The sequence below is a fragment of the Sphingobium aromaticiconvertens genome (assembly GCF_037154075.1).
Lineage (GTDB): Bacteria > Pseudomonadota > Alphaproteobacteria > Sphingomonadales > Sphingomonadaceae > Sphingobium > Sphingobium aromaticiconvertens.
In genome coordinates, this window is record NZ_JBANRJ010000001.1 from 1297501 (window position 1) to 1412843 (window position 115343).

Genomic DNA, 115343 nt, shown 5'->3' on the forward strand with positions numbered 1-115343 from the left:
CCGAAGCTTAGGGTTTGGATCTTTTGATCCAAGCGGTAGCGGAGCGTTCCGTAGGCCGATGAAGCGATCTGGTAATGGGTCGTGGAGGTATCGGAAGTGCGAATGCAGACATGAGTAGCGATTAACAGTGTGAGATGCACTGTCGCCGAAATTCCAAGGGTTCCTGCTTAAAGCTAATCTGAGCAGGGTAAGCCGGCCCCTAAGACGAGCCCGAAGGGGGTAGTCGATGGGAACCACGTTAATATTCGTGGGCCTGGTGGTGTGTGACGGATGGTGTAACTTGTTCGGGCTTATTGGATTGCTCCGGGCAGGGAAATCGTCCCAGGAAATAGCCCCACCGTATAGACCGTACCCTAAACCGACACAGGTGGAATGGTAGAGTATACCAAGGCGTTTGAGAGAAGTATCCTGAAGGAACTCGGCAAATTGCCTCCGTACCTTCGGAAGAAGGAGGCCCCATGTTAAGGCAACTTTTCATGGGGGGCACAGGCCAGGGGGTAGCGACTGTTTAGCAAAAACACAGGGCTCTGCTAAGTCGGCTTCAAGACGACGTATAGGGCCTGACGCCTGCCCGGTGCTGGAAGGTTAAGAGGAGGAGTGCAAGCTCTGAATTGAAGCCCCAGTAAACGGCGGCCGTAACTATAACGGTCCTAAGGTAGCGAAATTCCTTGTCGGGTAAGTTCCGACCTGCACGAATGGCGTAACGACTTCCCCACTGTCTCCAGGATATGCTCAGCGAAATTGAATTCTCCGTGAAGATGCGGAGTACCCGCGGTTAGACGGAAAGACCCCGTGCACCTTTACTGCAGCTTCAGAGTGGCATTAGGAAAGAACTGTGTAGCATAGGTGGGAGGCTTTGAAGCGATGACGCCAGTTGTCGTGGAGCCATAGGTGAAATACCACCCTGTTGTTTTCTGATGTCTAACCTCGCACCGTTATCCGGTGCAGGGACCCTCTGTGGCGGGTAGTTTGACTGGGGCGGTCGCCTCCTAAAGAGTAACGGAGGCGCGCGATGGTGGGCTCAGGACGGTTGGAAACCGTCTGTTAGAGTGCAATGGCATAAGCCCGCCTGACTGCGAGACTGACAAGTCGAGCAGAGACGAAAGTCGGTCATAGTGATCCGGTGGTCCCTCGTGGAAGGGCCATCGCTCAACGGATAAAAGGTACGCCGGGGATAACAGGCTGATGATTCCCAAGAGCTCATATCGACGGAATCGTTTGGCACCTCGATGTCGGCTCATCACATCCTGGGGCTGGAGCAGGTCCCAAGGGTTTGGCTGTTCGCCAATTAAAGTGGTACGTGAGCTGGGTTCAGAACGTCGCGAGACAGTTTGGTCCCTATCTGCCGTGGGCGTCGAAATTTGAGAGGAGTTGACCCTAGTACGAGAGGACCGGGTTGAACATACCTCTGGTGTACCAGTCGTTCCGCCAGGAGCGCAGCTGGGTAGCTATGTATGGACGGGATAACCGCTGAAAGCATCTAAGCGGGAAGCCTCCCTCAAGATAAGATTTCATCGAGCCGTGGAAGACCACCACGTTGATAGGCTGGGTGTGGAAGTGCGGTAACGCATGAAGCTAACCAGTCCTAATTGCTCTGTTCGCGCTTAAGAGTCCCACCATCAACAACAGTGCTGGATATCCAGCGCCAAGGCGATGTGCGATGATTATACGCAGCCCGATAATTACAGGTCAAAATACACACCGTGCACGGTATCGATTAAAAACCCTTATGCGCCTGCTTCATTGCTTGGTGACCATAGCGTCTGTGACCCACCCGATCCCATCCCGAACTCGGCCGTGAAACCAGACTGCGCCGATGGTACTATTGCTCAAGCACTGGAAGAGTAGGTCGTCGCCAGGCATTGCAGCACGCGCATAAGAAAAAACCCATTCACATGTCAAAAGGGCGGCCCAAAAGGCCGCCTTTTTGCATTACAAACCCCCATGCACCCAGCATGGGACAGTGTCGCGGGATGGAGCAGCCCGGTAGCTCGTCAGGCTCATAACCTGAAGGTCGCAGGTTCAAATCCTGCTCCCGCAACCATCTGAAATTGCGATACCCCACAGGCGGTCGCAGCTTTCGAAGATCCCGCCCTTGAGGCGGGTTTTTTGCGTTCTACAGCAATCGAGAGGATGCCCGCCAGATCGCCGCGCACGTCGATCTTCAGTTCGCCGCCTTCAGGCACCAATATGATCGCGTCGATGAGCGAACGGATGACCTCAGCCGCCTCGAAGCGCTTGTTCTCGTCGTCATGCTCCAGCGCTCGATAGAGATTGTCGAGCTGAGCCCGATAATGGTGCGCCATGTTGGGATGGAGCAGGGGAGGGGGCTCCTGGGCCTGGGCGAGGTCGCGCTCCAGCTCCTTCTTGCGTGCTTCCAGCCCTACCATTTTGACGTTGATCTTGTCTGCGGCGCCGCCGCGCAGGATCAGGTTCACCAGCATATCCAGATCCCGGTCGATCTTTTTGATCTCTGCCTGTGCGCTGGCTATTGCGGCGCCTGCATCGCCCCTTAGCCTATTGGTTTCGCGCGTGAACTCGTCGCAAAACTCGGCAAACAGGGCAGGATCCATCAGATGATGGCGAAGGGCGTGGAGCACGCGCCCTTCCAGACGATCGCGTCGAATATTGAGGCGGTTGTCACAGGTACCCTTGTTCCGGGCTGCCGAGCAGCCCAGCATCATCGCTGAAATCATCGAATATCCGCCCCCGCAGCAACCGCATTGCAACAGGCCGGACAGGAGATATTTCTGGCGGCGGCGATCGCGGAAGTTTGCGGAGCCCGTTGCTGGATTTAATTGATCCACCTGGCAGGATTTTTGCCGTTCCTTGGCATGCTGCCAGAGAGCATCATCGATGATGCGCAGTTCGGGCACGTCCTGAATGATCCATTCGGATTCTGGGTTGGGCCGGGCTTGCCGTTTGCCAGTATCAGGATCCTTGATGAAGCGTTGCCGATTCCAGACCAGCTTGCCGACATAAAGCTCATTGTTGAGGATCCCGGTGCCGCGCTTGGGATTGCCATTGATGGTGCTAAAGCCCCAGGTGCCGCCGGTTGGTGCCTCGATACCCTCTTTGTTCAGCTCGGTTGCTATCCGTTTGGCCGATTTGCCAGCGACATAGTCGCGAAAGATGCGCTGGATGACGCTTGCCTGTGCGTCATTAATGGAGCGGTCGCCCCGGATCAGTTCGCCATTGGCATCGAGCCGTTTGACGACGTCATATCCATAGCTGTTGCCACCGCCCGACTTGCCTTGCTCGACCCGGCCGCGCTGGCCACGCCGCGTCTTGTCGGCGAGATCTTTCAGAAACAGGGCGTTCATCGTACCTTTGAGGCCGATATGCAAATGGGTGATCTCGCCTTCTGACAGGGTGACCATCTTCACGTCGCCATAGGCCATGCGCTTGAACAGCCCGGCAATATCCTCCTGATCGCGCGACAGGCGGTCCATGGCCTCGGCCAGCACGAAGTTGAAGCGTCCGCGATTGGCGTCTGCAATCAGCGCCTGAATACCAGGACGCAGCAAGGAAGCGCCTGAAATGGCATGATCGGTATATTCCTCGACAATCTGCCAGCCCTGCTTTTCGGCATGCAGGCGACAGATGCGCAACTGGTCGGCAATGGAGGCGTCACGTTGATTGTCGGAAGAATAGCGGGCGTATAAAGCAACCTTCACGGAACGGAACTCCTCGTCTCAGGAGCGGGTCGTGCGGCGCTCCTCCAGCATCTCCAGATACGCCTTCCGCGCGGCACGACGGGCAAGCAGGCGAACCAGCTTGACCAGACGCGGATCGGGGCCGCTGCCGCAGGAGGCCAGATTGAGCACCGGCTCATCAGGCCGGGATGACTTCTTTCGCTGCTGACGGCTACCGGTTGCCATCGTGAATCCGATTCCAGCAGATTGCAAGATGCTTTGGGTTCGGTTCGTCCCGCCGGACCGCTAAAGCTGGCCGGCGAAGCGGGATGCTTTCGTTTCGGGATAAATCTCGCCGAAACCCGGCGATCGATGAAAAGATAATCACTTGGCATGCCCTACATTGGGCCTGCCCGCCACGCTTCCGATCATGCCTTGGAATGCGGCGTTCTGCAACGGCCTCAGTTTTGCAAATTGTTGCTGACACCGACATCACTCGGATAATCCAGCGGGTGATGGTGGCGGAGTAGGGCAATCATCGACCCTTCCAAGACGTTCAGCCGCCGATTTCCTCTCATCAAGTTCAGACAGGCCGCTTTTCCATCCCGCTGGCGCAAGATGGCAGCTAGCGGACGGGAGCATCCGGGCGCTCCAACGAAGGAAGCAGTCATCACCTGCGGATCTTGGGGAAGGTTCATCCGGGCTGCTGACTGGCAATCGGCTGTTGACGAGGTGGCCTGTGGATCGAGTAGTATGATATCCCATCGGATACTGTGGGGTTGTCGTCGCGCCGCCGCTAGTTGTACCGGTCACGCAAACGCCGTGCGAGAAAGGAACATCAATCGTGACGCCACGTGCCGCCATCCAGCAGATTGCACGCATGGTTCGGGACGATATCCGCTCGGGTGAACTGTCGCCTGGAGCCCACAGCGTCGGAGATATGTTAGCGGCGCAACCCGAAGCCTTACTGCTGATCGTCGATCTCACCGGAGCCGAAGGTCGCAAGAAGCGCCCTGACGCAATGATGCATCACGCATATTCGTTCATGCTTGACCAGACTCTCGAGCAGCTACGTCAGCGAAGCGAAGCCGGCAACGGCCATGCGACCATGGCCATAAAGAATGTCAGAACCGCGATCGCTCAGCAGATGCGTATTGGCAAGCTCGTGCCGACCGCAGCGATGGCCCTTGTCTCGGCATTTTCACGGGCCGGGATCGAGGTGGGGGAGGAGATACGCAGCGCAATGGATCAGGCGATGATCCAGACCGGAGCTGGCCAGCAGACTCTCCCGACGCCCGATGTCGACGAGATGTTGCAGGACTTGGTGAAAGCCTGTGAGGGTGACCCGTTCCTGATCCAGAGCCAGTTCGCCGAAATGACGGCAGCCCTTCCTGCCGCGCTGCAACTCAGTCTGCTGGAAGGACTCGTCCTCGCCGACGATTCCAGTCTGCGCGAGGCCGCTATCGGTTGGCTTCTTGCAGAATCTGCGATCGCTACGCCGTTAGCCTCCATGATCGAAGAGACGGCCAGACAAGGGCTTGTATCCGCAATGTCGGTCACGAACCTCATGCTGATCCGTAACTGGGTATCGGAAGATCGTCGCCGTGCGATCGACGCGATCATCAGAGCCGCGCGCGCTGTCGGGTCGGTGCAAGAGAAGCGTCCCGTAATTCAGGTCAGGGAACTTCTTATATCCGAGCGCGATGGGGCGGGAGCGCAAAGCATATTCGCATCGATCAAGCAGGGCAGAAAGAACGCGTTGGTATCGATTCTGATCAAGCAGGGCCATGGTGTGCGGGACGCCTGGGTAGCGGGCTCACTAAGCAGGCCCGAGATCGAAGACATGCTTGACCATATTGCGTCCGAGATGTCGGTCCATGAAACGACAGCCGAGGACGCGGCCTTGATCCTGAGCAGCGCCCTGGCGGACGGCCCGGCTAGCTCGCCACCCCCGTTCGGCCTCATTCAGGCTATCACGCTTATCGGGCTCTCGGATGTCGCGTCCAAGTTTGTATCGGTGGATGATCTCGTTGCCTTGATGCTCTCGGAAGCCGAAGCTGCGGTAACCGATGCCAAGGCGGTAGAAAGGGCAGTGCGCGCCTCGGGCCGGTGGCTGGCGACCAACCCTCAGCTCAATTCCTGGTTTGAGAATGGCGATGACGTCGCCGTAGCGATCAAAGGCAAGCGCAAGATCGAAGACCGAATTGTCGCGATTATCGAGACGGTGCTGGAACCGAAGCGGACCTATTGGGCCAGCGTCGTCGCTTGGAGTGCATTTGCACAGCGCAGTGATGGAAATGATTCGGACTGGATCTGCATGGCGCTCGTCGCTCGGGAGATGGCTTCGGAACGACCTCTGAGCCAGATTCCACTAGCGCGCTTCATCGCCGTGCAAACGGCGGAAGCTGCCCGGGCATCATCAGCGAATTAACTCGGCGCTAGATGCGCCATGCGGAACCTGCCGGTCGGCGATTGGGAATCACTTACAACCAGCTCGACAACCGGATAGGGCGCGTAGCTGACGTCCCGCCGTCGACCCTTATGCGACGTTCAGCCTTTGACTTCTCATCCTCAGCTGCGGCCTGTCGGCTTTCCCTCATCGACGGCGCAAGACCGGCCGGTTGCGAAGGGGCGCTTATGAGCGCGCCGACCAGAATGATACGTTGTCGGTTTTGATGGCGCCCGGCGCACGCCGCGCAATACACCCTATATGTAAGCTTCGCCCCCTGCGTGCCTGCGCCACTTGCAGTTCGGCGCTTTGCAATGGCGTCGCAGCGCTGTCCCTAAGCAGTTCAATCGAAAATGCCGTAACGGCACGCCGGGAAAACTGATGCCGCGCGGGGCAGTTTTTTCGTTTGGCCAAGTCTTTCTTGTCAAAGTCAATCAGCGGGCGCCAATGCGCATGTAGATCGCAATTCGGGCCGCTGCTGTTCGGCGATCCAGACATTTCCACCCGACCAGACTGCGTCATAGACGGCCCGACCGACAGCTGCGCCTATGTCGGTGTGCAGGCCAGCAAACCCTTCCATGTCTGTATGCACAGGAGTTGCGACGACGATGCAGTCGGTCCCAGTGCCCGTCACGGCCACTCCAGATGGTTTCCAGGGAAGGTCGATCATTGCAACCGTGCGCGCCTGGGCAACAATTGAAATGGTCTCCACGAGCGCCGCTTGTGACAAAGGGCGATCGACATGAACGAGGAGGTTGATCGTCCCGACACCTTGATGAGCGAGGGGTGCAGAACCGATGCGCACCGCATTACCAAGGCCGACGGTCGCAAGGCAGGTGGCCGTAGCCCGCCCGAAGGACGCCTGAGACTTGTGATGCTTGGTGATATCTCGAGATGTCATGAGGTGGACCGCATCCGTCAATCCCGCCGACTGCATGCTTTTTCAAGCAGCAAGGCTGGATCGACATCCATGCTCAGATCATCATCCCGGACATATAGCCATGCGACACTGCTGACTACGGCGAAACCTGGCCGCGTCAGCGACCAACTCAAAACGGCATGTGGTTGAGGGAACGAGGCAACAAGGAAAGGCTGGTACAGTGAACGGAAAACGACCCATCAAGCTGGGCTCTCACACGGCCGTACTGCGCTTGCAACACTAACTATGCCCCCTCTGTGAGTAGGTAGGTATGCGCGCCTCAAGGCCACCAACTGCTCCAGGTAAAATTGCTTTCCCAAAACCAAAAATCCCTTAATCTGGGCTTGTTGTACCAGACTTCGCCTGCCCAATCATATCCATAGACTCTGGAAAATAGGCAACAAATATCGGCGCTTTGTTGGAATATGCGGCAAAGAATGTTTGAGAGTTTTTTGATGTTTACAAACATACCATTGATGCCGCCTTCGCGATCGTGGAAACGTCTGCGTGTGGCAATCATGTTTGCTCTATCCACCGGCAAAAGGATGGCGCAGTCGCGTCAGCGAGATGTTTGGGCAGCCGCGTCACACACGCCCCCGTCACTCCCGCTCACGCCACGCGTCGGCATGAGTTCCCTGATCATGCCCCAATATCCGCGCGTAACATGCGCGTCCGCCGCATAGGTCGGGTCGGTCATCAGATGGACGTGCAGGCGGCGCAGATTGTGCCAGGGGACTGACGGGAATAGGTGATGCTCCAGATGATAGCTGACGTTGAAAGGCCCGATGAGGAGCCGGTCGAGCAGGGTCGGGATAACGGTGCGGGTGCCGTTGAGTTCGTGGTCGTCGGGAAGGCCGTTATGTTCGGCCATGGCGCGGATGCGATTGAAGACATTGACCCAGAAAAATTGCGGGATGAGAATGAGGCCCAATATCTGCCAGCGGAAAGGCGACCACAATATCGCGCCATAGACCAGCAAGGCCCACGCGACATAGCGTAGTCGCAGGGGCAGGCGGTAATCGAACCCGAAGCGTTTGGGATTGTGGAAATTGGCGATGGGTGCCCAGATGCGTCCAGCGCGCGCCACCCGATAATAGTTGAGACCGGTCATGCTACGCACCAGCAGCCAGAACATTGCGCGCGGGGATTTGGGAAAATGCTGGTCCGGGTCGCGTCGCTGGATGCGATGGTCATAATCATGGTGGGTGTTGGTGTGGCGGTGATGCTGCAAATGGTTGGCACGATACAGGTCGAGGCTGAGCATCAGTGGATAGGCGACAAAAATATCCCCCACCAGATCGTTCATGCGGCGATTGCTGAACAGCAGGCTGTGACAGGCATCATGCATCATCACCGCCAGACACTGAATGCGGGTTCCTATGATGAAACCTGCCACCAGATAGACCGGTACGCTGTCGATCTGGATCGCGACGGCCATGGCCGCGACAATGATCACCCATTGGAATGCAAGCAGCAGCGCATTGCGGCGGTTGTTGATGACGGACAATTGCCTGATAAGCGGCAAGGTGCCCCGGCGCGAATAGCGATAACCAGGCGGGCGCTCCTTGGCAATGTCGTCCATCGGCGCAGCCTCCAAATGTACCACCAGCCTGTGGCGGATGCTAGAAACCGCGTAAACCGGCGTCAAGCATAAGCCCGGGCGCGCGTGGAATGTGTGGCAGAACGGCCTAAAAGTGGCGCGGTCTCGCCTCCTCAGGGGCATGGCCAGCTCATTTCGCACGGTGAACCGATAAGCAGTGGGTGGGTTTCGGCTCGTGGCGGTCGTTCCGGAGCAAAATTCGCGTTACCGGCATCTGCCGCTTGTTCATCTTAGCATTCAGCGCTCCGTCTCGCCGTAACCGGATGACCCGCAAAATTAGCTGTCACGCCGCGCTGACAATGAGACAATTCGTTACCAAATGCCGGGAAGCAGCCTCGCAACGACGCGAATATATGCAGCAACGTCCGTCACCCCTTTCCATAAAACCGTTGGCTGGCGCTGAAGCGGCGCTGCTTACAAAGCGTGTACGGTGTCGTAGATGAGGTTGAGCTTGCAACCCTATAATACGATGCCCCCATCACGGCAGGGCGTCCGATACAGGGCAAGAGAGGTGGTAGATGATGAAAATCCATTCGTTCGTTTCGGCCTCCGCCGCATGTCTGATGCTGGTGTGCGTAGCGCAGGCGCAACCTTCCCCGGCTGAGGTCTATGGACCGCTGTTCGAGCGGGTACAGATGGAAAAGCTGTTCTCCGACGGCAAGACCTTCGTGGATGCGACGCCCCGTTCCGATCCGGATACGATCATGGCCGCCTATCGCCAGCAGCAGCCACGCGATAAGGAAGCGCTGCGCGCCTTCATACTCGCGCATTTCGTCGTTCCAGGCATCAATGATCATGATGCGGCGGGTCTGCGCGACCATGTCCGCAATCTCTGGCCCACGCTTGTCCGCCAGCCGGTCGAGCCCAAGGTCGGCAGTTCGGCGCTGCCGATGCCCGCGCCCTTCGTCGTTCCAGGCGGCCGCTTCCGCGAGATGTATTACTGGGACAGCTATTTCACCATGCTGGGCCTGGCGGTGGACGGTCAGCAGCCGCTGATCGAATCGATGCTGGTGGATTTCACCGCGACCATCGAAACGCAGGGCCATATCCCAAACGGTATGCGGACCTATTATCTCAGTCGCTCTCAACCGCCTTTCTATGCGCTGATGCTCGATCTGTCGAAAGACGACAGTCCCGCGCTGGCCGCCCGTCGCTTGGCCGCGCTGCGCAAGGAACATGATTTCTGGATGAAGGGCGCATCCTGCCTTGATGCGGATCGCGCCTGCGCCCGCGTGGTGAAGATGCCCGACGGCAGCCTGCTCAATCGTTATTGGGACGATCTCGATACGCCGCGCGATGAAAGTTGGGCAGAAGATGTCGCCACCGCTGCGCAGGCGCATGCGCCCAAGGCCGTCACCTATCGCCATCTGCGTGCCGGCGCCGAGAGCGGCTGGGACTTCAGCGCACGCTGGTTCGCCAACCCGCAGAAGATTTCGACCATCCACACCACCAGCATCGTGCCAGTCGACCTCAACAGCCTGATGCTGGCAATGGAACAGCGGATCGAGGCGCGTTGCCGCGCAGCGAATGACACCGTTTGCGCGGGGAATTATGCCGCGATGGCCAAGCGCCGAAAGGCAGCGATCAACCGCTATCTCTGGGTCGGGCATGAGGGTCGCTATGCGGACTGGGACCGCATAGCCAGAAAGCCGACCGCCATCGTTTCGGCCGCCACCCTCTATCCGCTGTTCGTAGGGGCGGCCTCGCCGGACCAGGTGAAGGCCATTTCGGCCACCGTCCGCACGACGCTGCTCGCCAGCGGAGGTCTTCGCACCACGCCCATCCGTACCGGTCAGCAGTGGGACAGCCCCAATGGCTGGGCGCCGCTGCAATGGGTGGCGATCGATGGCCTGGCCCGCAATGGCGAAACAGCGCTCGCACGCGATATCGCTGGCCGCTGGATGGGCACGGTTGCGGCAGCCTATGCCCAAACCGGCAAGATGCTGGAAAAATATGATGTAGAGGAGCGGCGGCCGGGCGGCGGCGGCGAATATCCGCTGCAGGATGGATTCGGTTGGACCAACGGGGTCGCCAGCGCGATTCTGGACCGCTATCCCGACATCCTGGCCGGTTTTCAGGCCGAACCTTCGAAGGAGGCAACCGCAAACTAGGCTGCAAGCTGCCTCCTCACGCAACCCTTTGCTGAGGCGAAGCACGCAACTCGTTTAATCGACCCATTCAAGACGTTCGGGGGTCGATTTATCATCTCCAAGTGTGGACGGTCCGCTATGCCGGTGGCTCGCGACCGCCATACGCCATTGCGGCTTGGCGCCAGAGCGACCGGTCACCTATCAATGGCCGGTGCAGCGCGGAGAGCGTGTCCGACAGACACATCAACATTATTGATGCTATTCTGCGATGTTGAAGCGGTAGACGCGTGACAATCCAGTTATGCAATCCCGTTTGATGGCTTCAAACGGCGTGCGCCGTCGGCAAATGCGCCGACTATAATGTGTCCATTGGACAAGTGCTCGACTGCTACCTCGATATCGGCGTATTTGCCCCGCGTTCGAAACGCGGCACAGCTGGTCTTGATCTTGACCCGCGTCTGGTCGGGATGGCGCTCAGAGCTTGCCTGATCCGCCGAGATGCATATAGTCAGAGTAATAAGGTTTATTGGATATAGGGGAGAATGGCATGAGAAAGGCTTTGATTGCTGGTCTGGCTTTGATGATCGGGATCAGTGGTGCGCTGGCTCAGCCCGCTTCACCTGTCGCTTCCCCGCCCGCGTCCACCGTGATCGAGGATTTCAAGCCTTCCACCCTTAACCAGCCTGGCCAAGCCTATCCTCAGGTTAATTCGCAGGGCTATGTCCGGTTCAAAGTGATCGCACCTGATGCAAAGGCGGTGCGTGCGACACTGGGCCTTGGCGGCCGTGGCGGCACGGTGCTGACCAAGGCGCCCGACGGATCGTGGATCGGCACCTCGGAAGGGCCGCTAGACCAAGGTTTTCATTATTACCATCTGAACGTCGATGGCGGCACCTTCAACGATCCGGGCGCGCTCAATTTCTACGGCAGCGTCCGGTGGGAAAGCGGCATCGAAGTGCCGGCGCACGATGCCGATTTCTACGCGGTCAAGGACGTGCCGCATGGTCGGGTTTCGCAGGTTCTGTTTCCGTCGCCCAGCACGGGCACGCACCGCCGCGCCTTCGTATACACGCCACCCGGCTATGATGCGAACCAGAAGGAACGCTACCCGGTCCTGTATCTGCAGCACGGCTGGGGCGAGGACGAGACCGCCTGGTCCAATCAGGGGCATGCCAACCTCATCATGGACAATTTGATCGCCGTCGGAAAGACGCGGCCGTTCATCATCGTCATGACTTATGGCATGACCAACGATGCGCGGCCCGGAACGCTGCCCAGCTTCGACGTTAAGCCGTTCCAGACAGTGCTGGTCAACGAACTGGTCCCCTATGTCGACACGCACTTCCGCACCCTGTCGGACCAGAAGCATCGCGCGCTCGCGGGCTTGTCAATGGGCGGGTTCGAGACGAAGGCGATCGCACCCGCGAACCTCGACAAATTTTCCCATATCGGGCTGTTCAGCGGGGGTAGCTTCTCACTGGACGACGTTAACAAGGCGCCTGGCTTCAAGGACAAGGTGAAGCTTGTTTTCGTCAGCTTCGGCAGCAGGGAACTGGGTGGCGGCCGCGGCCGCGGGCCTGCCGGAACGCCCCGTCCCGATCCGCGCGCTGAATCTGACGCGCTCAAGAAGGCGGGCTATCGCAGCGTCTTCTATGTGTCACAGGACACGGCGCATGAGTTCCTTTCGTGGCGACGCAGCCTGCGCGAATTCGCACCACTCCTCTTCCGCGATTGATGAAACGGCTAGGTGATGGCCTTCCGAATTTCACATCGCCGCCTACTGCGCCCAGGGGCACGTTCTAATCTCCTTGACGCAGACGCTCTTTCACGCTTTCGCGATCCATCAGGTGACAAGAGATCGGACAGTCGCCCGTCGACCCATCCCGGTCGTTCAGTCGCCGATCTTAGCTCTCCAAGAGCGGACCGGCAGCTTTTCGGTTCAGCGCGCCTAAGGGCGGCAACCACGCCGTGCCTTCGGCGGTCGCATGGTTGTGGCGTCCGCAGCAAATGCATTTGTCTAGGCGGCGCCTGCCAACCGAAGCGGCAGGAGCAACGAGTAAGCCGCCGAATACGGCAACCGCAACCGCGGCGATCATACGATCCGTTGATACTGCCGACCCGGCCTTGACATGTTAAGGTTTTTCTCCTCATATGAGATTGAAAATCTTAACATGGTGGCAGCATGACCGTTTTGGCGGAAAAATTCGAAACAGCTCCCCGGCTCGCGCAGCTGGGAATGACGACGGCCGACCTTCTAGATATCGTCAGGGTCGCCGTCGGCGCCCGCCGCAACGCTGTCGCGTTTCACCCCGCCAGCGCGCCCGGTCTTTTTTCCTGGCTGGAGGGGACCGCGCAGATGCGGCGCGTGTTCTTAGCCAAGGAAGGCTGGGAACTGAGCCGCCGCGACAACATAGAATCCGTCTATAATCCCCAGCTCGGCATCAAGATAATCTTCCAGAACGCCGAACGCGCGGGCGATCCGATCTTCGAGCCAATGGCGGCGAACCGCAAGGGCGCCGCCTCCGCGCGCGCCGTGGACCTGGGCCAGATCGAACTGTTTCCCGAGCACCGGATCGAAAAGGAACAGACGGCGGCGGAACTGAATGCCAATGTTTGGATCCTGTTCGTCGAGGCCCAGGGCCAGAACGTACGTGCAGAATTCTCCCGCCCCAAGGCAATCAGCGACGAGCAGTACGCAGGCTTCCACGAACGCATTCTTCTGGTACAGGGCGGCGAATGGGATACCCCCAACCCGCTGTCGGATGACGGCGAGCCGCCTGCAGATTATGAGGTTACCGTCTCCCGCAAGGGCTGATGAATGCCATGTTCAATGCCCAGAGACTGATCCTTGCCCGCAAGCGGCGCAAGCTTACGGCGCGCGCGCTTGCCGATGCTATCGGCGCTTCGCCGATCACGATCTCGCGCCTGGAGAATGCAGCAAATGAGCCGGGGCTGGAGACGGTCGAGGCCCTCGCCCACGCTCTGGGATTTCCCAAGGAATTCTTCTTCGGCGAGGAGTTCGACGAACTGCCGGGGCATGCGGCAAGCTTCCGGAGCCTGTCCTCGATGACGGCCAAGGAGCGCGACGCCGCGCTCTCGGCGGGCGCGATCGCCTATCTGTTCCACGACTGGGTGGCCGAACGGTTCAACCTGCCGACGGCAGACGTGCCGATCATGAGCGAGAATGCATCGCCGGAAGAGGCTGCGCAAATCGTGCGGACCAGCTGGGGCCTTGGTCAGCAGCCGGTCTCGAACATGGTCAAGCTGCTCGAATCCAAGGGCGTGCGTGTGTTCTCGCTCAGCGAAGAGACCAATTCGGTCGATGCCTTCTCGTGCTGGCGCGGAGAGCAGCCTTTCGCATTCCTCAACACTTTCAAGTCGGCCGAGCGCAGCCGTTTCGACGCTGCGCACGAACTCGGGCATCTCGTTTTGCACCGTCATGGCACGCCGCAGGACAGCAAGCAGGCAGAGAGCGAAGCTGACCGGTTCGCTTCGGAATTTCTGATGCCCGCCGACGATGTGCGCAGCCGTATCCGGCATGTGACAAACGTCGAGGATCTCATCCGGTTGAAGGTGCGCTGGGGCGTCTCGGTTGCAGCGCTGAACTACCGGGTGAACAAGCTCGGGCTGGTCAGCGAGTGGCAGAACCGCAGCCTCAACATCGAGATCGCCCGCCGGGGATACCGCAAGGACGAGCCTGCCGGCATGCTGCGGGAGCAGTCTTCGCTCTGGCCCCAGGTCTTTGCGTCACTGTGGCAGGAGCGGCAGACTAGAGAGAGCATAGCAGCGCAGTTGAACGTGCCGACGTTCGAGCTCGACCAGTTCCTGATGCATTTAAGCGACGCGCGCCTACCGGCCCACGCCGAGAAGCCCGGCCTGCGCGCGGTCAAGTAGCCCTGGCCCGTTGGGACACGATGTACTGATATGCGGAACCGGCAAGGCGGCCCTGCTCCCGGACTGAAACACGCGCCTCTGGCGCCCCCCAAGGCCTCGAAGCTTCATAAGCGCCCTAGTTCTAACCGTTCGAGGCGGGGGGCGGAGCGATCCCGAAAGCGGTCGTAAGGTCATTGACGCTGAAGCGCTGATCGCACCTAACTTTGCGGCCTCTCAGCTGCGTCAGGCGCTGCTTTCGGTCGGGGGCTGCGCGTCCCGCCTCAGAATCCGTGCCGCGGCTTGGTTATACTCTGGAGCGTTCCAAACCACGCCCTTATCCGACGGTGCCGTCAACAAGACTGTGGCGCAGGGAAGCCCGGCCGCATCGAATTTGCGAGCGATGAACTCGCTCTCGCCGCGGTCATGGCTCGACATGATCAGCTGATAGCCGTTCAGCTGGACCATATTGCGCATTACATCGACAAAGGCGGCCGTGTGGATGATATCGTTATGCTGCAGCGGGTCGTCGAGAAGCAGCGCACGCCAGCGTGACCATTGATAGGCCGTGCTCGCCGCGCACAGGATGCTGAAACCGTTTGCGGCTAGCTGGCCCTCGCTCAGCACGACCTGCGGAGGCAGATCCTTTCTCGTCTCGATAGCATTGTCGACCTTCTCGCGGTAGCGCAGCGCCATCCCGAAGCTGGTCGCATCGACTCTCGTATCGGCCTTGAACTGAATGCTCTCACCCGGCGTGCTCAGCATCGCCTCGTTGAAGTCGTCGATCACCGTATTGAGCGGATCGAGCACTCGCGCCGAAAAATCGTCGGCCTGCTTCTGAAGATCCTCCGAATAGCGCTTCACCGCGTTGCGCGCCGCAGTCGTGAGTTTGACCGCCGCCCGCGCAGCCTGGACTTTCGTTTTGAGCGCTGCCAGATACGCCGTCGGATCCTTGACGCCATTGTCGCCTCCGGTCGCCCGCATCGACGCGAGGATCTCGTCGATTTCGCTCTGCAGCAGCGCATCCTCATTGTCGCGGGCAAGCACGAGCTGGCGTTCGGCGAGGGACCGTAACCCCGTCGCCACCGCGTCGATGGCGGACAGGCCGCGATCATAGTCCGCCTGGCTAGGAATGTCGTTGAGGCCAGAGCGTGTCCAGCGCTGCTGCATCCGCCGCGCCGCCTGTTCAGAGATCCCGCGCGTCACCTCGGCTGCAGCAAGCTCGCGCTGCGCAAGGTCGAGTGCCGCCTGTTCGCGCTGCACATATGCGGTGGCGGTGCTCGCCGCCGCAGTCAGTTGTCCCAGACGACCCCGCGCGTCTTCGCCGCGCTCGCGCTCGGCCGTCAATCTGGCCTCGATCTCACCGATCGTGGCGTTCGACAGATTGCGCGCGGCGATGCGATCGGCGCACGCCTTGTCCTCCGCCCGATACTGCGCGAGTAGTGTTCCGGACTGACTGTCGCGCGCGATCAGATCTTCGAGATCGGCTGCAACGCTCGACCGCTGTTCGGTCGCTGCCGCCGCGTTCGCCGACAAGGGTTCAAGCGCAATCTCTGCGGCTGCAAGCGCAGTGTCCGCATCGCGCGATCGGGCCGCGGCCAGCGCGGCGAGGTCGCTTTCGGGCGTCGTCGCGAGCGTCAGGGCGATGCTGGCGCGCGCATTCGTCACGGCATCAGCCGATGCTCTCGCGGTCCGATCGAGTCCGTCGACCGCCGCCACGATCCCGCGAAGGCGACGGATCTCATCGCTGAGCGCGGGGCGGGTGGCGCGCAAGGATTCCAAAGCGTCATCGGCTCGCGCGAGGCGATGGTCGCTCCCGGACGCCGCGGCATCGGCAAGCGCCTTTAGGGCGCCCGGTTCGAATTGCGTGCGGCACACCGGACAGTCGGTGTCGTCCTCATGGATGTGACTGGCAAGCTGTGACAAGGCTGCGCTGATCGCCGACGCGTGACGGTCCGCCTCGGCGCGTTCGCGCTGCGCGTCGGCAATCTTGCCGTCGAGATCGGCCAACTGCGTTTCAAGTGGCGTCAGTTCCACCGAAGCACGCGCGGCGGCCTCGCGTCCCTGCGCCAATGCGGCCTCGGCGGCGCCGGACTGAGCTTCCAGGTGGAGACAATCCGCCATTGCCTCGTTGAGTGCTCGGGCCGATGCGGCAAGGCTCCGCAGCCGCGCAACATCGGCAATGGCCTCGCCATGCTGACTGATCGCCGCGTCGGCTTCCGCAATCTTCGTGCGATGCCCCGCGATCGCGTTGGCAAGCGCCGTTCGATCCTGCTGCTCGGTCGACACCAGCGCGGCCAATTGGTCACGGCGGGCGAGATCGATTCGTGTCGCATCGAGCAGTGCAATATTCTGGTCGATCGTGGCGATCGCGGCATTCTGCGCGGTCACTGCGTCATTGGCGGAAACCACGAGCGGCGATGCCCGATCGAGCCGCGCCTGCGCATCGCTGACGACGCTGCGCAGCCGGACGAGCGTTGGATGGTCAAGCCGTCCCTCCGCCTGGCTGACCGCGAACTGCGCGGGCATGTCGGAGAACGCCTCCATAGCCGTCCTGCGCTCACCGGCGGTTCGCAATGCCTCACCGATCCGGTCTCCGAGCGCTGCGAGGCGTGCCGCGACGCCTTCGCCAGTGACGGCAATCGGCTGACCTGCCGCAAGCTGTTGAAGGTCGCGCTCGAGCTGGTCGATCCGCGCAGCGACTTCGTCGGCCGTCAACACGCCCGTGGCGCGCGCGGTCGCGCGGAGCCGCTCGAGCCGTGTCATCCATCCCTGCCAATCGGCGATCTCCCGATCGAACGTAGCAACGACGGCCTGCTCGGCGTCGAGCCTCCGCGTGAAAGCCGCGATGGTCGGTCGCCCGCGCAACCCTGTGCGGATCCGTTCGAGCCGGTCGATGCCGCTTGGTCCCTTGAGCGCCTGCCATTGGTCCTGCGGGTCGCGACTGGTGAACCGCTGCTGTGCCGCCTGGCCAAGGAAATGGGTAAGGGCGAGATAAGTCCCAAGATCGTTGATCGTGCGGCGATCGGGCCGCGCAAGCTGCGCGACGATGTCCGCCATGGAAGTCCCGCCGGCGGTCCTGCGTTCGATGGCGTCGCCGTCCGAGAAGGTCAAAGCGACGCTGTGCGATCCGGGCTCGGCGCCCCGGCGCGTGAGATAGTCCTTCTCGACAAGCTTCTTGCGACCCTTGTTGATATAGGGTTCGAACCGCAGGATCTTGTTAGTCAGTCCCCATTCGATTGCATCGAAGAAACTGCTTTTGCCGAGGCCGTTGGTCCCGGTGAGTAAAACAAGGCCGGGTGCTGCCGGAATGTCGATCGCGAAGTCGCCGAAGGTCCGGAAGTCTCTGATCGCAATGCGGGAGAGGAAAATCTCGCTCATGCCTGTCCTCTCCGCTCCCAGGATTTAACCAACGCCGCCACAATATCATCCGGCGTCTTCTTCTCGTCGAGCGCGATCCGCTCCCATTCGTCCGCCGTCGTCCGCGGCAGCCCCGGCGCGATCGCACTGGTCCCGCTCAGCGCGTCGAGCGCCACGTCCTCGAACTGACCTTCGGCATGGACCCACGGCCGGGCGAGGAAAGTGCGCTTGAGGAATTCCGCGAAACTCTCGTCGTCATTCAGCGGATCTTCGGGTCGCAGCCATGCCAGCTTGCGCGCGACCCGGTCGTCGCGCTCGACCATCAACGCCATTGCGCGCCAGGCTTCCTGCCGCTCGCTCGGGCGGGGACCAAGCAGCATCAGCTGAAGATCCAGCGTCTCGTTGGTCCCAAGGAACGAGCGTGCGACGACGCACTGGTTGCGGCAGCGCCGCAGCGTCTCGAGAACCGCTTCCATCGCAGCAACCTCGGGGAGGATGCCCAGCACGATGTTGAAGCGGTCGATCCGGATCGCATGGCTCTCTGCCGGCAGATCGGTCGGACTGAGCGTCGTCGACTTGCTCGATCCGCCATTGAACGTCGCGCTCGCCAGCTCGGGGCGATCCTCGACCTTGAGGTCAAGCGCCAGCGCTGCCCTGCGCAGCCGCTCGGCGAAGTCCGCCAGTCCGGGTGATAGCATCGCACTATCCGTCATGCCGCGCCTTTCATGATCGTCTTCTCAAGCGCTTCGAAATGCCGCGCCTCGACTGCTGCCAGCAAAGTGCGCAGATCGGCCAGGCCCGCCGCCGCCGCGTCGACGAAATCGCGACTGATCGACATGATCACCGGACCAGAGCCGTCCGTATCGCTGAGCCCAGGCTGGTCGGTGTCGATCTGCGCAAATGGTCGCTCGGCGATCCGGCTGACCTCGATAGCCGTTTTAACGACGAGGATGACGAACTGGGTCTGCCACATGAAGGATCCGGCGCACAGTGACATCTCGTCACCATTGATCATATCGGCCGCGCAGCCATGACCAGTCCATTCGCTGTCGCCATCACGCAGGCGCACCAGATTACCCGGCCTGGCACTTTTCGGCGACGTCGCATCCCAGGCTGCGGCGATGGCGAGCGCGACCGCGGTACCGCGCAGGATCACCGGCCATTTGCTGGGACCGACCAGGATCTGTGCCGCGTCGCGATGGTCATCCTCGTCGACCGCGCAAATCATCAGGCGCAGGAAGTGATTGAGCAGTGCCAGGTCATCGGTGAACGACGTATGCCAGACCGCCCATGTCGCGGACATTGCGTCGCGAAGATCCTGCGCGATCTTCACGTTGATCGGGCGGCCGGGATCGGCGTTGCTCGCGAAAAACGGTTGGAGGTGCCTGTCCAGGCGCTCGAGCAGCCAGGCATCGAGCGAGCGGTGGATCCGGCGCGCCAGAATGTCGGGCGGCAGCGGGACCGGATCCTGAGCAGCACCGCCGGGATTGCCGGCGACGATCGCCGGCATCGCCATCCCTTCGGCATGCGGGGATTCCAGGCTGAGCTCGCGGACGAGCCGGCTCCACAGTCCGGGCGCGGCATGGAGCCGGCAATTGCCGCTATGGCAGGCGACCCGCAGCACCGCGCCCGCGACGGCGCCCAACTGGTCGGGAGCATCGGGTAATATGATCTCGAAGGGCTGTTGCTCGCTCCACGATCGGATGAGCTGTTCCACCGGAACCGCGCCGGACCAGCGGATATTCGCGCCTTCGCGCAGCAGTTGCACCGATATGGGAAGCTGATTGGCTGCCAGCCGTTGCAACCGCGGCGCGAGGATATCCGCACTGCGTGCCGCTTCCCTGAACAAGGACCGTGCTGGTGCCGACAATTTCGGGACGAGCGTCGCCTCGCCGTGGCGGGCAAGCCATTCCTTATGGGTCACGTCGAAACTCGCCAGGTGCGCGGCAAAGGGCGCTCGCACCACATCGCGCTGGGGGCCCCGCCGAACGATCACCGCATCCGCCGCGACCGTCTCCCCGGCGCAATCAAGCCAGAACGGGGCAACGACCGGAGATGGATTGGGGGCGTCGATCCGCGCAACGACACCGCAATGCAGATGCCGGAATGACCGCTGAGCGTCACTGGCGCACGCCTTGATGGTGAGGTAGGCGGCGAGCCGATTGAGCGTTGCCGTGGAGACGTCGAATAGCTCGGCATGCTGGGTCTGGAACGTCAGCTGTACGCCGGGTCGCAGTTGCTGGGCGACCGCGGCAACGAGGCCGATATCAGTGAGAGGCTGCAGCAGCTCTGCGTCATAGGCCGCCATGAAATCGAAGCGGGCGCCATTGGCATCCTTGGCGCGGGCGCGCACGTCGATTGCGGCAAGGGCCGGTTTCAGCGCCGCGATGCCGGGATGTTCGGAGATCAGCCGGATCATCCCGGCATGATCGAAATCGCGCGCTCCCGCGGCCACGAAATCGATCAGGCCGCCATCGCCCGCACCGCTGACGAAGAACCGCGGGGTCGGCCGGCCTGCGAACTCGGCAACCGGAACGCCGGCATCGGTCCAGTAGCTGGCGCTTTGTATCGCCGGTAGCGGCTCGCCGGGCTCAAGCCCGAACCCGACAGCAAGAAACACCATGTGAAATTGTTCGTGCAGCTCCGCGCCTGGCGCCGGGGCATTGAGCTCGGTGATATCGAGCTGATAGCCGTCCGCCGTCCGCGTCAGCCCGGTGACCCGATGGCGCAGCCGTCGCTCGAGGCGCGGCGCCAGCCTGACGACAATGTCTTCGAACCCGAGCAGGACATCGTCGCGCACGGCGCGGCACGTCCCGGACTCCCAGTCCAGGATCGGCAAGTCAGCGATGGGGTCGGTCGTGTAGTGCGCTGGCCAATCGTAGATATGCGGATCGAGCCGCCGGCGATCGGTCGTCGACTGCAGGGGCAGCAGAGCATCAGCGGACTCGAAAAGGACGACCTGCGATCCGGTGACGAGCGCGGCGGCAGCTGCAGCGGTGACACCGGCCGCACCGCCGCCAATGACGGCGATCCGCGGATTGGCGTGGAGATAGCCGAGTTCCTTTAGCGCGTGGACCAGCGACAGCGCCCGCACTTGCTGGGAGTAGAAGGTGATACGCCGGTCGAAACTGCCGATCACGAACAGGTTCGGCCGGTCGCGCACCGTCGCGCCGTCTACAATGTCTTGGGCAAGCAGAGCGTCAGCCAACGCAGCGCGCTCCCGCAGACATGCGCGCCTGCAGTACCGGCACTAAGACAGTGGCGTGAGTTCGCGCACACATGGTCGACAATCCGCTCCCCCCTCCGGCCGCGTCGCTGTGACAGCCGGCGCACTCGCTTATGAGGAGGAACCTGGCAGGACGCAAGATTCTGATGAGTCTCGCGAAGTCACTGTAAGCCCGGCTTGGTGCCTGCCGCCCAACTTTACTCATTCCTGCTTGTACCGAGCATCTGGACCTACGCCGTAACGGGCAGTTATCAGCGGCAGACCATAATGCCGACCTTGTCAAATGAATGCCGCCTCACGTTAGACAGAGTTTGATTGGCAATTGTTGTCCTTTTCACTCTTGATAGAGATATAAGTTCCTCTTCAAACCGTCGAATCCTGCCTGCCGGCAGCTGTTCCCTACGCGTCTTCTTTACGTTGGGTATAAGTTGGTAATGTAAGGCTCTAACCCGACCGCCCCTCAAATCTTGGGATATATAGCTAGTTCTCAGTGAAAAAGCGGCAGCAAGCAATGTCGGGCCCGTACAAATTTGCAGTATTTCAGAACCGCCCGAAGAGATGAGGGTTATTGAAGCCCTCATTGCCATCCTATAGACTCAACCCGACTTACCTATCATCTTCAGGATATCCGTGCGTCATCCCGGACAACCAAAATCGCCTCCAGCTTGGCATCGAGACCGAGGTCCATCCTACATTGAGAAGCAATTTTCAGCTGAGCTCGGCGACTTGGCTGACCTGATTGAGAGCGAGCATTGGTTCGGAGACGCTGAAAAGCATGGACGATACCGCGTTGATTTCATCCTGAAGGATGCCCGGCTGATCATCGAGCTTGATGGTCACGCATATCATTCAACCAAAGAGCAGCTCGAGAGAGACGCGATCAGACAGAGATATCTCACGCGGGCTGGCTATTCGGTCATCCGGTTCACCGGACGGGAGATCAATCGCGACCCAGCCGCCTGCGTGCGTGAGGTGCGAGAGACGTACAAGGAGCGCATGCAACGTGCGCCTGCGAAGTATCGCGTGCTGTATATCGACTACCAATTTCTGATCCGCCAGATGTCGCAGGCAAAGCGATTTTATCAGGACCTCTATCCTGACAAAAATTTGCAGCTCCCCAGTCTCGATTTATTCATTACCCACGCCGTGGGCTGGTTGCACGAGAAGTCCTTTATCACCGCGTTTGTATTCCTTCCGCTGGAGGAAGAACACTACATCAAGGCATTAGACGGAAAGACGACGGAGTACGACAAGGGCGAGGTCCGGATCAACATTGTGACAGATGACCTCTATTCGTCCGAACTTGGGGTCCACATGGAGAGCTACGCCCACCTGTTCGACGAGTTTTTTCTGGTGGCGGATGATCCCATCTACGTGCTGCCGCTCCGGTCGGTGCTGCCCGCTAAGCTCAGCGACAGCGTCCTCGGCGATCAGAAATTCGAGTTCCTGTCGGGAGGCAAGCTTCTACGAAAGGGAAACGACGAAACCGCTTTTGTGGGGACGGAGCTCGCAAAGGTTCGCTGGCAAAATGTCTGGTACCCGATTGGCACCGCAATGGGCCTTCATCCCTACGAGCTGTGACCCATGATCGATTGTTATGGGCGGCGGTGCTGCTGCCTTCAACCGGGCGATAATTCTCTGCATCTTCGTCAACCGCAAGATCTCGACGAGCCTGAAACAGGGGCTGTCGAACCGTGGACCTAACCTGCACATCGCCGGCCAACTCGGGAAGCCAGTATCCAGTGGTGAACTAACGGCGGCTATCAAGCGGCGTTGCGCGGTGCCCAGCGACAGCTGTGTCGGCGGCAACCGACGTCGGCTCCCTAAACCTGCGATGTCCGTTATCCTGGTGTCATCGCTCCGAAGCTGACTGTCGTGAATGTCCCAGCGGGCACCCCGAAAGCTGCCATCAGTTCGCGCATGGAACGTCAGCTTTTCTCGCCTGAGCGCTCAATACCGGACCGAGCAAAATGTCCCAATCCAAGCCATTGAGTTAAGCGTAGCAATCACCCTGCGTTCCAGATTTGTTGCCATGCAGCAAATTCCGACGGACGAACCAGGTATCGCGCGAAATTGCCCTCGTGCAAGCCCAGCAACTCTGTTTCTGCGACCTCGGCAAACTGGTCCTGATCGGCCGTTGGGATGAATTGACGGGACGTCGTGACCAGATGCGCGCGTGTCGCCTGTCGGCTCATGGCACCGCGCACAACATCCCGAACGACATCGCGCAACTGTTCCCGATAGCGCAGGCGAAACGGGTCTGGCTCACCCATTGATTGACGAACGGCGGCGTAGCGCGCTGCGGATCGCTGATAGGCCCAAAGGAATACGTCGCGGAGCAATGTTATGTCGTTGCGTTCATAGACGCCAAGCGTGGCGCGCGTGTAAAGGTCGCCTGGAACCTCGGTGAACGACAACGGCGCAAGGTTCGCCCGGATCATGGGAATATTGGCGGCGAGGCGTGATACGCGCTTATTCACATCGTCAAAGGGCTGAAGATAAGGAAGCTGCACCATTATGAAAAAGGCCTGCTCGAATGGATCGTCGATGGCCGCCGCTGTGGCAAGGATTTGATCGAAGCACTCCTCGATGAGACCCGGACCTTCCAGTGGATGAAAAGTTGAACCGTCTATCCCTACGATGATGTGGCGCAGTCGCCCCACCGCCGTCGGGTCAGCTAACAGATTGTTCGCCAATAGCGCATGCAGGTTGAGTATCGTATAGCGATTGAACCCGACATCGTTGGCGTTGGCGACGAGAAACTCGATCGCATCTTTATGATTGAGGATCATCTGCGCTTCGCGCGGTCCGCGTCCCTCGGCGGCTTCCCCGAAATCCAGCAGCCGCCGCGTATCGAGCAGCGAATATGTGTTGCCTTCGAGACGGCTGGAATTCCATGCAAGGTCGATAAGCAGCCTATTCAGTATCTGCTTCGCGTAGGTTCCTGCCGCTGCGGCCTCAATCTGCGGCTTGCCGATTGTAGCCAGATGATCGCGCTGCTGCTGGGTCAGATAGAAGGTTTCGTTGGGCCGGTAACGATCCAGGAAGGTGCGGTCATAGCCGACCGGTTGTCGCACCGCGACGGGCTGGCGCACATAGGCAAGGACAGCTCTGCCTTCAGGTGATATCGGGACGATGTCGGCTGGGTCAGGCTGGGCGATGATCTCATCACCATGGTGATATCGGGCTGCACGCCCGTCGCCGGTAAGGCGTAGCCGACCCGCGTCAACCAATGCGCGAAGACGATATTGGAGGGTACGACGGGCACCAGGTTCCGCGAGCGCGTCAGTGATCTGCGCTGCTGACGCACCATCCGGGAATTGGGCCACAGCGGCCTCGATCGCTTGTAGGTCAGCTTCAGGTATTAGTCGTGCCACATAACTTCCTTATTTGCGCAAAAGATAAATCGCGCAACTATAAGAGTCAATGCGCAACTAACCGCGGTTGCGCGCAATTTCGCGGGAATTTGCGCAAGCTTGCAAGCGGTGGCTGGGTTCTGCTTGGAAGGCGGAGCAGGCGGCTCTTAGGATCGGCCCTTCTTGTCATTTTGCTCTCATGCGCTTTGCGAAAATTGGAGCATGGGTGCCTTCCGACCAACCTTTCAGCAATTATCCAAGGGGAGGAGAGGGGGAGGGTGAATGCTCTCATTTTGGGAGTGATTTTTTATCTGCGGAACCCCGGGCGTGATAGTATCGACCAGAAGGAGCATCGCATGAACGGAACGGATGACAAACCCATTCCAGGTGAACCGCCGCAGACCCCAGATCTGGTAAAGCCTGAAGCAGCACATTGGCTCTGGCGGCCATGGTATGCCAAGTCATGGTGGACAGCAGCTGCAATATTCTGGTTGATTGCGTTTTTCGCGCCCAATCTCTCTCTCAATGCAGAACATATCACCCCCATCATCCTGCTTTTCCATCCATTCTTGATCGTGCCAGTGCTGGGTTTTGGTTTTTTCCGCGCGTGGATACGCTATCATTTTGAGGTGAAGGCGGAGCACGAGCCAGATTCGAGTGCTCGCCGCGTACACCAGTTTCCTCGAATGGATCCTACCGACCCAGCTGATTCAAGCTACCATTGGCATCCTGGCAACCCTGCCAGCCAAGCGTGGCTCGATAAGCATGTCAGGGGGAAGCATTAGCGGTCCTTAAATGTCGGGTCGCCATCACCAACACCCGCGTTACGATCGCCGCTAAAGCGACCACTATCCAAAATCTTGCTTTGTTCGAACGATGTGAGTGGCGCAGTGAGATCCCATGTGCCTCGTCCCGCGTCTGCTTCCCTCAAATAGCGATTGCGAAGACCGTCGTGCCCAAGAATTTGGCGTTGGAGTTCGGTAGCAAATGTAACTGGGGGATTTGTCGAGCGGGATGCCGACAATTCAGCTGCCGCAATAGCATTCCTGACATCATAGTTGACGATATCGATGCCCGCTGTGGCGTCGGTAGAACCCAGTCCTGCATCGGACGTTTCTAGTCCCGCCTGACCGCTCAAATGACCACTCGTCTGACGCGAATCTGGTTTGCCTTGAGTTTGGCTTTCGACGCTCCCTCCCAAATTCGCGCCAAGTGATGTTCTATTCGACACTTGGTGGCTCGCACTACGCGACAGCGACCGGGTCCACCCTGTCTGCGCCATGATCGCCTGAACGTCACGCTGAAGCGTGTCAACAACTTGCGGCTTCAGTCGCCACTCCCCCTTGCGATCCATCTCGAATCCGCCGCGCAGCCAGTTTGCCATCATGGCATGGCCTTCCGCCCCGCCGCCCAGGAAATGCTCGACCGTATCTGGCCCAGCCTGTTTGCCTGCCTCGAACCGCGTACTGGTGTCCGAGCGCGCCGACTGGCTGAACCCGGTGCTGCTCGATACCAACAGGTCGTTATGGGCAAAACTCAGCCGCGCCCGCCCGCCCTTGGCAATTGCGCCCAATTGGCTTTCGTTGATAAGGCCCGCCTGCCACATCTGCGCTGCGGTCTGCGGCGTCAGATTGAGGTTGAGGTCGCCATTCTGGTCCATCGCGATCTGCCTTTTGGTAAGGTTGACACCATTGTCGCGCAGCAATCCTTGCATCCGGGTCAGCCTCTCATTCTCGACGATGCGGCCAAGCCGCTCGTTGCGCGCCCGATCGGCGATGCCCGCCGTGCCGTCCTCGGCCATGTCGACCTGGTTCCCGGCGGTACGGCTGAGCGCCTGGATGAAGCTGTCGAGCCGCGCGGCCTCGCGCACCGAAGCCCCTGCCGCAGCCGCCCCTTGTGCAAACCCAAAATTCTCGCTCTGCCGCCGCTGTTCGCCAATGCGCGCGGCCGAGCGCGTGCCGTCCGGGCCAACTTCGCGCTGCGCGTCGAGCTTTCCCGACCGCTCGGCAAAATCATAGCCCGCCGCTTCCCGCGTCCGTCCATAGACGCTCGTGCCTTCACGCGCGGCCTCCGCAGTCGCACCATCGGCTGTTCCCACCTGGGCTGCGGCATTATAGCTTTCCAGTGCATGCATGACCTGCGCCTCATTGCGCCCGGTCGCACGCGAAAGCTGGGTGATGGCACTCGATCGTGCTTCTCCAGACAGCGCGTTGATGAAGGATACACGTCGCCCGGTTTCGTCGATCGACAGGCCGAGCATAGAGGCTGCTTCTCTTTGCCCCGCATTGCTGCCCGTCCGCCAGCCCTGCTCGGTTGCCACATTGCCACGCTCCACCTGGGTGACATGGTCCCCGGCATAGTCACGGCGACCTTCCATCGCGCCGACTGTCACCTGCGCTGCGGTCAGGTCATTGCGCAACATCTGCACCTGATCGAAAGCATTGGCGCTGAGCTTGGCGAAAGTCGGATCAGCAGCAGCCTGCCCGATCAGGGTCGAAGCCTTGAGCGCTGCGTCCTTCGCATCATAGCCGTTGCGCTCAAAATGGCGCTGGGTGCCAGACAACATCATGTCATAGGCACGATTGTCGCCGAACGCCTTCCACTGCACCATATTCTGGGCGAACGCCGCAAACGCCCGCTCGCCCGATTGCCCTTCGCCAAAATAGCCGGTGCCAAGCGCCCGCAACGCATCCTTCTGGGCAAAGTCATGAATAGCGCCGGTCGTGGCGCTGGCGCGAACCGCTTGTGCCGTCGCGGGATCGGCAAGGTTGCGCCCGACAAGCGCTGGCGACAGCCCGCCCAACTCTCGCGCCGCATCAATGCCGCCCAGCGCCATCGCGCTGTTTCCAGCGAGCCCACTGCCATGATCACCGATCACGCTGCCCGCTGAACCAAAGGCGCGGTTGCCGCCAAAGGTTGAGCGCTCACCAAAGTCCCCGAAGCTCGATGCTGCACCGCGCCGGGCCATCGTCCCGCTAGCCGATGCCTGCGATTCCAGCGCCGAGGCAAATCCTTCCCGCGTCATAAGGGGTGCGGCCGCCGCGCTACCCTGGCCCTGTGCCTGCAACGCGCCACCGGTGAAGGAAGAGAAGACATTGCCCGAAAAGCGGAACACCGTGAACACGAATGCGCCTGCAAGGCCAGCGGCAGCCGTGCGAAACGTCCCGAATATCGCCAGCGCCTTCATCGCCGAAGAGGGGGCGAGCATCCAGGCATTGACGGCTACATGGTTGGACCGCATTTCGGCCAGCACCCCCATCGCCCGGCCCACGGTGAGCTGATAGATGCCCGCATCGATCACGCCCCACATTGCGACGAATACGAACAGTCCGAGCGCAAAACTGGCTACCCGAAGGTTGATGGGGGTAAGGATGAACAGCAGCGCGATCGGCATCATGAACAGCATGATGCCAAAGACCGTAGCACGAATGGTCGGCATCCACTGATTGGCAACCGACATGGTCGAAAGCCCGCTTGAGATGACTGCCCGGTTCGCCATGACCCGCGCGGCAGTTGCTGGACTATCCTCGTACAGCACCTCCCCCACGCTGTTGCCCAGCAATATGTCACTCATGAACGCTTGGAGCGTGAGCGGCGTCCCCATCATCACCTCGCCCATTTGTCCAAGCCGGGTGCGACAGCGCGCGAGCTGACTGGCGTCTGCCACATCATAGCCTGTGCTCTGGCACACTTGGCGGGAATATTCCTCAAACAAGGTGGAGTCATTGAGACGCGACTGGATATGATCCCAGCTTCCCTGGCACGTCATGGTCGTGCCCGCCTTGTCGGCCGAGGTGAACACCGTGCTGAACGTTGCTGGTCCCGCCATGGCGGCGAAGGCTGCGGGAAGGTCGGTCGTCCCGCGGAACAGCTGGTCGTCATCCACGCCATAGGCAGGCGATATGCGGGCCACCGGATAGCATTGCCGGACATAATCCTTGATCGTGGCATCGAGAAAGCTGTCGGTCATCGGCCCGCGCGGTGATACTGCGTTCAAGAACAGGTCGAAGGAATGACCGCCTGCGCCAAATTCCAGTTTGGCATTGGGATCAAGACTATTGTCATCGATGGTTTCGGCAAGCGCCCGTTCCATTAAATTGGTGACGCCTGCGACCAGGACGATCAGGTTGGGCACATCGCCGACTGCCTGATAGGCATTGCGTACCCGGTCATAGACATGGACGGTACCGGTCGTGGCGATCAGCCCGACAAAGAGGCCAACACCCATCAGCATCTGGAAGCCGAACCCGACAAGGCCCATGCCCTGGCCACGAATGGAAGCCAGCACCACGCCCAGCGCTAATCCTACGACTGCGCAGATCAGGACCAGCGTTTCATAGCGTGGGTCGCCAAAGATCATCGAAACCAGGCGGAACGCATCGACCGTTTCGGCAAAGCCATCATAGGTATGGAAACTCGATTCCAGCGCAAAGGCCTGCGTGGAGCCAAATAGAATGGGAAGGGCGGATAGGGCGCGAACAAGGCGACGCATCGGTGGAGCCTTTCTGGGATGTTCAGCGATTGGTGCCGGAAACGGTGCCGGTCGCCTCGCGCGCGTCGCGATCGCGGGTGCGTAGCAGGCTTGCATAATTGGCTGAGAGATTGGCCTGTGCGAGCGCGGCCATATAGCTTTGCCGCATCTGCGCGCGCTGGCGCAGCACTTCGTCGCGCAGGTCGCGCAGTTGCTCCATGCCCTTGGTAAGGATGCGCGTCTGGCAGATATTGGCATTCGCGCCATCGGCTGCGCCTGCCACGTTTGCTCCCCGTTCGGCATTCGACACTGCAAAGTCGATCGAGCGGGTGAGGTCGTTGAGCATCTGATAGGCAAGCGTCAACGCGACAAGTTCGTCCGTGTCGGCGATAACGCTGTCGGACACGCCCTGGCGCACCCCCCATTCGAGCAGGCGATAGACGGGCAAGGTGCGCACATTGGCGACAAATTGTCGTTCCTCGGCGGACAGCGCTGCGCGTGTGCGGATTTTCGTAGCGATTGAGTTCATGCGCGCCTGCGCCAGTGCGAGCGCACCCTTGCCGCCGTCTGCGGCGCAGTCTGTGGCGGTGGGCGGTATGGCGAGCGCCCGGCTCTGGACTTTGCCGGCCAGAAAATCCTGCGAACTCTCGCTGTCCTGGTGCGGGCAGGCCGGGATGGCCGAGAAGATCGGCACCTTGTCGGTCGCGTCCCAGCGCATATAGACGTCGCCGACCCGCGCGCGCATGACGCCTGCCCAGTCGCCTGCACCCACGCGCGTGGCTGCATGCGACAGCAGCGAACCGGTACGGAAGATGTCGGTCACCTCGGCGGGACAATTGGCCAGCGCGTCCTTCAAATCCTCGGTTGGATTATTCTGGTTCGCCTGGATCTTCTCGCGGCTTTGCTGATAGCTTTTGGCAAAGCCCTGTTTCACCGATTTATAGCCGGTCATTTCCTCGATGATGCCCGACATATTGTCATCGCCTTTGGCGATCTGGACCATGCGATTGGCGAGGCGGCAGTCATTGACCTGGATGGAATTGAGGAAATTGGTCGCAGCCTCCATTTTCGAGATGATATTTCCCATTTTTTCGTCGAGCGTTTCGAGCAGATACTGAAACGCGACGGCGGGCGCGGCCTGGAGAATGCTCTCCAGCTTCTGCACCAGATAGTCCGGGTCAAGGAAGGACATGCCACCCAGGAACATGTCGATGCCGCCACAGCCTGCCTTCACCTTGGGCAGGGTCAGCGACATAAGATAATCATCATGGACATCGACGCGCCCGGACATGCCGCCAGCCGTCACATAGCCGCGCGTCTGGTCCTCAAAGGAACCAGGAGCGGTGTAGGTCACATTGTCGAACCAGCTTTCCGCCCAGCCCTGGGCATAGGCAGGAGTGGTCGCACCGCAGGTGGCGAGCAGCGCGCAGACCGTCAGTGAAAGGCGTTGGGAAAATGAACGCATGGCGGGCTTCCTTGAGAATGAGCAGACAAGGAGGCGTCCGCCCGCCAGCGGGACGCCTTCGCGAGATTGAGATAAATATGGTTGGAGCGCCTCAACGCGATGACCCCGACTGCGCGGGTGGAGCGCCTACGATTCCGGTAAATTTCGCCATGGCGCGCAGGCCCACGGCCGGGCGAACGCCGGTCAGCATTTTGGCGGCGAGATAAGCGTTGCGCGCGAGATTTTGCGGCTGGTCGGTGCCGATCGCTATCGGGATGATGCGATTGGGGTCGCTGAGCGGTCGGACCCAGGCGACCGGGTGGCCGACCCATGGAAGCCCAAGGCGACCCGATCGCAGCAGGGCTTCCTGACCGCTGATGGTACGGACCTGCCAGCGATAGGTGCGTGAGAAGCGGCCAAGCTTTGCCCAGAGATCAGCGCAGGGGAGACAGGCCGGGTTGGTGGTCATTTCGATGACGTAAAGCGGGGCTTGTTGTGCCAACGTCGCTGCAAAATCGGCCGGGAAATCCCGCGTCACCGGCACGCGTGCCAGCCATGTCTGCATGGCAGCGCTGGTAGCAACCGGATGGATGGCGGCGCGCATGGCGTCGTCGCGCGAAGGCGAACGGGCTTGCGCCGCTGTCCATGGCGCGATGATCGCCGCCAGGACGAACAGGAAGCGCCGCCACATCATGGCTCAACCATCCCACCGGTCGCCGAGATTTGTTCCTCGACGCTGCTCGTAGAGACTGGCCCATTGGCAAGCGCATCGAAAAAGCCGTCCTCTTCACCGGCTCCGGTGAGAAACTGCTCTGGCCGAATATCCCCCGACAGCAGGCGCACGGCCTGATAGGCGGTCTGGATGAGATTGGGATAGGCTTCGACCCCGGTGGCGATCACCATACGCTGCGCGCTGCCGCGCCGGATGACCATGGTTGTCGGCGTTACCTCGACCCCATAGCGCTGGGCAATCTCTGGCCGCCGGTCGAGTTCCTGGAGCGTCACCTGCCAGCCCATCTCGTCCTGGAACCGCTGGACCATGGGCCATTGCACCCGGCAATAGCCACAACTGGCGCGCGAGAACATGACAAGCGCAAACTCCTGAGACCGTGCGCGGAGATAAGCGCGGCGCACCCCGTCCTTTTGCGCCAACATCTGGTCGCGCGCATCGCTCACCATCGGATTGGCGGATTTGGCGTTGAGTTCAGGATGCTGGAGCATGGCGATCTGGGTGACGCCGGCAAAGGCGCGGGCCTTGCGCCGGGCAAAATCCTGCAAGCGCCAAAAATCGGACACGGCGTCGACGCTCAGCACGGTTGCGGCATAGTCGCGCTGGTCCTCGATCAGCTTGCGTATTTTGGGTGGGGTCCAGCGCGCCAGCTCCGCCATGGGCGGAATGACGGGCTTGCTCAGGGTGTCGGGTTCAGCCGTGTCATTGGTTTTCTCTGGCGGTGGGGCATACCACCAATAGCCCTGCTTCATGGCCGGGACGGATGGCGATGCTGTCGCAGGCGTCGGCGTACCGGTGGAGTGCTGTGCATATGCAGGCTGAGGCAGCAAAAGAGCGGCCCACAGCGAGGCCGTGAGCACGCGCATCATAGCAGCTTCTCCATCCGGATAAGGCGCGAGATGGCCACTGGACCATAATAGCGGCTGTCGAACCCGTTCGCATGGGTCGAGCCGACATAGATATGCCCCGCAGCGATGCGCGAGGCGGTAGGTTTCCAGTGGGTAAGCCGCTGGCCATCTTGTCCGATCGCCTTGCTGATGCCGAGGAGATGACCATTGCAATAGTAGCGGCCATCCCAGGCGCCCGGCGTCATTGAAGGCGTCTCGACGATCTCTATCCGGTCACCGGGGAAACAGAGCGCATATTTGGTGACATCGACCGGCGCGGGTCCGGCCAGCGGATGGACGAGTTTGAACGAGACCAGATCGCCGCGGTGGATAGGCCCCGGCGCTTTGCGCACCAGCCAGGCGTCGATCGAAGGGGACATGATGAGCGTCAGTTGCGGGAGCCCCCATGCGGTGACGGCCGCAATCGGGAGAATGATCGCGCAGGCTTTGGCCAGCTGGAGTGTGCGGCCCGGTTCATCAGATCGCGCCGCTCCAAGCGCTAGCGCGGCTTCCTTTGGCAGCGCGCGCAGCCGTGGCGCGATACCTCTAGCGGCGTTCCAGGCGAGCCTGAACATCGGCGACCTCCCTGGCTCCGCCCAGACGGGCATATTCTTCCAACAATCCCGACAGTGCCGCATCGCCATAGATGAGGTGCTGGCTTTGCGGGCTATTCTCCTCGCGTTCACAATAGGGCTGGGTCGGATCGGCAGGGATGAGACCCAGCGCAGGTACGCGTATGATCCCGTGCTGGCGGAACACCAACGGATCGACGATGATCTGCACATTGCGCATCGCGCAGGCCGGGCCTTCGCAACCTGGGTCGATCCGCAGAATTTGGGCGCTCAGCTTTGCCATCGGCGCGACCTGCGACAGTCCGCCGGGCATGCCGCGAAAGGCGATCACACCGCCGACGCGCTCAAGCTGGGCAGCATAGGAACGTAAGATCGCAACAGGCATGGAGGATGAGGCAAAAAGCAGCGGAGCCCTGCCTGATTGTACGGGCGGCGCTATGACAGCTGCTACCGCCTGCATGTCCGGCGCTTCGAGGCCCAATGCCTGTGCCAGGCGTTTTGCGGCAATTTCGCGTTCGGCAGCTAAGCCTGCCTTGCCTTTGTCGAGAGCCGCGCGCGCCCGTGCATCCATGACCGGCGATGCGCCATGTTTTCGTAACCCTTCAAATGCCCGCCGCCGCTGATCATCGGGCAGTGCGGGAAGTTGCGTCGGCCCGGCGGTGGTATCGGGCTTGCGCCTGGCGATACTCTCCTTCAGCCGGTCCATGGCAACAGCGCCTTGCGCTTGCGCCTGGTCGCGCCCGTTTGGCGTGAATGGTTTATCCTGCCCCATCGCGGGCATAGCGATCAGCATCAGTCCCGTCGCGCTCCAGGCGCAGCTAGGGATTGACCGTCTGCAGATACGCATCGATCCTGTCCTCCATATCGATCTGAATATCGCTCTGGGCGCGCGCCTCGATGTCGGCATAATAATCCGACAGATCCATCCGCGAGAAATCGAGCGCCTGAAACTCCTGGGGGGTAAAGCCCCGGCAATAGGGTTGTTTTGCGGTTCCCCAACCCAGCGCGTTAAAGCTTTTTAGCTGAGGTCGGCCCTGTTCCTGAATGATCCGGCCAAGCTTGCTGTTGAAACAGCAATGCCCTTTGGCCTTCTGCACGCAGACGCCAAGGATGCTGGAGGCGCAATAGGTGCCGACCTCATGGCACATGCCTGAGCCCCGTAGCATGCCCACTTCCATATCCTGTTGGTCACAGCCCGAGAGCAGGAAATCCATCATGACATTGATGGCAAGGCTGATCGCGATCGAGGTGGGATCAATGCCGATGATGATTGCATTGGCCCCGGCGCTGGCTGCCTGACTGGCTGTCGCCCCTGCCTTGAACGCGGTATAGGCCGCTTTCATGCCGGTCCAGACGCCTTTGGCGACGGCGATCTTGGTGCCAATCGAAGAGAGGGACGACCCCATGCCGTCCTTGACGATCTTACCCTGATCCTTGCAGCAATTGGAAAAGCTGTTGTTGAGGCCGGCGGGACGGCAGCGCACAGCACGGCCCGAAAATATCTCGATCGTGCCCAGGCAATTGCCGTCGGCATCGACAACACCGTCATTTGACGCGCCAGGATCAGCGACCAGCGGCTCCTCATCCACCACCGCTCCGCCGACGACGGGCGTGCAGGCATGGGGCGAACAGGCGGGCGTTCCGCCGTTGACCGGCGTAAGGCAGGCATATTGGCTTCCCAGCGGACAGCTGTAGGTGCCGCGAGCATCCTCGACACAGCTTGCCTGCTGAATTGGGCATAGCGCGCCACTACCCGTCGCTTCGTCGCATCTTGCGGTTTCACCGTGATCGGCGGCATCGCCATTGCCATTGAGGTCGGCCGCGCAAATCTGTTGGGCAGTCGCCTCAGACGGAGCAGCAAACAGGCTGGCGGTCATCACCCATGCGGCCATAGCGAGTCCGGCAGGAAGAGTGGCGCGCATCAACGGGCCTCCGCTCTGCAGACAAGGTCGGCGCCGGACAGGCGAACCGTCTGCATCATCACGACGGCCTCGGGAAAATCATCGAGGCAGCCACAGGCCGAGATCAGTTCTTCACCTTCGCCCAGCGGACAGGCGTTGTTGGTTGTGCAACTATGAAAATAGATGTCCCACCCGGCCGGATCATTCTGTCGGGCGCCAACGATCCCGTCGACTGCGACATCGCTATTGGCTTTGGACGCGCGGGTCTTGCAGATGGGTTCGCACGTAGCGACCGATCCCCGGTCGGGCATGGTGAAGGGCCGGGTCGATGTGGCGACCGTCCCATCTTTGGCGCTGGTGCGGTCGGCGAGCAGAGTCTCGGTGGAATGGTCGATGATATAGGCGCCACGGGTGAGATCGGGCTGCGTCGCGCTGCCCAAATCCAACGTGCAGGCATAGCGTCGGCTGCGCTCGAAAAAGTCGCGCATATATTGGACGCTGCAGGCTCCGGTACCAAACAGCCTGGTTGAGGGCAGGGGCTTAAGACCGGTGTTGACGCCGTTGCGCAAGGTCGTCACGCTATCGACCGTCTCGCTGGTAAGATGGCATGCCGGATCGGCGGCATAGCCTGAGCACAGGTCCACCAACCTTTCGCTGACCTCGCAGGCAGTATCCACCTGAACTTCGAGCGTGACATATCCCCAATTGCCCTCGCCGCCGCCGCGCACGCGGGCACCCACGATCATGGCCCCTGCCTTAAGCTGAGCGGTCACATCAATGGTGGTATGCTCAACCCAGGGATCGTCGCTGATCCGGCAGTCGCCGGACGGCAGCGCTTCCCCCGGCCAGGGTCGCTTACCGGCAGAACCAATAATCTGGCCATTGACCCGCGCCTGCACCCAGTCGTCCGCGCCCATCTCGACGATGCGCGCCGACAGGATCCGGTCAGGCGCGATGGGGTCGAAGGTGGCACTATGGATGGGTGGACTATTGCCACAATTTCCCGGTCCCCGGATCTGGTAGCGGCGGCACCCCGCGCCGCAACTGGTGACCGACGCAATCGAGCCGCCAACGCCCATAATGTCGTCATAGTCCCAGGACTTGACCCCAATGTCGCGGGTGATCGTGCAGGCGCGGATTTCCTGGGCCTTGCCGCTGCCGATCGCGGAACCGGCAAGCGCCTGAAACAGGCTGCTGGCTTTGGCTGTGCTGTAGGCGTCGCTCTGTATCGCGGCAGGATCGCTCCGATAGGCGGTGGCGGTGACCGACGGATTGGCGGTGCAGGCGGTCGTCTGCGCGCCGGTATATCGGATGACCGGGCCGTCGATTTGTGCCTGGGCGATGCCTATGCGCGGATCGGCGGTGGTGAGCGCGGCTACCACCCCGCCGCCCAGATCCTTCAGGACTGAAGCCATATTGCCCCAGACCAGATTGTCGCCGCAGCTATTGTTGACGCAATAGCAGCCTGCCAGTGCGGTGAGCTCGACCTGCGCCAGCCTGACCTCGCCAGCGCCGCCGACGGTCCACTGGAAATTGCGACACTGGTCCCAGCTTGCCTGATTGCAGGCAATGACGCCATTGGCGCAGATGCCTGAAATCGGCACGGGCACATTGAGCGTCTCGTCGAACGTGCCGTCCAGATCCTTGTCGCGCGTCAGGCGCAGGGTCGTGATATCGCCACCGGGTCCAGGCTGGGCGAGTATTTCCAGCGCCGTTGCCGATTTCTGGCAGGCAAGGCTGGGGGTGAACTGCTGGCTATCATCGATGGTGGCGATCGGCTGACCACCAAGCCCTGGGGTCAGATAGTTGCGTTGCAAGGCGTCGCTGTCACTGCTCTTGTTGCGGGAGGCTTGCGCGGCGGTGCGTGCACGCTCCTCCATCGTCTGCGCCAGAACATTGCTGGTGAGGCAGGCTAGAGCACAACCGCCGGCGAGGATCAGGCCCCGCTTCATGAGTACACCTTTAAGCAGACCCAGATAAGGTGGGTGGTCAGCACGGTCGCTGCGACAACAGGACGGAGAGGGGCATTGTCCGTTATCGCATGGGGTTTTGCGGCCGTGCTGACCATAGGTGGAGCGACACCGTCGGGGGACGACGCCATCGCTCCGTCCTCGCACCGTGCGGGACCGCAACCACGGCTGTGGCGGGCAGGCGCGGAACAAGCCCGCACCGGTGCGAGGGAGGGGAAAGTAAGACTGCTCATGGGGTCGAGATCCCGGCGCAGCAGATGACCTTCTCAAACAGCATGAACTGGGCATTGTCTTTACCCGGCGCATGTTTAGCGCTCGACCAGAGCGCGCCGGGACGCCCGATATTGACGCATTTGCCGCCCTTGACTGGCTCCATAAGCTGGAGCTTGTAGCGGCTCTTGGTCCAGATCGGCTGCGGTTTGAACGAGCAGCCATCAGCCGACGAGATGGTCAGCGCGCCAAGCCGCCCCATCATGAAAGTGCCGCGTGCGGCTAATCCCGCCCAGGCCTCGACGCTGTCATCGAAATGAATGTCGCCAGCAATCGGATAGGTCGCGCCCCAGCTGCCCATGCACCAGAAGAGCGGATCGATGACCTTGCCCGCTGCCGCCGCGGCGCTGTCGGCCATGCAGGCCAGACCTGCCGCAGGATTGCCGAACAATATGCCTTCAGGCTGGATGATGGCGCCAAGCGTTCCCGACTGCCAGGTTGGCAGGACCTCTGTGATCATCGCGACATCGAACCCGTCGTCCTCGATGCAGGGCAGGTCGGTGAACATGTCGAGCATCTTCCAGACCGGCGCGATATAATAGTGCATCTGCGCGAACATCTTGCGACTATTGGTGCCGTCGGCGATTGAGGACTGGCTGCCCTGGAGCTTGCCGCCGGTCGGCATGAGATCGGCACCCAGGGCCATCATGCAGCCTGGTTCTGTCACGACATCGACCATGCGATTGGGAGACCAGAAGCTGACCTTCACCCCAAACCAGATGCTGGCCCCCTTTCGGCAGGCGCATAAAGGTTTGGAGGCCGACTGGGCATCGAGTGCTTTGTCAAGTTTGTCAAAACTGCCGACCCGGACGCCGCCGATGGTGATCGGGAAGATGCAGTTCCAGCGGACCTTGGTTACGGGATTGAAGATCGTGTCTGCCTCACATTTGGAGGCGAGAGCCGGTGTCGCTGGCGAAAGCAGGGCGATCGCCATGCCAATCGCGGCCGAACGCAAAAGGGTGCAGGCGCGGATCATCGGCTTGCCTTTGCGCCAGCACGAGTACCAACCCGCACTTCCTGCAACTCAAGGCGCTGCCCCATCTGGCGCACAATGACCGGCGCGTGGGTCAGGCCGAGCCGCTCTTTCACCCTATCCTCCAGGATGAACAGCGCGCGGCCATGCCGCTCCCCCAGCGCAATCGCGTCCGCGTCGCCAGCAATACCGGACGCCAGCAGGATGAAATCGGTCAGCGCGGCATGATCGAGCGCCCATGGAAGGTCGCGCGGGGTGACGATCACCAGCCTTTGGGGCAACGACACATAGGTCAGCGGGTTGAAGGTGAACCCTTTGGGGTAAAGTAATCTGCCATCGGGAAGGCGGATCTCCTGATCGAGGGTGTAGAAGGGCACGACGTAGCGCGTGCGATCCTGTATAACCGTGGCCAGAGGGGCGGACTGCATCGCCGACCAACCGGAACGCGGCCCGAAGCTGGCTGCCATATTGGCAGGCTGGCGCGCGGCCTGGGCTTCGATTTCAGCCAGCGCATCGGGCTCGGCGATCGGCCAGGTCCGTCCGATCGTAGCGCTATTGGCCAGTGCCGCGGCAGGGAAAGCCGTTGCGATTAGCATGATGGCCGCCCGGCAGCGCGCTCGGCCAGCGAAATCCGACAGCATGCGCTTCATCGCCCTGCCTCCCGCATGGCGGCGGTGGCGTGGCCGCGCCGGGGTCGCCAGACCTCTCCATCACCGCCGCTTCCACCATGAACAGCGCTTGCAAAAGCGAACAGGGCAAGCATCGCGGTGCCGCCCAAGATAAGCCGGAGCGGCATATCGATGATGCTTGTCGACCAAGCGAGGAGCCCTGCCTCAATGATGAGCAGCAAATGCGCGCCGATCATCAACCGGATCGCGGTCTGGCAGGGCCGGGGCGAGAATATCCCGTTCATGGCCGCCGCCATGGCAGGATCGCATCGCTGCGCCGTGACCGCCATTGGCGGGTCCTGGACAAAAGCTTGCCCATTAAGCCGGTCAGCAAAATGAGCAGGATGCCCGTACTCAGGCACGTCGCACCAATCAAAAGCGCGCCGCGCGCAATGATCGCGGTGGGCTGGTGGAGAACCAGCCCGGTGACGATCACCATCGTGGTGAGAAGCACGGTTTCCACGATCATCAGCCGGAACCGCCAGCGTACCGCCTCAGCCTCGGCGCGGATCGCAACCCGCGCCTCGATCATGCGCTCGATCTCGGCATCCTTGCCAAATCCGAGCGGCAATTGGTCTGGATGGGGGGCTGTCCGGCGCATCAGACAATCTCCTCGCCGGATCGGGAAGGCAATATCTGCGCCGGATCGACGCCTGCCAGTTCGCACACGGCTTCCAACGGACTGCGCCCCGCCCGGATCAATGCGTCGAATGCGGCCACCTCATTGGGGGCTGACGTATTGATCCAGTAGGAGAAGGGATCGACCACGAGGCGGGCCACGCCAAGGCCCAGCGGGGAGTCGATGAAGACCTCGCTATAATGGGGCTTGTTGTTGCGGACCGACTTCAACAGATCGAGCACGAACTCGGAATAATCGAGTATCTTATTCTCTACCGCCTGGGCATAGGTCGATCCCTGCAGCAGGAAACGGGTGGCGGCATTTTCCAGGATCACCTGGCCCGTGCCACCAAAGAGCAGCAGGTCATTGAGCGACTGGAGCACCACTCCGAAACTGCCCTGATATTTGCGCGCCCGCCTGTAGCCCTGGCCGAACGCTTCGGCGAGCCGGGAGAGATCCTGGCCTTCGCTCCGCGTCATGAACTGGGCGGCTTCATCGCACAGGACAAAGCGGGGCCGGTCGCGTGCCGAAAGATACAGCTCCTGCGTGACTGCATTCACCACCACCATGACGATGACGTTGAACAGGTCCGGCATGGATTTGAGCCGTTCGAGCTCCAGCACGACAAATTCGTCGTGGCTGATGTCGAAGGTGGACGGCCCGTTGAAAAAATGGCCGTACGCGCCTTCGCTGCCAAAATCGCGCAGATTGAAGGCAAGTTCGCGCGCGACGGGAACCAGATGATCGACCCGGTCGAGATCGGAAGTCGCAAATTGCGGATAGGCGCCAAGCCATGCGCGGACCGCATCAATGCCTTCCTCGGCATGGCCTTCATCAATCGTCCACTGGACCGCGGATTTGAGCAGATTCCATTCCGAGGTCGAGACGCCCTTGCGGGTAGCGGCATTGGCCATTTCTGCGACGATGGCGACCGCCATGGAAATGGCCGACTGGCGGTCGTCGCCATCGAGCGCAAACCCCATGTCGAAGGGATTGAGAACCAGGCGCTCCTCGCCAATGTCGATATAGCGCCCTGAGCAGAGCGTGCAGAGTTTGCGATAGCTCCCGCCAATATCGATGATGCGGATCAGCGCGCCTTGCGCATAATATTGTTGGCACAGGTTATTGAGGAGGAAACTCTTGCCTGCGCCACTCTCGGCCGAAACAATGAAATTATAATTGTTGATGCGCGGATCGAACAGATCGAGCGTGATGAGCTGGCCCTTGCGCCCGGTATAAAGCAGCGCCGGGCGGCCGCCGCCACGAAAGTCACTCTGCACCGGGGCCAGGAGCACCGCGGCTTTGACCGGCATGCGAAAGTCGCGTTCCAGCAGGCGCATCATGCGTTTCTCCGGATAAAGCCCAAAGGGCAGGCTCATCGGCAGCAGGACCGGATTGAGATAGCTCTCCTCCTGCATCATCCAGGGAAGCGGTTCGCTCTCCCACAGGCGCTTGGCGCGTGCCGCCATTTCGCGCGCCTGGGCGCTGTCGCGACCAAACACCCAGACCATCGGGATGACCGAGAGGAAGCGACTATTACCTGCTTCGTCCAGCACCCAGCCAATTTCCTCGATCTGCTTGCCGACCTCGACCGCGAAACTGCCTGCGGCCTTTTGTGCAGACAAAATCTGGGCGCGTTTGTGAATTTCAAACTGGCTATGATCAAAGAGGATGTTGAGCGTGATGAGGAAGGGACCACCAATCTGATCGCTATCTTCGGCAGCGCCGCGCATGCCCCCCAGCAGCCGGTTGGCGCGCTCTGCGGTGATACGTCGCGCGGGGGCCCGCGGCGTCAGGCAGCGCGCGACCTGGCGCCCCAGAAAGACCTCCGACCCGTCGAACAGCAGATCGGGTCCGGCATCGATGATCTGCTTGCGGATAGGGGGAGCGGGATGACCATTGCTGCCATCGGCAAATATGCCAGGTGCAGTCGCGAAGAGACCGTTGAATATCCTGCGATAGAAGCGCACCAGTTCTTCTGGCGGCAACCTGCGGATGCCAAGCTTGGACAGCTGCTCTTCGACCTGCCGTCGCAGATCCGAGCCCAGTTTCACCCGCGTCTTGATCGAGAGAAATAGCCGAAAATTGCGGACGGGAATGCCGTGCAGCGCGTCCAACCCCTGGGTACCGGCGCGCATATAGTCGGCGGTGCGCTGCGCCGAGGCCTGGATCAGCGGATCGGGCCGGGTCTTCAGATCCAGGAAAGCGTCAAGCGCGTCATCGATCAGCGGATCGGCAAAGCCGTGGAGCTGAAGAACCGTGCCATCGGGAAAATGGACGTTGAGCAAACCCAAAAGCGCCTGATGGACATGGGCAAACATATAGGCCGATGGCACAAGTTCCCAGGCGTGGCCCCAGCCATCATCGATGCACAGGAACGCCTCTTCCTGCGCGTCCCAGGCGACCATCGGCAGGAAATCGGAATAGGCGTCGCGCGCAACCGCGCGGTGCAACGCCGAGATTGTCAGGCCGCCGCCATGGCGCGCGCCAAGCGGGCTCAAGGCTTTGCCTCCACAGGCAAAGCAGGCACGTCGGCCGCTTCGCCTTGGCTGGCGCGATCACCTGACGGCCGCTCGCGTATCTGTTCGAGTATGGGGACGCGCGCTGCAGGTTGGACGGGATTGACGAGATAATCGCCGACCACCCATTGGGGTCGCTCGAGAATGGCATAAACATAGCGCGGCATGTAGAGCCGGTCGGGCCGCTCGCGGTCGGCATAGGGCAGGATCAGCGTGCGGACCGTGCGCCCTGGCCGGAGCATCGGCGTAATCGGCGCTTCGACCAGACCCTGGAGCTCTCGATACACGCTGTCGCGATAGCCGTTGAAGGGAGCAGCACCGCTGTTTTTGCGCTTGCTCGCACCGCTGTTGGCAGGACTATTGGCCTTGTCACGCAGCATCGCCTTGTCGTTGGTCACCACCGGGTCGGAGCGCGACGGCATATCGGCGATCGCGTCGGCATAGGCTTTGTCCGGGTGGATGCACTGGCCATGGTCGCTATTCTTGCAGCTGAACTTTTCGCTATAGGGCGACATCAGCGATCCGACAGTGGTGCAGGCGGGCAGCAGCAACACTGCGCCCGTCAGGAGGATGCGGCGTCCGGGGCAGCCCGACGCACGAGGCAATGGCGGCGTGTTCCCATTATTTTCGTTCAGGATCGACATCAGAATTTGCTCCCCGCTGTGGGTTTGATTTCTAGGGTCACGCCCTCCTGGATGACGACCACCACATCTTTGGCTGCGCCGACCTCGACGATGGGTCCGGCCTGGCGGGCGAGATCGAGATAGAAGTCGGTGAGCTTGTCGGAGGATTTGGAGAGGCCGCCTGCCAGCCCGCTTTTGGCGGCATCGCCCGCATCGAGCGATCGCACCGATCCGAGGGCTGAGGTCGAGAGATCGCCAAAGCTGGTCTCGACTGAACTGGCAAAGCCGCTGACGGTGCCGGCGATGAAGGTGCGTGCCAGCGCAGCGCCGGCGCGTGTCACGACTTTGCCTGACAGACCCTTCTTGCCATCGGTATCGACGAAAAAGCCTTTGACGGGCATGTCGACCACCGAATGTTCGTCGAAATCGACGCAGGACAGAGAGACCAGCTGGACCTCGACCCGCTCTTTGGCGAGGCTGCCCGTCGCATTGCCGATGACAAAACAGCCGGCCAGATTGGCTTTGACATCATTGGGCAGGACGGCGGGGGCCTGGACGCGGGCGATCAGGGGCTCCGGATTGGATGTCGCGTCCCTGCTCGCCAGCGCGTCGATCCCGGTGAGCAGTCGCGCCTTCATGAAACCAGGCGGCAAATAGATCGTCCGGGTCTTTTTTCGCGATGCCGACGGCGTTCCCTCCTTTCCCGTTACGGCCGAAAGCGTGGCGGTCGCCGCGCCGATCGCGCCGATGGTCTTTTCCACCGGTGGCGCTGGAGGCGCCGGCGGTGCGATTGGTGGGGCAGGGGGCGGAATATCGCCCAGCGCGCTGTCCAGTTCTGCATTGCCCGGAGGGTCTGGAAAAGCGGGCGCGCTGCCTGGCAAGGCGGAGGGAAGGTCTTCGCCGTCCGACAAAGAGCCCGGTGGCTTGCTGCCGGGGATGACCTTGCCCTCTTCAATCGCGGTGATGCGATCGCCAAGCAATGTCTGGCCGTCGAGAATCTTGCGGACATCGCCGCGCAGCTTGGTTTCGAGGCTGTCACCGCGAAGGCCTGCGCCCATATCAAGCTTGGAGGCAGCAGGGATGACCGGCTGATCAGCCGATGAACTGCCAGAAGCGGTGTATAGGCCATAGCCGAGCACCGCGACAGTGGCGGCAAGGCCTGCCTGTTTGGCCCGCAGCTTCTGGCTCGCTGACATGGCGGCCCAATGGATCTTGAGGTCGAGCAGGGCGGGACCGCGAGAGATAGTCGGGCCAGGTTCGGGGGGTGCGATCTGGGAGGCGTCTGTTTCGTAAGGCTTGTCGACTTCGCTGGCCTGCGGTTTGAATGGGGCCGCGCGGCTGCGGCTGCGTGGCGGAACTTTCTCGCTCACAGCCCCTCTCCCCGACGCACAATGATGACCCGTGCTGTTTCACCAGCCTTAAGATCCAGTCTGTCGGCGGTGACCGAGAATATCCGTGTGCCCAGTGCTGAATCGAGGAACAGCCGTTCATCCAGCTGGGTCGCTGTGGGCACCTCGACTCTATATTCCGATGCGGACAGACCAGAGCCCTCGACCGCTACACGGCGTATTTCGCTGATGCGGGCGTCAGGCAGGGTAGCGATACGGATGAGTCCGGCACGCGGCGCGACGGCCGAGAAGCTCGCCGGAATACGGTCCTGGAGCATGGCCAGCGTGATCGAGACGGTGCGCTCTTCCTCGACTAGCGGCCCCAACAGCTCATCATTGGCTCTGGCCCGCTGGGCGCTGCCTGGCACGAGCGTGACGGTCTGCGCGGGTATATCCGATGGCTCGGCATAGAGCGGATAGATGGCGCCATTGCAGGTGACGAAAAATTCCGACGCCGTTGTCACGAAGCTACGCGTGACGGCACCTGCGTCGTCGACCTCCTTTACCAGAAATTTGATCCAGGCGTCCGAACCGCCTTTCTCGACACTGATCGCTTTCTCCGCCGAGAATTTGACATCCTCGATTTCGCCGCCAACGCAGACCAGATGATTGACGTCGCGGTTGGAGAGGCGGATTGTGCTGGTCTGGTCGGGCAGGGCGGTGATCGACTGTCCGAAGACAGGCATGGCCATGACAAGAGCAAGGCAGCAAAGTGGCGTGCGTGTGAGCAGCGCACAGGAGAGCGGCGCACGCGCGCCTTTACCCAAGTTCGGCATCGAATTTCTCCTCGGACAGGCGGGTGAGCCAGAAGCGGCCATTTTCGATGGCGTAGCCAATGCGCAGCGTGCCGCGGAATTTGCGGATGACGCCGCCGATGACGCGGACCTTTTCGACCGGAACCATGATCTGACTGTCGGTCCAGCTGACCGGCTGATCGGGCCGGATATAGGTGGCGATCGACAGGGTCGGATTGGTCGAGAGTTCGTCGAGCACCCCGTTCAGCGTGTCACGCATGCTTTCAAAGGCGGACGGGTGCACGATCGAGAGCAGTTCCTGGAACTGGCGATCAGCGGAATAGGCTGAATAGGTGCCCGACAGAGTGACGATGTTACGCGTCATCGCCCGCAAATAACCGCTCGATGGCGTGGAACCGGTTACATAGAGATCGCCACTGGCGCCGAAGGGCACGACGACCGTGCGCCGGTTCTGGTCGCTGGAATAGACAACTGCGCCCAATACCGCGGTGATACCGAACAAGCCGACAATCGCAAATTTGAGCAGCCGGTTTTCTTCAAAGAGGTTCGAGGAACCTTGAAGATAGCGGTGAATGCCAAAGCTGGCAGGCTTGCCGATCAGCGGATCGGGCGGAGCACCGGCCTTGCGGGTAAAGAGCCACATTTGCCTTCTCCCTCACTCGTAGAAGCGGGTCTGGGTGGGCCCTGGATAATGGGGAAAGGACAGCAATCCCCAGCGCCAGGCGAGATGTGGCAGGAAACCGCGGGGCTTCGACCGCTTCCAGGGGATGAAAAGGAGAAGGGCACCAACGAGCGACCAGCCGATCAGTCCGCCAACGATTAGTCCGACGAAGATGGTCGACATGACCAGTATGAACTCGTCCGACCCAAACCAAAGAATCTGGACAGGCCGATGCAAATACTGGGGCAGACGTTCGTCCATGATACCCTTCTCCTCAGGCTTCGCTACCCGCACGGCGGGGCGTCCTGAAAAGCCACCATTGGCTTTCCAGCTTCGAAGGCAGGGCGTTCGGGCGAAAACCCGAAACCCGTGCCAATCAGGTCAGATGGTCATCCCGAAGGACTGTAGGATGCTGTCGGCCTTGATGAGGCAGACCGCCGCCACGATGGTCGGGATACCGATCATGATATTGGAAAAGAGGCGCGATACGCCAAAGAGGAATGCCGCAACGCCGCCGACAAAGCCCAGCGGTCCCTTGACGCCCTGGTTCACCACGATGTCGTAAATATCGTAGCCAAGGTCGCCGGCGGCGGGCGCGGAAAAAGCATGGGCGATACCGGTCATGGCGAGCAGCGCCACAAGGGCAGTGGTGCCATGGTCGGCAAGGGCAAGCGCGCGTTTGCGCGATAGGGTCATCATCTTTGGTCTCCATCGAAAAGGGAGCCGTCCGCAGCTACGCCTCGCCCGCGAATGATCTCGCTGGCATGCCGAGGGTCGCATGGGACAGCTCCATGAGCGCGCGACCGCCGGCATTCCGGTCCGCCTGTTCCCGCACGGGCAGGAGACAAGGGATCCATGGCAGGATGAGAGGCATCACCGGTGTGCATCGGGCAGTGCCTTCGAAGGGGGCTTTCCCAGTGGCCTACTTTGTGGCGTATCGAGAAACGCCTCCAGCTGCGCCTGCTGGAACCCTGAAATGATCATGCCATTGGCGATCAGGGTGGGGGTCCCGCTCACGCCGATCTTGCGGACCAGCGCGCTATCGGCTTCAACCTTCGCGCGTCCTTTGGGGCAGGTCTCCAGCTTTGCCGGTTTCGCGCCATTATATAGGGCTTTGAACGCAGCTGCCGGTTCAGGCGAGCAAAGGATATGCTCGGCCTTTGATGCGGCGTCCGGGTGAATGCCCGACACGAAGAAGATGAGGCGGCGCACCGGCTTCCCTTCGGCAGCCTTAGTCGCCCAGAAGCGGTCGAGCGCGCGGCAATAGGGACAGTCGGGATCGGTAAACTCGATGATTATGGGCGCATTCTCCGGGCCAATCGCCAGCGCCTGCGCCGGATCGATCGCGGATAATTGCTTGCGCGCCCGGTTTTCCTGATCCAGCGCAGTGAGGTTGAGACCATTGCGATCATAGATGGTCGCAAAGAGGATATGCTCGCTTTGCGGGGCATAATAGATAAGCCGGCCCCCGGCACTTGCCTGATAAATCGGCCCTGCGACCGGCGATGGCCCGAAATCCTCGAACTGGAGATTGGTGAAGGTCTGGCGCAGCTGTTTCTCAGCGGCTTTTGCAACAATGGCAAGGCTGGGTTCCGACGTCGCGTCCTCCGCTTGGCTGGGACCGGCAAGCGCGAAAATGGAGGCGAGGGCGGTTAGCGCAGGGGCGTATCTCATCGGGCCAATTCCCCGTAACGCCGGGCTTGGGCGTCAATAAGGCGTGCATCGATCCTGATCGATACGCCAATCGGCAAGAGATCAGGCGAGGTCCGGGATGCAGCCGGAATAGGACGGATCACAAATTGCCCGTTCGCCTCTCCGATATCGAGATGCGCCAGGGGCGTAAGGGCCGCCGGCATTGCCGCCGGGCGCGCCCACCCGATTGTCGGCGCCAGCAAGGCAGCCGATACCATCCCTGCCGCAACGGCAGGCCCAATTGCCAGTCTCATATAGGTCTCCTGTTGCGAAGGCGTTCAGCCCTCCGGTGCGACGCAAGATGACGGTCAGGCTTGGGCTTTTCTCTGCCGCAGCAGCCTGAAATTCGTCGTCCGCATCGCTATGGCCATCAGTTGCGCCAGCTTTTTGAGGGTCGCAATGGGGAGGGCACTGAGATGCCGAAAGCGGCACTGAAGTGCCGAAATCGGCATCTCAGTGCCGCTTATTGGCAAATTTCAGAAAAAATTGGCGGTGAGCGACTTCAAATTCGCGCTCGGTCGTCTTGATCAAGGGGTCATCCACCCGAATCGCAAAGGGCTTGAGGCATGACAGGGCATCGTTCGCGGACGTACCGGCTGCGCTTGTCGGAAGAGGGGACAGACCAGTTCCTTGCCCAGCACCACCGTCTCGCCCAGATCGCCAGGAGCTTCATTCCCTATGGCGCAACCCTGGGCGTTGCTGTGATGCTCATGGAAAAGGTCGAAACCGACGCGCTCGTAGCAGAGCTGGCAATGCCATCGCTCAAGCGCCTGGCAGGCAAATGCGAGCATTTTGTCGGTGCAACCGCTGCGCTCAATGGCGCGACGGGATCCATCCTCAATCGGCTCGCGGAATCGGATTTGATCGGCGTCCGTCCCTCTGTCGGAGCATTGCACAATCTGGCGATCATGCTGATGGAAAGCTGTGAAGATTATGAGCTGGCAAAGGCGTGGCAGCGCGTGCAGGCGGGCATCGCAAAAAAATAGCAGGGTCGACCGACAGCGAGAGATCTGATCCGATCAGGACAATTGCGGCACTGGAACGCCATGTCTGCCTATCCCGAGCGCAACGGCGCTAAGGGGGAAATCGATAGTCTCAAAATGGAAACGAATATATTTGACGCATTGCGTCATCCACGCGAATCTGCGGTCGTTGGAACGTGCATGGACGCTTTGAGACGCGATCAGGGAGGACCTGATGATCTCATCTCAAGGTGGCGCCTTTGAAGAGGGGGCGTCGATACTGGCCGAGGTCAAGTCGATCTCTGGTCGCCGCATTGAAGAACGGCGCAGGCGCCATCGTATAACCCAACAGCAACTTGCCGCCGATGTCGGGATCGGCGTGCGCTGGCTGCGCGAAATCGAAGCGGGCAACCCGAAGTCCCGTTTCGACGATCATGTCGCCTGCACGCACGCCCTTGGCCTTTCGGCGGCGCATCTCCTCATTCCCATGCTGTTTCTGGAGCATCATATGCACTTTCCACGCCATTTTTTCCTCGATGACATGTATGAACTCGAAGCCCGCTGCATAGAATTCATATCTGGCCTGAGCTTGAGGACCTTTCTCCGCCCGACGGGTGGTGGGCAAAATGGCCCGGTAGACTCAGGCTCTGCAGCATAGGTGCGCCATGGCACCTGACGCCTATACGGCCGCCCGTGTTCACCGTGAGATCAAGCAACTGATCATGGCAGGCAAGTTTCAACCGGGCCTGCCATTGGTCGCCCACACCCTTGCCGACAGGTTCGGGACCAGTATTTCTCCGGTCCGCGATGCCTTGAACCGCCTGGTCGGCGAGAGACTTGTCGACATGCAGGGCGGTGGCGGCTTCGCGCTTCCGACCATAAGCCGGCGCAGCGCCTTTCATCTCTATAGTTGGCATGCCGACATTGTGCGCCTGATCGTGAAGGTGATGATCCGTTTCGATGAAATTGGTGCTCCGCCCGTCGCCCTTGTTACCAAAAGAGCAGATGGCGCAGCCATCGCGGCCGCTGCGGCCGAGTTCTTCTCCTTGCTGGCAGGCTGTTCACCCAATGGCGAGCATCTCGACGCCATCATCCAGGCCGGAGAGCGACTCGCCGTCCTGCGGCTCCATGAGGGGGGGATCGGACGGCAGGGTGAAGAACTCGCGACGCTCTGGAATGTCACCCGTTCGGGCAACAGAAATGCGACGCGTATCGCGATGTGGCAATATCACCGTCGACGTCTGTTACACGCTGATGAGATTTCATTGGCTGCCACCAGAGGAGTGAGGATTTAGCAACAGCGCTAAATGAACGGCTTAACAAGCCGAAGACTAAACGACTGTGAGTCGATTGACGGATCAAGCTTATAAGCTCTCAGAATGGGAGCATATAAGATCGGATATATGTCATCTGCCGCCTACCATTATGGACGCCGCAAATAGTGCGGCTTTGTGATGGAGATGAACATGACGAACATCATCGAACATGACGAACTGGTCGTCGATCTGGGCGCTGCCTCGGTCGAGACCAAGGGTGCCGGCGTCGGCAACGCCGACAGTCTGGGCACCGAAATCCGGCAAATGGGCATTGCCGACGACTGATCGTGGAAAGGCGCGCATCCCTGGCGATGCGCGCCTTTCTTCTCGCCACTCAGCAATAGGTGCGAGCATGGCTTACAGGCTTCGCAATGGTCTTCATTTTTGCGTGTCCGAAGGTCGCACGATATTCTTCGATGTGCCCGGCGACCGTTATTTCGCGCTCAAACCGGAATGGGACAGCGCCTTTCAAAAATTCTCGCAGGATGAAAAGCCCGTGCCTGAACTCGCGGAGCTGGAGCGCGCGCGCATTCTCATCCCCTGCGATGGCGCCTGCGCGCCAATCCGTCCGGCTGCTATCGAAAGGGCAACCAGGGATTTCGGTCTTAATCCGTCATCGCCCTTTGTTCGGTACGCGATGCGAAGCATCCTCTGCCAGCTTCGTGCAATTGTGTGGCTGCGCCTTTCCAGTTTTGAGGTGATTATCAACCGACTTGGGACGCGCCATCCGGCCAATACCGCCAACCGCGCGGAGGATTTCGTAGGCTTTAGCCAGGCATTTGCTGCCACCGCGCCGTTGCGCCCCCGGCATCGTCATTGCCTCTCAAGTTCGATCGCCTATGTCTATATGGTCCGTGCGTCTGGCATGGAAGCGACAATGGTGATGGGCGTAAGTGCCCAGCCTTTCTCTGCGCATTGCTGGGTGCAGTCGGGCGATACCGTCCTCAATGACCGACTTGAGAATATCCGACCCTTCCAGCCAATTTTTTGCGTCTGATGCTGCGTCAGTTTCTCATATTTTCGAGTTCGGCGCAGGTTGCGCTCGACGGGCTGATCCAGCGAGCGCAGAGCGCGACCGGCCTGCGTCACGCCATCCAGCAGCAAGGGCTCGCGATCCTTGCCCGGTCGATCGAGGATGTTCTGACCATACCGGGTGGCGGGGGGTATATCCTTGGCACCCTGTTTGAAAAATATGGGCCTGCCCGCAGAATAGCACCAGACGATGCGCTAGCGATCGAGTCTTTGGCGCAATCTGATCCCATAGGTTCGCTGCGTGACCGCTTTTGGGGTGGATATGTCGCCCTGCTTGCCGATGGCGGCGGTTTCACAATGATGCGGGATCCCTCCGGCGCGATGCCCGGCTATATTATCCCGGTATCGGGTGGCTGGGCAGCGGCGTCCGACGTATCTCTCTTCGTGTCCGCCGGTCTTTTGAAGCCGACAATCGCGTGGGATGAAATACCGCGCTATCTCGCCGCGAAAGATTTGCCCGCTGCAACGACGGCGATCCAACTTGTTCGGGAAATTTTGCCGGGAACCTATGAGCGTCTTACGGAGGGGCAGAGCAGTGCAACTAGCTTCTGGTCACCCTGGGACCATATATCGCCGGTAGAGCGGCCTGGCGCGGCGGCGATGGAGGAGCGCCTAAAGCGGACTGTAGATCATTGCGTTGCATCATGGGCGTCAACGACAGGCTCTGCGCTTTTGACCCTGTCGGGTGGCCTTGATTCCTCAATTGTCGCTTCAGCTTTGGGAACGAGCAAACGGCCCTTTAGCTGTGTCACCATCAGCACCGGGGATGGGCTTGGGAATGAACGGGACTATGCCCATGCTATGGCCAGCGCTGTCGGTGCTTCGCTGATCGAGGCGCACTATGATTTGGCCGACATCGACCTTTCCGTGTCGAGCGCCAGGCATTTTCCCAAGCCGATTGGCCTGATCCATGAAACCGCCTTTCACGCCGCCGCGATGCGTGTGGCAGGGGTGGTGGGAGTTGACGCAATCTACACCGGCAGTGGCGGCGACAATGTCTTTTACAACAGCAATTCGCTGCGCCCGCTGCTGGATTGCATAAGAGGACGTGGCCTTGGTGCCGACGCCTTGCGAACATTGCACGATATTGCCGGGAAATTGGAGATATCGGCATGGACGGTTTTGTGCCACGCCGTGTGTCAATATCGACAGCTAAAACGCCCCTATGCGTGGCAGTATAATCTCCAATTCATGACTCGTGAGGCCCGGCAAGACATAATGTCCCTGCCCCTATCCCATCCGTGGCTTGAAGAGCAGGATGGCGCGCGCGCAGGCAAGGTTGGGCATGTCACCTTTCTGCTGCGCATCCAGAATCACATCGAGGGCTATCTGCGCGCCTTCGACATGCCGCTCATAAATCCGCTCATCTCCCAGCCCATTGTCGAACTGGCGCTTGCAATACCAGGCTGGCACATGGTCGAGGGCGGCCGTGACCGCGCCGTCGCACGCAAGGCCTATCATGATGCATTGCCGCCGATCATCCGGGACCGGCGGCGCAAGGGCAGCCCAAGCAGTTTTGCAATCGCTCTTCTCCGCAGCAAACGGAAGGACATCCGCGACCGCCTGATGGACGGCGAGCTGGTCGCGCGGGGCATGGTTGATGCCGACACTCTAGCCGCAGCATTGGTTTCCGATTCCGGCTTAGAGCTGAGCTATATGCGCCTATCGGCTCTGCTCGACATGGAAGCCTGGATCGAACATTGGCGCGGATGATGTAGCGGCTATGTAGCGCGCTGAGCATCTAATCCGATGTCGGCAAATGTATTGGGCCTTGTTTCCAATCTCTCCTCATCTGCGCCCAGCGCGACGCTTCCTCACGCTCGATGCCATCGGCGGGCATCTTGTCCATCAGCCAAAAATCGAACCATCGTAGATTGCGGCGATAGACGTTCAGGCGGTGGGTTGGCTGGCGCTTGATATGGAGCTCGTCAGGGAAGATATAGACATCAACCGGACAATTGGCAGCGCGCAGCGCGCGGACGGCTTCCAGCATGGGGTAAAGCTCACCATCAGCCACTTGCATGAGAATGGGGAAAGCAACGCGGCTGGCATTGCGGGAAAGCGACATTTGCGACCAGATTGCCGAACCGGCTTCTGGGGAATCAGGCCAGCCTATGCTTTGATAATGTTGCTGGATGGCGGCACCCAGAAGCCAGGTCTGGGAGGGCTCCCAGCAGCAGCCGCTGATCGATGCAGCCTTGAACATTTGGCTGTGCAGCGCTGCAAATTGTGTCGTTGTCGAGCCGTCACTGAGTCCAGTAATCCCGATCCTGTCCGGATCGACCAGGCCTGTGTCGATCAGCTCCAAGACCTTGGTCTCTATCGTCGACAGGATATTGCGCCGTGCGAGAAAGTCGGCATTTTCGCGTCTTTGCCTTTCTAGTGGCGCAAGCTGTTTGGCGGAGACGGGCGATTGGGGGCGCTCGATGTTGAGGACCAGATAGCCTGCCTTTGCGAAAAGCTGGATGGGGAATTCATCGCCCGTGCCCCCGCGCAGAAAACCCCTACTTTCATATTGGGTGATAATCAGCGGATAGCGGCGGCCCTGCTGGAATGTCGGTGGATAGATGAGGTCGCCAAAGCTGGGGATTCCCATCGCATTGGTCCATTGCAGTCGCTCAACTCTACCGCGGACGATCTTTGCATGATCGGGATTGGGCTCGAAGATGGTCCTGCTCTTGCCGTCCTGCAGCCTGATCCTGTCTATATATCGGGGCCGGGTCGAGTTTTCGCGCACGCACAGGACATCATCGTCGATGGGTACGCATCCCTTGAGCAGGTCGCTCGTCTGGAAGAGGCGGGCAGGATCGGTGTCGCCGCCCTTCCATTCGTAAATGGCAGCGAGGCTTCGGCCCCATCCCTCTCGCCGTACAAACCGGATATGTCCGGACTGCGTGACCCATGGCTGACCTTCGATGTCGGTGCAGCTGGCGCTGCGGCAAAACTGCTCCGCCGTCCCGAACACCATATGGATCCGGCTCATGCCCTCGGCATCCGCTTTGACATCGACCATTATCGCGCCGCTGCGCAGAGCCGCGGATCGATCGTTGGTGAAGGCGGCGATCTCCGCCTCAGTTGCTGGCCGGCGAGCGCTGCCGTCCAAATCCACTCTATAAAAACGATAGGCAGCGCCGCCGCGCGGAAAGGGCGCGCGCGATGCGAATGGAAAGAAGCGCTCATCGAGCCGGTAGCCCCGCAGCCCTTCCTGGTTCAACTCTTCCGTCGGCGGACCATCCGCGCGCTGCTTGTACACAAGGCTTTTGCCGTTGGCCCCGAAGCGAAAATCGACGATGTCATCTTCCGGTGCTGCGACGGGGCGGCTATGGCCCCCCACATCCCAACGCCACAATTGCAACCGATCCTTGACGAGCTTCAAGAAAGCCAGATTGTCTCCGTTTGAAGACCAAAGAGGTGTGATGACCTTGGTGACGCCAGTGGGAAATCCTCGCGTGCCAAAGAAATTATCATAACGCCAGAAGGCGACGCCGGGTCCCACGTCGATCAGCGATGCTTGCCCATCCTGGCTGACGACATAGATGCCGGAGCAATAGCTGTTGGACCTCCCGTCGGCCCTTCGCACGGCCACAGCGAGGCGTGATTGATCGGGCGAAAGGGTAAAAACAGGATCGCTTTCCATCCCGCCATTGGAGCCAATATCCAGGGTCTCGATGAGATCGGTGGCCTCTATGGGGCGAGGGGCTCCTGCTGGCCGGCGAACCTCCAACGTCTTCGCGCAATCCAGATCTGCAGCTACGGCCGGCAGGGCGGCCGGAGCTGCGCCAGCGAGGCTCATCGCGAGGGAGATGAGCATTACCAGGCCTTGGAAAGGGTAAGACTGATGGTGCGCCCAATCGCAGGATAATTTGTCGCATCATAATTGGGCAGGGCGACGCTTATCGTGCGAATGAGCGAGGGCTTCCTGTTCAAGATGTTCTGGCTCGCAAGTAGGAATGACCAGCCAGCCCAGAGGCCGCTACCTTGAGGCTTCCAACCAATGGTGGCGTCAGCCGAATGAAAGGCTTTGACCCGGTAGGTCGTGCTGGTTCGGCTGTCTTTGGTGCCGCCAAGATAGTTATAGGCAATCGCCATGCTTATCTCGCCGCGCTTCCAGCTAGCGCTCGCGCTCCCGCGCCAGTGCGGTGGTCGGAATATGGTGCCGGCCTGTTCGAAGACGGGTTGCCCCGCGCTTAGCTGCTGATCGCTTTTGAGGTAGCTGGCATTGGCTTCAAGACTGAAATCGCTGCTGCCGGTAAAGAAGGCATAGGCGATCGAACTATCCACCCCCTGTATATGTTGACGGGCGACATTTTGATATCCGGTGTAGACAATCGCAGCAAGGTTTGCAGGATCATAAGCGGTGCCACTTAGATTTTGAACGCCGAGCGGTAGGCTGGCAGTTGCCGCCAATACCTGATCGAGGGTCGGATTGAGAATGATGAGGTCGGCATATTCGTTCCTGAATGCCTGTGAACTGGACGCTATGGGATAGGTCACGCGGTTTTTGTAGCGGACGTCGAAGAAACTGGCCTCGAGTTTCAGACCCGCTATCGACGAAGGCTCCAACTGGACGGTGAATGTAAGGGTCCTGGCCTTTTCAGGCTCCAGCGCTTTTCGGCTTCCGTCGATCTGCAGAACATTTTCGTTAGTTGGAGGCGCTGGCAGGTATCGGCTTGAAGCGTAAAGCGTCGCCTGCGGAGCAATGTTCAACTGGCTGAGCGTCGGCGCCTTGAACGATTTCCCCCACGCGGTCTTAAGCGTCAGATCGGCGATCGGCTGATAGGCAATGCCGAGTTTGGGCGTCGCAAGGCTGCCCATCTTGTCATAGCGTTCATATCGCAACGCGCCGGTGATCTGTAGCGCGTGAATGAGTGGCAATGCATTTGCGCCAGCGATCAGCGGTAGAAACATTTCGCCATATGCGAATAGAGCGGTCTGCGAGTCTGTATAATTTTGGATGGAAAAGGTTGCAGTGGACGTCGTTCTGAAGATCGAGCCATCCAGGCCATTGGCACGCAGTCCGGCCCCCAGCGCGACACGTGCCTCGCCACCCGGTAAGGCAAAGAGCGGGCCTTCACTGCTGAACTCTGCTGACCAAAGGTCATTCTTGTAGCGCACATCGTTGACGAACAACCGGCTGCTGCCTGAGAAGACTTCCGCCTTGACCCCGCTATCGCTGATAGCGCGCGTGAAGCGGGCGGTCATTTCCCAGTCGGCAGGCAGGTGGAAGGTGAGGGACGGGCTGATCGACCAGCTCTCGACGTCCGGGGAGGCGGTGGCGCCGGACTGAATATTGGTGCCGCTGCCATTGGGCAGTGAGAAACGGGATTTACGGCGGATATAATGGGCATCGAGCCCGAACTCCATGACGTCGCCCAAGAATTGATGGCCTGCAACTACTGCGCTCAATTGCTTGTTTGACGGCAATAGGGTCATTTCAGGGTTCACAGCGCCACGTGTGTAGGAACGCTGGCCGGCAGAGACGTCGGTCGCCTTGGCGAAATCGCCGGCGATCATGAGGCCGCCGCTCTTCCATCGGCGACCCGTCACCCCGCTATATTGCTGCTGGAACGCTCCGCCATCGGTCGCGCCGCCAAATCTCGCGCTGGTTTCCAGGCCGTCGAAATCGCGGCGGAGGATGATGTTGGCGACGCCGCCGACAGCATCGGAACCATAAAGCGCCGATGCGCCGTCGGCGACAATTTCGACCCGCTCGACCGCCGCCAGCGGTATAGCCGATATGTCGATGCCCTGGCTCACCGCGTCATAGGCAAGCCGATGTCCGTTGAGCAAAGTGAGCGTAGCGTCTGCGCCCAATCCCCTGAGGTTGAGAGCGGACGACGACGTGACATTTTCCGAACCATTCTGCCGAGCGGACACCACGCCTGGGTTCTGGCCGCCATTATAATTTTGCGGGATGCTGCGTGCGAATGATCCAAGGTCGCTATGGCCGAGCTCGACGATTTTCTCGCGGCTCGCCGATATTACCGGAGATGTTGGCTTCGCGCCACGAATGCGGGAACCTGTGACCGAAAGCTCGATGTCCGTCGCGCTGGTTACCGCCTCGCGCGACGGCGCTTCTCGCCCCCGCAGGGTGATGGTACGCTCCCTGATGTCAGCGGTGAGGCCCGAAGGCGCGAGGAGGGCGGCCACGGCGTCTTCGACCGTGTAGGCCCCGGCGAGAGACGGGGCGCGACGACCCTTGAGCGACCGGCCATCGGCAACGAGTTGATAATCGCTCATCCTGGCTATTGCGCGCAGCGCATCGCCAAGATCCTGCTCAGGCAGATCGTAACTTTTGGGTGCTTCCTGGGCATGGATCTGGGGAACCAGAATGCACATGGACAGTGCAACGCTGCTGAGAAGCCCAATTTTACCGATACGCATGAAACTTGCCCCCTTGTTCCGCAGGGCCTCTTATTGAGGCTCAGAACGGAAGACGGGCGCGTGCCTATCTAAAGCTGCAGTGCGTCATTATTTTTCGGCGGTGAGCAGCAATATGTTTTTCTGGGTTCGTTCGATCTTGAGGTTGAGAAAGCCGCTCAAGGCTTGGGCAACGCGCTCAATATTGCGGATTTCGATGTCAGCGAAAATCTCGCGCGCGCCCAGGGTCGGCTGTGCCAGAACGATCTTGGTCTCGCTATAGCTGTTTGCTTCGGCGATGACGTCGCTGACCGGGACATAATCATAGCTCTTCACGCCGCTCACCCATTGCTGCTCTGACCGTTTGGCAGGATTGACGGAAAAATCCGGGATTTGTCCAGCCTTGAGCGTCAATAGCTGGCCGGAATGCAATGTAAGGGCTTTGGGCAGCTGGCGCGGGTCAGTGCGGGGTAGTGTGACATTGACCTCGCCCTCGATGGCATGAACGCGTGCGCCCTTACGGATCGTCATGTCGAACTGGCCGACGCCTGCCGTCACCTCAATGCCGCGGCCATGGACCAAAAAGGGTCTTGCCGTCTGGCTGGCAACGGTGAAGCGGGCACGTCCACGCTTGAGTTCGATCGTGCGGCGCTCGGCAGTATATCCAATCAGAACCAACGTGTCGGTATCCAATAAGATAGAGCTGCCATCTTCAAGGCGCTCCGTGCGCACCTCGCCGACCCGTGTCTCCAGCGGCGTGCGCGCCTCGCTCTGCCCGATCAGCGAGGGCGGTGCATCGGTTGAACGCCAAAGCAGACCCGTTGCCGCAAGGAGGCAAAGCGCCACTGATGCGGCGAGGAGAAGCCGTGGTGGACGGCTTTCCACTTTTCGCGTCTGGTGCAGGAGAGGCCCGCGCGAATGCGTTTGTACGGCGGCTTGGCTTGCCTGCTGCACGGTGTCTACCACGCGCAGATAGGCGAGCTTACGGGAAGGGTTTTCGGCGATCCAGACGTCGAAGGCACGCTGATGTGGACCCAGCCTGTCGAGATTCCTGGGATCTGGCACAGCGTCCGCGTCGGCCATGATCAGCATGGCCCATTCATGGGCATCGCGCGATCCTTCGTGGGGATCATGATCGGCAGGCAGGTCAGTCATCATTCGCCTCGCGATAGGCGGTAACATGGCGAATAGCTTTGAGCATCTGTTTCTGCACGACCCAGAGCGGAAGATCGAGCTCTGCTGCAATCGCGACATAGGTCTGCCCTTCGACCCGATTGCGCAGGAAGATATCTAGCGTTTGTGATGGAAGTTGGTTGAGGATCAGCGTCCAGCGCGCCAGATCCTGCTTTGCCTGCAACTCGCGATGGGTGTCGGATGGGGCAATTGCATGCAGGCCATCGTCGAGCGGCTTGGTGCGTTTCGACAACAGAGTGGATCCGCGCTCGACGAAATCGCGCAGCAGGTTCGTCGCGATGCGCGTGAGGTAAGCCTGTGGGCTGGCAAGCGCTTGTGCGGGCGCTGCGCGCACGAAACGAGTGAAGCTTTCCTGGGCAAGTTCGTCGGCATCGGCCTGATTGCCAAGCTGGCGCGTGAAGAAGCGCATGAGGCGGGGCTTCTCCCTTGTATAGAATTCCGGGAAGCTGAACCTGCCGGAATCTCTGATTATGACCGGATCGCGCAGGCGATCCTCTTGTCTGCCCTGGCTCATTCGTCGCACCTATGTCCACTCGGGGCGACGGCCAAAGCCGGATGTTAGTAACCTGGCATACACACAGGCGCATGCGCCTTTACCGTTGCCGGCTGGACATACGCGCATGCCACCCGGCCCCAGTGAAACTGCGACCGAGCTGTATATGCAGGGGTTACTAAGCCCCACTTCTGCGCTTTCAGCAGAAGCGGGGCTACCTTGCCGGATTGGCGGGGCAGCGCAACCCCCTAAGAAACCCATTATGACGTTTTTACGAAGCGGATTAGCTGTTGAAGGAAGGGGTGGGTGACCGACCGCTGCGCGGGCATCGCGCTCTTGTCGGCACGGCGTGCCGCCACGCCGACCTAGCTCGGCTACGCCGATCCCGGCCCTCCGGGCGGTGATCGCTGTCGCGGCGGTGAGGGCGAGGTGTGGAGCGGGGAAGTGCCGAGGGGAAAGGCGGTAGGTAGAACGCGCCGATCCCTCCCGCACGAGAAAAAGTAATTTCGCGGGGCCTTGGTAGGGAAGGGGGAACGGGTTGGGGACTGAACCCGATATGCGGAGTGTCCTGCTGTGACCTTGCTACCTGTCCTGCGCCAGGCATTGGCGAAATTGATTTTGTGCCTTCAAAACCTGGCGGACGATGACCGTTGCTGCGCGCGGATCGACCGCTATCTCGATACTGTTGACCTGCAGATGATGGCTGAACCGATCGGCGCGGGCGGCGGCGAGGAAGCTGCGCGAATCAGGCAAGTCGTCGCTAAAATGCAGCCGCTGACGCGTGCCATCCTCATTCTTGTCGTCGGGCGAAAAATGAGCGTGGCGGAAGTATCACTGCGTTTTGGGATGCGCGAGGAGCGGGTGTGTCGACATTACCGGGCGGCCGTGGGCGAGGTGACGGCGCGATGCGACGCGGACGGTGTGACGTAAATCGTCGGCCCGCCTGCTGAGCAGATAGACGGCCAGGACTGGGACTTTCCCGAATGTCGGCTTCGGAGCGTCGAAGCGTGGAAAGCAGACGTTAGGGATGGCCATCGCTGTCGCTACCGTTTTCGACCTTACGAATCGCCGCAATGGAAAGGCGAGCTTTTCAGTAGAGCCGAACCTAACTGCTCAATCAGTCCAGCAAACTCCAGAACTGCCGACTCTTTGATTACCAGCCGCTGCCCAACGGCGTAGGTCGCATCGCCACTCCGCGTAATGTAGTCTGCGTCTACGATGCCCTGTTGGTGAGCAAGTAAATGGCGTTGCTGGTAGAAAACTCGGAGACGATCCATAGCTGCCGTGCCTACAATTTTCTCAAACGACGACCCCGCCACCGTATCCCACAGATTGGATCCCGCATCGAGGTTTTGAAACGCATTTCGCCGGGCCGATACGCCGGCCCGGCTTTCGTAAATCTGCTCCGCTAGGCGCTGAAACGACATCACCGTATCCTGAATAGCCTTTTCCAGCAGTGTGCGAGTCATCAACTCAGCTTCGTCCGGGCCTAACGTGTTGCGTAGAGTTTCACGTAGCCCAGCGGCGGTCCTGATGGTGGCGAGGGTCTGCTGAAATGTGTGGTGGGCAGAGTTATGCCCGCAACTAGGACAGAAATATGCGGCACCTACGTATGAATAGCGACAGCCGCAAGAATCGCATTTGGTACGCAAGCGCATGGGCTCTGCGGATGCAACCGGCAACAACACTGCGTTGCGGCCACCTTTCACGTTTAGGGTGATGCTTAGGAACGAGCCTGGCCGCTGTCGCCGCTTCGAAGCCGCGGCATCTGCTCGCATCGCCCCGTTGATGCGATTAATCACGACTCCGCGCGCGTACTGCTTGGCCGCTTCTATCTGCTCCGTCGTGTACCAAGACTTTGCCGGTGCGGCATGTCGGCAGGATGGGCAGAACACTTCCTCATCGCGGACGAGATTTGTCCAGTCTTCAGCAACTATCTTGAATTGGAACAGGCATGCTTCAGCCGGGCATTCCTTATCGGCATATCCCTCAGAATCGGCTTCCAAAGGAACCTCTACCTGTTGAAGGCGGGAGAGGCGGTCAAGTTCGTGTTGGAGGTTCTCAAACATGCAGCCGCTCGGATGTTGATGGTTCAGTACATAACATGAACGAATGGAGGGCATATGTCCAGTTGCGCTGACCTTGTTCGCCTAGGCTGAACGAGATTGATCATTGCGGAGTGCTTCGAGGCAATTTGGAAATGTCGTCCCGAAAAGTTCGGAAAGCTCTTCTATGGTCGCGGATGTCGGGATGTGCCGTACTTGTATCGTTGCGATAGCATCACGATCTTTACTGCTCTGCAAGAGGACCACGGATCATGACCGAAATCGACTGGGACAATCTGCCGCCGACGACAATCCCAACCGATCTGGGACTCACTGTGAAAGGGTTCGAAAACGAGGAGGGCGCGCGCGAACTCGGTCATGCGGTGCTCGATGCCATTAGGCTGTTTGGCCGCTTCATGAACCTGTCGACGCTTGATGGGGTCACGGTTGCGATCGACTATGATCAAGCCCTAGCCGATCTCGACCGCGGCCTGCCTGGGCTAAGGCCGCTTACCCGCTCGAACACCGCCGAGATGCAGGGCGTCGCGATGTCGCCGGCGGTGATGCGCGACGGTCAGGTCAAAACACACCTCGTCTTTAACGCCCAGATGGTCGCAGGCCTTACAGCCGACATCGCGGCCGAGGAAGACAAAGCGGCGGCCATCGGAATCATCGCGCATGAATGCGCGCACGTGCAGGTCACGGCCCAGAAAGAGGCGGCAATCCCCGAGGCGCGCTTCGGTACTCGGATCGAAGGCTATGAGCGTTCGGTGATGTTCCAGATCGCCGAGGTCTGCTGGGACGAATATGCCGCCTGCCGAATGTCGGCGCTCTTCAATCGCCAGCAGACCCGATACCATGGCGAGTCTATGATCGGGACCGTCGCGATCGCCCGTGACCGCGCCAATGCGGCTATCAAGGCTTATCGCACCCACGCTGATATTGACCAGCTTGTTGGCGAAGCAGGTCCCGCGCTGGTCCAACCGATCAAGATCGGCGCCTATCTGCTGGGCGGGATGGACGGGGAAGGCTTTGACTGGACCGATGTCCCAGGCATAAGGGCGGCGATCGTCAATGCTGGCTATGACGATTTGATCGACGAGCTTCACGCCATCCTGCGAGAGCTTTGGGACAGCCAAGGCGCATGGGACCCGAGCATCGCTACGTTCGAACCGCTTATCGATTTCGCCCATGAGGTGTTCGCCGATGGTGGGCTTATCTTCCACACCGAAGATGACGGGCGCTGTCATATCGACGTGCCCTTCTCGTCGGAAACGATGCCGAACGCGTTTTACCATTGATCAGCTGTATCGCGGCGAAACCGCGTCCCCTCGTCAGCGCGCGGTATTGGCGGTGTGAAACCTTTGCGCAGTGAACACTACTATCTTCGGTTGACTGAGAAAAAGGATGTTGGACAGCAGCATCAGGCCTCTCAATTCGCACGGCGAGGGCGTGTGTTCGCCTGGCCCGCACCATCGACTGATGGGCTAAAGCCGGCCCTCGGTCACGCGAGAGGGTTGTCATCCTCCTCGGCGACAAGATTTCCCGGTGCGAAATTCAGCGCGATACCTGGCGTTCTACCGGCTTCATGGAACCATAGGCTGACGATCTTCGCGTCGTCGCTCGCTGGAAGGGGTTTCGCACTGCGAACCTTGAATGTCGTAGGCAGGTTCACCGCGTTCCCGAACACAAGCGCATGCTGCTTGGGCAGCGTCGGTAGACGCCGGAGGACGCCCTCGGAAATCGACGGGGACATCTGGCGGATCTGCGACAGATCGTCCGGATTCTGGATGCGGTGCACCACGAAGTTGGAGCACTGTGAAAGGACGGTCTTCGACAGCTCGCTCGGGCGTTGCGATGCCACGATCAGGAAGAGACCGTACTTCCTTCCCTCCTTGGCTATGCGGTCGAAGATCCGCCCGGCGTCCAGCGCATAGCGCGACGGTGTCGCGGAAATGTATCGATGCGCCTCCTCTAGCAGCAGGTGGACTGGAAAGCGGTTACGCGGCTCCGCCTGCCGCAGAAGGCGAAACACCATCCGCGCGGCGATCGCGCTCACCAGTTCGACGACCTCGTCTTCGACGGCATTCATGTCGATAATTATAATCTGGGAAGTCTTGGCGCTCGCGCCCTGGACGGAAGCGAGGCCCAGCAGCCTTCCCAGAAACGGCCCCGTCTCCTTGGAATCTTCCGCTGCCGAATGACGAAGAAACGCATAGTCCTGGCGTTCGAGCAGGGCCTTATATCGCGTAACCATTTGCGAGCAATAGTCGCGGATCTGCCGATTCCCGTGTGCCTCTTCATAGAGCAAAGCGAGATCGATCGCCTCGCCCAGCGTGTCGAAGTCGAATGGCCGGTTCGAATAGTCAGGTAGCCTGAAGTCGTTGATGACGTATCCGCCCTGGCCATCGTCACCCGACAGATAGGCGAACGCGCCATCCACATCATTCATGTTGCCATAGTGGACGTGGATCATGGCGCCGATGGTGGCAGAGTTGATCTCGTCCGTGCGGAACCGTTGGAGGATTCCCAATATCCGGGTCTCTTTCGCACCCGGTGGACTCTCGTCGGAAAGGATGCCGGCCACACACTTGGCGAGGATGTGGTTGCGGATCTTGGTCAGCTGCTGGCCGGCGCCGCCGTCGAACAGGGTGGCCAGTCCCAAGGCCATACGAAGGATCGGCACCTGCGTGCGCTCGCTGGCCTGGAGCAGCAGCTCCCATTCTGACAGGTCGAGGAACCAGTGCGGAATTCGGAACCGGCCAGGGTCGGCCGTGCCGTCGAGAATGAGACGGTCGACCCCGATCACTCCGGCCTTCCTGATGTCCTCAAATGCCTGATGGTACTCGCCGTTGACGTCGAGCACGACGAACGTTGCGCCACGGGCGTGATGCTCGGCTGGCTTCGTGAAAAGCTCCTGCAGGATCGACGCTACCGTACACGACTTGCCGCTGCCCGTGTTCCCCAGCACGGCGGCATGCCCCCCGAAGAGGTCGTCTATCCGCGCCTTGACCTGATAGCCGTCGAAAACCACAGACTTGCCGATTTCGAGAATGCGCAGGCGTGTCGCATCGTGGGGAACGCAGGGCCCCTCATCGGGGCCGGCAGAGGGTTCCGACGCCGGGTTGGTGTCGAATATCCGATCCAGCTCATGATCCAGCGCGTAGAGCGCATCTGCGTAGAGGGAAGGAAAAACTGATACGCCGAACCTGAACCGCCCCCCTTCGATGGGCAGCATGCCGACCGGCACCACGTCGAGGAACTTGGCGGACGCCGCCTTGTCGATGTCTCCACCCGACCCGGCATCCTTCTCGCGCAGGCCGACGATCTCCGCGACGACATACTCGGCCTGCGCCGGTATCATCACGAACGATCCTAGCCGCGCGACGTAATGAAGGTCGTCGAAGCCCACCACGGTGAAGCTGTCTGTCCCACCGCGCATCTCGATGACGAACTTGTCGGCCGAAACCGCGACGACCGAGCCGATCGCCCGCCGGCGATCGTCAGTCGCCATCGGTCGCGTCCTGCGCCGAGCCGGTGCCTTTGGCCATCTTCTGAAGGACCAGCTTCACGGCGTCGTCTATCCGGTCGGACGGCTGACGTGGAAGGAGGTGTTGCACGATCGTGGAAAAGTAATGAGCTGGCGCACCGTCCTTCGGGCCTGGTCCGCCGATGATCCATATCCGCGGATCGCCTAGGGCGCGCAACTTGGCGATATCGCCTTCCGATTCGGGGTCGGCGAAAATGATCAGCCTGAAGGTTGGGACGGTCAGGGCCTGATATATGATATTGTTGATGTGCTCGTCGCCGAATGCGAATCCCATCGTGATGAGAACGCTCTGCTCGCGTACGATGCGCGACTGGAATTCCCTGAACAGATCCGAATAAGGTGAACCGAGGCTCGAGTTCTGCTTCGAAGGTGTCGGAAAGATCATCACCTTCGACGGCTCGCTCTGCGGCCACAGCTCCCGGATGGGGAAGAGACCGTGATCGTCCTCGGTCCAGCTGATCGAACCGTGCAGCTTGCACAGATAGACGAAGCCGTCGACCGCCGACCACTTCCTGTTGGTGATGTCGAGCTGCTCCGCCATCGCGTATCTGAAGGTGGACGGGTTGAACCGGCGCTCGACCACGCCCGAGAAGCCGTTGGCATATGGCAGACCCAGACGGTCCATCGCTCGCTCGTTGAACAGGTCGTAGTTCGTGGAGAATATCCACGGTCGTGGGAGTGATCGGTCGCGAAGGATCAGCCGCCGATAGAATGACTCGTACGTTCCCAGCACGGAGTCGTCGCCCTTCGAGAACAGGCCTGCGGTGCACCTCTCCCACAGGAAGGCCTGCACCTTCCCGATCATCTTCTCGATCTTGGCGGCCTCCTCCTCGTCGCCATCATCGTCACTGCGCCTCAGCACGAACCGCAGCGCGTGTAGGGTCTCCATCAGGCGTTCGAGGTTGCGTGCATACTCGCCTTCGAGGCTCAAACCGTAGCCGGCAAGGCAGCTTCGCTCCGACGCGTCGAACACCCAAGGCTCGGCACCTTCTGGAGCAGCGCAGAATTCCCTGGCCAATGGCAGCATCGTCGAGATGCCGCGCTCCTTATCATCGACCACCATCGAGGAGCAGCCTGCGCCGAGCAAGAACGCGACGTTCCGTGCACCCAACGCCTCGGCAAGGGCCTTGCGTACCTGATCGGGCCCCTTCTCCCAGTCCAAGTCCTGAGCGGCGTGATCACCTTGTCGAATGAAAGAAAAGCCTGAGGTCGGTGCTGGCGCCGGTGCCAGATTTTCGTCCTGAGTATTTACCGCTTCGCTCACGCGTCATCCCTGATCCAGTTACGATAGCATATCGACACCATTCAGCCGAGTAATACAACCGTTGCGACGGGCGAGGTGGCACAGGATTTTTCTCGACCTCTGACGCTTCGCCTTCGCCCTTCCATTTCACCCTCAATCATTGGGATGATAAACACGGGGCGGCATCGACCAATCGTACGTTCAGTATGGGCAAGGGGTCACCACTGATTGACCGCTGAATGCAACTGCCAGTATTGGGGCACATTGCTATCTGGCGGCTTCGCATTTAGCGGACAGCAAGTTCTAGGAGGAGCTGTCTATCCAAGTCCGAACGTAAACGAGGCATCTTGGTCGACAGCTGCCGGAAAAGCGGAATGTCTGCCGCTGGGAATCGCAAATCTGGCGCCGAGCGACCGGCATGGGTCGCGATCGCAGCCGGGTGACGGCCTACGCTGATATGCATTCAAGGCCGAATTCGCCCTGCTAATGAAACAGTCGCACTCTCTCATTTTCCCGACTGCTCAACCAGCCTTGCCGCCAAATCTCGCGCGGTGCGTGCTGCCCCCATTAATGTCGCCGATCCCGCCCCACTCCAGTCACCATAGCCCGCAAGCCAAAGCCGCGGTTCCCTGATCGATCGTTGCCCGTTTAACAGTACGCGGCCATCTCCCTCGACCACGCCTAGTTCGAAAAGGTGATTCAGCGCGGGCCTGAACCCGGTACACCAGATGATGGCATCGACGGCCATGTCCGATCCGTCCGGCCAGACGATGCCAGTGGGCGTCATCCGGTCAAAAGGCCTTACCGAAGACAAGTCGCCCCGGTCGCGCGCGGCCTTGACCGGCGGAACCATGACGATGTCGCCAATGCCTCCGACCGGCATATCATTTGCGTCGCCCTTCATGCGCGCGACAGCCCGTTCGAACAGCACGCGGCCATCGACGTCATCGGGCAGGAAGATCGGTTCCTGGGTCGTTACCCATAGGGTACGGGCTATCGGGGCAATCTCGGCTATGATCTGCGCGCCGCTGTTGCCGCCGCCGACCACCAGCACGGTCTGACCGGCATAGTCTTCGGGGCCAACATAGTGCGCGGAATGAACCTGACCGCCTTCGAACAACGCGCGTCCGGCTATGTCCGGCACATAGGGATGCGACCATGTGCCGGTCGCGCTGACGACCATCCTCGCCGTCATCTTGCCCTGGTTCGTGGCGATCTCCAGCCCTGCGCCGCCTGGCTCGATCGTCTCCACACGGACAGGTCGGCGGATCGGCAGGTCGTAGCGGTGCTCATAAGCGCGCAGATAGGCGAGCACATCGTCGCGGGTCGGATAGCCTTCATGATGGGGCGGCGGCATCATCCAGCCGGGAAGCGAACTATATCCAGCCGGCGAGAACAGCCGGAGCGAATTCCAGCCATGGCGCCACGCACCGCCAGGCCCGTCTTCGCGATCGAGGATCAGGAAGTCCGCTTTGGCGCGGCGCAAATAATAGCCGAGCGCCAGGCCCATCTGTCCGCCGCCGACGATGATGATGTCATGCCTGTTCAATGCCTGGTCCTGACTCAAGCCGGCAGAAGGGATCGTGCCGGGTCAGTCCTGCATGGGCTATTATGTCACCTGTGACGATAGACGATGGAGGGCGGCGCTAGTTGCGAACGCTATTCGGCGGACGACCCTGCAAGCGCCTCGCGCATGATGTAATAGAGGCTGTGCTGCTCGATCGTGCCCTTGACCAGATGCGCCATCGGCCCTGATGCGCGGGCCAGCACATCGTCGCCACCGTGCGTTTCCGACCCCAGCGGCACCAGCGCCTGCTGGCGATAGTCGAGCGCCGTCGTGTCGGTCTGGAGCGGATCGGCGCGCGGCGTGTCGATCGTTGCGCCCGGACCATTGGCGTAACCCAGCGTCGTATAGCCTTTGCCGTCCTTCGCCTTGAGCGCCTGACCGCCATTGGTCACCGTACCCAGGATCGGGTTGCCGCGACCGGGGTAGCCGCTGATCGCGAAGGTGTGGCTATGGTCCGCGGTTGCCAGCACCAGCGTATCTGTGCGGTCGGTCACCTCCATCGCGACCTTGACTGCCTCGTCCATGGCGATGGTGTCCTCCAGCGCCCGGCGGGCGTTGCCAGCATGATGCGCGTGGTCGATCCGGCCACCTTCCACCAAAAGGACATACCCCTTTTCGCGGCTGCCCAGCATGGTGATTGCCGCACGGGTCATATCCGCCAGCGAGGGCTCTCCGCCGAAGTCCTTCGCGCGATCGGCTTCATATTGCATATGGTCTGGCTCGAAGAGGCCGAGCAGGCGCGAGGTTTTGGCGAAATCGACCTTGGCAAAGGCGTCGCTGTTCCAGACATAGGCGCCACGCGGATTGCGCCGCTGCCATGCTTTGGTCAGGTCTTTCCGATCGGTGCGCTTTCCCTTGGCAGCGGCATATTCGGGGTCGCGACTGGTCGTCGGCAGAAAGTTGGCGCGGCCACCGCCCAGGATGAGGTCGAGCCGTGAACCGACATCGCCTTCGATCATCTGCCGCGCAATGTCGATGCAGCCCTGCGCGCGGGCGTCGGCGGACAGGTCGCCATCGGCTTCCCAGTCGCGCTGGCGGTGTGGGCATAGGTGGCGGCAGGCGTCGCATGGGTGATGCGGGCGGTGGAGATCACGCCTGTCGCCATGCCCTGCACCTGAGCAAAGCCAAACAGTGACGGCAGTTCGTGCGCCTTGCTGCCGGCGCAGTCATTTTCCGCCACTTCGGGGCCGACGCCAATGACGCCATTGCGCGTCTTGACGCCGGTCAGGATCGCCGTGGCGGTTGGTGCCGAGTCCGACACCTGCCCGTCATGGGAGTAGGTCTTGATCAGCGCGGTGTTGGACAGGCGGTCCATGGCGGGGACGAAGGATTCACCATCCACGCCCTGCCGCTGCCCCTGATGGATGCGCGCTGCGGTCAGGGTGCTTACGCCCATGCCGTCGCCGATGAACAGGATGATGTTGCGCGCCTTGCCGATCACCGGTGCATCCGCCTTGATACGCTCCAGTTCAGCCATCGCCTGCGCGCGATAGGCGTCCGTCGTCGTGGCGTGCTGGGCCAGCGCCGGACCTGCGGTGATGAGTAGCGCAACGATAAAAGGGCAAGCGAAACGGCGGGCTGCCAGCATGAAAGGTCTCCTTTGGGAGAAGCTCCTTCCACGCAATGATGACATAAAGACTACAATGATTCGATATTTTTGCGTTTCTCGAAATATCATTGACGGCCGTCTTGTGGGACCATAATTCGACGATGATCGAATCGAGGGTAGCAATGGATCAGGATAAAGCTGTCGCCGCACTTGCCGCGCTGGCGCAGGATACACGGCTTTCGGTGTTCCGCCTGCTGGTGAAGGCCGGTCCCGATGGCATGATTGCGGGCGCGCTTGCGCAGGCAATGGATGTGCCGCCGTCCACCATGTCCCACCATCTGGCCAAGCTGGAGCAGGCCGGACTTGCCACCTCGTGGCGGACGAGCCGTCTCATTCACTATGCTGCGGACTATGCCGGGATGCAGGCGTTGCTCGGCTTTTTGATGGCCGATTGCTGCCAGGGCGATCCCCAGATGTGCGACAGCCTTCTTTCATCCATCCGTTGCGATGCAGTTTCCCAGGGAGCCCCAGCATGACCGACAAGATCTATAACGTCCTGTTCCTGTGCACCGGCAATTCCGCCCGCTCCATTCTGGGCGAAGCGTTGATGAACAAGCTGGGCGAAGGCCGTTTTCGCGCCTGGAGTGCAGGCAGCCAGCCCAAGGGCGAAGTCCACCCCATGGCGCTGTCCGTCCTTTCGGGGCTGGGCTTCGACGTCGAGGGGATGCGCTCCAAAAGCTGGGACGAGTTCGCCGTGCCCGGTGCGCCGCAGTTCGATTTCATCTTCACCGTCTGCGACAATGCGGCAGGCGAGACCTGCCCGGTGTGGATCGGTCATCCGATGACCGCGCATTGGGGCATCGAAGATCCCGCGGCGGTCGAGGGGGATGGGCAGCGCGACGCATTCCTTCAGGCGCTGCGCTTTCTGCAGAACCGCATCGCCCTGTTCCTGGCACTGCCGCTCTCCAGCCTGGATGACATGGCGACACGCCGCAAGCTCAAGGAAATCGGACAGAGCGACGGTGCCAGCACCAAGGCGGGAGCGGACCTATGACACCGGACATCATCATCTATCACAACCCGGAATGCGGTACGTCGCGCAACACGCTGGCTATGATCCGTAACGCGGGTATCGAACCGCATGTCGTGGAATATCTCAAGACGCCGCCATCCCGAGCCATGTTGGAAGGCCTGATTGCGCGTGCCGGGATCGCCCCCCGCGCTCTGCTGCGGGAAAAGGGCACGCCCTTCACAGAGCTGGGGCTGGGCGATGACAGCCTGTCCGACGCCGCGCTGATCGATGCGATGATGGCGCATCCGATCCTCATCAACCGCCCCTTGGTGGTGTCGCCGCTGGGCGTCACACTGTGCCGTCCTTCCGAAGCCGTTCTCGACCTGATCCCGGCAGCCCAGCAAGGCGCCTTTGCCAAGGAGGATGGCGAGCAGGTCGTGGATGCCACTGGTGCCCGCGTGGGCGCGGCCTGAACGATGGCGGCTACCGCTGTCCGTCAGGCAATTCAAGCCGACGCTTCGGCGATTGCCGCCATCTACGCCCATCATGTCCGCCATGGCACGGCCAGTTTCGATACCGTGCCGCGCTCACTGGTCGAAACCGAAGGCAGGATCGCGGAATGTTTTGCGAGAAGCTGGCCCTTTCTGGTCGCTGAGCAGGACGGGCAAGTGGTGGGCTATGCCTATGCTACGCAATTCCGTGACCGCCCTGCTTACGGGTCGACCTGCGAAAACTCGATCTATGTTCATCCCGACCGTCAGGGCCAGGGCATCGGCAAAGCGCTTCTGGGTGCCCTGCTGGGGCAGGCACAGGCGGCCGGATTTCGCCAGATGATCGCCGTCATCGGGGGTGGCGAACCGGCGTCGGTCGCCCTTCATGCCCGCCTCGGCTTCCAGCACGCTGGTCGCATGCACTCGGTGGGGCGCAAGTTCGGTCGCTGGCTCGACACCATCTACATGCAGATTGCGCTGGGTGCCGGAGATTCCGCCCCTCCGCTCAAGGAACCTCAATGACCCAGACCTGTCGTCCGCGCCTGTCGTTCCTCGACCGCTACCTGACCTTGTGGATTTTCCTCGCCATGGCGCTCGGCATCGGCCTGGGTACGAGCGTCGAGGGGCTGCCGCAAGCGATCAACAGCCTGTCCTGGGGCACGACGAACATCCCGATCGCCATCGGCCTTATTCTGATGATGTATCCGCCGCTTGCGCGGGTGCGCTATGAAGAACTGCCGCGCGTGTTCGAGGATAGGCGGGAGCTGGCGATCTCGCTGATCCAGAACTGGATCATCGGGCCGGTGCTGATGTTCGCGCTGGCGGTTCTCTTCCTGCGTGACCAGCCGGAATATATGACGGGTCTGATCCTGATCGGCCTGGCTCGCTGCATCGCCATGGTCATCGTCTGGAACCAGTTGGCCAAGGGCGACAATCAATATGTCGCGGCGCTGGTGGCGTTCAACTCGATCTTCCAGATCCTGTTTTTCAGCGTCTATGCCTGGTTCTTCCTTGCTTTCCTGCCACCACTGTTCGGGCTGGAGGGCAGCGTCATCGACGTCAGTTTCTGGACGATCGCAGAGGCCGTGCTGATCTATCTCGGCGTTCCGTTCCTGGCGGGATATCTGACCCGCAAACTGTTGGTCAGGGCGAAAGGCGATGACTGGTATGAAGGCGTATTCCTGCCAAGGATCGGTCCCGTCACGCTGATCGCCCTGCTGTTTACGATCGTCGCCATGTTCAGCCTGAAGGGCAATGAGATCGTCACGCTGCCCAGCGACGCGATCCGCATCGCCATCCCGCTGACCATCTATTTCGTCGTGCAGTTCACGATCAGCTTCTTCATGGGCAAGCTGATCGCCAGCGATTATCCACGCACCACGGCGGTAGCCTTCACGGCGGCGGGCAATAATTTCGAGCTTGCGATCGCGGTCGCCATCGCCGCGTTCGGCCTTGCCTCCCCCGTGGCCTTTGCCGCGGTGATCGGACCGCTGGTGGAGGTGCCGGTTCTGATCCTGCTGGTCAATGTCGCCTTCTGGTTCGGACGCCGCTGGTTCCCGGATACGGTTCCTGCGAGAGATCGGGCATGACCATGACGGAACAGAATTGGAATGCAGCCGACTTCCGCTATCTTCGCACCCTGACCGATATCGACGCGCTGCCGGCGTTGAACCCGGACTATGCGCATCGCCGTCCGGCGTTCGGCCTTGGCGAACTGGATCCGCCACCCCGTATCCTGCTGCTCTACGGATCGCTGCGGGATCGGTCCTATTCGCGGCTCGTTGTCGAGGAGTCGGCGCGCCTGCTGCACTATTTCGGATGCGAGACGCGCATCTTCGATCCAAGCGACCTGCCGCTGCCCGATCAGGTTGCTGGCGACGATCATCCCGCTGTCCACGAACTGCGTGCCCATTCGCTCTGGTCGGAAGGCCAGGTCTAGTGCAGCCCGGAACGCCATGGCCAGATTACCGGGATCATGAAGGCGCAGGTCGACCATCTGCCGCTGGCCTATAAAGGGTTGCGACCGACACAGGGGCGGACTCTCGCGGTTATGCAGGTGTCGGCGGGATCACAATCGTTCAACAGCATCAATACGCTGCGTGTCCTTGGACGATGGATGCGGATGTTCACGATCCCCAATCAGTCCTCCGTCGCGAAGGCCTATGAGGAGTTCGATGAAGCGGGACGGATGAAGCCGTCGGCCTATTATGATCGTATCGTCGATGTCGTGGAGGAACTTGTCCGCTTCACCGTTTTGCTACGCCCCCATGCCGACCAGCTGGTCGATCGCTATTCGGAACGCAAGGAACGCGACGAACCTATTGTTACGCATGTCGAAAAGGCAGGAATCGCGAAAAATACCGGCGCTTAACTCGGGCAAGCGATCTTCTTAGCTTAGATTGTGCAGAACCCTCCGTCCAACTACCGTTTTGGCTGAAGGTCGAAGCTGGTGGAGCCAGAGCCGATCAAGCGACTGCTACACCTCAAAGTAGGACGGGTAGAATCGAAAAGCGGTCGGACCGCTCCTAGGAAGAGAAAGCTGGACGCTGAGCGTCTGGCATGGGTCGGCTGTGTATGGAACCTCTCGGGACGATATGCTGCTTGCGTCTATCCATCTCGGTCTTCCGGCGCAGGCAGGGCTGGCCAACTGAGGCATTGACGCGATATGCGGGTGCAATGAGCGATCCGACCGAAGAACAACTCGCAGTGCTCGGCACTGCGTTCGAAACCTTTGCAAGAAGATACAAGCTTGCCGACGCCCTGCGGTCCGAGCGGCCGCTCGCCGAGTTGGACAAGGCCGTGTTGCTCTATGTTGCAGAACATGCCGGTTGTGGCCCGACTGACGTCGCGCGCTTCCTCGCCGCGCCCACAACCACCTTGTCCTCCGCGACCGACCGGCTGGTGAGGCGCGGCTTCCTGAAGCGAGAGCGCATCGAAGCCGACCGTCGCGCCGTTGCCCTCACACTGTCCGAGGCCGGCGCGGCCTATGCCGAGGCCCAGGTCAACGCCTATCGGCAAATGTATCTGCTCATGCTTTCCCGACTGTCGCCGCACGAGCGTGATCAGTTCATCGCAATGATTACCAAGATCGTCTACAACGACAGTTGAATAATTCGAATCTCGTTGTATCTTGATCTGGTGCTGGAGGTCAGGCGGCGCACGAGCTTGAGGAGAGACGTCATGGCGATACGGGTAAACGGCGCGGAAGTCTCATTGCCCGAGGACGCCCGGGTGTCGCTGCTCGATTTGCTGCGCGAGCACCTTCACCTCACCGGCACCAAGAAGGGATGCGACCAAGGCGCCTGCGGCGCGTGCACGGTTCTCATTAATGGCAATCGCGTCCTATCCTGCCTCACGCTGGCCGCGCAGGCGGATGGGAGCGACGTTTTGACAATCGAGGGCATCACCGGCGATGCCGGCGATCTGCACATGTTGCAGCAGGCCTTTGTCGAGCATGACGGGCTACAATGCGGCTATTGCACCCCCGGCCAAATCTGCTCGGCGATTGCCATGGCGGAGGAATTACGTCGGGGCGACCCGAGCTATGTGACCCTCGATATCGCTGCAGGGAAGCAAGTTGTGACGCGCGCAGAGATCCGCGAGCGTATGAGCGGCAATCTCTGTCGCTGCGGCGCGCATAACGGGATCGTCGAGGCGATCGAGGCCATGCTGGCGGAGACGGCGGCATGACGCCCTTGACCTATGTCCGTGCGGCGGATCGGGCCGACGCTCTTGCCCGCGTTGAGAGTGGCGCACGGTTTTTGGGCGGCGGGACCAACCTCGTCGATCTTCTGCGGCAGAATGTCGAACAGGCGAGCAACTTGGTGGACGTAAGCCTCTTGGATGGCACCATCCGTGAAACCGACCGCGGCGGGCTGCTGATCGACGCGTCGGTCAAGAACGCCGCCGTTGCTGCCCATCCGCTCGTGCGCTGCCGCTACCCGGTGCTTGCGCGCGCGTTGCTCGCCGGCGCCTCTGCGCAGGTGCGCAACATGGCCACGACCGGCGGCAATATCCTCCAGCGTACGCGCTGCATGTATTTCTACGATGTCGACGGCGCGCGCTGCAACAAGCGGCAGCCGGGCACCGGATGCGACGCGCTCGACGGCTTCAACCGCTATCATGCCATTTTGGGCGCGTCGGACCAGTGCGTCGCGACACATCCTTCCGACATGTGCGTGGCGCTCGCCATGCTCGATGCCTTGGTCCATCTTTCCGGCCCAGCGGGTGAACGGTCGGTGCCGTTGACAGACTTTCATGTCCTGCCCGATGCCGCGCCGCATGTAGAGACCGTGCTGAAACCGGGCGAAATGATCACCGCCGTCGAACTGCCGCCGCCGTCGGACGCGGTGACCCACGCCGAATATCGCAAGGTCCGCGATCGCTCCAGCTACGCCTTCGCGCTGATCTCCGTCGCGGGCGGCCTGGCGCTCGCCGACGGGCGCATCTCCGACGCCCGCCTTGCGCTCGGCGGCGTCGCCGCCAAACCCTGGCGAGCGACGAAGGCAGAGGCGGCGCTGGTCGGGGTCGCGCCGACCCCCGAGGCTTTCCTTGCCGCGATCCGCAAAGAGCTTGTCGGCGCGCGAGCGCTATCCGGCAACGATTTCAAGATCCGCCTCGTCGAACGCACGGTGGTCGCCGTCCTGACCTCTCTTTCAGGAGCGCACGCATGACCAAGCTACAAAATGCCATCGTGGGCGGTGTACGCGCCGTTATCGGCCATGTGCCCGAAAGCTGGCTACCCGGCGGCACGCCCGATCCGCTGATCGATAAGCGCGTGTCGCTCGGCGAGCAGCAGTCGCGGGTCGACGGACCCGACAAGGTGCGCGGGGCGGCGCAGTTCGCCGCCGAAGTGGCGATGGAAAATCTGCTCTACGCCGCCTTCGTCCATTCCACGATCGCTCGGGGCCGCATCGCCGATATCGATGTATCGGCAGCCGAGGCAGCACCTGGCGTCGCGCTGGTCATGACCTATCGCAATGCGCCCAAGATGAGCGTTCCGCCGCCGATCGGCATGACCAACCTCAAGGCTGCGGGCAATCATACATTGCCAATCATGCAGGATCCCGAGATACGCTGGAACGGACAGGTCGTGGCGGTGGTGTTGGCTGAAACGCGCGAGCAGGCAGATCACGCGGCCACCTTGGTCCGCTTGCGCTATGACGCCGCACAGGGACGCACGCGATTCGAGGAAGGGAAGGCCAGCGCCTATACGCCGGAGTCCATGCTGGTCGAACGCAACCGTCTCAAAAAGGGCGGCCCAAGCCGAAAGTTCGCCGAGGCCGCCTTCAAGATCGACACGGTCTATACGACGCCTTGGGAGAGCCATAATCCGATCGAGCCGCATGCCGCGACGATCGTCTGGCGGGACGGCAAGCTGATCGTTCACGACGCGACCCAAATGATCCATGGGACCGCCGGGTCGCTCGCGAAAATATTCGGGCTGAACGCCGGTGATGTCCAGGTAAGCTCGCCCTATGTGGGCGGAGGCTTTGGCGCGAAAGGTCTGTGGGATCACCAGATATTGGGCGCGGCGGCGGCGAAGCTCGCTGACCGGCCTGTGCGCGTCGCCCTCTCACGCGCCAGCATGCACCGGCTGATCGGTGGTCGCATGCAAACAGAGCAGCGGGTAGCGCTGGCCGCGAATGCGGACGGCAAGCTCAATGCGCTATTGCACCATGGCTATGGCGTCAGGCCGCTGCACAGTATCTGCGATGAAGCCTTCACCCTTACCGGCCGCTCGCTCTACGCCAGCGAGAGCTTCGATATCGTCCAGCATTATGTCGACCTTGACCTGCTGGCAAACAGCTTCATGCGCGGGCCCGGCGAGACGCCCGGCACCTTTGCGATCGAATGCGCTATGGATGAACTCGCGCATGCCATCGGCATGGACCCCATAGAGTTGCGCCGGCGCAACGTGGCCACCCGCGATCCGGTTAGCGGCGCGCCGCATTCGCAGAGCGCGATGATGGAGGCTTATGACCTCGGCGCGACACGCATCGGCTGGAATCGTCGTTTGGCGGAGCCAAGCGCGCGGCGCGAGGGCGAGTGGCTGATCGGCATGGGCTGCGCCAGTGGCACCTTTCCGTTCATGCGCATGCCCGGCACGTCCGTGCGCATAACCATTGACGCCAGTGGCAATGCCCAAGTCTCCAGCGCCGCGCACGAAATGGGCATGGGCACGGCGACGGTGCAGCGCCAGCATGCCGCCGATCGGCTAGGCCTTCCGCTTGATCGCGTCACGGTGACGATCGGGGATTCGAGTCTGCCGTTCGCAAGCTTTGCCGGCGGGTCGTCTCAGACCGCCTCATTGGCCGCGGCGATCAGCGCGGCGAGCGCCAAGCTCGTGGCCGAACTCATGCGCATGGCGGGCAATGACACGCCGCTGGCCGGGCTCAAGCCGAGCGAGGTCGAGTTCTCCGACGGCGGGGTCCGCAGCGTCGGGGATCACGCTCGCCAGGAAAGCTTTGCCTCCATCCTTCGCCGCGCCAATCGGAGCGATCTGAGCGTGGTCGGCGAAAGCGGCGCGCCGCTGGAGATCATGAAATATTCGATGCACAGCACGTCGGCGAACTTCTGTGAGTTGCGCGTCAGCGAGGTCACGGGCGAAATTCGCGTGGACCGTCTTGTCGGTGCCTTTGACTGCGGCCGCATCCTCAATGCCAAGACGGCGAGCAGCCAGTTCAAGGGCGGCATGATCATGGGGCTCGGCATGGCCCTCACTGAAGAGACGCTGCTCGACGAGCGTACCGGCCGCATTATGAGCACGTCACTGGCCGACTATCATGTGCCGGTGCATCTGGACGTGCCCGACATTGAGGTGCTGTGGACCGACATACCCGATCCCCGCACGCCGCTCGGCGCGCGCGGGATAGGCGAGATCGGGACGACCGGCGTCGCGGCCGCCATCGCCAACGCCGTCTTCAACGCAACCGGCAAGCGCGTGCGCGATCTGCCCCTAACGCTTGATAAGCTGATCTAGCCCTGGCCGGAATAGCCGTACTTCGAATAGCTGACGGTTAGCAGTTAGGATCAGCAAAATTGTGCATGGACGTCCGATTTGGGTCGACCTATGCCTGCCAATCTCTAACGGCGCATGGCAAGCGCAGCCATGCCGGTCGCTTCGTCGGTCATGAAGAGATAGGCGTCCGTCTCAGGCTTGCGATCTTTGTTGATCGACTTCGCCGTGACAGAGCCGTCCTTGTCCTGATGAGCAGCCAGCCAAGCCTGGGCCCGTTTGAGCGCCACCGCGCTGGTCGGTCCTCCCCCTTCACGCAGAACGACCGCAACAATCGCGGTGGCATATCCGTCGCTCTCCTGCGGCAGGCTGGAGCCGTCGGTCCTCTGCCAGGTCGACAGGCTTGGTAAATTCCATCCGCCGTCTGCTTGCTGGCAAGCGACCAGTTCCGAAATGATGCTGTTCCGCTCATATGCGGCTAATATGCCGCCAAGCTGGCTGTCAGCCCACAGGATGAGTGCGCGGGAATAGAGCGACCCGCCCGTACCGGTTCGTAAATAGGCGCGCAGTGCATCAATCTGCGGAGCAACCGCCGGATCGGCGGCGTACCCGTCCGGCGCACGCGCGACAGCCAGCGCGGCCAACGTCGCCCCCCAATAGGTCGCGGTCGGGGATTCGAAGGGTTCCAGCCGGAAGTTGAGCCAGGTAAAGCCGCCCTTCTGGTCGCCCGCTTTCATCTGCACGCCCCACATGTTGGCGAAGGCCTGTAGCGTGTCGGGTCCAAGGTGGCCGCGTTCCTGATCCCGCGTCGCCAGTATCAGCGCGTTAAGAACGGCTTCGACGCCGCGAGATTCCGCAGATTTAGGCACGCCGCGCGTCTGGTCGGGATAGAAGGGTTCGACTTCATCCCAGAGATAGACGCGCTTAATACCAAGGGGCGCTGGTTCTGACTCACGTTTGAGATTCCCAAGAGGCTGAAATTATGATTCGACATTGCAGGCACAAGGAGGCTTGCGATGGCGGCGGCGATTGGGGTTCGAACTGACTACACATCAACGGATTTGCGTGGCTTTGCCCGACGATGCGGTGATGGGGACCAGGTGCGTCGTTTATTGGCGGTGGCTCTGATCCTGGACGGCGGGAACCGTAGCGATGCAGCGAAGTTTGCCGGGGTGACGCTGCAAATCGTGCGCGACTGGGTCGTGCGGTTCAATGAGGGCGGCCCTGACGGTCTGGCAACGCGCAAGGCCCCCGGACGGACGTCGATCCTGAACGACGAACAGCGCGCCAAGCTTGCCGAAATCGTCGAGACAGGGCCTATCCCGGCGGCGCATGGTGTCGTGCGCTGGCGTCTATGCGATCTGGCGCAGTGGATCCGGGACGAGTTCCAATTGTCGGTCACGCGTCACACGCTTGGAAGAGAGCTTCGCGCGCTGGGGTATCGCAAGATCACGGCGCGGCCCCGCCACCGTGGCCAGAAACCCGATGATATCGCCATTTTTAAAAAGAGTTCGCTGCCTGTCTGGAGCAAATCAAACGAGGCCTCCCGAAAGGCACGCCCCTAGAATTATGGTGGCAAGATGAAGCCCGCATCGGTCAGCAGACCAAGCTCACCCGGCGCTGGGCAAAGCGCGGCACCAGACCCTCAGCGCCAAAAGACCAACGGCGATCATCGGCCTGGCTCTTTGGGGCGATTTGCCCCGCAGAAGGCAAAGCAGCAGGCATCGTCATGCCCAGGTGCAACAGTGAGGCAATGAGTATGCACCTTGACGAAATTGCCTTCCATGTCGCGCCCGGTGCTCATGCCGTGTTGCTTCTCGATCAAGCCGGATGGCACGGCTCTGCAGAACTCGTCGTTCCGCCCAACATCACTCTGATGCCGCTGCCGCCCAGATGCCCTGAGTTGAACCCGGTCGAGAATGTCTGGCAATTTATGCGAGACAACTGGCTCTCAAACCGCATCTTCAATTCTTACGACGATATCGTCGATCACTGCTGCTACGCCTGGAACAAGCTCGCAGAACAGCCTTGGCGCATCATGTCCCTGGGACTACGTCAATGGGCACATGGGTTCTAATCAATGCACATTGGTATAACCACCTCATCGAACATTCCCATCTCATCGACGCTTTGCCTCTGCTTGCCTGACTGGCTTCGTAGCGATGGCATGGCGAGAACATGCGGCAACGACGTGTGGCAGGATACACAGCGGGTGCCGTGATCCCGCTCAGCCTTGGGCCATTGACGCCACCAGGTGAGGCGATTGTCCAGATAGGCGGCTGCTGCGGTGCCATTCCAGGCCGACTTCTTTGTTGGCACGGCGTCTCCACGCGCGACCATCACCGCGGCGAGTAGGAAGGCGGAAGAGATAAGCGGCCAGCGTGTCATGCAGCATTCCTGACGATAAGAGGATAATGATAGGATCAAGGCGCATGAGCACTATGTGTCATTCGACGTAATCCGCTTCGAACAGCATGGTTTTCATGCCCTGCTATCGGCAAGGCTGCGCATGATCAAAGCCATCGGCGAGAGCGGGTTCAGGGCCATCAATCTATCAACCACACCGGCCTTGTTGGCGGCTGGGTGGTTCTGGCTGGCCTTCCACTTACCCTCAATCCGTTCGATCGCGATTTCGATGCCAGTGATGCCTTTCAACTGGCCCTCAATATAGGATGCTGGCGCATCGGCGACGGACCATGGCTCGGGTTGATATTGCTCCTGCTGCCCGGTCAGAGCATCGATCTGCATCCTGAGCCAGTCGGGGTCGTCAATGATGACCGGCCGCCCTCTTGCCTGCACCATGACATAATTCCAAGTTGGAACGACTTTGCCATGCAGCCGCTTGGTGGGATACCAGGACGGTGAGACATAGGCCTGTGGTCCCTGAAAGATCACCAGCGCTTCCGCGCCCGCGCGAAGGTCCGCAAGCTGCGAATTTGCCTTCGCCATATGGGCTTGCAGCACCCCTCTTTCGCCAGCGTCGGAATGCAGCGTGAAAGGAATGAGGTTGGCGCTGATACCACAAGCGCCCGATGTCACGAGCATGGCGAGCGGATAGGCGACGATCGCTTGATGGAGGATTTCGATGCGATCTTCGCGGAAGGCGGGAGGCCGATACATGGCGGGACCCGTCAACCGAAAGTGCGCATCAGCAACGATGCCGCAAGGGAAAGCATGGTGATCCCGACGATGGCATCCAGCACGCGCTAGGCCGTGGGGCGGGCGAACAGCGGCACAAGCAAACGGGCACCATAGCCCAGCGCAGCGAACCATGTGAAACTGGCTGAAACGGCCCCTGCGACAAAGATCGGCCGCAGGGCGGCAGGCTGAGCCGACCCTGCCGCGCCCATCAGCAAGACGGTATCAAGATAGACGTGCGGATTGAGAAAGGTGAAGCCAGCCGTCGCAGCAATCGCCCCGCCAAGGCTGATGCTGCCGTTTGAATCTACTGCCATAATCTCCGGTGCGGCCATGCGTCGCAACGCTTTGAAGCCATACCAGCCCAGAAAGGCCGCGCCGCCGATTGTTAAAAAGAGCGTCAATTGCGGGATAGCTGCCAGAAAGGCGCCGACGCCTGCTGTCCGCCGTCAGCACCAATGGCACAGATTTGAGGTTGTAAATTAAGGAGGGTTTGGGCTTCGTCGTAGTGACGAAGGAACGAAGATGAAGCCCAAACCCTCCTTGAAAAATTCGCCGACAAAGGCCCCTGCTGAGCGTGTTGTGAAGGATATCCGGCGGCAGACCCGGCGCCATTTCTCAGCCGAAGACAAGATCCGTATTGTGCTGGACGGTCTGCGCGGCGAGGACAGCATCGCCGAGTTGTGCCGCAAGGAAGGCATTGCCCAAAGCCTGTATTACACCTGGTCGAAGGAGTTCATGGAAGCGGGCAAGCGGCGCCTGGCCGGTGACACCGCCCGTGCTGCGACCACTGGCGAGGTGCAGGATCTGCGCCGCGAGGCCCGTGCCCTGAAGGAATGCGTGGCCGACCTGACGCTGGAAAACCGCCTGCTTAAAAAAAGCATGATCGCGGATGGGGGCGACGACGAATGAGGTATCCCGCATCCGAAAAGCTCGAGATCATCCGGATCGTCGAGCAGTCGCACCTGCCCGCCAAGCACACGCTGGACAAACTCGGCATCCCCCGCCGGACGTTCTACCGCTGGTACGATCGCTTCGTCGAAGGCGGGCCGGAGGCGCTGGAAGATCGGCCATCGGCGCCGAGTCGGGTGTGGAACCGCATCGGCGACGATATCCAGGGCCAGATCGTCGAGATGGCGCTGGATTACAGCGAGCTGTCACCGCGCGAACTGGCGGTGCGCTTCACCGACGAGAAGCGCTACTTCGTGTCGGAGGCCACCGTTTACCGCCTGTTGAAGGCCCACGATCTGATTACCAGTCCGGCCTATGTGGTGATCAAGGCCGCCGATCGCTTCCATACCCAGACCACGCGTCCGAACGAGATGTGGCAGACCGATTTTACCTACTTCAAGATCATCGGGTGGGGCTGGATGTACCTGTCGACCGTGCTCGACGACTTCTCGCGCTACATTATCGCCTGGAAACTGTGCACCAACATGCGCGCCGAGGATGTCACCGACACGCTGGACCTGGCCCTTAAGGCTTCCGGCTGCGACAGCGCCACCGTGCTGCACAAGCCCAGGCTGCTCAGCGATAACGGCCCCAGCTACATCGCGGGCGAACTGGCGGAATACATCGATGCCCAGAAGATGAGCCATGTACGCGGCGCTCCGATGCACCCCCAGACCCAAGGCAAGATCGAGCGCTGGCACCAAACCCTGAAAAACCGCATCCTGCTGGAAAACTACTTCCTGCCCGGCGACCTTGAGGCCCAGATCGAGGCCTTCGTCGAGCATTACAACAACCAGCGTTACCACGAGAGCCTGAACAACGTGACGCCCGCCGACGCCTACCTCGGCAGGGCTCCCGCCATCATCAAACAGCGCGAAAGGATCAAGCGAAAGACCATCGAATATCGGCGCTTGCAACACCGCAGGCTCGCCGCTTAACATCAACCCCAAGACGAGGCCCGCACTCCGCTAATTTACGACGCGACGTGTGCCAAATGTTCTGACGACGGACACCAGAATCCTCCGCCATCGCGGGTCGGATGTGCGCCATTGGTTGATCCACGATGCGTGTTTTAATGTGCGGGCCGCACGTTGGATATTTCTATCTGGGCTCGCTGTGACGGGTGATTACTGGCAGGCTGTTGGCGCCTACCATAGTCCGACAAAGCTGCGTCAGCAGCGCTATCGGGCGAATGTCGCGGAAAAACTGATTAAAAGATTTGGTTCGGATTTATTCGAATGAAAATATACCAAGCTGCAACTAAATCAGAGAACGAGCCTCCGTAATTATTTGAAAAGTGGATAGAAGAAACTAAGACTGGACACTCGATAATTGAAGTTATCACATAAGCGGAGTTGACCCCTCTTTATAAGGTGCGGTACGAGCGTCGCTGAGGAACGAGGCGCATCATGGCCACCGAAACCGCCCGGGAAGGGCCAGAAATCGCCGTAGCGCCGCCTGAGGCTGTCCTGCCGGCCGTCAGGGCGTCGGCCGACCTTGCGTGGACGATCGTGCAGATGCGCGCCGGCGAGCGCATCACCGTCAACGAGGGCCTGATCGCCGCCTATCAGGCCGCTTCATCGCCCCATAGCATCCGTGCGCTCAAGTCCGACGTCGAGGCGTTCGATGCGTGGTGTAGGCGCAACAACCGGATTGCACTGCCGGCGACGGCCGAGACGGTGGCCGACTATCTCGACTCGCGGGCAGGCAAGGGGAGCCGCCCAGCCTCGCTATCCCGCTACAAGGCGTCGATCGCCAAGATCCACCAGTTGCTCGAACTCAAGGACCCAACCCCCGCGCCGCTGGTCAAGCTGCGGCTGCAAGCGGTGCGCCGTGAGAAGGGCGCAGCGCAGAAGCAGGCAAGGCCGCTGCGGTTCAAGGGGCCGGTGCGCGACGTGGAACGCGATAAGGCGCGTGGTCTCAACGTCCGGGCGCTGCTCGAGTGCTGCGGAAACGATCTGCCGGGGCTGCGCGATCGGGCGCTGCTGTCGGCTGCCTATGACACCGGCCTGCGTGCGTCCGAGTTGGTAGCCGTGGCCATCGAGCATATCGAAGAGGCGATCGATCCCGAGGCGCGGCTGCTGCAGATCCTGCACAGCAAGGGCGATCAGGAGGGGGAGGGGGCAACCGCCTACCTCAGCCCGCGCACCGTGGCGGCGATCGTGGCGTGGACCGAAGCGGCCGGGATCACGGCAGGGCCTTTGTTTCGGCGGGTGCAGGTGCGGCGCTACAAGGCACGCGCCGCCGTGCGCGGTCGGCCGATCGACAGCATCTCTGGCCGCGAAGCCTGGGATCTGCGCAAGACGGTTTCGAAGCCTGCGGTGAAGGCCCGGGTCGAATATGACATCGGCACCGTCGCGCTGCACCCGGGGTCGATCGGGCCGATCTTCCGGTCGATCATCCAGCGCGCGTTCGATCTTGGCGCGCTGCCTGATCTCACGGGCGAGGATCTGTCTCGACTGCTCAAGGGCATCAGCGCGCACTCGACGCGGATCGGGCTCAACCAGGACCTGTTCGCCAGCGGCGAGGATCTGGCTGGGATCATGGATGCGCTGAGGTGGAAGTCCCCACGCATGGCGTTGGCATACAACCGCAACCTCGCCGCTGAGCAAGGCGCCGCCGGCCGCCTGATGTCGAAGCTTGCGTAGACGTGTTTGCGAAAAAAGCATCCGCATCCTGCGAACGCAGTAAACTTTTGCGGGGACGAATGCTTCTCAGCGGAGCGCCAATTGGATTCGCGATCGTCGCCATTGCCTTCATCCTGGGCGGCGGTGCGAACAGCATCCACAATGTCGCTGTGCGAACCTTGCTCCAATCGGAAAGCCGGCCCGCCGATCATGGCAAGGTCGCCGCGATCTACGGTGCGGTGACGCGCACCGCCGTAATCGGCGGCTATGTCGCCGGCGGCTTCTTCGTGCCGCACGACGCGCCGACCGCCTATCTCGCCAGCGGCGTACTTGGCGTCGGCGCGGGCGTGGCCGGATGGCGGATATTCAATGGTCGATGGTCCGCCCCAACGGTCAGCGCACGAAGTTGACCTGCTTTTCGCGCATTATCGGAATAACCGACTCTAACCCTGAAGAGAGGGTGTATACCGCGCGTCTCCCTTCTCTGGGAACTTGACGCCATCCTCAATCTGGTTGCTCCCCGGCATTCCTCCTCGATCAAGTTCTATGGCATGGCAGAATGCTTTGATCGTTGCCCTGGCCTAAGCCTTGCGTTTCCGGCTTGCTGCATTGATCACTTTGCATTACGGATCATTTGCCGGTTGGTACATCTGACGTGCTCCCCTGAAACTCTGCCAGTTTGAGCTAGAGTCCGCCTTCGTGAGGAGACGGACGTGAAGAAGACCAGGTTCAGCGAGGAGCAGATCATCGCGGTGTTGCGCGAGCAGGAGGCCGGGATGAAGACGGCCGATGTGTGTCGCAAGCACGGGATCAGCAGCGCGACGCTGTATGCGTGGAAGGCCAAGTACGGCGGTATGGACGTGTCGCAGGCGCGCAAGCTGAAGGTGCTCGAGGAGGAGAACGGCCGGCTCAAACGGCTGCTGGCGGACGCCATGCTCGACAATGCCGTGCTGAAGGAAGTCGCGGCAAAAAACTGGTGAAGCCCGCCGCTCAGCGGAAGGCTGTTGAGCATGCTCGGCAGCTGTTCGGCATCAGCGAGCGTCGGGCATGTACCATCTTCGGCGTGGACAGGACGTCGGTGCGCTACGCGCCCCGGCGTAGTGATGATGGCGACCTGCGGTCGCGGCTGCGTGAGATCGCGGCCGAACGTCGTCGCTTCGGCTACCGGCGGCTTGGCATCATGCTGGCCCGTGAAGGGCTAGTCATGAACCACAAGAAGCTGCTGCGGCTCTATCGCGAGGAGAACCTGCGGGTCAGGCGCCGGCGTGGCCGCAAGCGAGCGATGGGCACCCGAGCGCCGATGACGCTGCCGCAGGGTCCGAACCAGCGCTGGAGCCTCGACTTCGTCAGCGACACGCTGATCAGCGGTCGGCGCATCCGCATCCTGGCGGTGGTCGACGACTTCACGCGGGAGTGCCTAGCCCGCCTTATTCACCAAAAGTGTCCTGAAGGGTTGGCGGGAGTGGCGTAAGCCTCTGATCTGAATTAGGAACTGGGTGTCTAAGCCGAACCTGCCGCAGGGCAGAAAATGCCACGGGCCACACCCGCCATGAACGATGATATCGCAAGCTCATTTGGATTCCCAGCAGTCGGCCGCAAGAAAATCACAGCTGCGTTCGACGGTGGCCGGCTTACCTCGGATGGCGGTGTTCTACTGCTTGCACAGGCCGAGCGCGCGATGGGGATTTGCCAGCGCCTGGCGGCTTGTATTGCCGATCCGCGCGATCCAGCGCGGGTGATCCATCGCCTGGATGACATTCTGCGTGCCCGTGTGTTCGCGATTGCGTGCGGCTATGAGGATGCCGATGATCTCGATGCTCTGCGCGACGATCCAGGCTTCCGCCTGGCGCTCGGCAAGCTGCCGGAATCGGGCGCGGGGCTGGCCAGCCAACCGACGATGAGCCGGTGGGAAAATGCACCGACTACGCGCGAACTGGCCAGCATGATGGCCGCGATGATCGACATCTACTGCGCCAGCTATCCCGCCCCTCCGACAGCGGTCACGCTGGATATCGACGACACGTGCGACGTCGTGCATGGCTATCAACAGCTCTCGTTCTGGAACGGGCATCATGGGGAGCGCTGCTTCCTACCGATCCATATCTACGACACCGCGACCGGCAGGCCGGTGGCCATGCTGCTGCGCACAGGCAAGACGCCTTCTGGAAAGGAGGCGGCGGGGCACATCCGACGCCTGGTGCGTCACCTGCGCCGTAATTGGCCCGATACCCACATCACTATCCGCGGCGACGGGCACTATGGTCGACCCGAGGTCATGGCCTACTGCGATGCGGCCCGCGTCGATTACGTGTTCGGCCTGCCCACCAATTCAGCGCTGCGCGCCGATCCCGCCATTGTTGCGGTCGCCGATGCCTGCGCGGTCAAGCGCGCCCAGCGTCAGTGTCCCGTCCTGCGCAACTATGCCGAGACCCGCTATGGGGCAAAGACCTGGAAGTGCCAGCGTCGCGTCGTTGCACGGATCGAGGCCAGCACGCTGGGCATGGACATCCGCTATGTCGTCACCTCGTTGGCAACAGGATCGGCCGAGCACATCTACGACACGCTCTACTGCGCGCGTGGTCAGGCCGAGAACCTGATCAAGCGCCACAAGTCCCAGCTCGCCAGCGACCGAACCTCGTGCCGCTCGGCCAATGCCAATCAGATGCGCCTGATACTGCACACTGCCGCATACTGGCTGCTATGGCGCATCCAGCAGGCGATGCCCAGGACCGCTGCTCTGGCAAGCGCGGAGTTTACCACCTTGCGCCTGCGGCTGCTCAAGGTCGCTGCGCGCGTCGTAGAAAGTGCTAGCCGCATCCGCATTGCCTTCGCTTCCGCCTGTCCGGATGCCGACCTGTTCCGCGCCCTCGTTCTCCGGCTGAAGCCTGCGCCGACGTAGCCCATGCGGCAGCGCCGCAGAACTCCGAGCCCAGCCCTTCAACCCGAAAAGCCCATCAATCCGAATGCGGTGAAACAAACGCCAGCGATGCCGGTCGTCCGCGCAATACAGCCAGCCGCAGCAAATGCCCAGAGCGGGCCCGAAACCGAGCGTCGTGAATAAGAGAGGCTAGCGCTGGTGGTCGATACCTCGCTGTCAGGCGCGCGTGTCGCTCGTGAGCTCGATGCCATTATCGCGGCTAGAGGCGTACCGCCGCTGATGATCGTGAGCGACAACGGCACCGAACTGACCAGCCTGGCGATCCTGAGATGGACGCAGGAGCGACCAATCGAGTGGCACTACATCGCGCCAGGCAAGCCTCAGCAGAACGGCTACGTCGAGAGCTTCAACGGCCGCCTACGTGACGAATGCCTCAACGAGACGCTGTTCGTGTCGCTCGGCCATGCCCGCTCGGTGCTGCGGCTCTGGCGCGACGACTACAACCATGTGCGCCCGCACAGCGGTGTTGGCGGGCTGACGCCCGCCGATGCTGCCAGGCGGGTTGTGCAACACCGCCCCGAGGGGCACCATACCAACCCCGGACTCCAGTTATGACTGGTAGAGCTTTGGGGAGCACGTCAATGGTGATGCGGCCTACAAGAGTCTCAAGGCTGTGCTGGATGGCGGAATCCGTGGCTGTCCCACCAACATTCTGCTGGCGGTGACATCAAACCGCCGCCATTTGCTGCGCCGGGATATGATCGAGAACGAGCGATCAACCGCGATCCGCGCCGGGGAAGCAACCGAGGAAAAGGTATCACTCGCCGATCGCTTCGGGCTCAGCCTCGGCTTCCACAATGTTGCACAGGACGATTATCTCGCGATGGTGGTCGGGCACCTCGGCAGTCTCGCCGACACGATGGATGCCGATGAGCTCGTTCAGGAGGCCGACAATTGGGCGCGTCGGCGCGGTGCGAGGTCGGGACGCGTGGCGGCTCAGTTCGCGAGGCATATCGCCGGGCGGAGTGCGGCCGCATGATCGAGGACATTCTTGAGGCCGCACCGCTGGCCGCGTTCGGAGATGCGCGCGAGCGAGTGCGCCGAGCGGTGGAGCGGATCGCGGCCGGTGGAGGCGTCATCGTAATCGATGACGAGACCCGTGAGAATGAGGGCGACCTCATTTTCGCCGCCGAGACGCTGACCGTCTCGCAGATGGCGCGCATGATCCGCGACGGATCGGGCATCGTCTGCCTGATCCTCACCACTGAAACCGTCGATGCGCTCGACCTTACGCCGATGGTCGCGACCAATTCGGCGCGCAACGGAACGGCCTTCACCGTCTCCATTGAGGCGCGGGAAGGCGTGACGACCGGGGTTTCCGCATCTGATCGCGTTCAGACCATTCGCACAGCGATTGCTCCCGGCGCGCGTCCGGAGCATCTGGCTCGCCCGGGGCATGTATTCCCGCTCCGCGCTCACCCTGACGGTCTCTTCGCCCGTCGTGGCCATACCGAAGCCACGATCGACTTGATGCGAAGGGCTCGCCGTCCGCTCGCAGGTGTCCTGTGCGAAGTCATGAATCCGGATGGGACGATGGCGCGGGTGCCGGAACTTGTCGGCTATGCGCTGGAGCATGATTTCCCGATCGTCACGATCGAGGACCTCACCACGATCGACAACACATGAGAGGTGCCAGCGGCGGAATTGCACGTGCTTCGCCAGCGCTCGACCGCCCAGGGTCGTGCCCTGTTCGGTCCGGCATGCTGAGAACCCACCGTTTGCCAAGGCTTCTGCCGTGCTGAGATTACGTGTGAATGTCCGGGATCTCCATCTGGAGCGTGCTGACGCCTGCTCCTCAGTCTATGCAATCGGGGACATCCATGGTCGGCTCGACCTTCTGATCAAAATGGAAGAAGCTATCCGGCGTGATGTTGCATCCGGTGATTTTGGACCTGCCGCCATCTGTTATCTCGGTGACTATATCGACCGGGGCCCGCAGTCCGCAGATGTCGTCGAACGACTCTGTTCTCCCATTGATGACGGGATTGAGCGGGTTTTCCTTATGGGGAATCATGAGGATCGGCTGCTCGATTTTCTGGACGACCCAACGCGTTACGGGCCGTCGTGGTTAAGATATGGCGGCCGGGAGGCGATGGAGAGCTATGGCATCACGCTGCCAGCGACGGATGCCGACGTTGACTGGCTGGAATTTCGAGATCGGTTTTTGATTACGTTCCCCGCTTCGCATCGGACCTTCATCGAAGGGCTCCATCCTGGACTGTTTTGGCGAAACTATCTGTTTGTTCATGCCGGCATCAACCCTGATGCACGAACCGATAGCCAAGCTCTACACGACTTAATGTGGATACGTGAGCCATTCCTTAGCCACGAAGGCGATTGGGGCCTGACCGTCGTCCATGGCCATACAGTCTTCGATACGCCGCAGATTCACGATAACAGAATCGGAGTCGATACGGGGGCATATCAAAGCGGCATTTTGTCCGCAGTGAAAGTGACTGACAGTGGATGCCGAATCTTGCAGGTGTCGCAATTATGAAGCCCTTGCAGCGAACGAAAGCCCATGTCGTGGGGTATGATTTGGAGCACCGGTATGTTGCGTGAGGTGATTACTGCCATGGTACTGGGATTTGCTGCGCCGGCATCTGTATTCGCACAGGGTCCGGACAAGCCGCTTGTAGGCCACGTAATCCGTCTTGGATTTGGAGCTGATGCGAATGCCCTCTCACGAGAGGCAAGCGTTCGCACGTTCAATCGTTTCAAGCAGATCAAGGGGCCTGCCTTGATCGTGGTTGGGCGGGACGTGTCCGTCGCGGATGGGTTTGAGTATGCTCAAATCACCACATTTCAAAGAGAAACGGACTGGCGCAACTATTTCTACGATCCAATCCATTTGGCCGCTGACCGGGAGGCCGAAACGCTCAACGCCATCTCACGAGGCGCGTCTTTCGACATTTTCCCTGATTATCGGCCCGCCGAAGCCGCTGCCCTTGTGAGGATTAACTCAGACAGGGCCGAACGCTTTCGGCTTAACGATGATCGCCCCACTTCGCCACCGGTTCCAGACAGGCCACAAGACCAGGCTTGGCCGTTCGGCAATGCCTTCTTCTACGTGGTCCGTTTCAGCGGGGCGCCCATGATGACGTTTGATCGACTGATGAATGCAGCCCAGGACCAAGTCGTATCCGGCAGGATGCTGGGTGGGGCACAGCCGGACAAGGCAAACTACGGTGCAGTAATCCGTTTCGCTGACGAGACGGCTTGGCGCGACTTTGCCAGGTCCCCAGCGATGATGGAGGCGCGCGCCGCTGGGCTTTACAGGGAGGGATCGTATCAGGCGTTCTTCGTCATCGACCCGGTTAACGATGCCCTTGCGGAGCGGTTGAGGGCGGGGCTGACGGAAGGCTAGGGCTATCGGGAGACTTGCTGACCAGTCCACACCCCTAATCGGGTCGTAGCGAGGGGGCAACTTCGCGGGGTCGGTCAGAGCATGAAAACACATGGGGGTGGCAGGTATCGCCTGATTTTCGTCGCACGGCCCTCGCGATTTGGGCACTATATCCCTCGCGCTGCCTCCTGATCGCTCGCGTGCGCGCTTTCCTCGACTATCTCAAGTCGACATTCCCCACTGGAGTGCCCGAGGAGTTTGCTGCATTTCTCGGGAAGTGAACTGCAGCAGGCGGTCAAGGAGGTAGGCCAATAGCGGTGCCGTTTTCCAAAGATGGGATTGTCTGTGATCGAGCCTTCTGCGGAGACGCTCGCGATCTGGTGGTTTCGCAGCCTGTGTTATCAGCCAAGGCCAAGGTTTCAGGCTATTGCGATGCGTTTCACGGTAGAGGACTGGAGATTGCCTTGATCGCTTTCAGACCGGACCCGAACCGGGCGATGGCGTCCTTGTTCTTTTCCAGCTCGCCATAAGGCAGATAGGCAAAGTCGAGATCGGCGATGCGGCTGAACGCCGGGCGACGCAGTTGCGCGCGGACGTCCTGCTCGCGCGCATTTGGTGCGACCAGGAACAGCCCGGCGGCAGCGTGCAGATCGCTTCCCGACAGCGCCAGATCGAGCATGCGGACGATCCCCGAGTAGATCGAGGTCGAATGTTCAACCTCGAACGCGGCGGCGACGCCGTCGCCACCCTTCGCCAGCCACAATACGTCGATGAGGCGGATCGAGTCCGCTCCGGGAGAGGTCGCAATGGCGTCTGGAAGGCGCTCGAGGCATCCCTGTCCAAGTGGACAGCCGGCGTGAAGCCGACCGCGGTCATTGGCGGCGATCCAGACATCGTAACCGAGCTCGTGGCCGAGGTCGCGCAGCCAGGCCTGGATTTCCGTATGCGTACGATCGGTTTCGCCCTGCGCGGCGGTTGTCTTGTCGAGCCGGCTTGCCTCCGCTCTGGCATGTTCCAATCTGCCGAGCCAGTCGTCGGCCGCCGTTGCGTCATCCTCCAGCGGTGGCGCCGGATAGCGGCCCGAGCCAATGTCGAACAACAGTCCGCCAATCGCGCCGAGATCGTTGGAGAGTAGCTCGCGGTAGCGGTCGTTGAGGTCGAGGATGCCGGCGCGCATGGCGAGAAAATGATCCCATGAGCCGAGCTTCACCTTGGCGCCGGTGACGGCGTTGTAGCCCTTGACGATCGCGGTATTGAAGGGCGGCACCAGCGTCGGGTGAAGGAAATAGAGCAGGTTGGCCGCCGCCGGCCCCAGCCCCTTGATCTTGAGCGCGTCTATGCTGCGGATGTGGCTGATGATCTCCTCGGCGGTATCGCAGCACGAGCAATTGTCGAGCAGGCGGCCGAACGCCCGCTGATTGTCCGGGCTTTCGTAGATATCTGGAATGCGCAGCTTGGGCTTCCACAGCCAGGCATGGTCGGCGCCCTTGAAGATCTGCCGCTGTTCGGCGATCGAGTGGACAACCGTTTCCAGTGACGAGCCGCGATAGGCGACGCCAAACCGCCCGCTTTCGATTTCCGCGACCACCTGCTGCAGCCCGCGACGGATGGAGCGGAAGTTTTTCAGCCGTTCATCCCACAGAAACCAGGAGCGATAGGTGGCGCCGGGATCGTCTCGCCAACGACGGACAAGCTCGCTCAAGAGATCGTGATGAGTCGTGGGTAACGAGGTCGATGCTGGCTGGGTCATCCTGAACTGGCTCCTTGCTGCTCAGGCTATCGCGGGCAAGGGCGGATTGCACGTTCAATGTGCGATCTGCGAAGCGTGCTCAAACTGCCGGTCATCGCGCAGGGAAACGCCGCTGGCATTGGGCGTTGCCGGTTGCATCCGTATACCGGGCGCACAGGCAGGCAGACGGCCGGCGCGGGCGTCGCCGCCCGGGAGCGGCGACGCAACCAGCTCTTTCCGGTCGAACTTAGCGGATCACTGCTTTGCGATCGCGGTGACCTCGCCATCGCTGCCCTTGAGCGAGAGGTCGAAATCGACCTTGTCGCCGACCTTGACCGCATCGGTGATCGACGGCGCGGCCTTGAACGCCATCGTCATCGCCGGCCACTTGGCCTCCGGGATCGGACCATGATCGAGCGTGATCGTGCCTGCCGCCTTGTCGATCGCGGTGACGGTGCCATGGCCCTTGGCCTTGATCGCGGCGTTCGCGTCAGGCGCCATCGACATGTTGCCCATGTCGCCGCTCATGGTCGCGGCGTGCGCCGCCTCGTTGGTCTCAGTCGCAACGGGGGCCTCCGCCTTCTTGCCGCACGCGGCAGTCAGGGCGGCGAGGCCGAGGGCAATGGTCAGTCGTACATGGTTCATCGTCTTCTCCTTCATGATGAAGCGGGTTGAGGGATGGGATCGGTCTTGGGCCGGCGCAACAGCAGGTAGGCGGCGGGCAAGACGAACATCGACAGCAGTGGCGCGGTCAGCATGCCGCCGATCATGGGCGCCGCGATCCGGCTCATGACCTCCGAACCCGCGCCCGACCCGAGCAGGATCGGCAGCAGGCCGGCCAGGATCACCGCCACCGTCATCGCCTTGGGGCGGACGCGCAGCAGCGCGCCTTCGCGCACGGCGGCCTCGACCTCGGCAGCGTCCGGATGTGCGCCGCGCTCGGCCAGCGCGTTCTTGAGATAGATCAGCATCACCACCCCGAACTCGGCGGAGACGCCGGCGAGCGCGATGAACCCGACCCCGGTGGCGACCGACTGGTTGAACCCGAGCAGATAAAGCGTCCAGATGCCGCCGGTCAGCGCAAACGGCAGCGTCCCCATGATCAGCGCCGCCTCGTCGAAGCGGCCGAAGATGAGGTAGAGCAGCACGAAGATGATCAGCAGCGTCGCGGGCACGACCAGCTTCAAGCGGTCGACCGCGCGCTCGAGATATTCGAACTGGCCAGAGTAAGCGATGCTGACCCCAGGCGAGAGCCTGACCTGTTTCGCCACCGCACGCTGCAGATCGCCGACCACCGAGGCAAGATCGCGCCAGCGCACATCGACATAGACCCAGGTCGAAGGCCGGGCATTCTCGGTCTTGAGCATCGGCGGACCCTCGGCGATCGAGACGTTTGCCACGGTGCCCAAGGTGATCTGCTGGCCCGCGGGCGTCAGGATCGGTAGCGCCCGCAGCCCTTCGAGGCTGTCGCGCAATTCGCGCGGATAGCGCACGCTGATCGGATAGCGGGCGCGGCCCTCCACCGTCTCGCCGATCGTCTCGCCGCCGATCGCGCCCGAGACGATGGCCTGGACGTCGGCGATGTTGAGCCCGAACCGCGCGGCGGCGGCGCGGTCGATGTCGACATCGACATAGCGTCCGCCGGTCAGCCGCTCGGCAAGCGCCGAGCTGACGCCCGGCACGGTCCTGGCCACCGTCTCGACATCATGGGCGATCCGGTCGAGCTCGGCGAGATCACTGCCCGACACCTTGAGCCCGATCGGGCTCTTGATGCCGGTCGCCAGCATGTCGATCCGGTTGCGGATCGGCGGCACCCAGATATTGGCGAGCCCCGGGAGCTTCACCCTGCGATCGAGCTCGTCGACCAGCTTCTCGGGTGTCATGCCCGGCCGCCACTGGTCGCGGGGCTTGAACTGGATGGTCGTCTCGAACATCTCGAGCGGGGCGGGGTCGGTCGCGGTCTCGGCGCGCCCCGCCTTGCCGAACACGCTTTCGACCTCCGGCACCGTCCTGATCAGCCGGTCGGTCTGCTGGAGCAGCTCGCTCGCCTTGGCGGTCGAGAGACCGGGCAGGGCTGAGGGCATGTAGAGCAGGTCGCCCTCGTCGAGGCTGGGCATGAATTCGCCGCCGAGCCGGCTGAGCGGCCAGGCGGTGGTCGCGAACACCAAAGCCGCGATCAGCAGCACCGTCTTGGGCCGCTTCATCGTCCAGTCGATCGCAGGCCGGTAGAGATCGGTCAGCCAGCGATTGACCGGATTGGTCTGCTCGGCCGGGATCCTCCCCCGGATCAGCCAGCCCATCAGGATCGGCACCAGGGTCACCGACAGGATCGCGGCGGCGCCCATCGCGTAGGTCTTGGTGAAGGCGAGCGGCGCGAACAGCCGGCCTTCCTGGGCTTCCAGCGTGAACACCGGGATGAACGAGAGCGTGATGATCAGCAGGCTGAAGAACAAAGCCGGCCCGACCTCGGCCGCCGCCTCGGTGACGACGATCCAGCGCGTCTCGCGGTCGAGATGCGTACCCGGCTGCTCCTGCTCCCAGCGCTCGATCTTCTTGTGGGCGTTCTCGATCATGACCACGGCGGCATCGACCATCGCGCCGATCGCGATGGCGATGCCGCCGAGCGACATGATGTTGGCGTTGACGCCCTGGTAGCGCATCACGACGAAGGCGGCGAGAACGCCCAAGGGAAGGGTGAGGATCGCGACCAGCGCCGAGCGGACATGCCAGAGGAAGAGCGCACAGACCAGGGCCACGACGACGAACTCCTCGACCAGCTTGTGGGTGAGGTTTTCGACGGCGCGGTCGATGAGCTGCGAGCGGTCATAGACCGTCACCACCTCGACGCCCGGCGGCAGGCTCCTCTTGAGGTCGGCGAGCTTGTCCTTGACCGCCGCGATCGTCTCCCGCGCATTCTTGCCCGAGCGCAGGATGACGACGCCGCCTGCGACCTCGCCTTCGCCGTTCAGCTCGGCGATGCCCCGCCGCATCTCGGGGCCGATCTGGATATTGGCGACGTCGCCGAGCCGAACCGGCACGCCGCCGGCCGCCGTCTTCAAGGGGATCGCGCGGAAATCGTCGAGCGTCTTCAGATAGCCCGAGGCGCGCACCATATATTCGGCTTCGGCCAGCTCGAGCACCGACCCGCCCGCTTCCTGATTGGCCTGCCGGATCGCCTCGACCGCCTGGGCATGAGTGACGCCGTATGCAGCGAGCTTCACCGGATCGAGCAGTATCTGATACTGCCTGACCATGCCGCCGATGCTGGCGACCTCGGCGACGCCGGTCACGGTCTTGAGCTCATAGCGCAGGAACCAGTCCTGCAAGCCGCGCAGCTGCGACAGGTCATGCCGGCTGGTGCGGTCTACAAGCGCATATTCATAGACCCAGCCAACCCCGGTCGCGTCGGGCCCGAGCGCGCTGCGCGCGCTCGCCGGCAGGCGCCCCTGCACTTGGTTCAGATATTCGAGCACGCGGCTGCGCGCCCAGTAGAGATCGGTGCCATCCTCGAAGATCACATAGACGAAGCTGTCGCCGAAGAAGCTGTAGCCCCGCACGGTCTTTGCCCCGGGCACCGACAACATGGTGGTGGTGAGCGGATAGGTGACCTGGCTCTCGACGATCTGCGGCGCCTGGCCGGGATAGCTGGTGCGGATCACGACCTGCACGTCCGAGAGATCGGGGAGGGCATCGATCGGGGTCGAGCGCACCGCCCACAGGCCCGCGCCGACCAGCGCCAGCATCCCGATCAGAACGAAGAAGCGGTTCCTGACCGACCAGCGGATGAGATGGGCGATCATCGGCCCGCCACCTTCGCCATATGCCGCAGCGTTGGTCCCGCCGGGGGGCGGTCGAACCCGAACCGAACCCGGTCACCCGCCCTGAAGCCGCGCGCGATGCCCGGATCGGCGAGTGCGAAGGTCATCGTCATCGCTGGCCAGTCGAGCGCGGGGACCGGCTCGTGGCTGAGCGTCACCGAATTGGCCGTGATCCGCTCGATCTTGCCTGTCGTCTCGTACAGCGTGGCTTTCGATGCCGGCGCGGCGAGGGTCGCCGATGCCGCACCGCCGCCGATCGGCCGCGCCTCGATTCCCGACAGGCTCGCCTCGGAGTCGATCAGGAACTGCCCCGAGGCGACGACGTTCTCGCCGGGCGACAGGCCGGCAAGGATCTCGGTCTCGCCGCCCGCCTCGCGGCCGATACGGACCTCGGCGGGATGATAGCGCCCGTCGCCTGCGACGAGCATGACGAGCGTGCGCTTGCCCGTGCGGATCACCGCCTCGCTCGGCACCAGCAGCGCCGGCTTGGCATCGCCGCCAAGCGCGACGGTGGCGAACATGCCCGGCCGCAACCGGCCGTCGCGGTTGGGCAGCACGATCCGCACGGTGAGCGTGCGGCTGTCGGCCTGCGTGGTCGGCAGGATCGCGATCACCCGGCCAGCGAAGCGCTCGCCGGGGAAGCTCGCCAGCGTGGCGCTGGCATTTTGGCCCACGCGGACATCGCCCGCGCGCGCTTCGGGCACCGCGGCGTTGAGCCAGACGGTGCCGAGCCCGCTCACCTGGGCGAGCGTCTGGCCCATGGCGAGCGTCACGCCGGCACGGGCGTCGAGCGTCTGGATCGTGCCCGAGATCGGCGTCGTGATCGTCACCACGCCGTTCGGCCGACCGCTCCGCTCCACGCTGGCGATGAGGCCGTCGGACATGCCCATCAGCCGCAGCCGCTGGCGCGCAGCCGCGGTGAGATCGGGCTTGCCGAGCCGCCTGACGCTCAGATATTCGGTCTGCGCGCCGCCCCATTCGGGCAGGAGCAGGTCCGCGATCGGCGCGCCGGCGCGGACCACGTCCCCGGGCGCTCGCGCATAGACGCGGCTCACGAACCCGCCCGAACGCGCCTGGATGACGGCGACGTCGCGCTGGTTGAAGTCGATCGTGCCGGTGACCTCGAGGGCCGAGGCAAGGCTGCCCATCTTCGCCGCGACGACCCGCAATCCCAGGCTCTGCCGCGCGGCGGGATCGACGGCGACCGTGGGGGCCGCGCCGGCGCTTCCTCCGTCCGCGTATCGCGGCACGAGCTGCATATCCATGAAGGGCGACTTGCCGGGCTTGTCGAACTTCTGGTTGGGGAACATCGGATCGTACCAGTAAAGGACTTTGCCTGCCCCGGCGGGCGTGGTCGCCTCCGATTGCGGTGCCTGGCGATGGCCTGCCCAATAGCCTGTGCCGCCGGCCAGCAGCGCGACAGCCAGGATCGATGCGCCCCAGCGCAGCACGGCTTTATCGAGCGTCATGGCCGCTCCTCCCCATAGGTGATGGTGATTCGGACCGCGTCGCGCGCGACGTCGGCTTCGCGGTTGAGCGCCTCGACCTCGGCCTCCGCGAGCCCGAGCGTCGTGAGCAGCGCGGCGCCAAGGTCGAGCTTGCCGGCGCCATAGCTGTCGCGGTCGAGCTCGGCGCGGTGCCTGGCGAGGGGCACCAGCGTCTCGCGGGCATTGCGCAACCGGGAGAGATGCATGGCATGATCGGCAAGGTCGGCGTCGAGCTGCGCCACCAGTTCGCGGCGGATCGCCTCGCGGTCGAACCGCCCCCCTTGCACGAGGCTCTCGCTGGCAGCGATCCTGGGATTCTGGCGCTTGCCGGCGAACAGCGGCAGGTCGATCGACACGCCGACCGAGGCCATGTCGCCGTACATGGAATCGCGCCGGCCATAGGTGACGCCGACCTTCCAGTCGGGGCGCTTGTCGGCGCGCGCGAGGCGCACGTCCGCTTCGGCGACTGCGATCCGCGCGTCCTGCGCGCGCAGGGCGGGAAGCGCCTCGATCCCGGCCCGCAGCCGGATCGGATCGACATCGAGCATCGGCGGGTCGCCCATCGCCTGCGGGTCGGGGTCGCCGGTATAGCGCGCGAGCCGGGCCCGCGCCTGCGCCACCACCGCAGCCATCTCGGCGCGGCGATCGGCGATGGCGGCGCGGAGCTGGTCGGGCTCGAGCGCCTGGCTCGGTCGGGCGCTGCCCGACGCCAGCCGCGCGGTCACGGTCTTCTGCAGGTCGTCGAGGCTGGCATCGAGCAGGTCGAGCTGCCGGAGCCGGCGTTCGCCATAATAGAGATCGACCCAGGCGAGGGCGGTCTCAAGCCGCACGTTGCGGCCTTCGACCAGCTCGCCGGCCTCGGCGACACCGATATCGGCCGCGGCGCGCGCGGCGCGTGCATGGCGCTTGGCAAGATTGGGGAAGGCCTGGCTTAACCCGATCGTCGCCATGGTGAAATCGTCGCGCGTGAAGCTGCCGGCATTGGGGCCGCTCACCGGGAAGTTCTGCAGGCCCAGGTCGAGCGTGGGATCGGGCAGGCGATCGGCGGCGACCGCCGACGAGCGGGCGCCAGCTGTCGCCGCCGCGCGCGCCTTGAGGCTCGGCGCATTGGCGGCAGCGAGCCTCAGTGCCTGCTCGTAGGTGAGCGGGCCGGCCGACACCGGCACGGCCCAGGCGCTCGCAAGCGTCGCACCGAGAGAGAGCAACAGGCGTCGCACAGCGCGCCTCGGCATCATGATCATGGATATCCGCCCCTCATGACAGAGGCGGCGCGCCAACATGTGACGCGCCGCTCTGGAGTGGGTTAACCCTTGTCCGACCTGACTGCACCGCGCATGCAGTCGGCGGCGCTTGCCTGCATCATCGCGCAATCGCAGCTGGCGATGTCCCGGCTCTGGGGCACCCATATGCGGACACGCGCAGGGCCGGTCGCCCGCGGACCATATTGCGGCGCCGACCGCCATTCCCAATGGCCTTGCGGCGTGCTGCTCGCGTCGGCTGCAAGCGCAGGCGCGGCGAGACCGAGGGCCGCCACAAGGGCGGCCGGAAGCATTTTGATCATCACGAAGACCTTTGACTGAAAAGAAGGAAACCGGGCGCGCACGCATCGATCGATGCGCGCAGCCCGTGCTCGTTCAATCAGGCAAGGCTGGTGGGAGGATCCGGCTCGGGCACAACCGCCTTGCCGGTCAATATCGTGTCGGTCGTCCAGAAGCTGGGCGCGTCGTAGAGACGCGCAGGCGCAACGCCGCCTGCCAGGTCCGCTGCGACCAGCGGGATCACGCACCCCATCGCGGCGATGCAATCGAGCGTCAGGCCCTTGCAAGGCTTTTCGCTGGGCGCAGGCTGCTGCTTGGCCATCATCGCCATGCAGTCCGCATCCATACCCTTGGCCAGCGGCGCGCTTGCCGCCTGGGGCACGCTGTGTGCGGCCGCCATCTGGGCTCCGAAGAGACCGGACAGCGCTCCGATGACGAGCAGAAGGGCGAGCAGGCGTTTCACGAGCCTTGATATCTAGCGGGTTTCGCGGGCGCAGCCAACCAAAGTCTCGCGCCGCGCGGATTTTGAAGTGCTGACGGCTGATTCCGTCAACTCCGCGTCAATAAAGACCCGGCCCGGGAAAGAAGACCGGCTGCGGCCTCTACGTATATCGAGGCTGGACCCGGGACCGTAGTCCCAAGCCTGAAGAGACGCTCTTCCCCTCGGCAGGTCCGGGCGGTGGCTTACCATCCAAGGAGGTGAATATGGTCAGAAAAACTCTCATGGTCGCGCTTGCCGGCATTTCGATGCTTGCTGCCGTCCCCGCTATGGCCCAGGGCATCGGGCACAGCTTGTTCATGCGCGGCTCGATCGTCGACACGGGCAGCAACGGCACGGTCGTCTGCATCGGCAAGGCCGATGGCGCCGAGGTCGGCCAGAAGCTCGAGGTCTATCGCGTCGTGACCCATCCGGGTCCGTCCAAGGGCGTGGCGCCGACCTACCACCGCCAGCTCGTCGGCCATGTGACGATCGATCATATCTTCGATGATCACTTCGCGCACGTGTCCGTCGCCGACGGTACGCCTGCCAAGCACGACATCGTCGAGCTTCGCAAGAACTGACGCGCCGGTGGCCCGGCGGCACACGCTGCCGTGATGCGAGGCGTCGGGGCAGCGGGTTGCCGGCGGCATGGGACCGTTCGGGCTCGAGGCGAAACCGCTTGACCCTGGACCATGGTCCAACCGGCATGATCGAGCGGATGACATGGGCAATTTCAAGATCGGCGAACTCGCCGCCGCCGCGGGCGTGGGCCGCGACACGATCCGCTATTATGAGCGGATGGGCTTGCTGCGCGAGCCCGCGCGCACGGCGGCGGGCTACCGGCTCTACGACGCGACCGACCTCGAGCGCGTCAATTTCATCCGCTCGGCGCAGGAGCTTGGCTTCACACTCGAGCAGGCCCGGAAGTTGCTGGCGCTCAGGGCGTCGGACACCGCGCATGCCCAGGCCGTGCTCGATATCACGCTCGCCAAGATCGCGGATGCCGAAGCCCGGCTCGAGCGCCTGTCCGATATCCGCGACATGCTGCGGATGCTCGCCGATGAATGCCCGGGTGAAGTACCCGTCTCCGATTGCCCGATCCTCGCCTTCCTGACGGCGCGGCGGAAAGACCAGCAGCATGACAAGAAACTTCAGGCAGCGCAGGACGAACGATCATCACTAGCGAAAGGGGTTTTGTCATGACGAAAATGCGTTTGATCGCCGTCCTCACGCCGGCGCTGCTTCTGGGCGCCTGTGTGACCACGCGGCCGACCTCGGCGCAGGTCGAGAGTTGCCGGGCGATGGAGGGCAATATGGGTCTCCAGACGCCGCATGATCATGGCGAGATGAAGGGGCAGGGGCGCAACCCGATGAACCTCTCGCACGACCGGTGCCTTCAGATCCTGCGCAACGCGCAATGATCGGGTCCGGGCGCCATCCCTGGCGCCCGGACACAGTTTTCAAGCCAAGGAGCAAGCTATGATCAACCATGCGAAAAAAGCCCTTCCGCTTGTCGGCGGAAGCCTGTTGCTGGCGCTCGCGCTTTCGGGCTGCGACCGCCAGGCCGACCAGACGGTGCCGCCCGCGGCGAACAGCGTCGCCGCCACCCCGGTCCTGACCGACAGCGGCAACGCTGCAGACGCGGCGCCGATGGACGCGATGAGCAACCAGGCCGAGATGGAGCGGCATCACCGTCAGGCGATGGACCATGACGCGATGCGCGCCGGGGCCGGCAACCAGACCGTGCCGGCACCCGATCCCGCGCCGAGCAATTCGGCGATGCCGATGAAGGATATGTAAGCGCGCTGAAAAAGGGGATGAGGATGTCCAGGCGGATCAGCCTTCGACGCTTGAGCCTCGGCTGCGCAATCGCTCTCAGCCTGTCCGCGAGCGCGGGCGCGCAGGAGGGCGGGGATCATGCCGCGCATCATGGCGCAGGCATGCCGGCCGGCGGGGGCATGTCCGCACCGGCAGAGCCGGGGTCGTCGGACATGGCGAAGATGATGAACCCCATGATGGATCGCATGATCAATGGGGAAGGGGAGAATGAGCACGGCCACGAATCGCGCCGGACCGGCTTCATCTCGCAGCTGCTCGCCTTTCCCGCGCTCGACGAAGCGGCAAGGCAGCGGGTCGCTGCGCAGGCTGGCGAACGGGTAAGCACGGGCCTGGCGATGATCAACGCCGCCTCGGCCGACGGCGCGCGTGCAACCACGGTCTCAGCCCGGCTCGATGCGGCGCGGCGCCTGCGCGAGGGAACCGACCTGTTCCGCTCCGGCACCGCCGCGCAGGGCGCGATCGGCGGCTTGCAGCCGCCCCGGGAGGTCGGGCTTGCCTGGCTGCGCGATCAGCTCGACATCGACCAGGCCGCGCCCGGCCATGCCGGTCACTGGTTCGGCATCTCGCCCTCGCACCTGCTTCTCATGCTGTTCCTGGGGCTGGTGAGCGCCACGCTGATCGCGCTGCAGATCTTCCGCCTGCGGCGGATCGGAGCGATCGCCGGCGGTGTCGCCACCGCCAAGGTTCCAGCAAAACCGGAGCCGACGGCTGCCCCTCCCGCTACCAGGGTTGCGCCCGCGCCTGCACCCGTTGCCGACAGCGCTGGGCTCGCGCCGAGCAATGCGGCCGCACCCGGTGGGGCTTCGCTGCGCAAGCCCAAAAGCTGGGCGGGGCAGCTGCGCGTGGTCCAGATCGTGCGAGAGACGCCGAGCGTGCTGACCTTCCGGCTCGCGGACCCGGCCGCCGACCGGCTGCCGTTCGACTTCCTGCCGGGCCAGTTTCTGCAGGTTGAGGTAGAGCCCGAAGCGGGCAAGACCGCGCGCCGTTCCTACACGATCGCCTCTTCGCCGACCCAGCGGGCCTATGTCGAGCTGACGGTCAAGCGCGAGGAGCAGGGCGTGGTCTCGCGACATCTGCACGACAAGGTCGTCGCCGACGATCTGCTGAAGGTCAGCGGACCGTTCGGCGCCTTCACCTTCACGGGAACGGATGCGCAGAGCATCGTGCTGATCGCGGGCGGGGTCGGCATCACCCCGATGATGTCGGTGCTGCGCTATCTCACCGACACCGCGTGGAAGGGCGATATCTTCTTCTTCTACGGCGCACGGTCGACCGAGGAATTCGTGTTCCGCGACGAGCTCGAGCGGCTCGAACGCCGCTTTCCCAACCTCCATGTCGTCGCCGCGATGCAGCGCGCGCCCGGCACCGTCTGGATGGGCCCCGAAGGGCCGATCACCCGCGAGATGATCCTGGCTGCGGTGCCGGAGATCGCGAGCCGGCGGATCCATATGTGCGGCCCGCCGGCGATGATGGGCGCGATGCGCGGCGTGCTGGCGGAGCTCGGCGTCCCCGAAGCGCAGCTGCACACCGAGGCGTTCGGTCCGGCCTCGCTGCCGGCCGACCACGAGGATCTCGAGGTCAAGCCCGCGCCCGCGCCAGCGGATAAGCCGGCCCCGAGCGCCGAGGTGGCGCCGAGCACGGTGACCTTCTCCGTGTCGGGGGTGTCGGCGGCCTTGCCCGCGGACGAGACCGTGCTGGAGGCGGCCGAGGGCGCGGGCGTCGAGATCCCCTATGCCTGCCGTGCGGGCACATGCGGCGCCTGTGTCGTCAAGCTACTGCAGGGCGAGGTGACGATGGAGGTCGAGTCCGGCCTTGCGCCCGCCGACAAGGCGCAAGGCTATGTGCTCGCGTGCCAGGCGAAGGGAACGGGCACGCCACTCGTGGTCGAAGCCTGATGCGCGAACGCAGCGACATCGCCGTCGGCCTGCTGGTCGCGTTCCTGCTGCTGTTCCCGTTCGGCTACCTCGTGCATGTGTCACCGCGCTTTCCGGGCAGCCTCGCTGGCGGGATCATCGGGATCGCAGCGCTCGTGCTGATGCTGCTGACGCTTCCCTATGTCGCGGCCAAGCACATCGCCTGGGTCGACAAGCTGCTCTCCCGGCTCGTCAGCAAGCCGACCCTGCTCGCCATCCACATCTATGCCGGCGTGCTGGCGCCGATCCTGGGTCTGGTCCACGCCGCGCACAAGCTCGAAAGCCCGGTCGGACTGCTTCTGACCGTCCTCCTGCTGATGACGGTCATCACCGGCTTCATCGGCCGTTACCTGCTTGCCCAGCTTGGTCGGGCGCTGCGCGGACGCAGGTCGGAACTGGCCTCGCTTCGCGCCGCCTTCCTCGAGGAGCCGGCGGCGCCGACGCAGGCCGATACCGCAGCCGCGCCGCTGTCGGGCTGGAAGCGCTATCTGTTCGTCGCCGGGGATGCGCCCGCGGGCCAGCACCCCCAGGACAAGGCGGGGATCGCCGCGGCGCTGGCCGATACCGAATTCGCGATCCGCGCCGAAGAGGCAACCAACACCCTGTTCGCGCGATGGCGGTTCCTGCACATCCTGCTGGGCTGTCTCATCTTCGCGCTGCTCGCGCTCCACGTCGGCGCGGCGATCTATTACGGGCTGCGCTGGCTATGAGCTGGCAGCGTCTTTCCTACGCCGTCTTCATCGCAGCCCTGCTGGTGATGGTCGCCGCGGTCGCGATCCGGATGCGATCGGACGCGCCTAGGGATGCCGGCCTGGTGGCGCAGCTCGTCTCGCCCGGCCCGCTCTCGAGCGCGCACCAGTCCTTCGCCGGCCAATGCACGGCCTGTCACACGCCGGGCAAGGGCGTCGAAACCCGGACCTGTCTCACCTGCCATGCAGGCACGGATTTCGGGACGAAGCAGTCGACGCAGTTCCACGCGAAAGCGACGCAGTGCACCTCCTGCCACGTCGAACATGAGGGAGAGCGCGGCATCATCCGCATGGATCACGCCGCGTTGCTCGACATGGCGAAGTGGCGGCAGCCGTTGGCGGGCATGTCGACAAACATTCGAAGCCTGACCCCCGAGACCGCGCTCAATTGCGCGAGCTGCCATGCGTTCCGCGATCCGCACCAGGGCCTGTTCGGCACCGACTGCGCGAGCTGCCACAAGACCGACAGCTGGAAGATCGCCAATTATCGCCATCCGTCGGTCAATTCGACGCAGTGCGCCGAGTGCCACAAGGCGCCGCCCAGTCACTTCATGGAGCATTTCAGCATGGTCTCGCAGCGCGCAGCCGGATCGAAGGCGCGCGTCGACCAATGCTATGCCTGTCACGCCACCGACAGCTTCAACAATATCCGCAAGCGAGGCTGGTATGATCACCATTGAGGCCGACTGGCTGAGCGCCTTCTTCCGGCTCGCGGTGATCGGCCTGGAACTGGCGGGTACGCTGACCATCCTGGTCGGCGCGGGGCTCGCAACCTTTCTGTTTGCGCGGCGGGCGAGGGCGGGCGACCGGACCGAGGCCTATAGCGCGTTCCGCTCGGCGCTCGGCCGCAGCATCCTGCTCGGCCTGGAATTCCTGGTCGCCGGCGACATCGTCAAGTCGCTGGTGATCAACCCGACGCTCGACGATCTCATCGTGCTGGCAGGGCTGGTGCTGGTGCGGACCTTCCTGAGCATCTCGCTCGGGGTCGAGATCAACGGCCACTGGCCTTGGGAGGAAACCCGGATGGCGCGGGAGAAGGCACGCGCGGCGTGGGATGGGTCGCCTGCGACGGCTGAGGCCGCCGGATGCGGTACAGCGCTCAAGGGATAGCAGATGGGAGGTGCATGATGATCGAGAGACGCGAATTGCTGATGGCCGGCGCCGGCCTTGCCGCCGCTGGAACGCTGGCTGTGCCGGCGGCGGGGCAGCAGCATCCAATGGAAGGGATGGCGATGTCGATGACGGACTGCATCGACGATTGCGTGGCTTCGCACCGCATGTGCCTGGAGACCGCCACCTGGCTGACCAAGCGAGGCGGCGCGTCAGCCACGGCGTCGCTGATCGCCATGCTGAACGACTGTGCGGAACTGTGCCAGGCGTCCGCCAACTCGATGCTGCGCGAATCCCCCCTCCATACCATCCTGTGTCGCGCCTGCGCTGACGCCTGCGAACGATGTGCGCGGGAATGCCTGAGCCACGTCGTGGACGAGCGGATGAAGCGTTGCTCGGCTACCTGCAAGGACTGCGCCGCCAGCTGTCGGATGATGGCGGACATGGCGAGCTGAGTTTCCTCGGACACGCCCAGGCGTAGTGGGGTCAAGCAGATCCGGCACTATTGAAGCGATCCGTCGGCTCCACAATGTGGGGCCGCTGCGAAGCTGGGTCGTATGGGTGCGAAAGCGGGACTGGTTAAGGATCGGCGGTAGCGCATCTAGACCAGCCAGGCAGCGATCGCGCCAACCACCGACTTGGTTTCGGCAACGTCGCGGACTCGCACGGTATCCAGCCCGAGGTGCTTGGCCGGATAATCATTTCCGCCCGGGAAGATCGCGTCACCGAAGAAGATCATCTCGTCGAGTGCGACGCCGGTCTGCTCGGAAAGGCGCTTAAGGCCATAGGCCTTGTCTATGCCTTCGCGGGTGATGTCGATCGATGTCGCCCCGCCGATATTGATGGCAAAGCCTGGCAGCAACGGCTGGAGCAGGGCCTGCAATTTCTTGCGCTTGGCGTGATCCGGATCCCACGTGTCCTTGGCCTCGAGCGGCGCCTGCTGACCGAGCGCGGAGAATGTGATCTGGCTGCCGCGATCCTCGATCTGCTCGCCCCAGATGTTCTCGTTTGCATAGCCCGCCTGCTCGACCGCCTTGGTCAGTGCTTCGCGGATGCGCTGGCTTTCGTCGCCGGTGAACAGATCGGCATAGATACGCGTCCATTGGCCGTCGGCGTGACGATAGAGCTTGGTGCCCGTGGTCGGCTGGATGATGAAATTGTCGAGCCGCGCCCGGGCAGGCATGCGTGACACCACCTGTTTCTCGAATTGCGGCCAGTCGCCTCCGGAGATGATCGCTACCATCGTCACGTCGAGCAGGCGGGTAAGCAGATCCGCCATTTCATCGTCGAGCGGCTGCTTGCTGAGCGCGAGCGTTCCGTCGAGGTCGAAAGCGGCCAGTCGCTTCATGATGATCTCCCACAAGCGGCAGCAGAAATGCGTCGATGGCATCGGCGATGCCATCTTTGTCGTTGCTGGTTGAAATGTAGTGCGCTGCGCTACGGATCTCCTCAGGCGTCTTGCCCATGGCGATCGATAGCCCGGTGCGCACGAGCAAAGGGCAGGTCATTGGGCATGTGGCCGAGCGCCCGCGCCAGGGCATCGACGCCAGCTCGCTTGTTGGCATAGGAGTTGGTGATGTCCAGATAGTAGGTCCGCGACCGGGCAGTCGTCGCCGACGCCAGGCTCTTGTCCTTGCGAACCAAAGTCCGTCGATGTCGGAGATGACGAGGCCAAGCATCATTGGCCGATCCTGTGCCAGAAGCGGCCATCGCGTTCGAGTAGGGCATCTGCGCCGGCCGGGCCGGCGCTGCCTGGTGCATAGGATTCAAGCCTGCCCTTGCCCTTGGCCCAGTGATCGAGGATCGGCTGGACCGCGGCCCAGCCCGCCTCGATCTGCTCGGCGCGCTGGAACAATGTCTGGTCGCCGGTCATCATGTCATAGAGCAAGGTTTCGTAGCCGGTCCGGCCCGACAGCTTGAAGTGGTCGGCATAAGTGAAATCGAGCGTTGTTCCTGCGGTCTTGATCACTGGACCCGGTTTCTTGACCAGCATGTCTAAGACGATGCTTTCGTCCGGCTGCAGCTGGAAGATCAGGCGATTGGCTGGCAGGCGGTCGATCGGACAATCGCGGAATAAAGCGTAGGGCACTGCCTTGAACGTGACGACGATCTCCGTATCGCGCGCTGCCAGCGCCTTGCCGGTGCGCAGGTAGAAGGGCACGCCGGCCCAGCGCCAGGTGTCGACTTCCAGCTTCAGTGCGACATAGGTCTCGGTCCTGCTGTCGGCAGCGACATCCGGGACCTTACGATAGGCCGGCACGTTGCGGCTGCCGACACGGCCCTTGCCATATTGGCCGCGCACTGCGCAGACTGCGGTGGGCTTGCGGATCGCGCGCAACACCTTGGCCTTTTCGTCGCGGATCGCGTCGGCATCGAAGCTGTTGGGCGGCTCCATCGCGATCATCGCCAGCAGCTGGAACAGATGGTTGGGGACCATGTCGCGGAGCGCGCCGGTTGCATCGTAGAAAGATCCGCGCGATCCGACCTCGACCGTCTCGGCGGCGGTGATCTGGACATGGTCGATATAGCGATTGTTCCACACCGCTTCGAACCATTGGTTGGCGAAGCGCGCGACCAGGATGTTCTGGACAGTTTCCTTTCCCAGGAAATGGTCGAGCCGGTAGATCTGGCTTTCCGGGAGCAAGGCGAGGATTCGGGCGTCAAGCGCCTTGGCCGAGGCGAGGTCGTGGCCGAACGGCTTTTCGATCGCGACGCGGCGGAACCGACTGCCCGCTTCCGCCATCAGGCCTTTGGCGGCAAGCTTTTCGACGATGGCGCCGAAGAATTGCGCCGGCGTGGCAAGGTAGAAGACCGCGCTTCGGTCGCCCAACGCCTGGGCGACATCGTCGAACACCCGGTCTGCGGTGAAATCGCCCTGGAGGTAGGCGATGCGCTTGCGCAGATCACGCCAGCAATCGCCCTCGGTCGCGAACTTATCCAGGCTGGCGCGCAACGTCTCGTCATCGCCATCGCTGCGGCCGATGCCGAGGATGGTGAATTCCTTTCCCAGTAATCCGTCGGTGCACAGATTGGTGACGGCGGGGACCAGCAGGCGGCGGGTCAGGTCCCCGGTCGCGCCGAAAATGACCAGAGTGGCGGGTGGGGCCGTCTTCATGGGAGCCTACTGCGGCATTTCGGTATGGCCGCCGAAGCCGAAGCGCATCGCCGACAGCACCTGGTCGCCGAACGTATGTTCGACGCGGCTGCGATAGCGCGCGAACAAGGCGGCCGAGAGGACGTAGGCGGGCACCGCTTCCTCCATCGCCGCCTCAATCGTCCAATGGCCTTCGCCCGAATCCGCCACGGTGCCGGTAAACTGGGCGAGCATCTGATCCTTGGCGAGCGCCGACGCGGTCAGGTCGAGCAGCCAGGAGGAGATGACCGATCCGCGGCGCCACACCTCGGCAATGTCGGTGAGGTTGAGATCGAAGCGCTCATCCTCAGGAAGCTTGTCGGATTTCTTCGACTTCAGGATGTCGAAGCCCTCGGCATAGGCCTGCATCAAACCATATTCGATGCCGTTGTGGACCATCTTGACGAAGTGGCCGGCGCCAGGCGGGCCGGCATGGATGTAGCCGAGCTCGGCGCGCGCATCCTCGCCTTCCTGCTCCATCCGATTGGGCGTGGGGGGGATCGTCCCTCGGCCCGGTGCCATCGTCTTGAAGATCGGATCGAGGTAGTCGACCACCTCCGTCTCGCCGCCGATCATCATGCAATAGCCGCGTTCGAGTCCCCAGACGCCGCCCGACGTGCCGATGTCGACATAGGCGACTTGCTTCGCCACGCAGAGCTTCGCGCGGCGGATATCGTCCCTGTAGAAGCTGTTGCCGCCGTCGATGATGATGTCGCCGGGCAGGGACTTTTCGAGCAGGGCGGTGATCGTATCCTCGGTCGGAGGACCCGCCGGGAGCATCACCCAGAAGATGGCGCGCTCGGCGAGCTTGCCGCGCAGATCGTCGAGCCCGGTCGCGCCGACCGCGCCTTCCTTGACCAGATCGTCGATCAGATGCTGGTTGCGATCGAAGACGACCGCTTCATGTCCGCCGCGCAACAGGCGACGGACGATATTGCCGCCCATGCGCCCCAGTCCGATCATCGCGATACGCATTTATGCTGATCCCCTTCAATTCTGTAGCGAACGCGCCACCAATGTTTCGAGGGTATTGAGATCCCCTGTGTTGAGATGAATGCGCAAGGTGCGCTGCCCGCGCGCGGCGAGCACGTCGAGATCGCCACGCGCCTGCGCGAGCTGGACCGTGCCGAAGCTGGCCTTGCGTCCGGGCACCGGTACGTCCGGGTTCGGCGTCCGCGTGATCTCGAGGAACACGCCGCTCTTCGGACCGCCTTTGTAGGCCTGGCCGGTCGAATGGAGGAAACGGGGGCCGAAGCCGGCGACGGTCGCGACACCCTTTGCCTCGACCACCGCCTGGCGCATCCGTGCGACGGCTGCCTCATGTTCGGCATTGCGTTCTAGATAGACGAGGAAGCCGACATAGGCGCCGGGCTCGGCGCTGGCGAAATGGTCGCGCAATATCTCGACCGGATTGGTCGCGGCGAACATGTGGTCGCCCGGTGCGGAAAAGGCCATGGCCGCATCCTGGTGGAACGGCGTTTCGGGGGCGAGTGCACCCGATTCCTCATATTTGTCGATCAACTTGCGCGTCGCGATCTTGGCATCCTCGACATCGGGCTGGTCGAACGGATCGATGCCGATCACCGCACCGGCAAAAGCGGTTGCCACTTCCCAGCGGAAGAATTCCTGCCCTATCAAATCCTTGGATGCGAGCGTGATGCGCACCATCGGCTGACCGGCGGCAACCAGGGCATCGGCCTGCTGAGTCAACCGGCTCACGTCCTCGCCGTCGAGCGTCAGCAAAGCGAACAGCCGGTCGCTTCCATAATCGGCGGCGGGAGCATCCGGCTCGACATCGACGGGCACGATTCCCTTGCCATGCTTGCCGGTCGATTCGGCGATGAGCTGTTCGAGCCAGGCGCCGATCGGCTCGAGGCCGGGGCTGGTCTGGATGGTGAGCTTGTCGCGGCCGGAAACCGCCGCCTCGCCCATGATCGCACCCAGGATCAGGCCGGGATTGGCGGTGTCGCCCTTGCACGCCTCGACCAGAGGCTGGGTCGCGGCGAAAAAGGCTTCGACGTCGATCCCCATCATCGCTGCCGGCACCATGCCGAATACCGACAGGACCGAATAACGCCCGCCGATCGCCGGATCGCCGAGGAAGATGGCGTGATAGCCATGCTCCCTGGCCAGTTTCTCGAGCTTCGATCCCGGATCGGTCACGGCAACGAAGCGGTCACCATCCTTGCCGGCCAATTCCCAGAAATAGGCGCGGAGCAGTTCGGGCTCCATCGTCGATCCCGATTTGGATGCGACGAGGAACAGGGCCTCGCTGGGATCGATCTTCGACGCGACCGTGCTGATCTGGCCTGGGTCGGTTGAATCGAGGGCGTGGACGGTCGGATAGCCGGGCGCAGCGCCGATGATCTCGGCCAGCACTTCGGGGCCGAGGCTCGATCCGCCCATGCCGAGCAGGACGACGTCCTTATGCCCGCGCGCCTTGGCGGCGATCGCCTTCAGCTGGGCGAAATCGACCTGCTTGCCTCCACCGGCAGCGAGCCAGCCGACCCATTTGGCTTCGTCGCCGTTGGTCCAGAGCGATGCGTCGGCGGCCCACAGCCGCGTACCCCATTTCTCCGCCGCCGCTGTCTTGAGCCTGGCATCGACCGCGTGGCGCAGCGGCTCGGGCAGGTCGGCGTGGAAATGGTTCATGCGCTTCAGGCCTCCGCTTTGGCTTTCTTCGCCTCGATCGCGCCGAGCAGCGTGTCGGCCGCGTCGGCGAACAGTTTGACGCCATCTTCGACCAGCTTGGCGGTGACGCCGGACAGATCGAGCCCGAGCCGGTCGGTCTCGGCCAGGACATGTTCAGCCCCCGGCACGTCCGCGGTCAGCGTCTGCTTGAGCGTGCCGTGATCCCGGAACGCGTCCATCGTCTTGGGCGGAATGGTGTTGACCGTATCGGGGCCGATCAGCGCGTCGATATAGAGCGTGTCGGGGAAGGACGGATCCTTCGTGCCCGTCGATGCCCACAGCAGACGCTGTGGCATCGCCCCTTCGGCGGCAAGCTTCTTCCACCGGTCCGACTTCACGAAGTCGAGATACCATTGGTAAGCGAGCTTGGCGTTGGCGATCGCGACCTTGCCGCGTACCGCCTTGAGCGCGTCGGCATCCTTGTCGCCGGTGGCGACACGCTCGTCGATCTTCTTGTCGATCGCGCTGTCGATGCGGCTGACGAAGAAGCTGGCGACGCTGGCGATGCGATCGATCGTCTCGCCCTTGGCGAGCCGCGCCTCGAGCCCTTCGACGAAGGCCATCGCCACGGCGATGTAGGCCTCACGCGCAAACAACAAGGTGACGTTGATGCTGATCCCGTCCTCGATCAGCTGGCGGATCGCCGGGACGCCGACCCTGGTGCCCGGCACCTTGATCATCAGGTTCGGGCGATCGACCATCTTCGAGAGCCGCCGCGCCTCGGCGATCGTCTTGTCGGTATCGTTGGCGAGATAGGGCGAGACCTCGAGGCTGACATAGCCGTCCTTGCCGTCCAGCCGGTCGAACACCGGACGCAGCGTGTCGCAGGCATCCTGGATGTCCTTGACCGCCAGCGCTTCGTAGGTTTCGACCACCGATGCGCCCGGATTGGCGGTGACGAACGCCTTGTACTGATCGTCATAGGCGGTGCCCTGGCCCATCGCCTTCTCGAAGATCGACGGGTTCGAGGTGACGCCGGTCAGGCCGTCCTCCTCGACAAGCTTCCGGAGGCCGCCTTCCTTGAGGAAGGAGCGATCGACGAAATCGAGCCAGGGTGCCTGCCCCGATTCCTGGAGCTGCTTCAACAGACTCGTCATGGGGCAGACCTTTCCGATCAGTTCGCGAGCGAACTTGACGAGATTGTCGACGGTGAAACCGAATTCGTCCTGCAGTTTCGCGGCAGGGGCGGAGGCGCCGAAGGTCGACATGGTGATGGTTTTTCCCTTCGAGCCGACATAGCGATCCCAACCGATCTCGCCGCCCATTTCGACTGCGAGACGTGCCTCGACGCCGGGGATCAGGACACTGTCCTTGTAGGCCTGATCCTGCAGTTCAAAGAGATACCAGCTCGGCATCGATACGACGCGTGCCTTGACGCCGGCTTCGGTCAGTCTCTCGTATGCCGACACCACCAGGCCGACTTCGCTGCCCGTGCCGATCAGGATGATTTCAGGCTTGTCGTCGCCGGCGAGGACATAGGCGCCCTTCAGCAGCCCTTCGGCGCTGGCATATTTGCCGCGGTCGAGCGTCGGGATCGCCTGGCGCGAGAAGACCAGGGCGGTCGGGCGGTTGTTTTTGCTCAGCGCCGCACGCCAGGCCCAGGCGACCTCGTTGGCGTCGCATGGTCGGATCATGTCGAGGCCGGGTGTGGCGCGCAGCATGGTCAGCTGCTCGATCGGCTGGTGGGTCGGCCCGTCCTCGCCGACGCCGATCGAATCGTGGGTGAAGATGAAGGTGACGCCGAGCTCCATCAGCGCCGCCAGGCGGACCGGCGGGCGCATATAATCGAGGAAGATGAAAAAGGTCGCCGAATAGGGACGCAGGTGCGACAGGGCCATGCCGTTGACCACCGAACCCATCGCATGTTCGCGCACGCCGAAGTGGAGATTGCGGCCGGCATAGCTGCCCGTCTGGAACGATCCCGCGCCTTCGATCAGGGTCTTTGTCGAGGGGGCAAGATCGGCCGAGCCGCCGACCAGCCAGGGCAGGTTGGGCGCGATCGCGTTGAGCACCTTGCCGCCGGCATCGCGGGTCGCGATGCCTTTTTGGTCGGCGGGGAAGGTCGGGATGGCGGCATCCCAGCCGTCGGGAAGCCGGTCGGCAAAGATCGCCTCGAGCTCCTTGGCCAGGGCGGGTTCGGCCTGCGCATAGCGTTCGCGCATCGCCAGCCATTCGGCACGCAGCGGCTTGCCGCGCCCGGCAATGGCGCCTCCGAAATGCTCGGGCACGCCGTCGGGAACGAGGAAGGACGAATCCTCGGGCCAGCCATAGGCTTTCTTGGTGCCGCGTATGTCATCGCCGGTCATCGCCTCGCCATGCGCCTTGGCGGTTCCGGCGATCGAGCTGCCATAGCCGATAATCGAATGGACCACGATCATCGTCGGCCTGTCGGTGGTCGCCTTGAAGCTTTCGATCGCCGCAGCGACCGCCTTGGTATCGTTGGCGTCGTCCACATGGATGACGTGCCAACCATAAGCGTCGAAGCGCTGGCCGACATCCTCGTCGAAGGCGAGATCGGTGCCGCCCTCGATCGTCACATGGTTCGAATCGTAGATCCAGCAGAGGTTGGAGAGCTTCAGGTGGCCGGCCAGGCTCGCCGCCTCGCTCGCCACGCCTTCCATCATACAGCCGTCGCCGGCGAGGCAATAGACGTCATGGTCGAAGATCGGGAAACCGTCGCGATTGTAGCGCGCCGCGAGCCAGCGCTCGGCAATCGCCATGCCGACCGAATTGCCGCAGCCCTGGCCGAGCGGGCCGGTGGTCGTCTCGACACCCGTGGTGTGGCGATATTCGGGATGACCCGGCGTCTTCGAGCCGATCTGGCGGAAATCCTTGATGTCCTGCAGGCTCACCGCCGGTTTGCCGGTCAGCCTGCCGTCCTTGTCGATCTCCTTGACTCCGGCGAGATGCAGCAGGGAGTAAAGCAGCATCGACGCATGGCCGACCGACAGGACGAAGCGGTCGCGGTTGGGCCAATCCGGCGCGTCGGGATCGGTGCGCAGGAATTGCGACCAGAGCGTATAGCCGACCGGTGCCAGGGCCATCGGCGTGCCGATATGACCCGATTTCGCGGCGTGGACCGCATCCATCGACAAGGTGCGGATCGTGTCGATCGCCAGCCTTTCCGGGCTGCCGTCCCCATGCAGGGTAGAGGCGGGGATGGTCGACATGAGAATCCTTTCGTATTGCCGTTGTCGAATCGACGTCAGGCCTTTAGCGGAACCCGCACGAGAACAATCCGCGTCGCGCCATCGTGGGGAAAGCAAACCCCGGGTTCTCGCAGGAGCTTGCCGTCAACGGTAATTTCCTCTCCGTCACCTTCAAGAGACGGGTCCGTTTCGATCGTTATCTGGATGGCTCCGTCGGCGCGCCGGAGCGTCAATTCCGCTTTGTGCCAGCTTTTCGGCATTGCTGGACGTATCTGTATTTTGCCGCCAATTAAGCGAACGCCCAGAATTTCTTCAACGGCCAGCCGCCATGTCCAACCTGCGGCGCCTGTATACCAAGTCCAGCCGCCGCGGCCGAGATGGGGTGCCACACCGGCGATGTCGCCCGCGACAGCATATGGCTCGGTTCGATAATGCTCTGCGCCTTCGCGTGTCGAACTGTGCGTTATCGGGCTAATTCGGTCGAACAGTGATTTGGCCACGTCGCCGTCGCGTATCCGTGCGAACGCGATGGCGAGCCACGTTGCCGCATGGGTATATTGCCCGCCATTCTCCCGGACGCCAGGCGGATAGGCCTTGATATAGCCCGGTTCGCGCGGCGTGTGGTCGAAGGGGGGATCGAGCAGGCGTATGAGGGCATCATCGTTGCGTACTAGGTAGCGCCTGGCCGACGCGAGCGCCGTTCTGGCTCGCTCCGGATCTGCAGCATTTGAGAGAACGGACCAGGATTGAGCGATGGAATCGATGCGACATTCCTGCTCCTCGGATGTGCCCCAAGGCCTGCCGTCGTCATCAAAGGCGCGCAGATACCATTCGCCATCCCAGCCAGACTGCTCGACCGCTGCGGCGAGCGCTTCGACACGCGCTTCCCAGCGATCACGAAACTCGGTTTGCCGCTCATCGACGCAGTGCAGTGTGAAGTTCCGGATAGTTGCGATGAGGAACCAGGCCAGCCATATGCTCTCGCCGCGTCCCCGCTCACCGACCCGATCCATGCCGTCATTCCAATCCCCGGTGCCGATCAGGGGAAGGCCGTGAGCTCCGAGGCGATAGGCATGGGCAAGCGCGCGGTCGCAGTGAACGAACAGCGATTGCTTATAGTCGGTAACTTCAAATCGGGCGTAACGATCGGCCTCGCCGGCCGCGAGCGGCGGCGCCCTCAGAAATGGAATTTCTTCGTCCAGAATGGATTTGTCGCCGGTCGCCTCGACATAGTGCGCGACGGCATAAGGAAGCCAGACGAGATCGTCGGAGCAGCGGGTTCGGACCCCGCGGTCCGAAGGCGGGTGCCACCAATGGAGCACGTCGCCCTCTTCGAATTGGTGCGCAGCGGCGGCGAGGATATGTTGCCGCGTTGCGTTCGGATCGACCTGGATCTGGGCAAGGACGTCCTGGAGCTGATCGCGAAATCCGAACGCGCCGCTGGCCTGATAGAAACCGGCGCGAGCGCGCACGCGGGCACTTAGCGATTGGTGAGGCAGCCACCGGTTGACCATCAGGTCGAAGGCAGGATCGGGTGTCTTGACCTGAACCCTTTCCAACCGATCGGCCCAGTCCGCTACGCGAACCCGGGCAGCAGTCTCGATGATGGACGGCGATTGCCAATGCCGGATAAGTTGGATTGCGTGCTCGAGGTTATCACCCTGGCCGAGGATGAAACAAACTTCGACGGTTCCTTCAGGGGGGATATCGAGATGCACCTGGAGGGCGCCGCAGCAATCGTCGCCGGCAGAATCCTGGCGGTTGCCCAGATCCCAGTTGAGCAGGCCGAGCGGTCGGGCCGGGTCGGCAATAACACCGTGGAAATCGCGGCGTGAGGTAGTGAAGCTATGAACGGCCTGGGTCGTGGCAAGAAAGGCGACGCGATCGCCGAACTCGTCCGTCCAGGAATTGCGTGCGAGAATTGCATGGGAGGCCGAGTCATAGCGCGACGTCCGAAAAGGGGCTTGCTCGCCCCTCACCGCGCCCAGGAGCCATTCCGCATAGTAGGTCGCCGTGATCCGGCGCGAGCGTGGCGTTTGATTGCGTAGGCGCAGACGCACCAGTTTTACCGGATCGTCGATTGGCACGAAGGTCGACAGCTCCTGCTCCAGGCCTTCGCTGTGGCGGTGCCATATGGTCCGATCGGGACTATGATGAATGCGGCACGCGGAGCCGCCGCCCGATGGCAAGGGTGTCGGGGTCCAGAGCCGCCCGTTCTCCTCGTCGCGCAGATAGAGCCGTTCACCTTGGGGATCCTCGACGGGATCATTGAACCAGGGCGTGAGC

Annotated in this window: 96 protein-coding genes, 1 tRNA gene, 2 rRNA genes and 8 pseudogenes (2 of these 107 only partly in view); 49 read left to right on the top strand and 58 right to left on the bottom strand. The window is 61.9% G+C overall.

What is annotated here, in order from left to right:
- The 4 genes from WFR25_RS06200 to WFR25_RS06215 all read left to right on the top strand — a co-directional run.
- Positions 1-1608, top strand: a 23S ribosomal RNA gene (locus WFR25_RS06200) (it extends 1200 nt beyond the left edge of the window).
- A gap of 138 nt (positions 1609-1746) precedes the next feature.
- Positions 1747-1861 (top strand): 5S ribosomal RNA (gene rrf, locus WFR25_RS06205).
- A gap of 106 nt (positions 1862-1967) precedes the next feature.
- Positions 1968-2044 (top strand) — tRNA-Met (locus tag WFR25_RS06210).
- Between the two features lie 208 nt (positions 2045-2252).
- Positions 2253-2516, top strand: a complete 264-nt coding sequence (locus tag WFR25_RS06215; protein WP_336969605.1) for a hypothetical protein — start codon at positions 2253-2255, stop codon at positions 2514-2516.
- A gap of 78 nt (positions 2517-2594) precedes the next feature.
- Here the strand turns inward: WFR25_RS06215 and WFR25_RS06220 are convergent.
- Both WFR25_RS06220 and WFR25_RS06225 read right to left on the bottom strand, forming a co-directional pair.
- Positions 2595-3677, bottom strand: a pseudogene (locus WFR25_RS06220) (recombinase family protein); the annotation flags it as partial.
- Positions 3678-3695: 18 nt separating this feature from the next.
- Positions 3696-3881 (bottom strand): hypothetical protein, encoded by a 186-nt coding sequence (locus WFR25_RS06225; protein WP_086486112.1) that lies wholly within the window; start codon positions 3879-3881, stop codon positions 3696-3698.
- A gap of 634 nt (positions 3882-4515) precedes the next feature.
- Between WFR25_RS06225 and WFR25_RS06230 the strand changes: the two genes are divergently transcribed.
- Positions 4516-6066, top strand: coding sequence for a hypothetical protein (locus WFR25_RS06230; RefSeq protein ID WP_336969607.1), 1551 nt, complete (start codon positions 4516-4518; stop codon positions 6064-6066).
- 448 nt (positions 6067-6514) lie between these two features.
- Here the strand turns inward: WFR25_RS06230 and WFR25_RS06235 are convergent, their stop codons facing one another.
- The 3 genes from WFR25_RS06235 to WFR25_RS06245 form a co-directional block, all read right to left on the bottom strand.
- A complete protein-coding gene (locus WFR25_RS06235) occupies positions 6515-7021 on the bottom strand; it encodes an adenosylcobinamide amidohydrolase (protein ID WP_286864254.1) in 507 nt (168 codons plus the stop codon).
- Between the two features lie 262 nt (positions 7022-7283).
- The gene (locus WFR25_RS06240) at positions 7284-7523 is read right to left on the bottom strand and encodes a hypothetical protein (protein ID WP_176342145.1); all 240 of its coding nucleotides are present in this window, start codon (positions 7521-7523) and stop codon (positions 7284-7286) included.
- A 39-nt stretch (positions 7524-7562) separates the two neighbouring features.
- Complete coding sequence (locus WFR25_RS06245) at positions 7563-8585, bottom strand: fatty acid desaturase family protein (RefSeq protein WP_086486110.1); 1023 nt, start codon at positions 8583-8585, stop codon at positions 7563-7565.
- Between the two features lie 536 nt (positions 8586-9121).
- Here WFR25_RS06245 and treF point away from each other — a divergent pair.
- The 4 genes from treF to WFR25_RS06265 all read left to right on the top strand — a co-directional run bounded on the left by treF (position 9122) and on the right by WFR25_RS06265 (position 14587).
- The gene (gene treF, locus WFR25_RS06250; RefSeq protein ID WP_254908124.1) at positions 9122-10714 is read left to right on the top strand and encodes an alpha,alpha-trehalase TreF; all 1593 of its coding nucleotides are present in this window, start codon (positions 9122-9124) and stop codon (positions 10712-10714) included.
- Positions 10715-11240: 526 nt separating this feature from the next.
- Complete coding sequence (locus WFR25_RS06255; RefSeq protein ID WP_336969613.1) at positions 11241-12428, top strand: alpha/beta hydrolase-fold protein; 1188 nt, start codon at positions 11241-11243, stop codon at positions 12426-12428.
- A 447-nt stretch (positions 12429-12875) separates the two neighbouring features.
- Entirely contained in the window at positions 12876-13508 is a 633-nt protein-coding gene (locus tag WFR25_RS06260; protein ID WP_336969614.1) for a hypothetical protein, read from the top strand.
- Entirely contained in the window at positions 13508-14587 is a 1080-nt protein-coding gene (locus WFR25_RS06265) for an ImmA/IrrE family metallo-endopeptidase (RefSeq protein ID WP_336969616.1), read from the top strand. The genes WFR25_RS06260 and WFR25_RS06265 overlap by 1 nt, the downstream gene beginning before the upstream one ends.
- A gap of 222 nt (positions 14588-14809) precedes the next feature.
- Here WFR25_RS06265 and WFR25_RS06270 read toward each other — a convergent pair whose 3' ends face one another.
- From WFR25_RS06270 to WFR25_RS06280, 3 genes are read right to left on the bottom strand one after another with little or no spacing between them, the layout of a single operon-like run.
- Positions 14810-17944 carry an AAA family ATPase gene (locus WFR25_RS06270; protein WP_336969618.1) on the bottom strand — a complete coding sequence of 1045 codons (3135 nt, stop codon included), beginning with the start codon at positions 17942-17944 and terminating at the stop codon, positions 14810-14812.
- Entirely contained in the window at positions 17941-18636 is a 696-nt protein-coding gene (locus WFR25_RS06275; RefSeq protein ID WP_336969619.1) for an ABC-three component system middle component 1, read from the bottom strand. Before WFR25_RS06275 ends, WFR25_RS06270 begins: the two co-directional genes overlap by 4 nt.
- On the bottom strand, positions 18633-21131 hold the full coding sequence (locus WFR25_RS06280) for an ABC-three component system protein (RefSeq protein ID WP_336969620.1): 2499 nt from the start codon (positions 21129-21131) through the stop codon (positions 18633-18635). The genes WFR25_RS06275 and WFR25_RS06280 overlap by 4 nt, the downstream gene beginning before the upstream one ends.
- Positions 21132-21875: 744 nt before the next feature.
- Here WFR25_RS06280 and WFR25_RS06285 point away from each other — a divergent pair.
- The gene (locus tag WFR25_RS06285; protein WP_336969622.1) at positions 21876-22730 is read left to right on the top strand and encodes an endonuclease domain-containing protein; all 855 of its coding nucleotides are present in this window, start codon (positions 21876-21878) and stop codon (positions 22728-22730) included.
- Positions 22731-23155: 425 nt separating this feature from the next.
- Here WFR25_RS06285 and WFR25_RS06290 read toward each other — a convergent pair whose 3' ends face one another.
- Positions 23156-24526 carry a Fic family protein gene (locus WFR25_RS06290; protein WP_086486099.1) on the bottom strand — a complete coding sequence of 457 codons (1371 nt, stop codon included), beginning with the start codon at positions 24524-24526 and terminating at the stop codon, positions 23156-23158.
- 257 nt (positions 24527-24783) lie between these two features.
- Between WFR25_RS06290 and WFR25_RS06295 the strand changes: the two genes are divergently transcribed.
- The gene (locus WFR25_RS06295; RefSeq protein WP_176342142.1) at positions 24784-25290 is read left to right on the top strand and encodes a hypothetical protein; all 507 of its coding nucleotides are present in this window, start codon (positions 24784-24786) and stop codon (positions 25288-25290) included.
- On the opposite strand, the gene WFR25_RS06300 is transcribed toward WFR25_RS06295, so the two are convergent.
- From WFR25_RS06300 to WFR25_RS06395, 20 genes are all read right to left on the bottom strand, one after another.
- Positions 25287-28997 carry a conjugal transfer protein TraG N-terminal domain-containing protein gene (locus WFR25_RS06300; protein WP_086486098.1) on the bottom strand — a complete coding sequence of 1237 codons (3711 nt, stop codon included), beginning with the start codon at positions 28995-28997 and terminating at the stop codon, positions 25287-25289. The two genes, WFR25_RS06295 and WFR25_RS06300, sit on opposite strands and share 4 nt — an antisense overlap.
- A 22-nt stretch (positions 28998-29019) precedes the next feature.
- Positions 29020-30441, bottom strand: a complete 1422-nt coding sequence (locus WFR25_RS06305) for a conjugal transfer protein TraH (protein WP_086486097.1) — start codon at positions 30439-30441, stop codon at positions 29020-29022.
- 91 nt (positions 30442-30532) lie between these two features.
- Positions 30533-31114, bottom strand: a complete 582-nt coding sequence (locus tag WFR25_RS06310; RefSeq protein WP_414711423.1) for a hypothetical protein — start codon at positions 31112-31114, stop codon at positions 30533-30535.
- The gene (locus WFR25_RS06315; RefSeq protein WP_086486095.1) at positions 31111-32019 is read right to left on the bottom strand and encodes a conjugal transfer protein TraF; all 909 of its coding nucleotides are present in this window, start codon (positions 32017-32019) and stop codon (positions 31111-31113) included. The genes WFR25_RS06310 and WFR25_RS06315 overlap by 4 nt, the downstream gene beginning before the upstream one ends.
- On the bottom strand, positions 32016-32612 hold the full coding sequence (locus tag WFR25_RS06320; protein ID WP_086486094.1) for a S26 family signal peptidase: 597 nt from the start codon (positions 32610-32612) through the stop codon (positions 32016-32018). The genes WFR25_RS06315 and WFR25_RS06320 overlap by 4 nt, the downstream gene beginning before the upstream one ends.
- On the bottom strand, positions 32584-33456 hold the full coding sequence (locus tag WFR25_RS06325) for a type-F conjugative transfer system pilin assembly protein TrbC (RefSeq protein WP_336969626.1): 873 nt from the start codon (positions 33454-33456) through the stop codon (positions 32584-32586). The genes WFR25_RS06320 and WFR25_RS06325 overlap by 29 nt, the downstream gene beginning before the upstream one ends.
- On the bottom strand, positions 33428-34531 hold the full coding sequence (gene traN, locus WFR25_RS06330; RefSeq protein WP_419723147.1) for a conjugal transfer protein TraN: 1104 nt from the start codon (positions 34529-34531) through the stop codon (positions 33428-33430). Before traN ends, WFR25_RS06325 begins: the two co-directional genes overlap by 29 nt.
- The gene (locus tag WFR25_RS06335) at positions 34531-36462 is read right to left on the bottom strand and encodes a hypothetical protein (RefSeq protein ID WP_336969627.1); all 1932 of its coding nucleotides are present in this window, start codon (positions 36460-36462) and stop codon (positions 34531-34533) included. Before WFR25_RS06335 ends, traN begins: the two co-directional genes overlap by 1 nt.
- Positions 36463-36709: 247 nt before the next feature.
- Positions 36710-37726, bottom strand: coding sequence for a TraU family protein (locus WFR25_RS06340; protein WP_419723148.1), 1017 nt, complete (start codon positions 37724-37726; stop codon positions 36710-36712).
- The gene (locus WFR25_RS06345) at positions 37723-38319 is read right to left on the bottom strand and encodes a conjugal transfer protein TraW (protein ID WP_336974744.1); all 597 of its coding nucleotides are present in this window, start codon (positions 38317-38319) and stop codon (positions 37723-37725) included. The genes WFR25_RS06340 and WFR25_RS06345 overlap by 4 nt, the downstream gene beginning before the upstream one ends.
- Before the next feature lie 50 nt (positions 38320-38369).
- Positions 38370-38636: a hypothetical protein gene (locus WFR25_RS06350; RefSeq protein ID WP_140159619.1), complete on the bottom strand. Its 267-nt coding sequence runs from the start codon at positions 38634-38636 to the stop codon at positions 38370-38372.
- Positions 38633-38992 (bottom strand): hypothetical protein, encoded by a 360-nt coding sequence (locus tag WFR25_RS06355; protein ID WP_188062219.1) that lies wholly within the window; start codon positions 38990-38992, stop codon positions 38633-38635. Before WFR25_RS06355 ends, WFR25_RS06350 begins: the two co-directional genes overlap by 4 nt.
- Positions 38992-41511 (bottom strand): TraC family protein, encoded by a 2520-nt coding sequence (locus tag WFR25_RS06360; RefSeq protein WP_286864269.1) that lies wholly within the window; start codon positions 41509-41511, stop codon positions 38992-38994. Before WFR25_RS06360 ends, WFR25_RS06355 begins: the two co-directional genes overlap by 1 nt.
- Positions 41508-42173, bottom strand: a complete 666-nt coding sequence (locus WFR25_RS06365) for a TraV family lipoprotein (protein ID WP_286864270.1) — start codon at positions 42171-42173, stop codon at positions 41508-41510. Before WFR25_RS06365 ends, WFR25_RS06360 begins: the two co-directional genes overlap by 4 nt.
- On the bottom strand, positions 42173-43522 hold the full coding sequence (locus tag WFR25_RS06370; protein WP_262503586.1) for a TraB/VirB10 family protein: 1350 nt from the start codon (positions 43520-43522) through the stop codon (positions 42173-42175). Before WFR25_RS06370 ends, WFR25_RS06365 begins: the two co-directional genes overlap by 1 nt.
- Entirely contained in the window at positions 43519-44316 is a 798-nt protein-coding gene (locus WFR25_RS06375; RefSeq protein ID WP_130752835.1) for a type-F conjugative transfer system secretin TraK, read from the bottom strand. Before WFR25_RS06375 ends, WFR25_RS06370 begins: the two co-directional genes overlap by 4 nt.
- The gene (locus WFR25_RS06380) at positions 44300-44938 is read right to left on the bottom strand and encodes a TraE/TraK family type IV conjugative transfer system protein (RefSeq protein WP_130752834.1); all 639 of its coding nucleotides are present in this window, start codon (positions 44936-44938) and stop codon (positions 44300-44302) included. Before WFR25_RS06380 ends, WFR25_RS06375 begins: the two co-directional genes overlap by 17 nt.
- A gap of 12 nt (positions 44939-44950) precedes the next feature.
- Positions 44951-45217, bottom strand: a complete 267-nt coding sequence (locus tag WFR25_RS06385; RefSeq protein WP_086486402.1) for a type IV conjugative transfer system protein TraL — start codon at positions 45215-45217, stop codon at positions 44951-44953.
- A gap of 120 nt (positions 45218-45337) precedes the next feature.
- Positions 45338-45655, bottom strand: a complete 318-nt coding sequence (locus tag WFR25_RS06390; protein ID WP_130752833.1) for a hypothetical protein — start codon at positions 45653-45655, stop codon at positions 45338-45340.
- 174 nt (positions 45656-45829) lie between these two features.
- A complete protein-coding gene (locus WFR25_RS06395) occupies positions 45830-46630 on the bottom strand; it encodes a DsbC family protein (protein WP_336969633.1) in 801 nt (266 codons plus the stop codon).
- Positions 46631-47214: 584 nt separating this feature from the next.
- On the opposite strand from WFR25_RS06395, the gene WFR25_RS06400 reads away from it, so the two are divergent.
- From WFR25_RS06400 to WFR25_RS06425, 6 genes are all read left to right on the top strand, one after another.
- Positions 47215-47634, top strand: a complete 420-nt coding sequence (locus WFR25_RS06400) for a hypothetical protein (RefSeq protein ID WP_336969634.1) — start codon at positions 47215-47217, stop codon at positions 47632-47634.
- A gap of 211 nt (positions 47635-47845) precedes the next feature.
- Positions 47846-48268: a helix-turn-helix domain-containing protein gene (locus WFR25_RS06405; RefSeq protein WP_286864279.1), complete on the top strand. Its 423-nt coding sequence runs from the start codon at positions 47846-47848 to the stop codon at positions 48266-48268.
- Positions 48269-48275: 7 nt separating this feature from the next.
- Positions 48276-48905 carry a GntR family transcriptional regulator gene (locus tag WFR25_RS06410; protein ID WP_336969636.1) on the top strand — a complete coding sequence of 210 codons (630 nt, stop codon included), beginning with the start codon at positions 48276-48278 and terminating at the stop codon, positions 48903-48905.
- A 171-nt stretch (positions 48906-49076) separates the two neighbouring features.
- A complete protein-coding gene (locus WFR25_RS06415) occupies positions 49077-49211 on the top strand; it encodes a benenodin family lasso peptide (RefSeq protein ID WP_119748366.1) in 135 nt (44 codons plus the stop codon).
- Positions 49212-49278: 67 nt separating this feature from the next.
- Positions 49279-49923, top strand: a complete 645-nt coding sequence (locus WFR25_RS06420) for a lasso peptide biosynthesis B2 protein (protein ID WP_336969639.1) — start codon at positions 49279-49281, stop codon at positions 49921-49923.
- Positions 49923-51671, top strand: coding sequence for an asparagine synthase-related protein (locus WFR25_RS06425; protein ID WP_336969640.1), 1749 nt, complete (start codon positions 49923-49925; stop codon positions 51669-51671). The genes WFR25_RS06420 and WFR25_RS06425 overlap by 1 nt, the downstream gene beginning before the upstream one ends.
- A 28-nt stretch (positions 51672-51699) precedes the next feature.
- Here the strand turns inward: WFR25_RS06425 and WFR25_RS06430 are convergent, their stop codons facing one another.
- From WFR25_RS06430 to WFR25_RS06445, 4 genes are all read right to left on the bottom strand, one after another.
- Positions 51700-53769 (bottom strand): Atxe2 family lasso peptide isopeptidase, encoded by a 2070-nt coding sequence (locus WFR25_RS06430; protein ID WP_336969641.1) that lies wholly within the window; start codon positions 53767-53769, stop codon positions 51700-51702.
- On the bottom strand, positions 53769-56342 hold the full coding sequence (locus WFR25_RS06435) for a TonB-dependent receptor (RefSeq protein WP_336969643.1): 2574 nt from the start codon (positions 56340-56342) through the stop codon (positions 53769-53771). Before WFR25_RS06435 ends, WFR25_RS06430 begins: the two co-directional genes overlap by 1 nt.
- Before the next feature lie 87 nt (positions 56343-56429).
- Entirely contained in the window at positions 56430-57476 is a 1047-nt protein-coding gene (locus WFR25_RS06440) for a FecR family protein (protein WP_336969645.1), read from the bottom strand.
- Complete coding sequence (locus tag WFR25_RS06445; RefSeq protein WP_336969647.1) at positions 57466-58026, bottom strand: RNA polymerase sigma factor; 561 nt, start codon at positions 58024-58026, stop codon at positions 57466-57468. The genes WFR25_RS06440 and WFR25_RS06445 overlap by 11 nt, the downstream gene beginning before the upstream one ends.
- A gap of 552 nt (positions 58027-58578) precedes the next feature.
- Between WFR25_RS06445 and WFR25_RS06450 the strand changes: the two genes are divergently transcribed.
- Complete coding sequence (locus tag WFR25_RS06450; RefSeq protein WP_336969649.1) at positions 58579-58935, top strand: sigma-70 RNA polymerase sigma factor region 4 domain-containing protein; 357 nt, start codon at positions 58579-58581, stop codon at positions 58933-58935.
- A gap of 128 nt (positions 58936-59063) precedes the next feature.
- Here WFR25_RS06450 and WFR25_RS06455 read toward each other — a convergent pair whose 3' ends face one another.
- The gene (locus tag WFR25_RS06455; protein WP_086486100.1) at positions 59064-60074 is read right to left on the bottom strand and encodes a hypothetical protein; all 1011 of its coding nucleotides are present in this window, start codon (positions 60072-60074) and stop codon (positions 59064-59066) included.
- 248 nt (positions 60075-60322) lie between these two features.
- Here WFR25_RS06455 and WFR25_RS06460 point away from each other — a divergent pair, with 248 nt between their 5' ends.
- Positions 60323-61351, top strand: a complete 1029-nt coding sequence (locus tag WFR25_RS06460; RefSeq protein WP_086486101.1) for a hypothetical protein — start codon at positions 60323-60325, stop codon at positions 61349-61351.
- A gap of 203 nt (positions 61352-61554) precedes the next feature.
- On the opposite strand, the gene WFR25_RS06465 is transcribed toward WFR25_RS06460, so the two are convergent.
- From WFR25_RS06465 to WFR25_RS26580, 4 genes and pseudogenes are all read right to left on the bottom strand, one after another.
- Complete coding sequence (locus WFR25_RS06465; protein ID WP_086486102.1) at positions 61555-63564, bottom strand: ATP-binding protein; 2010 nt, start codon at positions 63562-63564, stop codon at positions 61555-61557.
- Positions 63554-64864, bottom strand: coding sequence for an SIR2 family protein (locus tag WFR25_RS06470; protein WP_254908123.1), 1311 nt, complete (start codon positions 64862-64864; stop codon positions 63554-63556). Before WFR25_RS06470 ends, WFR25_RS06465 begins: the two co-directional genes overlap by 11 nt.
- Before the next feature lie 484 nt (positions 64865-65348).
- A complete protein-coding gene (locus tag WFR25_RS06475) occupies positions 65349-66392 on the bottom strand; it encodes an ArsO family NAD(P)H-dependent flavin-containing monooxygenase (RefSeq protein WP_086486408.1) in 1044 nt (347 codons plus the stop codon).
- Between the two features lie 110 nt (positions 66393-66502).
- Positions 66503-68088, bottom strand: a pseudogene (locus WFR25_RS26580) (alkaline phosphatase family protein).
- 53 nt (positions 68089-68141) lie between these two features.
- On the opposite strand from WFR25_RS26580, the gene WFR25_RS06490 reads away from it, so the two are divergent.
- The 10 genes and pseudogenes from WFR25_RS06490 (at position 68142) to WFR25_RS06535 (ending at position 76444) form a co-directional block, all read left to right on the top strand.
- Positions 68142-68495 (top strand): ArsR/SmtB family transcription factor, encoded by a 354-nt coding sequence (locus WFR25_RS06490; RefSeq protein WP_086486409.1) that lies wholly within the window; start codon positions 68142-68144, stop codon positions 68493-68495.
- The gene (locus WFR25_RS06495; protein WP_086486105.1) at positions 68492-69013 is read left to right on the top strand and encodes an arsenate reductase ArsC; all 522 of its coding nucleotides are present in this window, start codon (positions 68492-68494) and stop codon (positions 69011-69013) included. The genes WFR25_RS06490 and WFR25_RS06495 overlap by 4 nt, the downstream gene beginning before the upstream one ends.
- The gene (gene arsC / locus WFR25_RS06500; protein ID WP_086486106.1) at positions 69010-69444 is read left to right on the top strand and encodes an arsenate reductase (glutaredoxin); all 435 of its coding nucleotides are present in this window, start codon (positions 69010-69012) and stop codon (positions 69442-69444) included. Before WFR25_RS06495 ends, arsC begins: the two co-directional genes overlap by 4 nt.
- 3 nt (positions 69445-69447) lie before the next feature.
- Complete coding sequence (locus WFR25_RS06505; RefSeq protein WP_086486107.1) at positions 69448-69984, top strand: GNAT family N-acetyltransferase; 537 nt, start codon at positions 69448-69450, stop codon at positions 69982-69984.
- A complete protein-coding gene (arsB, locus tag WFR25_RS06510) occupies positions 69981-71051 on the top strand; it encodes an ACR3 family arsenite efflux transporter (protein WP_086486108.1) in 1071 nt (356 codons plus the stop codon). Before WFR25_RS06505 ends, arsB begins: the two co-directional genes overlap by 4 nt.
- A gap of 2 nt (positions 71052-71053) precedes the next feature.
- A pseudogene (gene arsH / locus WFR25_RS06515) lies at positions 71054-71833 on the top strand (arsenical resistance protein ArsH).
- Positions 71834-72138: 305 nt separating this feature from the next.
- A complete protein-coding gene (locus WFR25_RS06520; RefSeq protein WP_333974823.1) occupies positions 72139-72570 on the top strand; it encodes a MarR family winged helix-turn-helix transcriptional regulator in 432 nt (143 codons plus the stop codon).
- A 72-nt stretch (positions 72571-72642) separates the two neighbouring features.
- Positions 72643-73152 (top strand): 2Fe-2S iron-sulfur cluster-binding protein, encoded by a 510-nt coding sequence (locus tag WFR25_RS06525; protein ID WP_333974822.1) that lies wholly within the window; start codon positions 72643-72645, stop codon positions 73150-73152.
- A complete protein-coding gene (locus tag WFR25_RS06530) occupies positions 73149-74135 on the top strand; it encodes an FAD binding domain-containing protein (RefSeq protein WP_333974820.1) in 987 nt (328 codons plus the stop codon). Before WFR25_RS06525 ends, WFR25_RS06530 begins: the two co-directional genes overlap by 4 nt.
- A complete protein-coding gene (locus tag WFR25_RS06535) occupies positions 74132-76444 on the top strand; it encodes a xanthine dehydrogenase family protein molybdopterin-binding subunit (protein WP_333974819.1) in 2313 nt (770 codons plus the stop codon). Before WFR25_RS06530 ends, WFR25_RS06535 begins: the two co-directional genes overlap by 4 nt.
- A 104-nt stretch (positions 76445-76548) precedes the next feature.
- Here WFR25_RS06535 and WFR25_RS06540 read toward each other — a convergent pair whose 3' ends face one another.
- On the bottom strand, positions 76549-77289 hold the full coding sequence (locus WFR25_RS06540; RefSeq protein WP_336969653.1) for a prenyltransferase/squalene oxidase repeat-containing protein: 741 nt from the start codon (positions 77287-77289) through the stop codon (positions 76549-76551).
- Positions 77290-77436: 147 nt separating this feature from the next.
- Here WFR25_RS06540 and WFR25_RS06545 point away from each other — a divergent pair.
- A protein-coding gene (locus WFR25_RS06545) for an IS630 family transposase (protein WP_419723124.1) occupies positions 77437-78497 on the top strand; the annotation gives its coding sequence in 2 pieces (ribosomal slippage) (positions 77437-77955 and positions 77958-78497; 1059 coding nt in all).
- On the opposite strand, the gene WFR25_RS06550 is transcribed toward WFR25_RS06545, so the two are convergent.
- The 3 genes and pseudogenes from WFR25_RS06550 to WFR25_RS06560 all read right to left on the bottom strand — a co-directional run.
- Positions 78494-78808, bottom strand: coding sequence for a hypothetical protein (locus WFR25_RS06550; RefSeq protein ID WP_336969654.1), 315 nt, complete (start codon positions 78806-78808; stop codon positions 78494-78496). The two genes, WFR25_RS06545 and WFR25_RS06550, sit on opposite strands and share 4 nt — an antisense overlap.
- 93 nt (positions 78809-78901) lie before the next feature.
- On the bottom strand, positions 78902-79540 hold the full coding sequence (locus WFR25_RS06555; RefSeq protein WP_333974815.1) for an FMN-binding negative transcriptional regulator: 639 nt from the start codon (positions 79538-79540) through the stop codon (positions 78902-78904).
- Between the two features lie 86 nt (positions 79541-79626).
- A pseudogene (locus WFR25_RS06560) lies at positions 79627-79986 on the bottom strand (LysE/ArgO family amino acid transporter); the annotation flags it as partial.
- A 97-nt stretch (positions 79987-80083) separates the two neighbouring features.
- Between WFR25_RS06560 and WFR25_RS06565 the strand changes: the two are divergent.
- The 10 genes and pseudogenes from WFR25_RS06565 (at position 80084) to WFR25_RS06610 (ending at position 89441) form a co-directional block, all read left to right on the top strand.
- Positions 80084-81447 (top strand): IS3 family transposase gene (locus tag WFR25_RS06565; protein WP_336967452.1). Its coding sequence is split into 2 segments (ribosomal slippage): positions 80084-80431 and positions 80434-81447, totalling 1362 coding nucleotides; the frame shifts between segments, so codons are not numbered across the junction.
- Positions 81448-81918: 471 nt separating this feature from the next.
- Complete coding sequence (locus tag WFR25_RS06570) at positions 81919-83157, top strand: integrase (protein ID WP_336969655.1); 1239 nt, start codon at positions 81919-81921, stop codon at positions 83155-83157.
- 59 nt (positions 83158-83216) lie between these two features.
- Positions 83217-83546, top strand: coding sequence for an MFS transporter (locus WFR25_RS06575; protein ID WP_336969657.1), 330 nt, complete (start codon positions 83217-83219; stop codon positions 83544-83546).
- Positions 83547-83849: 303 nt separating this feature from the next.
- A pseudogene (locus WFR25_RS06580) lies at positions 83850-84559 on the top strand (IS3 family transposase); the annotation flags it as partial.
- Positions 84560-84685: 126 nt separating this feature from the next.
- The gene (locus tag WFR25_RS06585) at positions 84686-86035 is read left to right on the top strand and encodes an IS1380-like element ISSp1 family transposase (RefSeq protein WP_013039775.1); all 1350 of its coding nucleotides are present in this window, start codon (positions 84686-84688) and stop codon (positions 86033-86035) included.
- A gap of 162 nt (positions 86036-86197) precedes the next feature.
- Positions 86198-86629: pseudogene (locus tag WFR25_RS06590) on the top strand (integrase core domain-containing protein); the annotation flags it as partial.
- A 37-nt stretch (positions 86630-86666) separates the two neighbouring features.
- Positions 86667-87053: pseudogene (locus tag WFR25_RS06595) on the top strand (DUF815 domain-containing protein); the annotation flags it as partial.
- Complete coding sequence (gene ribB, locus WFR25_RS06600; protein WP_336969659.1) at positions 87050-87700, top strand: 3,4-dihydroxy-2-butanone-4-phosphate synthase; 651 nt, start codon at positions 87050-87052, stop codon at positions 87698-87700. The pseudogene WFR25_RS06595 and the gene ribB, both read left to right, overlap by 4 nt.
- Positions 87701-87809: 109 nt before the next feature.
- Positions 87810-88571: a metallophosphoesterase family protein gene (locus WFR25_RS06605; RefSeq protein WP_336969661.1), complete on the top strand. Its 762-nt coding sequence runs from the start codon at positions 87810-87812 to the stop codon at positions 88569-88571.
- A 54-nt stretch (positions 88572-88625) separates the two neighbouring features.
- Positions 88626-89441 carry a hypothetical protein gene (locus tag WFR25_RS06610; RefSeq protein ID WP_336969662.1) on the top strand — a complete coding sequence of 272 codons (816 nt, stop codon included), beginning with the start codon at positions 88626-88628 and terminating at the stop codon, positions 89439-89441.
- Between the two features lie 418 nt (positions 89442-89859).
- On the opposite strand, the gene WFR25_RS06615 is transcribed toward WFR25_RS06610, so the two are convergent.
- The 7 genes from WFR25_RS06615 to WFR25_RS06645 all read right to left on the bottom strand — a co-directional run bounded on the left by WFR25_RS06615 (position 89860) and on the right by WFR25_RS06645 (position 98455).
- Positions 89860-91170 (bottom strand): type II restriction endonuclease, encoded by a 1311-nt coding sequence (locus tag WFR25_RS06615; protein WP_336969664.1) that lies wholly within the window; start codon positions 91168-91170, stop codon positions 89860-89862.
- A gap of 234 nt (positions 91171-91404) precedes the next feature.
- Positions 91405-91809 (bottom strand): copper-binding protein, encoded by a 405-nt coding sequence (locus tag WFR25_RS06620; protein ID WP_473829105.1) that lies wholly within the window; start codon positions 91807-91809, stop codon positions 91405-91407.
- Entirely contained in the window at positions 91806-94949 is a 3144-nt protein-coding gene (locus tag WFR25_RS06625) for an efflux RND transporter permease subunit (RefSeq protein WP_336969668.1), read from the bottom strand. The genes WFR25_RS06620 and WFR25_RS06625 overlap by 4 nt, the downstream gene beginning before the upstream one ends.
- Positions 94946-96436: an efflux RND transporter periplasmic adaptor subunit gene (locus WFR25_RS06630; protein ID WP_336969670.1), complete on the bottom strand. Its 1491-nt coding sequence runs from the start codon at positions 96434-96436 to the stop codon at positions 94946-94948. Before WFR25_RS06630 ends, WFR25_RS06625 begins: the two co-directional genes overlap by 4 nt.
- Positions 96433-97695, bottom strand: coding sequence for a TolC family protein (locus WFR25_RS06635; RefSeq protein WP_336969672.1), 1263 nt, complete (start codon positions 97693-97695; stop codon positions 96433-96435). The genes WFR25_RS06630 and WFR25_RS06635 overlap by 4 nt, the downstream gene beginning before the upstream one ends.
- Positions 97696-97757: 62 nt before the next feature.
- Positions 97758-98015 (bottom strand): hypothetical protein, encoded by a 258-nt coding sequence (locus WFR25_RS06640; RefSeq protein ID WP_132884059.1) that lies wholly within the window; start codon positions 98013-98015, stop codon positions 97758-97760.
- Between the two features lie 77 nt (positions 98016-98092).
- On the bottom strand, positions 98093-98455 hold the full coding sequence (locus tag WFR25_RS06645) for a hypothetical protein (protein WP_132884058.1): 363 nt from the start codon (positions 98453-98455) through the stop codon (positions 98093-98095).
- A 260-nt stretch (positions 98456-98715) separates the two neighbouring features.
- Here WFR25_RS06645 and WFR25_RS06650 point away from each other — a divergent pair, with 260 nt between their 5' ends.
- The 9 genes from WFR25_RS06650 to WFR25_RS06690 all read left to right on the top strand — a co-directional run bounded on the left by WFR25_RS06650 (position 98716) and on the right by WFR25_RS06690 (position 104539).
- On the top strand, positions 98716-99054 hold the full coding sequence (locus WFR25_RS06650; protein ID WP_021243088.1) for a hypothetical protein: 339 nt from the start codon (positions 98716-98718) through the stop codon (positions 99052-99054).
- Between the two features lie 142 nt (positions 99055-99196).
- Complete coding sequence (locus WFR25_RS06655) at positions 99197-99676, top strand: heavy metal-responsive transcriptional regulator (protein ID WP_336969678.1); 480 nt, start codon at positions 99197-99199, stop codon at positions 99674-99676.
- Positions 99673-99894, top strand: coding sequence for a hypothetical protein (locus WFR25_RS06660; protein ID WP_062345065.1), 222 nt, complete (start codon positions 99673-99675; stop codon positions 99892-99894). The genes WFR25_RS06655 and WFR25_RS06660 overlap by 4 nt, the downstream gene beginning before the upstream one ends.
- A gap of 58 nt (positions 99895-99952) precedes the next feature.
- A complete protein-coding gene (locus tag WFR25_RS06665) occupies positions 99953-100273 on the top strand; it encodes a hypothetical protein (RefSeq protein ID WP_132884057.1) in 321 nt (106 codons plus the stop codon).
- A 23-nt stretch (positions 100274-100296) separates the two neighbouring features.
- Positions 100297-102207, top strand: coding sequence for a 2Fe-2S iron-sulfur cluster-binding protein (locus WFR25_RS06670; RefSeq protein WP_132884055.1), 1911 nt, complete (start codon positions 100297-100299; stop codon positions 102205-102207).
- Entirely contained in the window at positions 102207-102935 is a 729-nt protein-coding gene (locus tag WFR25_RS06675) for a hypothetical protein (protein ID WP_043150673.1), read from the top strand. The genes WFR25_RS06670 and WFR25_RS06675 overlap by 1 nt, the downstream gene beginning before the upstream one ends.
- Complete coding sequence (locus WFR25_RS06680; RefSeq protein ID WP_043150670.1) at positions 102932-103654, top strand: hypothetical protein; 723 nt, start codon at positions 102932-102934, stop codon at positions 103652-103654. Before WFR25_RS06675 ends, WFR25_RS06680 begins: the two co-directional genes overlap by 4 nt.
- Positions 103641-104084: a DUF1622 domain-containing protein gene (locus WFR25_RS06685; RefSeq protein WP_037476104.1), complete on the top strand. Its 444-nt coding sequence runs from the start codon at positions 103641-103643 to the stop codon at positions 104082-104084. Before WFR25_RS06680 ends, WFR25_RS06685 begins: the two co-directional genes overlap by 14 nt.
- Positions 104085-104098: 14 nt before the next feature.
- The gene (locus WFR25_RS06690) at positions 104099-104539 is read left to right on the top strand and encodes a four-helix bundle copper-binding protein (RefSeq protein WP_037476106.1); all 441 of its coding nucleotides are present in this window, start codon (positions 104099-104101) and stop codon (positions 104537-104539) included.
- 146 nt (positions 104540-104685) lie between these two features.
- On the opposite strand, the gene WFR25_RS06695 is transcribed toward WFR25_RS06690, so the two are convergent.
- The 9 genes and pseudogenes from WFR25_RS06695 to WFR25_RS06730 form a co-directional block, all read right to left on the bottom strand.
- On the bottom strand, positions 104686-105432 hold the full coding sequence (locus WFR25_RS06695) for an HAD-IIB family hydrolase (protein ID WP_009824013.1): 747 nt from the start codon (positions 105430-105432) through the stop codon (positions 104686-104688).
- Positions 105365-105625 carry an HAD hydrolase family protein gene (locus WFR25_RS26585; protein ID WP_409592948.1) on the bottom strand — a complete coding sequence of 87 codons (261 nt, stop codon included), beginning with the start codon at positions 105623-105625 and terminating at the stop codon, positions 105365-105367. Before WFR25_RS26585 ends, WFR25_RS06695 begins: the two co-directional genes overlap by 68 nt.
- Complete coding sequence (locus WFR25_RS06700; protein WP_037476108.1) at positions 105534-105728, bottom strand: hypothetical protein; 195 nt, start codon at positions 105726-105728, stop codon at positions 105534-105536. The genes WFR25_RS26585 and WFR25_RS06700 overlap by 92 nt, the downstream gene beginning before the upstream one ends.
- A gap of 34 nt (positions 105729-105762) precedes the next feature.
- Positions 105763-107199, bottom strand: coding sequence for a glucose-6-phosphate dehydrogenase (gene zwf / locus WFR25_RS06705; protein WP_336969684.1), 1437 nt, complete (start codon positions 107197-107199; stop codon positions 105763-105765).
- Between the two features lie 6 nt (positions 107200-107205).
- A complete protein-coding gene (gnd, locus tag WFR25_RS06710) occupies positions 107206-108192 on the bottom strand; it encodes a phosphogluconate dehydrogenase (NAD(+)-dependent, decarboxylating) (RefSeq protein ID WP_043150666.1) in 987 nt (328 codons plus the stop codon).
- Positions 108193-108207: 15 nt separating this feature from the next.
- Positions 108208-109869, bottom strand: a complete 1662-nt coding sequence (locus WFR25_RS06715; RefSeq protein WP_235209634.1) for a hypothetical protein — start codon at positions 109867-109869, stop codon at positions 108208-108210.
- Between the two features lie 5 nt (positions 109870-109874).
- A complete protein-coding gene (gene tal / locus WFR25_RS06720) occupies positions 109875-111005 on the bottom strand; it encodes a transaldolase (RefSeq protein WP_200866908.1) in 1131 nt (376 codons plus the stop codon).
- 15 nt (positions 111006-111020) lie between these two features.
- Positions 111021-113078, bottom strand: a pseudogene (tkt, locus tag WFR25_RS06725) (transketolase); the annotation flags it as partial.
- 35 nt (positions 113079-113113) lie between these two features.
- On the bottom strand, positions 113114-115343 hold the 3' portion of the coding sequence (locus WFR25_RS06730) for a GH36-type glycosyl hydrolase domain-containing protein (protein ID WP_333974983.1). Its footprint extends 6200 nt past the window's final position; only the last 2230 of its 8430 coding nucleotides appear in the window; its start codon lies off the right edge, out of view; it ends in the stop codon at positions 113114-113116.

What these genes read in the sequence shown, in the direction of transcription:
- WFR25_RS06575 (WP_336969657.1), top strand. Translation starts at nt 83,217, where the DNA reads ATGCTTCTCAGCGGAGCGCCAATTGGATTCGCGATCGTCGCCATTGCC.
- WFR25_RS06635 (WP_336969672.1), bottom strand. Translation starts at nt 97,695, where the DNA reads ATGATCATGATGCCGAGGCGCGCTGTGCGACGCCTGTTGCTCTCTCTC.
- WFR25_RS06505 (WP_086486107.1), top strand. Translation starts at nt 69,448, where the DNA reads ATGGCGGCTACCGCTGTCCGTCAGGCAATTCAAGCCGACGCTTCGGCG.
- WFR25_RS06270 (WP_336969618.1), bottom strand. Translation starts at nt 17,944, where the DNA reads ATGAGCGAGATTTTCCTCTCCCGCATTGCGATCAGAGACTTCCGGACC.
- WFR25_RS06435 (WP_336969643.1), bottom strand. Translation starts at nt 56,342, where the DNA reads ATGCGTATCGGTAAAATTGGGCTTCTCAGCAGCGTTGCACTGTCCATG.
- WFR25_RS06625 (WP_336969668.1), bottom strand. Translation starts at nt 94,949, where the DNA reads ATGATCGCCCATCTCATCCGCTGGTCGGTCAGGAACCGCTTCTTCGTT.
- WFR25_RS06340 (WP_419723148.1), bottom strand. Translation starts at nt 37,726, where the DNA reads ATGATCCGCGCCTGCACCCTTTTGCGTTCGGCCGCGATTGGCATGGCG.
- WFR25_RS06695 (WP_009824013.1), bottom strand. Translation starts at nt 105,432, where the DNA reads ATGAAGCGACTGGCCGCTTTCGACCTCGACGGAACGCTCGCGCTCAGC.
- WFR25_RS06650 (WP_021243088.1), top strand. Translation starts at nt 98,716, where the DNA reads ATGGTCGCGCTTGCCGGCATTTCGATGCTTGCTGCCGTCCCCGCTATG.
- WFR25_RS06215 (WP_336969605.1), top strand. Translation starts at nt 2,253, where the DNA reads ATGCTCCAGCGCTCGATAGAGATTGTCGAGCTGAGCCCGATAATGGTG.
- WFR25_RS06255 (WP_336969613.1), top strand. Translation starts at nt 11,241, where the DNA reads ATGAGAAAGGCTTTGATTGCTGGTCTGGCTTTGATGATCGGGATCAGT.
- WFR25_RS06535 (WP_333974819.1), top strand. Translation starts at nt 74,132, where the DNA reads ATGACCAAGCTACAAAATGCCATCGTGGGCGGTGTACGCGCCGTTATC.
- WFR25_RS06550 (WP_336969654.1), bottom strand. Translation starts at nt 78,808, where the DNA reads ATGACACGCTGGCCGCTTATCTCTTCCGCCTTCCTACTCGCCGCGGTG.
- ribB (WP_336969659.1), top strand. Translation starts at nt 87,050, where the DNA reads ATGATCGAGGACATTCTTGAGGCCGCACCGCTGGCCGCGTTCGGAGAT.
- WFR25_RS06345 (WP_336974744.1), bottom strand. Translation starts at nt 38,319, where the DNA reads ATGCTAATCGCAACGGCTTTCCCTGCCGCGGCACTGGCCAATAGCGCT.
- zwf (WP_336969684.1), bottom strand. Translation starts at nt 107,199, where the DNA reads ATGAAGACGGCCCCACCCGCCACTCTGGTCATTTTCGGCGCGACCGGG.
- WFR25_RS06715 (WP_235209634.1), bottom strand. Translation starts at nt 109,869, where the DNA reads ATGAACCATTTCCACGCCGACCTGCCCGAGCCGCTGCGCCACGCGGTC.
- WFR25_RS06365 (WP_286864270.1), bottom strand. Translation starts at nt 42,173, where the DNA reads ATGTCGATCCTGAACGAAAATAATGGGAACACGCCGCCATTGCCTCGT.
- WFR25_RS06530 (WP_333974820.1), top strand. Translation starts at nt 73,149, where the DNA reads ATGACGCCCTTGACCTATGTCCGTGCGGCGGATCGGGCCGACGCTCTT.
- WFR25_RS06685 (WP_037476104.1), top strand. Translation starts at nt 103,641, where the DNA reads ATGATCACCATTGAGGCCGACTGGCTGAGCGCCTTCTTCCGGCTCGCG.
- WFR25_RS06350 (WP_140159619.1), bottom strand. Translation starts at nt 38,636, where the DNA reads ATGAACGGGATATTCTCGCCCCGGCCCTGCCAGACCGCGATCCGGTTG.
- WFR25_RS06660 (WP_062345065.1), top strand. Translation starts at nt 99,673, where the DNA reads ATGACGAAAATGCGTTTGATCGCCGTCCTCACGCCGGCGCTGCTTCTG.
- WFR25_RS06275 (WP_336969619.1), bottom strand. Translation starts at nt 18,636, where the DNA reads ATGACGGATAGTGCGATGCTATCACCCGGACTGGCGGACTTCGCCGAG.
- WFR25_RS06405 (WP_286864279.1), top strand. Translation starts at nt 47,846, where the DNA reads ATGATCTCATCTCAAGGTGGCGCCTTTGAAGAGGGGGCGTCGATACTG.
- gnd (WP_043150666.1), bottom strand. Translation starts at nt 108,192, where the DNA reads ATGCGTATCGCGATGATCGGACTGGGGCGCATGGGCGGCAATATCGTC.
- tal (WP_200866908.1), bottom strand. Translation starts at nt 111,005, where the DNA reads ATGACGAGTCTGTTGAAGCAGCTCCAGGAATCGGGGCAGGCACCCTGG.
- WFR25_RS06420 (WP_336969639.1), top strand. Translation starts at nt 49,279, where the DNA reads ATGGCTTACAGGCTTCGCAATGGTCTTCATTTTTGCGTGTCCGAAGGT.
- WFR25_RS06355 (WP_188062219.1), bottom strand. Translation starts at nt 38,992, where the DNA reads ATGCGCCGGACAGCCCCCCATCCAGACCAATTGCCGCTCGGATTTGGC.
- WFR25_RS06610 (WP_336969662.1), top strand. Translation starts at nt 88,626, where the DNA reads ATGTTGCGTGAGGTGATTACTGCCATGGTACTGGGATTTGCTGCGCCG.
- WFR25_RS06665 (WP_132884057.1), top strand. Translation starts at nt 99,953, where the DNA reads ATGATCAACCATGCGAAAAAAGCCCTTCCGCTTGTCGGCGGAAGCCTG.
- traN (WP_419723147.1), bottom strand. Translation starts at nt 34,531, where the DNA reads ATGCGCGCCACTCTTCCTGCCGGACTCGCTATGGCCGCATGGGTGATG.
- WFR25_RS06570 (WP_336969655.1), top strand. Translation starts at nt 81,919, where the DNA reads ATGGCCACCGAAACCGCCCGGGAAGGGCCAGAAATCGCCGTAGCGCCG.
- WFR25_RS06245 (WP_086486110.1), bottom strand. Translation starts at nt 8,585, where the DNA reads ATGGACGACATTGCCAAGGAGCGCCCGCCTGGTTATCGCTATTCGCGC.
- WFR25_RS06335 (WP_336969627.1), bottom strand. Translation starts at nt 36,462, where the DNA reads ATGAAGCGGGGCCTGATCCTCGCCGGCGGTTGTGCTCTAGCCTGCCTC.
- WFR25_RS06425 (WP_336969640.1), top strand. Translation starts at nt 49,923, where the DNA reads ATGCTGCGTCAGTTTCTCATATTTTCGAGTTCGGCGCAGGTTGCGCTC.
- treF (WP_254908124.1), top strand. Translation starts at nt 9,122, where the DNA reads ATGATGAAAATCCATTCGTTCGTTTCGGCCTCCGCCGCATGTCTGATG.
- WFR25_RS06670 (WP_132884055.1), top strand. Translation starts at nt 100,297, where the DNA reads ATGTCCAGGCGGATCAGCCTTCGACGCTTGAGCCTCGGCTGCGCAATC.
- WFR25_RS06385 (WP_086486402.1), bottom strand. Translation starts at nt 45,217, where the DNA reads ATGGACGAACGTCTGCCCCAGTATTTGCATCGGCCTGTCCAGATTCTT.
- WFR25_RS06680 (WP_043150670.1), top strand. Translation starts at nt 102,932, where the DNA reads ATGAGCTGGCAGCGTCTTTCCTACGCCGTCTTCATCGCAGCCCTGCTG.
- WFR25_RS06430 (WP_336969641.1), bottom strand. Translation starts at nt 53,769, where the DNA reads ATGCTCATCTCCCTCGCGATGAGCCTCGCTGGCGCAGCTCCGGCCGCC.
- WFR25_RS06520 (WP_333974823.1), top strand. Translation starts at nt 72,139, where the DNA reads ATGAGCGATCCGACCGAAGAACAACTCGCAGTGCTCGGCACTGCGTTC.
- WFR25_RS06315 (WP_086486095.1), bottom strand. Translation starts at nt 32,019, where the DNA reads ATGATGCGCGTGCTCACGGCCTCGCTGTGGGCCGCTCTTTTGCTGCCT.
- WFR25_RS26585 (WP_409592948.1), bottom strand. Translation starts at nt 105,625, where the DNA reads ATGCCCTGGCGCGGGCGCTCGGCCACATGCCCAATGACCTGCCCTTTG.
- arsC (WP_086486106.1), top strand. Translation starts at nt 69,010, where the DNA reads ATGACACCGGACATCATCATCTATCACAACCCGGAATGCGGTACGTCG.
- WFR25_RS06260 (WP_336969614.1), top strand. Translation starts at nt 12,876, where the DNA reads ATGACCGTTTTGGCGGAAAAATTCGAAACAGCTCCCCGGCTCGCGCAG.
- WFR25_RS06380 (WP_130752834.1), bottom strand. Translation starts at nt 44,938, where the DNA reads ATGTGGCTCTTTACCCGCAAGGCCGGTGCTCCGCCCGATCCGCTGATC.
- WFR25_RS06675 (WP_043150673.1), top strand. Translation starts at nt 102,207, where the DNA reads ATGCGCGAACGCAGCGACATCGCCGTCGGCCTGCTGGTCGCGTTCCTG.
- WFR25_RS06390 (WP_130752833.1), bottom strand. Translation starts at nt 45,655, where the DNA reads ATGATGACCCTATCGCGCAAACGCGCGCTTGCCCTTGCCGACCATGGC.
- WFR25_RS06690 (WP_037476106.1), top strand. Translation starts at nt 104,099, where the DNA reads ATGATGATCGAGAGACGCGAATTGCTGATGGCCGGCGCCGGCCTTGCC.
- WFR25_RS06415 (WP_119748366.1), top strand. Translation starts at nt 49,077, where the DNA reads ATGACGAACATCATCGAACATGACGAACTGGTCGTCGATCTGGGCGCT.
- WFR25_RS06400 (WP_336969634.1), top strand. Translation starts at nt 47,215, where the DNA reads ATGACAGGGCATCGTTCGCGGACGTACCGGCTGCGCTTGTCGGAAGAG.
- WFR25_RS06225 (WP_086486112.1), bottom strand. Translation starts at nt 3,881, where the DNA reads ATGGCAACCGGTAGCCGTCAGCAGCGAAAGAAGTCATCCCGGCCTGAT.
- WFR25_RS06525 (WP_333974822.1), top strand. Translation starts at nt 72,643, where the DNA reads ATGGCGATACGGGTAAACGGCGCGGAAGTCTCATTGCCCGAGGACGCC.
- WFR25_RS06240 (WP_176342145.1), bottom strand. Translation starts at nt 7,523, where the DNA reads ATGATTGCCACACGCAGACGTTTCCACGATCGCGAAGGCGGCATCAAT.
- WFR25_RS06410 (WP_336969636.1), top strand. Translation starts at nt 48,276, where the DNA reads ATGGCACCTGACGCCTATACGGCCGCCCGTGTTCACCGTGAGATCAAG.
- WFR25_RS06320 (WP_086486094.1), bottom strand. Translation starts at nt 32,612, where the DNA reads ATGTTCAGGCTCGCCTGGAACGCCGCTAGAGGTATCGCGCCACGGCTG.
- WFR25_RS06325 (WP_336969626.1), bottom strand. Translation starts at nt 33,456, where the DNA reads ATGCGTATCTGCAGACGGTCAATCCCTAGCTGCGCCTGGAGCGCGACG.
- WFR25_RS06620 (WP_473829105.1), bottom strand. Translation starts at nt 91,809, where the DNA reads ATGAAGGAGAAGACGATGAACCATGTACGACTGACCATTGCCCTCGGC.
- WFR25_RS06445 (WP_336969647.1), bottom strand. Translation starts at nt 58,026, where the DNA reads ATGAGCCAGGGCAGACAAGAGGATCGCCTGCGCGATCCGGTCATAATC.
- WFR25_RS06555 (WP_333974815.1), bottom strand. Translation starts at nt 79,540, where the DNA reads ATGTATCGGCCTCCCGCCTTCCGCGAAGATCGCATCGAAATCCTCCAT.
- WFR25_RS06615 (WP_336969664.1), bottom strand. Translation starts at nt 91,170, where the DNA reads ATGACCCAGCCAGCATCGACCTCGTTACCCACGACTCATCACGATCTC.
- WFR25_RS06455 (WP_086486100.1), bottom strand. Translation starts at nt 60,074, where the DNA reads ATGTTTGAGAACCTCCAACACGAACTTGACCGCCTCTCCCGCCTTCAA.
- arsB (WP_086486108.1), top strand. Translation starts at nt 69,981, where the DNA reads ATGACCCAGACCTGTCGTCCGCGCCTGTCGTTCCTCGACCGCTACCTG.
- WFR25_RS06460 (WP_086486101.1), top strand. Translation starts at nt 60,323, where the DNA reads ATGACCGAAATCGACTGGGACAATCTGCCGCCGACGACAATCCCAACC.
- WFR25_RS06310 (WP_414711423.1), bottom strand. Translation starts at nt 31,114, where the DNA reads ATGATGTGGCGGCGCTTCCTGTTCGTCCTGGCGGCGATCATCGCGCCA.
- WFR25_RS06440 (WP_336969645.1), bottom strand. Translation starts at nt 57,476, where the DNA reads ATGATGACTGACCTGCCTGCCGATCATGATCCCCACGAAGGATCGCGC.
- WFR25_RS06495 (WP_086486105.1), top strand. Translation starts at nt 68,492, where the DNA reads ATGACCGACAAGATCTATAACGTCCTGTTCCTGTGCACCGGCAATTCC.
- WFR25_RS06490 (WP_086486409.1), top strand. Translation starts at nt 68,142, where the DNA reads ATGGATCAGGATAAAGCTGTCGCCGCACTTGCCGCGCTGGCGCAGGAT.
- WFR25_RS06375 (WP_130752835.1), bottom strand. Translation starts at nt 44,316, where the DNA reads ATGCCGAACTTGGGTAAAGGCGCGCGTGCGCCGCTCTCCTGTGCGCTG.
- WFR25_RS06235 (WP_286864254.1), bottom strand. Translation starts at nt 7,021, where the DNA reads ATGCAGTCGGCGGGATTGACGGATGCGGTCCACCTCATGACATCTCGA.
- WFR25_RS06465 (WP_086486102.1), bottom strand. Translation starts at nt 63,564, where the DNA reads ATGGCGACTGACGATCGCCGGCGGGCGATCGGCTCGGTCGTCGCGGTT.
- WFR25_RS06655 (WP_336969678.1), top strand. Translation starts at nt 99,197, where the DNA reads ATGGGCAATTTCAAGATCGGCGAACTCGCCGCCGCCGCGGGCGTGGGC.
- WFR25_RS06230 (WP_336969607.1), top strand. Translation starts at nt 4,516, where the DNA reads ATGGTTCGGGACGATATCCGCTCGGGTGAACTGTCGCCTGGAGCCCAC.
- WFR25_RS06305 (WP_086486097.1), bottom strand. Translation starts at nt 30,441, where the DNA reads ATGCGTTCATTTTCCCAACGCCTTTCACTGACGGTCTGCGCGCTGCTC.
- WFR25_RS06395 (WP_336969633.1), bottom strand. Translation starts at nt 46,630, where the DNA reads ATGAGATACGCCCCTGCGCTAACCGCCCTCGCCTCCATTTTCGCGCTT.
- WFR25_RS06265 (WP_336969616.1), top strand. Translation starts at nt 13,508, where the DNA reads ATGAATGCCATGTTCAATGCCCAGAGACTGATCCTTGCCCGCAAGCGG.
- WFR25_RS06585 (WP_013039775.1), top strand. Translation starts at nt 84,686, where the DNA reads ATGAACGATGATATCGCAAGCTCATTTGGATTCCCAGCAGTCGGCCGC.
- WFR25_RS06300 (WP_086486098.1), bottom strand. Translation starts at nt 28,997, where the DNA reads ATGCGTCGCCTTGTTCGCGCCCTATCCGCCCTTCCCATTCTATTTGGC.
- WFR25_RS06630 (WP_336969670.1), bottom strand. Translation starts at nt 96,436, where the DNA reads ATGACGCTCGATAAAGCCGTGCTGCGCTGGGGCGCATCGATCCTGGCT.
- WFR25_RS06640 (WP_132884059.1), bottom strand. Translation starts at nt 98,015, where the DNA reads ATGATCAAAATGCTTCCGGCCGCCCTTGTGGCGGCCCTCGGTCTCGCC.